The organism is uncultured Pseudokineococcus sp., assembly GCF_947495735.1.
Lineage (GTDB): Bacteria > Actinomycetota > Actinomycetes > Actinomycetales > Quadrisphaeraceae > Pseudokineococcus.
The window spans coordinates 1-112,828 of the sequence record NZ_CANMAA010000012.1 but is presented as its reverse complement, the minus strand read 5'-3'; the positions used below and the strand labels follow the sequence as shown (position 1 = coordinate 112,828).

The window sequence follows — 112,828 nt, the reverse complement described above, 5'->3', positions numbered from 1 at the left end:
GACGCCCGTCGCCGTCGCCCCGTCGCCGAACGCCCACGCGTAGGAGACCACCGAGCCGTCCGCGTCCGAGCTCCCCGCCCCGTCCACCGACACCGCCAGGCCCTCCACCGAGGACGCGAACGACGCCACCGGCGCCTCGTTCGGCACACCACCGACCACCTGGCGACCGCTCTTGACGTAGTGCTCCGCCACCTGGCGGGCCGTCAGCGCGGTGTCGTAGACGGAGACCTCGTCGATGTCGCCGGCGAGGCTGGCCGCTCCCGCGTTCTTCCACCCGGTGACGTTGTCCCCCCCGACCCGCCAGAAGCCCACGTAGGGCTGCGCGCCGGTCGTCGACGGGTCCGAGGCCACCTGGCGGCCGTCGACGTAGAGGGACTGGCCGCCCGCCCCGAGCGTCGCGACGACCTGGTGCCACCTCCCGTCGTTGAAGCCCGGCGCCGAGGTGAGCGTCCGGGCCGTGCCCGGGTGGACGCCGAAGGTGATCCGGCCGCTGCCGTCGAGGTAGACGTGGCGGTCGTAGTTGTTGCTGAGGCCGGTGTTCCGGCTGCCGAAGCCGACGAGCTTGCCGCCCCTCGTGCTCGTCGTGCGCACCCAGGACTCGACGCTGAAGGTCTGCGGGGCGGTCACCGCCGCGGAGGACACGGCCGGGACCGTGTCGGTGCCGGAGAACCGGGTGGCCCCGTTCCCGGGGACGGCTCCCTCGGCGACGCGCGTCGCGGTGCCGCCCAGCACCAGGTCGTCACCGCCGGCCCAGTCGTAGGCCGTCGACCCGCTGGTCTCGCCGAGCCGCCAGTGCTTGACGGCGCCGTCGGCCCGGACCGCCTTGACGTACTCCCCCGACGCCGCCGAGCCCTCCGGCACGGTCGCCGTCGTCGCCGCGCTCGTCAGGACGTTGCCCGAGCCGTCGGTCACCCGGACCCGGTAGGTCTGCGTGCTGCCCGCCGGCGCCGTGCTGTCGAGGAGCGACATCGTCGGCCGCGACCACCAGGTCGAGCGCGCCCTCCGCGTGACGAGCACCTCGGCGGTCGAGGTCTTCTCGCCGCGGAGCAGCTCGTACGTCAGCTCGGCGTCGTCCCGGTCCCAGCTGCTGGTCCACGAGACCCGCAGGGCCCCCGGCGCGAGCGCGGTCGACGTGGGCTTGAGCTCGGTGTAGCCCTGGGGTCCGTCCTTGCCCGGCGCGGCGCTGCGGACCGCGAACCTGACGAGGCCCTGCTGGGCCGTCCCGTTGACGCGGGGGAACTCCCCGCCCAGGACCACGTAGCGGTCGTCCCCCGTGACGTCCCACGCCCCCTGGTACTGCTTGGTGTAGGAGCCCATCGCCACGGTGGGCAGCCAGTGGAGCGCGGCCGGTGCGGGCTGGCCCGCGAAGGCTCCCGTGGCCACCTTCCCCTGGGCGGCCGTCGTCGTCGCCATGGCGCGCTGGTACGTCTCCGGCCTCGTCTGGGGGTGCCCGCCCATGGAGCTGCAGTTGTGGGCGTGGCCCACCGTGTACAGCACCCCTCCCACGGGCTGGCTCGCGTACGTGTCTCCCAGGCAGCCGTTGACCCACTGCAGGGCGCCCCCCGCCACCGACGCCGCGAAGCTGTTCTCGAAGTCGCTCGGCCCGTAGAAGTCGTACCCCGTCCCGTACACCTGGTCGCCGTCGGTCGACAGCGACCAGATCGCCGAGTCGGGGCCGTAGTTCTGGATCGTCCGGTTGGCCGCCCACGGCAGCACGGCGCCCGACGTCGCGTCCAGCGCTCCCATGCCGCGGTTCACCTCGCCGTTCAGCGTCTCGAAGCGCCCGCCGACCACCACCCGGCCGCTGCCGGCCGGTGCGACGACCGCCATGACCTCGCGGTCGGCCGACGGGGCCCACGGCTGCACGGCGCCGTCCGACGTCGAGACCGCGGCCAGGCGCGTCCGCGCCTGGCCGCCGAGGACGCTGAAGTCCCCACCGACGTACAGCGAGCCGCCCGCCACGGCCAGTCCGCGCACGCGGCTGTTGGCGTCCGCCGAGAAGGAGGTGACGAGGGCGCCCGTCGTGGCGTCGAAGGCCGCCACCCGACCGCGCGGGGTGCCGCTGGCCGACGTGAAGTCCCCCCCGACGAAGATGCGACGACCGTCGGCCGACGCCGTGATGACCAGGCCCTGGGCGTCCAGGGACGGAGCCCAGGAGGTGATGAGCCCACCGGTGCGCAGGTCGAAGGCGAGCAGGTTGCGGCGGGGCGTCTCGCTCGTCCCCGCAGGGGCCCCCGCGGGCCGCGCCGCGGTGAACTCTCCTGTGACGTAGACGCGGTCGCCGACCACGACCTGGTCCCACACCACGCCGTCCACCTGCACCGTGGGGAGCACGTCGGCGCTGACCGTCGCGGGCTCCGCTCCGCTCGTCACCGACGCGGTGGCCGCCCGCGCCGGTGCGCCGGGCAGCGCCGCCAGCGCTGCTGCGACGGCGAGCGTCGCCACCCCTGCGACGCCCTTGCTCCAGGACCTGCGCACGCCCACTGCTTCTGCCGCCACCGGATGCTCCCGCCGTGCAGCCGCCGCGGCCCTCTGCCGCGGTCAGCGGTTCCACGGTACGTCCGGTCCTCACGCTGCGTGGTCGCTTCCGACGGCCGACCCCCCGTTCGGGCCATCGGATCACCGTTCGTGACCTGACGGCGGGAGTGCGACATGTGGTGATGCAGGGCGTGGAGCACGTTCACTGTCCGTCAGCAGAGCGCCGACGTCGTCCTGCGCGCTCAGACGACGCCCGACGCGACCTTCCCCGCGGCGCCGACGTCCTCGCCCACCACGGCGTCGAGCAGGTCGGCGGCCCAGTCGAGGAGCTCCGTCCCCTTCAACGGCTTGCCGCCGATGCGGGCCGTCTTCGGCATGGGCACCAGGACGGAGCGCACAGCCGGCTTGACCAGCGAGCCCGGGTAGAGCCGGCGCAGGCGCATGGTCTGGCTGTCGCGCAGCTCCACCGGCGCGAAGCGCACGTTCGTGCCCTGCGCGCTGACCTCGGTGACGCCCGCCGCCCGGGCGCGCACGCGGAAGCGCGCGACCGCCAGGAGGTTCTCCACCGCCTGCCCGCCCGTGGCCTCGGTCGGCTCGCCGTAGCGGTCCACCAGCTCGTCGCGGACCTCCTGCACCGCCTCGACCGTCTCGGCGACGGCGAGCTTGCGGTAGGCCTCCAGCCGCAGGCGCTCGTGCGGCACGTACTCGTGCGGCAGGTGCGCGTCGACGGGCAGCTCGACCTTGATCTCGGCCGGCGGCTTGCCGGAGGTGTCGCCGCGGAAGTCCGCCACGGCCTCGCCCACGAGCCGGATGTACAGGTCGAACCCCACCCCGGCGATGTGACCCGACTGCTCGCCGCCGAGCAGGTTGCCGGCTCCGCGGATCTCCAGGTCCTTCATGGCGACCTGCATGCCCGACCCGAGGTCGGTGTTCTGCGCGATCGTCGTGAGCCGGTCGTTGGCCGTGTCGGTCAGCGGCCGGTCCGGCGGGTAGAGGAAGTAGGCGTAGGCGCGCTCGCGACCACGGCCGACCCGCCCGCGCAGCTGGTGCAGCTGCGAGAGCCCGAACCGCTCGGCCCGCTCCAGGATCAGGGTGTTGGCGTTGGAGATGTCCAGGCCGGTCTCGATGATCGTCGTGCAGACGAGCACGTCGAACTTCTTGGCGTAGAAGTCGAGGACGGCCTGCTCCAGGGCCTGCTCGCTCATCTTCCCGTGGGCGACGGCGATGCGGGCCTCGGGCACGAGCTCGCGCAGGTGCGAGGCGGCCCGGTCGATGGTCTCGGTCTTGTTGTGGACGTAGAAGACCTGGCCCTCGCGCAGCAGCTCGCGCCGGACCGCCGCGGTGACCTGCTTGTCGTCGTAGGCGCCCACGAACGTCAGCACCGGGTGGCGCTCCTCCGGCGGCGTCGCCAGCGTCGACATCTCGCGGATGCCGGTGACGGCCATCTCGAGCGTGCGCGGGATCGGCGTCGCGCTCATGGCGAGCACGTCGACGTCGGTGCGCAGCGCCTTCAGCGTCTCCTTGTGCTCGACGCCGAAGCGCTGCTCCTCGTCGACGATGACGAGGCCGAGGTCCTTGAAGCGCACCTCGCTGCCGAGCAGGCGGTGGGTGCCGACCACGAGGTCGACCGTGCCCTCGCTCACCCCCGCGATCGTCTCCTTGGACTCGGCCGTCGAGGTGAACCGCGACAGCGCCCGCACGGTCACGGGGAAGCCCGCGAAGCGCTCGGAGAAGGTCTCCAGGTGCTGCTGCACCAGCAGCGTCGTCGGCACGAGCACGGCGACCTGCTTGCCGTCCTGCACGGCCTTGAAGGCGGCGCGCACGGCGATCTCGGTCTTGCCGTAGCCGACGTCGCCGCAGATCAGGCGGTCCATGGGGACCGTCTTCTCCATGTCGTTCTTGACCTCGTCGATGCACGCCAGCTGGTCGGGCGTCTCCACGTACGGGAAGGCGTCCTCGAGCTCGCGCTGCCACGGGGTGTCGGGGCCGAAGGCGTGCCCGGAGGTGGCCATGCGCGCCGAGTACAGGCGCACCAGCTCGCCGGCGATCTCCTTGACGGCCTTGCGGGCGCGGCCCTTGGTCTTCGCCCAGTCGCCGCCGCCCATCTTGTTGAGCGGCGGGTCCTCCCCGCCCACGTAGCGGGTGACCTGGTCGAGGGTGTCCGTCGGCACGAACAGCCGGTCGCCCGGCTGGCCGCGCTTGCTCGGCGCGTACTCGATGACGAGGTACTCGCGGGTGGAGCCGCCCATCGTGCGCTGGATCATCTCGACGAAGCGGCCCACGCCGTGCTGCTCGTGGACGACCGGGTCGCCGGGGCGCAGCTGGAGCGGGTCCACCTGCTTCTTGCGGCGGCTCGGCAGCCGCTGCATGTCCTTCGTCGAGCTGGGACCGGTGCGACCCAGGACGTCACCCTCGGTGAGCACGGCCAGGCGCAGGCCCTCGGCGACGAAGCCCGCTCCCCCGGCGCCGGTCGTCACGTGCACGACGCCCGGCTCCGGCGGCTCCTCCAGGGTCGGCACGCGCCGCGCGGGCACGTCGGCCTCGCGCAGCACCTCGGCGAGGCGGTCGGCGGAGCCCGGGCCCTCGGCGGTGACGACGACGCGCCACCCGTCGCGGGCGTGCGCGCGCACGTCGTCGAGCGTGGTCGTGACGTCGCCGGAGAACGACCGCGTGTCGCGGGCGCCCAGTCGCAGCCGGACGCCCCCGGTGTCGTCCTGGCTGCCGGACAGGCCCTCCTCCGCGAGGCTCTCGTCGGCGCCGAAGGCCGTCAGCGACCACCACGGGTGGCCCGCGGCGGTGGCGGCGCCGCGCGCCACCGACAGCGGCAGGAAGCTCGCCGAGGACAGGTCGACCGGCGTCTGCGCGCCGGCCGCGGCGTTGGACCAGGCGGCGGCGAGGAACTCGCTCGTGGTGGCGACGAGGTCGTGGGCGCGGGCGCGCACGCGCTCGGGGTCCAGGACGACGACGTGGGCGCCCTCGGGCAGCAGCTCGGTGAGCGGCTGCATGCCGTCGACCAGGGCGGGGGCCAGGGACTCCATGCCCTCGACGGCGACGCCCGCGGCGATCTTCTCGAGCATGTCGGCCGCGCCGGGCAACTGCTCCACGAGCGCGAGCGCCCGGTCGCGCACCTGCTGGGTGAGCAGCACCTCGCGGCACGGCGGGGCCCACAGGCCCTCGGGGACGACCTCGAGCGAGCGCTGGTCGGCGACGGCGAACTCGCGGACCTCCTCGACCTCGTCCCCGAAGAGCTCCAGGCGCAGGGGGTGGTCGCGCGTCGGGGGGAAGACGTCGACGATCCCGCCGCGGACGGCGAAGTCGCCGCGGCGCTCCACCATGTCGACGCGGCTGTAGGCGGCGCCGGCCAGGCGCTCGACCAGGTCGTCGAGGTCGACGACGTCGCCGGCGGCCACCTGGACCGGCCGCAGGTCGCCGAGGCCGCGGACCACGGGCTGCAGCACAGCGCGCACCGGCGCCACGACCACGCGGACCGGCCCGTCGGGCGCGCCCTCGGGGCCGGGGTGGGCCAGCCGGCGGAAGACCGCCAGCCGCTTGCCGACCGTGTCGCTGCGCGGGGACAGCCGCTCGTGCGGCAGCGTCTCCCACGCCGGGAGCTCGGCGACGGCGCCCGCGGGCAGGAAGCAGCGCAGCGAGGCGGCGAGCTCCTCGGCGGCGCGGCCCGTGGCCGTCACGGCCAGCAGCGGCCGGCGCGAGGCCAGCTCGGCGACGACCGCGGGGCGGGTGCCGGCGGGCGCGGTGAGGTCGAGGACCTCCGTGACGCCCTCGGCGGCGGCCGCCGTGGCGGAGGTGAGCGCGGGGTCGGCGCGCAGGACGTCGAGCAGGCCGGTGAGGCTCATGGGCTCCTCGGGAGGGGTGCAGCGGAGGACGACCGCGCAGCCCGCCGTCGACGCTCCGGGCGGGCTCCCGGCGGGCGCCGAACGAGTGGGCTCCCACGGTACGCCCGCGGCAGCGCCGGTCGTCCCGCGCGGGTCGGCCCGAGCCCGCACCGCGGAGCGCCGGGCACGAGGCTGGGGGCGCCGGCGTCGCGAGCCGGGACCGGCACTGAGCAGCGCTCCCCGGCGAGCGGGCGCGCGGCACCCCGCCGCGCGGCTCCCTCAGGCGGACGGCGCCGGGCTCCGCCGGCGTCCCGAGGGGTTGGCGTAGACGTAGCCGATGAGGGGCGTCCGCAGGACGCCCCACTGCCGTGTCGCCTCGCGCAGGTCCCGCACGTCCGCGCCCTGGCGGACGACGAAGACGCCGGCGTCGGCGGCCGAGGCCACGGCCGTGGGCAGGGCGCCGGCCGTGACGGGGGGCAGGTCCACCACCACGACGTCGAACTCCCTGCGCCACTCGGCGACGACGTCCTCGACGCGCTGGCTGGAGGGGTCGGACAGGTGGGAGCCGGCCGCCGCGGAGATCGCCGAGAAGGACCGGCCGGCCCCGGCGTCGACCCTCGACAGGTCCGCGCGCCAGTCGCCGCCGTCGGTCTCCAGGGCCGAGGTCCACCCGTCCCCGCGCGGTGAGCCGAGGGCGAGGGACAGGCCCGCGCCCTGCGCGTCGGCGTCCACGACGAGGACGGTCCGCTGCTCACGCGCGAAGGACGCCGCCAGGTTGAGCACGGCGGCCGTCCGCGCGGCGGCGTCGTCGGACGTCACCACGAGGACGCCCGTGCGCATCTGGTGCTGCACCGAGGTGCCGATCATCCGGTAGACGTGCGACGGCAGCTCCGCCACGTCGGCGACCCCCACGTCCTGGACGTCGCCCTGCGTGCGGACCTCGCCGAGGAAGGGCGCGTCGAGCACCTCCTCCACCTGCTCGGGAGCGGTGATGCGGCGGTTGCGGTCGGCCCGCAGCCAGGCGACGGTCCCCGCGACGACGAGCCCCAGCACCAGGCCGAGCGCCGCCTCCCGCAGGGGGAAGCCCCGGGTGACCACGGCGTCGACCCGCGGCGCCTCGACGAACTCGACGCCGTCGCCGAAGAGCGCGCTGCTCGTCTGCAGCTCGCTCGCCTGGAGCCGGAGCTGCCCGATGGTCGTCGCGCCCGAGGACGTCAGCGCCGCGGCGCCCTCGCCGGGAAGGGCGTCGTCGGCGCCGATCTCGTCGCGGATCTGCGCCTCGCTCGCCTCGAGGGAGTCGATGGCGGCCCGGGTGAGCCGCGTGACCTCCCCCTCCGTCTGCTCCGCGTAGGCGTCCACGACGGCGTCGGCGAGCTCGACGGCCTCACCGGGCGAGGCGGCCTCGGCGGTGATGACGACGGTGTTCGAGCCGCTCGCCGCGGTCGCGGTGACGTCCTCCCGCAGCTCGGTGAGCTCCTCGCGCCCGAGCCGCTCCGCCACCGCGCCGAGGACGGCGTCGCTCGTGGCGAAGCTCGCCCGCTGGGCGGTGTAGCGGGCGAGCGAGGCGTCTCCCTGGGCTCCCGGGGACAGCACGTTGTTCTCCCGCGGCGTCGTCAGCGAGATGCTGGCCGAGGCCACCGCCGACGGCCCGACGACGAGACCGGCCGCCGCGCTCAGCACGACGAGCGCGAGGACGACGGCCGCCGAGGACCACCGGTAGCGCCAGAGGGACCCCAGCAGGCTCGGGGTCGAGTGCTCGTTCACCTGGTGGCTCCGCACATGGCCGGCTGGCTCTCCTCGTCGACTGGGCACCGCGCTCTCCCAGCGCAGGAACCGTCGTGACGCTACGCGACCACCTCCCGGGCGGACGCCGGTTCTCCTCGACGAGGCCCCGTCCGGCGCAGTGGCCGGAGCAGCCGCCACCCCCCGTCCGGACGCGTCCGACCAGCACGCAGGCGGGCGGACCGGACACCCGCACTTGAGTGTGACCTGCCTCACACTCCGGGGGGCGTTCTGTCGCGCACCGGTCGTGACGAAGAGCAGCCGTGCCCAGGGCCGAACCGGTCGCCCAGACCGCGGCCGCCCCCCGACCCAGGACAGGTGCCCCATGCCCACCCCGGAGATCCAGCATCGCCGCGTCCCCTCCCGCCGGTCGACCGCGAAGCGGCATCGCCGCACCCTCGCCGCCGTCGCCGTCGCCTCCGCCGCCGTGTGCGGCGTGCTGCTGGCGCCCTCCGCGGGCGCCGCGGACCGCGTGGTCGCGGACGACGCCATGCAGCGGACCACCACGTCCGGCCTCGGCTCCGCAGCCGTGGGCGGCGCCTACACCCTCGACTCCGCGAAGGACTTCGCGGTCGGTGGCGGGATCGCCACCATCACGCTGCCCGCGGGCTCAGCACGGACGGCGACCCTGGCGACGACGAAGATCCGCGACGTCCGGCACAGCGCCGCCTTCGCCTTCCCGGCGCTGCCCACGACGGGCAACGGGTACTCGGCGGCCACCGTCCTGCGCAGGACCAGCGCCGGTGACGCCTACATCGCGCGCATGCGCCTCGCCCCTGGCGGCCAGGCGTACCTGGGCCTCGCCCGTCGCGCCGCCAACGGCACGACCACGGAGCTGGTCGCCGAGCAGGCCGTCTGCCGCCTCGTCCCCGGCCAGTGGTTCACGGTCGACGCGACGGCCACGGGCACCGACCCGGTCACGCTCAGGGCCCGCGCCTGGGTGCGCGGGGCGACCGCTCCCGGCTGGCAGCTGTCGGCCAGCGACTCCAGCGCCGCACGCCTCACCGGGGCGGGCGCCGTGGGCGTCTTCACCTACGGCTCGGGCAGCTCGCCCGCGTCGAAGGTCCACCTCGACGACGTCCGGGCCACCGAGGTCCCGACCACGACCGTCACCCCGCCGCCCGTCACCCCGCCGCCCGTCACCCCGCCGCCCGTCACCCCGCCGCCCGTCACCCCGCCCCCCGTCACCCCGCCGCCCGCCGTCGCGCCGGCGCCCGCGCGCGCCGCGGACTCGGCGGGCACGACCGTCGGCTCGACCCGCTACCCCGTGCCCGCGCAGGCCGTCGTGGTCTCCCCCACCGGCAGCGACAGCGCTGCGGGCACGGCAGCGGCTCCCTTCCGCACGGTGACGAAGGCCGTCGCCGCGGCCCCGGCGGGCGCGACGGTCGTCCTGCGCGCCGGCAGCTACCACGAGTCGGTCGTCCTGCCCCGCGGCAAGAAGCTGGTCGTCCAGTCGTGGCCGGGCGAGGAGGTCTGGTTCGAGGGCAGCAGCGTGGTGACCGGCTGGGAGGCCGGCAGCCGCGGGTGGGTCAAGCAGGGGTGGACGACGGAGTTCGACGCCTCCCCCACGTACACGTGGGGCGCCACCGAGGCGGGCGCCGCGTCGGGCTGGCGCTTCGTCAACCCGAACCACCCCATGGCCGCCCACCCCGACCAGGTGTGGGTCGACGGCGTCGCGCAGCGCCAGGTCGGCTCCCTCGCCGAGGTGGTCGCCGGCTCCTTCTTCCACGACCGCGCCGCCGACCGCCTGCACCTGGGCACCGACCCCCGCGGCCGGACGGTCCGCGTGAGCGACCTCCAGCAGTCGATCAACGTGCGCTCGGCCGGCAGCGTCCTGCGCGGGTTCGGCGTCCGGCGCTACGCGCCCTCGGTGCCCCACATGGGCGGCCTCACCGCCGAGCAGCCGGGTGTCGTGCTCGAGGAGCTGGCCGTCCTGGACTCGGCGACCACCGGCGTCGCGATCGCCGCGACCGACGTCACCGTCCGGCACGTGACCATCGCCCGCAGCGGGATGCTCGGGATGACGGCGACCTACGCCGACCGCCTCGTCGTCGACGGCCTGCGGTCGGAGGGCAACAACGTCGAGCGGTTCAACACCTCGCCGGTCTCGGGCGGCTTCAAGACGGCGCGCAGCCGGGACGTGCTCGTGCGCGACAGCGTCCTGCAGGGCAACCACGGCCCGGGCTTCTGGGCTGACGAGTCGGTGCACGACGTCAAGGTCGTGGGCAACGACCTGCGGGACAACGCCGGGCACGGCGCGTCGCTCGAGCTCTCCGCCAAGGCGGTCTTCGCCGACAACGTGGTGACGGGCAACAGCCGCGACGGCGTGAAGATCAACAACACGAGCGACGTCCAGGTGTGGAACAACACGTTCGCGGGCAACGGCCGCCACATCAACCTCGTCCAGGACAGCCGGCGGGCGAGCGACCGCTCGACCCCCGGCCACGACCCGCGCCAGGCGTTCCCCGACCCGACCATGACGTGGCTCCTCGGCCCGGCCGCCGTCTCCAACAACGTGCTGGCCAACCCGCGGGCGGGCACCAACTGCCTGCTGTGCGTGGAGGACTACTCCCACGAGCGGAGCGCCGCGCAGATCGGTGTGCGGGCCGAGTCCAACGTCTACAACCGGGCGACGGCGAGCGCGCCGTCGTGGGTCGTCGTCTGGTCCCGCGGCGTCGGGGACCCCCAGGTCTTCACCGACCTCGCCGCCTTCTCCCGGTCCGCGGGCCAGGAGGCGCGGGGAACGCTCGTGACGGGTGCACCGGTGGTGGACGGCCGCGGTCGTCCCACGGCGGCGATGCCCGCCGACGGGACCGCGCAGCCGCTGCCCGCCGCCATCGCCGCGCTGACGGGCGAGGCCAGCGGCGCTCGGCACCTCGGGGCCTGGACCTCGTGAGATCAGCGTCCTGAGCGCGGCCGGCGTGGTCGGCGTGGTCGGCGTCCCGCAACGGACGCGACCACGCCGGCCACGTCCGAGCGGTAGCGGGCCGGGGCGAAGCGCCGAGCTGCGGCCACCGCATCGGCCTGCGCCGCCCGACCCTCCTGGGCCCAGCCACCGATGATCTCCTCCACGGCGCTCGCGATCGCCGAGGGGCTCCCCGGGGGGACCAGGTGCGCCGAGGCGGTCCCAGCCACGGCCTCCACGAGACCGCTCGTCGCGCTGACGACGCAGGGACGCGCCGAGAGCACGGCCTCGACCGCGGTGTTGCCGAAGGGCTCGTCGACGCGGGAGGGGACGAGGGCCACGTCCGCGGCCGCGAGGTGGGGCCACACGTCGCGGTCGAAGCCGTGGAAGCGGACGCGCGCCGCCGTCCCCTCGCGGACCACCTGCTGGCGCAGGCGCGCCTCGAAGCCCTCGTTACCCGGGTAGACCGCCCCGACGACGTCCAGCTCGGCCTCGACGCCACGACGGGCGAGGAGGTGGACAGCGGCGAGGGCGTCCTCGACGCCCTTGCGCTCGGACAGCCGCCCGACGTAGAGGAGTCGGACCGGGCCCGACAGGTCCTCCCGCGGGGGCGAGACGTGCGCCGGACCGGGGACCCCGTTGTAGACGAGCTCGCACCGGGCGCCGAGCGAGGGCAGCACGCTCCCGACGACGGAGCGCGCGAACGCGCTGTTGACGACCACCCGGTGGGCGAGGAGCAGGGGGGCGGTCAGCGCCCAGCGCGCGAGGGGCGACGCCGTGGACTCCGCCTCGTGCACGTGGCTGACGACGCGCCGGCCGAGGCAGCGCGCGAGCAGCGGCCACAGCGGCGTCGTCACCGTGTTGACCACGACGACGCGGGCGCCCGTCTCCCGCAGGAGCCGGGCACCGGGCACGACGGCCGCGGCGGCCTCCCCCGCGAGCCGCACGAGCCCGCCGGGGCTCAGCGCCGAGCGCCGCAGCACCGGGGTCGGGCAGCGGCGCACCCGCGCTCCGGCGGACTCGACGGCGGCGACGAGCGGGCCGTCCACGGGCAGGGCCACCACGACGTCCCACCCCCGCTCGACGAGCGCGGAGACCGTCTCCAGGACCACGCGGTCGGAGCCGTACAGCTCGGCCCCCGGGTGGGTCACGAGGACGGCGCGCCCGCTCACCGGCGCACCCCGGTGCTCGCCGGGACGGAGCCGTGGACGCCGTCACCGCGCGCGGCGCGCTGGGCGACGGTCAGCCAGGCGACGCAGACGAAGAGCCACGTGGCGCCGACGTTCGTCACCGCGCCGGCGCCCTCGTAGACCACCCCGTCGACGAGGAGGAAGGCCACCAGCCCGAGGAGCAGGGCGCGGTCGACCACCACCCCGTGCGAGGCGTCGCGCGGCAGGCCGCGCACCCCGAGGACGAGGACGACGAGGAGCGCCGCCCAGACGGCCAGCCCCACCAGCCCGAGCTCGACGACCACGTTCACGACCGCGTTGTGCCCGCCCCCGAGCCCCGTCTCCGCGTAGAAGATGCCGCGGGCCGCCGTCGTGCCGTAGCCGTAGAGCGGCTCCTCGAGCACGCGCTCCCCCGCCAGCCGCCAGAGCATCGTCCGCGAGTTCAGCGTCACGAGGGCCGACGGGTCCTCGCCGCGCACCACGTAGGCGGTGATGACGCCGCTCAGCGCCAGGGCGGCGCCCGCGCCGAGCACCAGGAGGGCCAGCAGCAGCTCGACGAGCGCCCGTCCGGTGCGCAGGGAGACGAGGACGACCACGGAGGCCACGCCCGCCGCGAGGACGGCGCCGCGCGTCTGCGTCGCCAGGAGGCCGCCCCCGACCACCAGCAGCAGGAGCCCGTAGGCACCGGTCGGCCAGCGCGGTCCGGAGCGGGGGCGGGCCCCCGCCCACAGGTAGCCGACGCCGATGACGACCGCCAGGCCCGTGAGCACGCCGGAGACGGTCGGGTGGATGGCGAGCCAGGTGAAGCGCCCCTCCTGCAGGGCGCTGACGGCCGCGGAGGGGACCGCTGCGCCGTAGCACACCGAGAGCGCCACGAGGACGAGGAAGCCGTGCGCGAAGCGGTGCAGGTGCTCGGGCCGCGCGTCCCGGGCCGCGGCGAGGGCGAGCCCCAGGAGGACGCACATCTGGACCGCCCGGACAGCCCCGTACAGCAGGTAGGGGGTGTAGGTGAGGGACAGGACGACGAGGCCGACGTACAGCACCAGGAGGAAGAGCTGGCGGGGCGCGCGGACGACCCGCGGCGGCCGCGCCCTGGTGAGGAGGAGGTGGGCGCCCACGGCTCCGTAGAGCGCGATCTCCAGCAGGATGGCTGCGTCCACCGAGGCGCCGACGGCGTCACCGGGCGGTCGCGTCCGGAGGTCGTAGTCGCTGGCCACGACGAGCGTGAGCCCGCTGGCGGCGAGCCACCAGCGGGACCACCAGGTCTGACCGTGGTCGGCCGCGGCAGCGCGCCGGGGCCCGAGCGCTGTCGTCACGCCCCGCCCTCCCGCTCCGGCGCGTCCAGGACGGGCTCCTGCCTCCCGCGCTGGGGGACGAGCACGGCCTGGCGGACGACGGCCGCGGTGACGACGGTCCCGAGGGCGAGCGCGTACGGCGCCCAGGACGCCGAGACGCCCGCCACGAGCAGCAGCAGCGCCGTCCCGGCGACCGCGACGAGCAGCTCCACGACCCGCAGGCCGAGGACCAGCGCGTGCCGCCCCCGCACGGACGCGAGGCTCGCGTACGGCATGAGCAGCGACCCCGCCGCGGCGTACACGCACCACCCGAGGACGGCGACGGCGTCCAGCCGGAAGGCCCCGCCCGTGAGCAGGTCGCCGACCACCGGGGCGAGGAGCACGGCCAGGACGCCGAGGGCCAGGGACGACAGCACCAGCAGGGAGGCCCCGCGGTCGGCGGCCCTCAGCAGCGGGCGCAGCGGCCGGTCCGCGCGCGCCGCGTAGGAGGCGAACAGGAAGCCCGCTGCGCCGTTCAGCACGAGCATGGCCGGGGCCGCGAACACGCGCGCCGCCTCGAGCTCCCCGAAGGCGGCGGCGCCGACCGCCGTGACGACGACGACGCGCGTCGTCGTCAGGGTCGCGGGGCGCACGCCCTGCTGAGCCGCGCGCCAGGCGCCGTAGGACAGGACGGCGGCGACGTCCGCGCCGGCGAGAGGCACCCAGGAGCGCTCCCGGGCGGGCAGGAGCAGGACGGCGACGGCCAGCGCCACCGCCTGGGCGACCAGCAGGGTGAGCAGGAGGTCGGGCAGCCGGAGGGGGCCGCCGAGGGCGGCGGAGCCCGCGAGCCACGCGACCGAGACGACGAGGGCCGCGGCGTCCACGACCACGACGGACCAGAAGCTCAGCGTCGCCATGAGCAGGCGCCGCGCCAGGTCCTCGAGGAGGAAGACGACGACGACGCCGCCGAGGAGGACCGCCGCCGGCCCGTCGAGCAGGCCGGTCGCCCAGGCCACGACGCCGGCGACGGGCCCGGCCACTCCCGCGACCCCGAGCGCCGTGACCTGCAGCCCCGCCCGGATCTCGCGCCGACCGCGCTCGAGCACGGTCAGGGAGTCGCCCACGAGCCCGCTGGAGAGGGCCGTCAGCAGCACCAGACCGCTGTAGAGCAGCGCGAAGACCCCGAGGCCGTCAGCGCCCAGCGCGCGCAGGGCGACCACCTGCAGCAGCAGGCTGGCGAGCGCCTGCACCACCTGGGCGCAGATCGCCCCCGACGCCTGGCGACCTCGGCGCAGGGCCGCTCCGACCCGGCGCCCGGGTGGCCCCGCACCGGTGCTGCGCGCCGAGAGGAGCGTCACGAGGCGGCGGCGGCGAGCCAGCGGCGGAGCAGGGTGCTCGAGGTCTGCGTGGTGTACGGGAAGTAGACGACCTCCACGCCCACGCCGCCGAGGTCGCGCTCCAGGCGGTCGCCCTTGGGGGTCCCGCGCCAGTCGTCCCCCTTGAACACCATGTCGAAGTGCAGCGAGCGCCACATCACGAGCTTGTCGCTCGAGAGGTCCGCGACGGCCTCGTCGACCCCGACGATGCAGCTGACGATCTCGAGCCGCTCGGCGAAGGGGACGACGGGCGGCTTGCCCTTGGACTGCAGCATCACCTCGTCGGTGACCACGCCCACGACGAGGCGGTCGCAGGCGGCACGGGCCCTGCGGATGATGTTGAGGTGCCCGATGTGGAACATGTCGAACGCTCCGGGCAGGTAGCCCGTCTTCTGCCCCATCGGGCCTCCTCCTCGTCCCGCACGCCCGTCGACGCGGGCGGCACCACCGCTTCCTCGAGGCTAGGTCGTCGTCACGCTGCGCACCCAGGCTCCGCGGGTCCCGCGCGCCCGACGTCAACCATCCGGGCCCCCGTCACCACCCGCGACCGCCCGGGTGGACCTGCCGCTCGAGCGGCCGCGGCCCCCGCCGCAGCGCGACGGGACCTCACGGCCCGACGACGACGACGTCGCCCTGCTCGTTCTGCTCGACCTGGATGCGCAGCGAGGCGCCCTCCGGGGCGGCGAAGACGTACGTGCCGCGCGCGGTGCCCCCGGGCTCCAGGGCGCCGGTCAGAGGCTCCGCCGCGGAGCTCGAGCTGGGGACCGCCGGGGTGCCGTCCTCGGAGGTGGCGCTGACCGCCACGCCGGCGAGGTCCACCGGCGCCGAGGAGCCGTTCTCGAGCTCCAGGACGACCGCGTGGCCGGGGCCCGCGACCTCGCCCGGCCCCCGCGCGTCCAGCCGCACGGGCACCACCTCCTCGACGGTGGCCACGAGCCCGCTCTCGAAGCGGCCCTCCTCGCCGACGTCGACGGGAGGCAGCGTCCGCGTCGCGACGGGCTCCGTGGGCACGGCGGGCGGCGCCCCCGTGGTCGCCGGAGCGGTCGTCGGAGCGGTCGTCGGAGGGGCCGCCGCCGAGCCCTGGTCGGAGCCCGGCGGACCGGCGCCCGTCGGACCGGAGCCCGTGGGACCGGAGCCCGTCGGCGTCGGCGAGGCGGTCGCCACCGGGCCCGACGGCGCGTCCTGAGCCGTGCACCCCGGTGCTGCGAGCGCGAGGACCGCGACGAGGAGCACGGTCGCGGGCGCGCGGCGGCCCACCGTCAGCCCCCGACCAGCGCCGAGGCGCGCTCGGCGTCCAGGCGGCGCATCTGCCCGTGCCACCTGACGAGGGCGAGCGCGAGGTACGCGGTGCTCGCCGCGAGCATCAGGCCGTAGACGCCGAGGAAGACGACGGGGGCGCCGAGCAGCAGGAAGACCAGGCAGAGCAGCCCGTAGTCCGTCGGCACCTTCAGCAGGGACACGACGGCGGACGCGGGGCCCGCGGCCGACGCCCGCTGCTGGCCGCTCCCCCGCAGCAGCTGCTCGTTGAGGATCTGCGCGAAGAAGGACACGGCCGCCACGACCGCGAACCCCATCGGCACGAGCAGCCAGTGGTCGGCGACCTCGCCCGACCGGTGCAGGAACAGGAGCACCGCCAGGTGCAGGCTGGAGATCTTGGCCGAGTCGACCATGTGGTCCAGCCACTCGCCGGCGGTCGAACCACCCCCGCGCAGCCGGGCGAGCTGGCCGTCGGCGGCGTCCAGCGCGTACCCCAGCACGAGCAGGAGGCACACGGCGACGCCCAGCCCCCAGGACGGGGACCCCAGCGCGAGGACGGCGATGCCGACGAAGGTCGTCAGCCCGCTCACCGCGGTGACCGCGTCCGGCGTCGCGCCGACCTGGTGGGCCGCCGCGGCGAGGTACCGCCCGAGGCGCCGGTTGACGTACCGAGAGTAGGCCGGCGCGCCCCTGCCGCTCTTCTGCGCCGCGGCCAGCTGCCGCACGGTCTCGGCGTACCCGGCGCGCCCGGGGGCCGGCTCCCCGTCCGTCGTCCGCGTCACGGCGCCGACGCGCCCACGAGGTGGGGCGCCCTGCGGCCGCTCGGGCGGGCGGAGCGGCGCCGCGCCGCCAGCCGCTCGCACAGGTCCTCGTAGGCGTCCGCGACGTCGTCCCAGTCGTAGCGCCGGGCCTCCACGAGCGACGCCCTCCCGCTGCGCACCACCCCCTCCGGGCAGGCCTCCGCCTCCTCGAGGAGCGCGGAGAGCTCGGCCGCGTCGGCGAAGAAGCGCCCCGCCCCCCTCAGCACCTCGCGGTTGAAGCCGACGTCGTAGGCGAGCGTGGCCGCACCGGCGCCCATGGCGCGCAGCAGGGACGGGTTGGTCCCGCCCACCGAGTGCCCGTGGAGGTACGTCAGGGCGTTGGCGTACAGCTGGTCGAGGACCTCCTGGTCCCAGACGCCGCCGAGGAAGACCACGCGCTCGTCCGCCGCGGCGTGCACCCGGGCGGTGTAGGCGTCCGCGTACGGGGCGCAGCCGACGACGACCAGGGGCTCGGAGGCACCGCTGGCGACGTAGCCGCGCACGATGAGCTCCACGTTGTTCTCCGGCTCGAAGCGGGCGACCACCAGGTGGTAGCCGCGCGACCGGAGACCCAGGCTCGCGACGACCTCGGGCCGGCGCTCGGCGACGTCCGGTGCGCCGTAGGCGATGAGCTCCGTCGCCGCGCCGAACTCGGCGGCGTAGTAGTCGCTGATGCCCTGGGCGTCCGCGATGAGCGCGTCGGACCACCGCACCGCCATGGACTCGGCGCTGCGGTAGTACCGGCGCCCCGCGCCACCCCACTTCGCGCGCTTCCACTCGAGCCCGTCGACGTGCGTGGCGACGGGGATCCCCCGGGCGCGCAGGACGGGGAGCAGCGGGGCGTTGGCGGAGTTGAAGACCACCGCCGCGTCGGTCCCCCGGGGCAGCAGGTGGGCGACGGACGCCGCCGAGTGGCTCAGCGTCTCCAGCGCGCGCCGGTGCACGGCGGGCAGGTGGACGAGACGCATCCCCCGGTGCTCGGGCAGCAGGGGCCCGTCGTCGGCCACCCCCCGACGGCAGTAGGCCGTCACCTCGTGCCCGCGGGAGGCGAGTCGCGCACCCACCTCCTCGACGCAGGTCTCGAAGCCCCCGTACCGGGCCGGGACACCGCGCGTCCCGACGAGAGCCACTCGCATCGTTCCCCCTCGTTCCCGTGCCGCCTGGCGCACCATCACCCCCGGTGACCACTAGGGGATGCACGATAGCCGCGCCTCCGCACGGGAGAAGCACTGTCGCACAAGCGCTGAGGCGTGTCAGCCGAACGGCCCAGAACCCCGCGCGCCGTCACCTGCCGTCATGTCCCGCGGGCGCGCCCGACGGCGCGGGCGTCGCGCCGTCCTCGACCGCCACCGGGCACGTGGGATGCTCGGCTCGAGGCACTGCAGGGCGCGAGGCATCGGAGGGGCGCGTGGGAGCTCGTCGTCTGGACACGCCGTCGGTCCACCTCGGCGGACCGGCCACGGCCGACGTCGAGCTGGTGCTCCAGGGCCTGCTGCCGCGCTCCTCGGTGCTCGGAGGACCGGGAGCACCGGTCGCCTCGGGGGCGGGCGACCTCACCGCGGTGCGGCTGCCGGACCGGGCGGCGACCCTCGCCGCCGGCGGCGTGCTCCTGCTGGACGAGGAGTCGACGCCGATCGCGGTCCTGCGCGACGCCGCTCCCGACCCGGCGCGCGCGGACGGCGTCACCGGCGTCCTCGAGGCGCTGCGCCGGCCCGAGGCGGGTCTCGGGCGCGAGCTGTCGCTCCCCGCGCTCGTCGCCGCGGGGGCGGACCTGCGCTCCCGCTCCGCCGTGGTGCTGCGACGCCCGCCGGTCCGCGCCGACCAGGACCTCGTCCAGGGCGCCGGTCGAGACCGCCCCGCCCTCCTCGTCGTCCCCGTGGCCGGTCCGACGCCGGACGGCGTGCCGGCCGACGTCCTCCTGCGCGCCGCCGTCGCCGAGGGGCGGCGGCTGGGCGCCCCCGTCGTCACCGTGCCCCTGTGCTGGCGCGGGGAGGGTGACGACGTCCTGGTCGAGCACGTCCTCCGCGGGTTGGGCGCCGACGACGGGGTGGTGCTGCGCGCAGCCGTCGACGAGGCCGTGGAGCCCGGCCCGGGGGCCGCCACCAGCGCGGGGGACTCCCGGTGGGCGACGTCGCTGGCCGCGCTCCGGCGCGGGGAGAGCCCCTCGGACGTCACCGGGGACGTGCTGTCGGCGCTCCGGGCCTGGATGCCCCCGCGGTCCTCCCGGGGGCTGGTGGTCCTCATGACGGGCCTGTCGGGCTCGGGCAAGTCGACGCTCGCCCGAGGGCTGCACCGCAGGCTGCTCGAGCGCGGCGACCGCACCGTGAGCCTCCTCGACGGGGACGTCGTCCGCCGGCTGCTCTCCTCCGGGCTGGGGTTCGACCGGGAGGCGCGCGACCTCAACGTGCGCAGGATCGGCTACGTCGCCACCGAGGTCGCCCGGCACGGCGGGGTGGCGCTCTGCGCACCCATCGCGCCCTACGACGACACCCGGCAGGCGGTCCGCCGCATGGTGGAGGAGGTCGCCGACTTCGTGCTCGTGCACGTCAGCACGCCGATCGAGGAGTGCGAGCGCCGGGACCTCAAGGGCCTGTACGCCCGCGCGCGAGCGGGCGAGCTGACCGCCTTCACCGGGGTCAGCGACCCCTACGAGGTGCCGACCGACGCCGACGTCGTCGTCGACACCTCGCGCACGCCCCCCGACGAGGCGCTCCGACTCCTGGAGGAGGAGCTGCACCGCGGGGGCTGGCTCCCCCGCGGCGCGTGAGGGCCGTCAGCCCGTCGACGTCACCATGCCCGCGGCCACCGTCTTGTTCGTCCCCTCGTCGACGAGGACGAAGCCGCCGGTGGTCCGGTTGCGCCGGTACTCGTCCGCGAGCAGGGGCGTCGTCGTCCGCAGCCGGACGCGGCCGATCTCGTTGAGCCCGAGCTGCCCGCCGCTCTCGTCCCGGTGCAGGGTGTTGACGTCGAGCCGGTACTGCAGCTCCTTGACCACCGCGCGCGCGGTCCGCGTCGTGTGCTTGATGGCGTACTTGCGCCCCGGGGCGAGCGCGGAGGACTCGTCCATCCAGCAGACCATCGCGTCGACGTCCTGGGTCGGCGTCGGCGCGTTGTGGGGCCGGCAGATCATGTCCCCGCGGCTGACGTCGAGCTCGTCCTCCAGCCGGATCGTCACCGACATCGGCGGGAACGCCTCGTCCACGGGCCCGTCCGCGGTCTCGATCGCCGCGATGCGGGTCGTGAAGCCCGAGGGCAGCACCATCACCTCGTCGCCGGGCTTCAGCACGCCGCCCGACATCTGCCCCGCGTAGCCGCGGTAGTCCCGGTGCGTCCCGGACTGCGGCCGGATGACGTACTGGACGGCGAAGCGGGCGTCCACGAGGTTGCGGTCGCTCGCGACGTGCACGTTCTCCAGGTGGTGCAGCAGGCTCGGCCCGTCGTACCAGGGCGTGCGCTCCGAGCGCGTGACGACGTTGTCGCCCGCGAGCGCCGAGACGGGCACGACCGTCAGGTCCGGGACGTCGAGCTTGGCGGCGAAGTCGGTGAAGTCGCGGCGGATCTCCTCGAAGACGTCCTGGGAGAAGTCGACGAGGTCCATCTTGTTGACGGCGAGCACCAGGTGCGGCACCTGCAGCAGCGTGGCCAGGAAGGCGTGCCGCCGGGACTGCTCCACCAGGCCCTTGCGGGCGTCGACGAGGACCAGCGCCAGGTCGGCCGTCGAGGCTCCCGTCACCATGTTCCGCGTGTACTGGGTGTGGCCCGGGGTGTCGGCGATGATGAACTTGCGCCGCGGGGTCGCGAAGTAGCGGTAGGCGACGTCGATCGTGATGCCCTGCTCGCGCTCGGCGCGCAGGCCGTCGGTGAGCAGCGCGAGGTTGACGTACTCGTCCCCGCGGTCCCTGCTCGCCTTCTCCACGGAGGCGATCTGGTCCTCGAACACCGTCTTGGTGTCGTAGAGGAGCCGACCGATGAGCGTGCTCTTGCCGTCGTCGACCGAGCCGGCCGTCGCGAAGCGGAGCAGGTCCGCCGTGCGCTCCATGGCGGCCGTCGTGGTCGGTGTCGTGCTCATCAGAAGTACCCCTCGCGCTTGCGGTCCTCCATGGCGGCCTCGCTGAACTTGTCGTCCCCGCGCGTCGCCCCCCGCTCGGTGATCCGCGTGGTGGCCACCTCCTCGACGATCTTCTCGACCGTGTCGGCCTCGGAGCGCACGGCGGCGGTGAGGCTGGCGTCGCCCACGGTGCGGTAGCGCACGCGGGCCGTGAAGACCTCCTCGCCCTCCCGCGGCCGGCACACCTCGTGGACGGCGTAGAGCATCCCGCCGCGGTCGAACACCTCGCGCTCGTGGGCGTAGTAGATGCTCGGCAGCTCGATGCCCTCGGCCTGGATGTAGCTCCAGATGTCGAGCTCGGTCCAGTTCGACAGCGGGAACACCCGGATGCTCTCCCCCGGGTGGATGCGCCCGTTGTAGAGCCCCCACACCTCGGGGCGCTGGTTCTTCGGGTCCCACTGCCCGAAGTCGTCGCGGAAGCTGAAGATGCGCTCCTTGGCCCGCGCCTTGTCCTCGTCCCGGCGGGCGCCGCCGAAGACGGCCGTGTAGCCGCCCCTCTCGAGCGCGTCGAGCAGGACGGGGGTCTGGATCCGGTTGCGCGTGCCGTCCGGGGGCTCGGTGACCAGCCCGCGCTCCAGGGCGTCCGGGACGCTGGCGACGACGAGCTGGACGCCGAGCTCGGCCGCCCGGCGGTCGCGCAGCTCCAGCACCTCGGCGAAGTTGTGCCCCGTGTCGACGTGCAGGACCGGGAAGGGGACCGGCGCGGGCGCGAAGGCCTTCTCGGCCAGCCGCAGCATGACGATGGAGTCCTTGCCGCCGGAGAACAGGAGCACCGGGCGCTCCAGCTCGGCCACCACCTCGCGGATGATGAAGATCGCCTCGGCCTCCAGGGCCTGGAGCTGGGTGAGCTGGTAGCGACCGGCGGTGGAGCGGGTCATCGGGCGGCCTCCGCGGGGGCGTCGGGTTCGGTCAGGTCCAGCCGGGCGAGGGCGTCCAGGACGGGCCCGGCCACCTCGGGGCGCGCGACGACGAGGTCGGGCAGCCGGGGGTCGGGGCGGTTGTACCGCAGCGGCGAGCCGTCCACGCGGCTGGTGTGCAGCCCGGCGGCGCGCGCCACGGCCACGGGCGCCGCGGAGTCCCACTCGAACTGCCCGCCGGCGTGCACGTAGGCGTCCGCCTCGTCGCGCAGCACCGACGTCGCCTTGACCCCGGCGGAGCCCATCGGGACGAGCTCCGCGCCGAGGGCGTCCGCGAGGGCGCTGAGGAAGGCGGGCGGGCGCGACCGGCTGACGGCCAGGCGGAGCACGGGCGGCGTCCCGGTCGGGCGCCTGGGCGGGGGCTCGGTGCCGTAGGTGACCCCGGCGGCCGGCAGGGCCACGGCGCCGGCGACGAGGTCGCCGTCCTCCCACAGGGCGACGTGCACGGCCCAGTCGCTGCGGCCCGGCTCCCCCGGTCCGCCCACCTCGGAGAACTCCCGGGTGCCGTCCAGCGGGTCGACGATCCAGACGCGGGACGCCGACAGCCGGGCCGGGTCGTCCGCGGCCTCCTCGCTGAGCACCGCGTCGTCCGGGCGGTGCTCGGCCAGGAACGTAGCCAGCACGTCCTGCGCCCGCCGGTCGCCGGCGTCCTTGAGCGTCCGGCGGTCGGCGCCGGCGGCGGCCAGCTCGGCCCGGACGGCGAGCAGGACGCGTCCGGCCTCGTCAGCCGCCGCGCGCGCCAGCAGCGCGTCCGTCGTGGTGCCGACCATCCCGCTGCCTCCCCGGTCACCGGTGCCCCGCGCACCGCCGGCGACGACCCTACTCACCCGAGCGGATGAGTCGTGAATCCTCCGGGCCGACCGGCAGCACGAGGTCGGGCGACGGGCCGGGCGGGATGGCGGTGGTCCTGCGGCCCCGCGCTCAGTAGGCGCCCGAGCGGCGCAGCACCGCGCGGGCGGTCTTCCAGAGGATCATCGCGTCCATGGCCAGGGACCAGTTGTCCACGTAGCGCAGGTCCAGGCGCATGGACTCCTCCCACGACAGGTCCGCCCGTCCGCTGACCTGCCAGAGGCCCGTGAGGCCGGGGCGCACGCGCAGCCGCAGGTGCACGGAGTCGTGGTACTCGACGTACTCGCGCGGCAGCGGGGGCCGCGGCCCCACGAGCGACATGTCCCCGCGCACCACGTTCCACAGCTGGGGCAGCTCGTCGAGGGAGAAGCGGCGCAGCCACCGGCCCACCGGCGTCACCCTCGGGTCGGACCGCATCTTGAACATGAGGCCGTCGCGGTCGCTCTGGGCGGCCAGCTGGTCGACCATCCGGTCGGCGCCGACCACCATGGTGCGCAGCTTGTACATGGTGAACAGGGCGCCGTCGACGCCGACGCGCTGCTGGGCGAAGAAGGCGGGCCCCCGGCTCGACAGCTTCACCGACAGCGCCGCGGCGAGCAGGACGGGCGAGGCGGCCAGCAGCAGCGCGGTGCCCAGGGTGCGGTCCAGCGCGGCCTTGCCGAGGAGGCGACCGGTGCGCGAGGAGGGACGCTCGACGTGCAGGAGGGAGAGGCCGGCCGCCGGACGCAGGTGGACGGACGGGCCCGTCACCTCCACGAGCCCGGGCGCCACGACGAGGTCGGCCCCCGTCGGCTCCAGGGCCCAGGAGAGCCGCCGCAGCGCCGGGCCGGACAGGTGCGAGCCCACGACGATGACCGCGTCGACGTCGTGGTCGACGACCGTCTGCGGGACCTCGGCCACCGCACCCAGGCAGGCGGGGTAGCCCTCCTCGTCCACCTCCCACTCGTGCGGGAGCGGCACGGCCACGCCGACGACGTGCATGCCGTGGTCGGGGGCTCGTCGCAGGTCGTCGACCACGTCGCGCGCGCTGGCGCCGTCGCCGACGACGAGGGTGCGCAGGGCCGCCGGCCCCTCGCGGCGCTGCCGGCGCAGCCAGCCGCGCAGGTGGTGGCGGTGCAGGGCGGTGAGGACGGCGACCAGCGGGACGACGACCAGGACCATGCGGCGCGGCATGAGCAGCTGGAGGCTGAACGCGGCCACGCCGAGCGCGGCGACCACGGCCACGGCCGCGCGCAGGATGCTCGAGAACTCGTCGGGCCCGTCCCCGACGCGGCGCCACTCGTAGCCGCGCAGGGCGGCGAGGACGCCCACCCACACGCCCGCGCAGCCGGCCGCGAGGACGGCGACGGCGAGCGGGGTGAGGTCGACGCCGATGTCCCGCAGCGTCACCAGGCTCACACCGGAGACGACCGCCGCGACGAGCGCGTCGCCGAGGACCGCCCGCCGCAGCAGCGGGGTCGTCCACGCGGAGCGGCGACGGGCCGCCGCGAGGGCCGGGTCCCCGCGGTAGACCTCGCGCTCGAGGACGAAGGGGGTGCGGTCGGTCCACGAGCGGCGGCGCGGGGCGGCGTGGACGCGCCGGTCGGGCTCCTGCGCGGGTCCGGCGCCCTGCTGGGGCACCCCGACCCGGGGTCCGACGTCTGCGCTCATGAGCCTGGTTGCCTCTCCCCGTCGACGTGCGCGCCCCGACCGGGGCCCGACCTCCGCCGCTGGACGGTATCCAGCGGCCCTGCCCCGTGCGCCCGGTTCCGGGAGAAGAGCACCCGGTCGGACCTGTTCGCGGCTGCGCGACGCCCGGATTGGCGGACGGGCGGGCGGCGCCTCAGCGGGGGGCGTGCACCTGCTGCTGGGCGGCCTCGAGGCCCCGCAGGACCACGAGCTCGACGGCGTCGGCGGCCTCCTCGAGGAGCACGGGGAGCTCGCGGCGCTCGGCGCTGCCGAAGGGCTTGAGCACGTAGTCCGCCGGGTCCATCCGGCCCGGGGGGCGGCCGATGCCCACCCGCACGCGCACGTAGTCCTTGGTGCCCAGCGCCTTGGAGGTGTCTCGCAGGCCGTTGTGCCCGCCCTCTCCGCCGCCCCGCTTGAGCCGGACGACGTCGGAGGGCAGGTCGAGCTCGTCGTGGACCACGACCACGCGCTCGGGAGGCACGGAGAAGAAGCGCGCCAGTCCCGCCACGGGTCCGCCGGAGACGTTCATGTACGTGCTCGGCTTGGCGAGCACCACGGACGGCCCGGGGCGCCCGCCCGGCAGGACGCCGAGGCGCGCCTGGGCCACGGCGGCGCGGGCCTTGTGCGAGCGGAAGCCGGCGCCGGTCCGCCCGGCGAGCACGTCGAGGACCATCTGCCCGACGTTGTGCCGGGTGGCGGCGTACTCGGGGCCGGGGTTGCCCAGACCGACGACGAGCCAGGGCCCCTCCGGCGCGGCGGGGGGCCCTGGCTGGTCCGCGCCGCCGCCGGGCAGGGGCTCCGCCGCAGCGGAGCCCCTGCCCCGGCCGGGGGGCCCGGGTGGTGCGGGGGCCAGGGTCAGTCCTGGTCGCCGGCGGTCGGGGCCGCCTCGGCGTCCGCGTCGACCTCGGGCTCGTCGCGCTCGATGCCCAGCTCGCCCTCGGCCTCGGCCAGGTCGGCGTCGAGCTCCTCGGTCGTGCGCGCCGCGGTCACGTTCACGACCAGCGACTCCGGGTCCGTGACGAGCACGGCGCCGGTCGGCAGGGGGACCTGGCTGGCGAGGACCTGCGTGCCGGCCTCGGCGTCGGAGACGTCCACGACGACGTTCTCGGGGATGTGGGTGGCCTCGACCTCGAGCAGCAGGGTCTGGTTCTCCACCGTCACGACGGTCTCGACGGCGGGCTCGCCCTCGACGTGCACGGCGACCTCGACCTCGACCTTCTCGCCGCGGCGCACGATGACGAGGTCCACGTGCTCGATCACGCGGCGGACGGGCTCGCGCTGGACGTCCTTGACGAGCGCGAGGACGGCCTCCCCCTCGACGTCGAGGGTCAGCACGGCGTTCTCGCGCTTCACCGCGAGCATCGTCGCGTGGCCGGGCAGCGTGACGTGGCGGGGCGCCTCGCCGTGGCCGTAGACGACGGCGGGGATCATGTCGGCGCGGCGGATGCGGCGGGCGGCGCCCTTGCCGAACTCGGTGCGGGTCTGGGCGGAGAGGCGGATCTCGTCGGCCATGGCGGTGCTCCTGACAGCTCGGGGTGCGGTGGTCCTGCGCGGCGGCCGGCGCCTGGGCGCCGGACCTCCTCGGCGGCGCGGCGCGCGGCGGGGCCGCGACCACCGCGTCGAGTCCGGACCGGCGGGCCGCAGGGGCCGACCGTCCCTCGCCGAGGCAACCGCGCGAGCATACCCGCCGCCGGAGGGCGCCCGCGCCCCGGCGAGGTGTGGCCCGGGCCGAGGGGCGGGGGCGGCGTCCGCGCTAGGGGTCCTCGACGTGGGGGCGGACGAGCCGCACCATCAGGATGGTCAGCAGCGCCAGGACGACCTGCAGCAGGGCGGCGTTGAGCACCAGGTAGCTGACGACGAGTCCCGGCACCCACGGGGCGTCGCGCCACCCCGCCGCCAGGACGTGGAGGACGAAGAGCAGGAAGAGGACGGCGCCCACGAGCCCGTACTCGAACAGCAGCTTGGGGAGGATCGGCGTGAGGAGACCCACGCCCACCCCCGGGGCGCCCGCCACCTCGGTGACCGAGCCGGCGCCGTTGCCGAGCAGGAGCCCGCCAGGGGCCTCGAGGTAGGCGGGGACGACCACCGTGTACGGCTCCACGAGGCGCAGGCTCGAGCTCGTCCCCGGCGAGGAGATCTCGGTCGCCCTCCGGAGGAACAGCTCGCCGACGGGGGTGACCACCGCGATCGCCAGCGCCCCCACCGCCGGCAGCACGAGCAGCCCCAGCCGCCGCCGGCCGGGCCCGAGCGCCAGGACCAGGATCCCGAGCCCGGCCACGACGACGCCGTTGCCGGCGAGCGTGGGCACGAGGGCCGCCGCCAGCAGGGCGGCGGCCACCACCCCCCGGCCGCGCCGGAGCACGACGAGCAGCGCGACGGCGAGGAAGGTCGCGTAGAAGGACGGCTCGAGGAAGACGACGCCGTTGGCGCGGTACAGCGACGCGCCGTAGGCGACCGGGTCCGCCGTGTTGTAGCCCTGCTGGAGGAAGGGCTCCGGCACCACCTCGGCCAGCCAGTCGCGGTAGGGCACCCCGAGGTACTGCCCGGAGGTCTGCGCCAGCCCCACGACGGCGGCGACGACCATCACCGCGGCGAACCGGTCGAGGACCCGCTCGACCCCGGCGCGGCCGAGGCGCGGGCGCACGACGGCCACGGCGTAGATCGCCACAGCGAACAGGAGCGACGTCAGGGAGGGCGCCTGCCCCCGCGCCCAGGAGACGGCCGTCAGCACCACCAGGGCGCCGACGCCGACGGCGTACAGGCGCGTGGTGACCGGGTCGAGGTCCACCAGGCCGGTCGCCAGCCCGACCAGGAGGAGGCCGAGGACGACCGGGAGGACCAGCGGCACCTGGTCTCCCCCGGCGGGCACCGCGAGGCGCTGGAGCAGGGTCACCGCCAGGAGAGCGGCGAGGACCAGGTGGTCGGGCCGCAGCGCCCCGGGGGACCGGCGCGCCACGCCCTCCTGCGGCGCCGGCGCCACGGGGCTCATGTGGCCGGGCTCACGTGGCCGGGCTCACGTCGTCGGGCTCACGTCGTCGCGGGCGGGTCGCCCTCCGGCGCCCGCTCCCCGCGGTGCCGCGCCCCGCGCGGGACCGCGGCACGGGGCCGCCGCCAGGCGCGCGCCAGGGCGACGAGCACGCCCAGGACGGCGCCCAGGACCGCGCCCACCCCGGCGCTGCGGCTGACCGTCGGCGTCGCCGGCTCCTCGGGCTCCTGCGCCGCGGAGAGGACCTGCACCTGCCCGGGGTAGACGCGCGAGGCCGCGAGGAGCTGGTCCTGGCGCGCTCGGATGGTCGCGAGCTGGGAGGCGACCGCGTCCTGCTGGGCCGAGCGCAGCTCGGGCGGCGGGAGCACCCGGCTCTGCGCGAGCAGCGCGTCGACGGAGGGCTGCAGCGCCTCCGCCTGCTCGACCAGCGAGGCCACGCCCGCCTCGGTGCTGCGGACGGCGTAGGCGTCCGCCACCGCGGCGGTGAGGTCCTGCGCCTCCCCCGGGCTGTCCCCGGTCCCGACGACGGTCACGAGGAGGTCGCCGTCCGCGGTCTCGGCGGTGAGGCGCCGGCGCACGTCCTCCGGCGTCGTCCCGATCTCGTCGGCCGCGCGCCCCACGACGTCGTCGCCCAGCACCACCTCGGCCTGGCTCTGGAGCATCCGCCCCGGCTCGACCGCCTGCGGCGACCCGGACAGGGCCTGCGTGGGGTCCCCGGGGGTGAACAGCAGGACCGACCGGCTCTCGAACCCGGGGGGCAGCACCGACGCCGCGGCGCCGAGGGCCGCGGCCCCGACGAGGGCGAGCGCGACCACCCAGTACCAGGACCGGGCGACGGCCGACAGCGGGTCCACGCCCGCCTCCGGCGCGGGCGCGCTCACGAGCCGTCCTCCGCCGCGCCACCTCGTCGGCGGACACCGGCGAAGCGCACCGTCCCGGCGAGGAGCCCGGCACCCCAGGAGAGGTGGACCACCGGGGGCACCACCGCGCCGCGCCAGGCGTCGGCGCCGTCCGCGGACGCGGCCCGGGCTCCGGCGGCGCCGGCCACGGCCAGGTAGGCGGCCAGGAGCCCCAGCCCGGCGCGCGGGCGCACCGCCGTCGTGGCGAGGAGCCCCGCGACGACGGCCGGCGGCGCGAGCTGGCGCACCTTCAGCGAGTCGGGGTGCAGCCGCAGGGTGAGGGCCTTGTAGAAGCCGTAGCGCCACATCTGCACCGCCAGCGCGCGGGGGGCCTCCCGCACGTACCAGGTGCTCGTGGCCGACGGCTCGAGCAGGATCCGCCCGAGGCGGCCCACGCGCTGGTCGGCCTCGAAGTCCTCGTTGGCGCGCAGGCGCTCGTCCCACCCGCCGGCCTCCAGGACGGCGGACCGCCGGTAGCACCCGGAGAAGACGTGCGGCACCGGGCCGGCCGCGCCGCCGACGCGGTGGCTCGCGCCGCCGAGGCCGATGCGGCGCCCGAGGACGGCGGCGATGGCCCGCCCCCAGCGGCCGCGGCCCGCCGTGGCCATGGCGCTGCCGACGGCGACCGCCCCGGGGTCGCGGTCGAGGACCCCCACGACGGCCTCGAGGTAGTCGGGGGCGTACTCGGCGTGCGTGTCCATGCGCGCCACGTAGTCGCCCGTGGCGCGCGCCAGCAGCACGTTCATCGCGGCGGGGACGGTGCGGTCGGGGTTGTCGACGACGACGACGCGCGGGTCCGAGGCCGCGAGGTCGGCCAGGACCTGCCGCGTCCCGTCCGTGGACATGCCGTCCGCCACGACCACCTCGTCGGGCTGCAGGCTCTGGCGGCGCAGCGCCTCGACCAGGCGCGGCAGGGCGGTCAGCTCGTCCCGGCAGGGGATGACGACCGAGACGGTGCTCCGGCGCCCCTCGGGCGGCGTCATCGCGGCGCGCCCGCGGTCGGCAGCGCGTCGACCAGCGGCTTCGTCGCCGCGGTCCAGGAGTGGTCGGCGGCCACCGCGGCCGCGCCCCGCTCGCCCTCCTCGGCGGCGCGCCGGGGGTCCTGCAGCAGCGCGACCACCTCGGCCGCCATGGCGGCGGGGTCGTCGGCGACGACGACGCCGCGGCCCACCAGGTCCTCCAGGCCCTCCGCGCCCACGGCGGTGGCGACCACGGGCCGCGCGTGGGCGAGCGCCTCGAGGATCTTCAGCCGCGAGCCGCCGCCCGAGCGCAGCGGGGCCACGGCGACCCGGGTCCGGGCGTACCAGGGCGCCAGGTCCGGCACCGTCCCCGTGACCTCGACGTCGTCGCCCGCGAGCCGCTGCACGGCGGGGGCGGGGTTGCGCCCGACGAGCTGCAGCCGCGCGCCCGGGACCCGCTCGCGGACGAGCGGCCAGACGGCGGTGGTGAACCAGGTGGCGGCGTCGACGTTCGGCGCCCAGGACAGCAGAGCGACGAAGGAGACGACCGGGTCGGGCGCGGAGGGCAGCGGTGTCGGCTCGTCCCAGGCGTTCGGCACGACCACGACCCGCGGGTGGGTCACGACGTCGCGCAGCAGGGCGGCGTCGCCCTCGCTGACGACGGCGAGCAGGTCGGCCTCGGTCGAGCGCGCCTCCAGCGCCCGCAGGCGGCGTGCCTCCGCGGCGAGCACCGCCCGGCGCAGGCCGCGCTGGGAGCGCGCGTACCGGCCCGTCAGGGACGACTCGACGTTGTGCATGTCGAGCGCGGTCGTGCCCGCCCGGGTGCCGCGCGCGTAGGGCAGCAGCTGCACGTGCTCGACGACGAGGACGTCGGCGGACGCCGCCTCCTCGACCACGAGCCGGTGCAGGGCGGGGTCCCAGAAGCGCGCGGACGTCAGGGAGCGGCTGCGCAGCAGCCCGGCGACGAGGCCCCGGACCGAGCGGCGGCGCGGCACGGCGCGCACCTCGACGCCCTCGCCCGCGAGGCCGGCCGCGTCCTCGTCGTCGCCCGCGAAGGCGCAGACGACCACGGGTCCCCGCTCCGCGAGCGCGCGCACGACGCCGAGGGTCCGGCGCTTGTCGCCGCTGTTCGGCGGCCAGGGCACGTACTTGGCGACGACGACGCTACGCACGGGCCCTCCCCTCCCCCGGGCCGGCGGGTCCGCGGCTGCCGGCTCGGGCGGCGGCCCGCTCCCGCAGGCCGGCGCGCGCCGGGGTCGGGGGGCGGCCGTGGGCCGGGACTGGCGCGTTCTCCACCGGGTGGGTGACCTCCGTGCTGGGGCGCCGACCGCCGCCGGGGGCGGGGGCGACGCCGTGGTGGGGCGGGGCCGGGTCGGCCGCTGCACCGTACTGGACGGCCCCGCGGGCGGGTGTCGCGTCGCGGGCGGGCCTCACCTCACGGCCGCCGTGGGCCGCCGGCCGAGCCGCGCCGCCCGGGCCAGGAGGACCCAGCACAGCGGCAGGACGAGGGCGCCCGCGGCGGCGAAGCCGAGCGAGGCGCCCAGGGCGCCGCCGGTGGCGGCGCCCAGCACGGACAGCACCAGGACGAGGGGCCCGAGGACGGCGCTGGTCCAGAACGCCAGCACGGAGCGGTTGACGGCGCGCATGACGGCCGTCGCCCCCGCCGTCGCGGCGATCAGGCAGGTGTAGGCGATCATCCCCGGCAGCGCCTCGCGCGCCCCCGCCCACGTGTCGCCCAGCAGGGCCTCGCCGGCCGCGGTCGGCAGCAGCAGCAGGACGGCGCCCCACGCCAGGTCCACGACCACGAGCGTCCCGCTGATGGCGAGCGCCGCCAGCACCAGGCCCCGGCGCCCGGGCTCGCGCCGCACGATCTCGGGGATCGCGAAGGACGTCGCCGCGAAGCCCAGGATGTTCAGCGGGCCCAGCAGGGTCTGCGCGGCGCGCAGGGCCCCGACGTCGGACACCGCGGCCACCACGGCGATGAGCACGAACGAGAGCTGCAGCGCGCCGAGGATCGCCGCCGAGTTGGCCAGCGTGGGCAGGCTGACGTCGGTGTGGCCCCGCAGGAAGGCCGGGGCGGTGCGCGGGCTCGGGGGCGCGCCGTTCTGCCGGGCGCCCACGAGGGCGGCCACGGCGGCGGCTCCCGCCCACGCCAGGACGTAGGGGTGGGCGGTGTCGACGCCCACCACGACGAGGACGCCGATGGAGGCGGCCTGCAGGACGATCCAGACGACGTCGTTGACGAAGGCGGCGGCCGGGGTGCCGCGGGCGACGAAGACGGTGCGCCAGGCGTCCTGGACCAGCAGGGCCGGCAGCAGCAGCCCGACGGCGAGCAGGACGCCGCGCACGGGCGCGCCCAGCGCGAGGCCCAGGGGCAGCAGGACGGCCGCGCTCACCGTCCCCACGAGCAGGGCCGTGCCGGCGGCGCTCGCCGACGCCCGCCGGATGACGTCGGCGGCCGCGCCCGAGTAGTGGATGACGACGACCTGGCCCGCGACCGCCTGCGACAGCGCCACCACGAGGCTGTACACGGAGAAGGCGAGGGCGAAGGCGCCGTACTCCGCCGGTGAGACGGTGCGCGCGATCACCACGGTCAGGGCCGCGTTGGCGAGGCTGGAGACCGCCTGGTCGGCGACCACCCAGACGGCGCGGCGGCGCAGCGCCCGCCCCCGGGTCGGGGCGGCCGTCGTCTGCTCGCTCACGGCGCCTGCTGACCGCTGGCCGCGACGAGCGCCTCCAGGGAGTCCGGGGTGTCGGTCAGGGTCTGCCCGACACCGCCGTCGGCGGAGTTGAAGTAGACGAGGTAGACGGCGTCGTGCTCCTGGGCCCACGCCGCCACCAGGTCGACGTACGCGGGGGCGTCGCCCAGCCCCTGCATGCCCTCGGGGTCGCCCGGCTGCACCGCGACGTTGCCCCACTCGGCGAGCGCGACCGGCTTGCCGACCTCCTCGGCGAAGGCGGCGAAGTCCCGGAGCTGGCCGGCGACGAGGTCGAGCAGCTCGCCCTGCTCGGGGGTCGTGGCGCCCCACCGCTGCCCGTACACGTCGAGCGCCACGAGGTCCACGTGCTCGCCGTCCGGGTAGAACTCGCGGTAGCCCGCGCCGTCGGCGTTGGGGCTGAAGACGACCGAGAGCTCCTGGCCGGGGCGGGCCGCGGCGGCGAAGCCCTCCCGCACGAGCGGGACGGCGCGCGACCAGGCTCCCCGGAAGGCCTCCCGGTCGATCTCCTCGGCCCCGGGCTCGAGGTTCATCTCCCACCACGGCCGCGCGTAGACCGTGCGCGGCCCCGTGCGCGCCAGCTCCGCGCCCATCGCGCGGTAGTCGTCGTCGTGGTCGCCCGAGAGCGCGGAGGCGAGGAGCGCGTCCACGGGCTCCTCGGAGTCGTGCGGGACGAGGGGAACCCCGACGTCGGCGGCTCCGTCGGGGTTCGCCCCCACGTAGGCCGCGTAGTCCGGGTTGTCGGCCAGCCAGTGCCCGAGCCGGAGGTCCTCCCAGCCGTCCCGGGCCATCCAGGTCCCGATGATCTCCTGCTCGAGGCCAGGCACCTCGGCGGCCGACCAGCCCACCAGCGTCTCCTCCGGCACCTCGACCGCCGCGCCGCCCGCGGCCGGCGGCGGCGCCTGCACCCCGCCGTCCTCGACGACGCCCTCGCCGCCGCCCGTGCAGGCCGTCAGGGCCGCACCCAGGCACACGAGCGCCGCGGCACGGTGCAGACGGGCGGCGAGGGGCGGAGGAGCGGGGGGCGCGGGCACGCGCCCATGGTCGCGCACGACCGGCCCAGCGGGGTGCGCCATCCGGACCGCGGCCGGGTGACGGGCGGGTGCGGGCGGGTGAGCGGCCCGGGCCGCTCGTCCAGGGGCGAGAGCCCGGCGGCGAGGTCGGAGGGGCGCACCGGACTCCCGGCGCGCTCCCTCCGACACCGAAGAGGTGCTCCCCGTGGTCGCCAGCTCCCGCCATCGACGCCGCCCGTCCCGACGTGTCGCCGCCCTGGCGACCGTCCTCACCTGCTCCGCGCTCGCCACCGCGTCTGCGACGACGGCCTCGGCCGCCGACGGGTTCGCCGTGCGCACGAGCACCTCGACCGCGCCGGTAGTGGACTCCGCGGGCGCCACCTGGTCGGCGGACTCGGGCTTCACCGGCGGCACCCGCCGCACGCTCGCCTCCACCACCGCCGTCAGCGGGACGAGCGACCCGGCCCTCTACCGCAGCTACCGCTACGGCATGACGGGGTGGAGCACCGCGGTGCCGCAGGCGGGCGACTACGACGTCACGCTGAAGATGGTCGAGCCCTACTGGACCGCGGACGGCCGGCGCGTCTTCGACGTGTCGGCCGAGGGGACGCGCGTCCTCTCCGCCGTCGACGTCCACGCGGCCGGGGGACGCCTGGGGGCCGTGGACCGCACGGTGCGGGTGCGGGTCGTCGACGGCCGCCTCGACCTCGCGTTCACGGCCTCGCAGGACAAGGCCGTCGTCAGCGCCGTGCAGGTCCGGGCCGTGCCGGCGGCCGCGCCGGTCGCCGCCGCACCGGCCACCACCCCGACGGAGACGACCGCGGCGCGGACCTGGGTCTCGGGCAGCTCCTGCGCGGGGGCCGCCGACGGCGCCTTCGGGACCTGGCGGGGCCGTCCGCTCGAGCTCGTCACCACGTGGGCGGACGACAACGCGGCCATGACGAACTTCTGGACGCTGCAGCCCGGCGGGGAGCACGGCGCCTGGAGGGGCGACCTCGACGTCGCCGTCGGCGCCTTCGGCGCGGGCGAGTCCTGGGCGCGCGCGGCGACCGGCGCCTACGACGCCCGGTGGCGGACCTCGATGACGAAGCTGGCGGAGCTGCGCCGCTCGAGCACCGGCACCACCTACGTCCGCTTCGCCCACGAGATGAACGGCGACTGGTACCCCTGGAAGGTCGACGCCGCCTCCAGGGCCGACTTCGTCACCAGCTGGAAGCGCTTCCGGGCCATCCAGCGAGAGGTGCTCCCCGGCGCGAAGCTCGTCTTCAACGTCAACCGCGAGTCGGTCGGGTCGGGCGTGGACTGGCGGACGACCTTCCCGGGCGCCGCGCACGTCGACGTCCTCGGCGTCGACTACTACAACCAGTGGCCCGCGGTCTCCACCCACGCCGAGTGGGACGCCGCCGTGCTCCAGCGCGACGGGTTCGGCGCTCCCAAGGGCCTGCAGCGGCACCTGGAGTACGCGAGGTCGCAGGGCCTGCCGCTGTCGGTCTCCGAGTGGTCCGGCAACGCGTCCCAGGGTGACTCGCCCGTCTTCGTCGAGCGCATGCACCGGTTCTTCGCCGAGAACGGCGGCACGGGCCCGGGCGAGGTGCTCTACGAGTCGCTCTTCAACTGCTGGGGCACCGAGGGCGACTTCCAGCTGAACCCCACGGTCCGCCTGCCCCTGTCCGCGGAGGCCTACCGGCGCGCGTGGTCCCAGCCCAGCACGCCCACGACCAGCACGCCGACGACCAGCACGCCCACGGCCGCCCCGCCGACGGGCCAGTGCGTGGCGCCGGGGGTCTAGGAGGCCGGCAGCCGGCCCCCCGAGGCGCGGACGAGCTCGTCCCACAGGAGGCGCGCGCTCCGGTCCCAGGAGTAGCGCTGCGCGTTGGCGCTCCCCCGCCGGACCAGGTCCTGCCGCAGGTCCGGCTCGGAGTCCAGGCGCGCGAGGCAGCCGGCGACCGCGGCCACGTCGAGGGGGTCGACGAGCAGCGCCCCGTCGCCGGCCACCTCGGGCATGGAGCTGCGGTCGGAGGTGAGCACCGGTGAGCCGGAGGCCTGCGCCTCCAGCACGGGCAGCCCGAAGCCCTCGAAGTGCGGGATGAAGACGGTCGCGCGGGCACCCGCGTAGAGCCCGGGCAGGTCCTCGTCGGGCACCCGCCCGGGGAGGAGGACGGCGTCGCGGTGCGCCATCGCCTCGTACGCCTCGAGGGTCGGGCCGGCCTTCCACGCCGAGCGCCCGGCCACGACGAGACGGGTCTGCGAGCCCGTCTCGTCGCGGAAGCGGTCGAAGGCGCGCAGCAGGGTCACGAGGTTCTTGCGGGGCTGCAGGGCGCCGACGAACAGGAGGTAGGGGTGGTCCTGCGCCCAGCGGGCGCGCAGCTCGGCCGCCTCGCCCTCCCCCACCGGGGCGAAGCGGGCGTCCACGGCGTTGGGCACGACCGCGATGTCCTCGGGGTCGGTCCCGTAGGTGCTCACCACGTCGTCCCGGGTGGCCCGGCTGACCGCCACCACCCGGGACGACGCCCGCACGTAGCGGGGCGTCATGCGGCGGTAGTACGCGCCGACCAGGGGCGTCACGTCCTCGGGGAAGTGCTCGAACGCGAGGTCGTGCACCACCGTCACGCGCGGCACGCGCGTCGCGAGCGTGGTGAACCCGTCCGGGCTCAGCAGGACGGCGGGGCGGTGCGCGAGCAGCCACGCGGCGACGGCGCCCTCGAACCACGCGGCCCACAGGACCGGGTGGCGCGCCGGCGGAGGCAGCACGTGCTGCACGACGTTGGGCCCGTAGCGGTATCGGGGATCGGCGCGGCGGTCGTGCAGCAGGTGGAAGGTCACGTCCGGGTGGTCGCGGACCATGCGCTTGAGCGTCTCGTCCGTGAAGCGCCCGAGACCCTCGAGCTGGTCCCCCGGGAGGAGGAAGCGGGCGTTGACGGCCACCGACGGGGCGCTCCGCGCGGCGCGGCGCGTCACGGCGTCTCCTCGGCGAGCCGCTCCCAGTCACCGCCCGCCGGCAGCAGCCCAACCTCCAGGTGCATCGCCAGGTCCTCGCGGGGCGCGACCAGGACCCGGCCGGCACGGGCGCGGCGGTGGCTGGCGAGGTTGACTACGACACGCATCACCGGCTTGACCACCACCTTGCCGACGCCCCGCACGGAGCGCCTCGGGGCGAGGTCGCGGTGCAGGTGGCGCCAGGAGTACGGCTCCATGCCCTGCACGGAGTGCCAGGTGGCGCCGTCGATCGGCGACCCGGCGCGCGAGGCGAGGCGCAGCAGCCAGCCGTCCTCGCGCAGCGCCCGCGAGCGCACCCCAAAGGTTGAGGTCGTCCCGCGCACCCTGTCCCACACGGAGCCGTGCACCTCGACCGGGCCGCCCGGCAGTGACGGGACGTCGCGGGAGGGCTGGCTCGGGTGGGTCGCGAACCACGCGGAGCCGTCCGCCGTGTACAGGGTGAGGTAGTCGGCCTCCGGGATGGCCGCCGCCGCCGCCAGCAGCGAGGCGACGGCGTCCGGCCGGTAGAGGTAGTCGTCCTCCGCCAGCCAGTACAGGACGTCGCCGTCGTCCTCGCGCGCCAGACCCTCGGCCACGCGCACGCAGGCGCGCATGCTCGCCGCGGCGGACCCCCCGCTCACGAGGTGCACCCGCTCCCCCTCGCGGACCGCCCCGGCCAGCTCGTCCGGCAGACCGCCGTCCGCCACGAACGAGATCCGGACCGCCTCCCCGGACTCCTCCACCGAGCGCCGCAGGGAGGCGAGGGCCACCGATCGCGAGTAGAAGTCCGGGCGGGCCTTGCGGTTCTGCCCCGGGCGGGTCCTGTAGAGGACGTGGAGACGCATGCTCCCCCTGTCTCGGTCTGCCGGGGCCGGCACGGTCCACCAGCGCCGCGGGATGTGGGCGAACGGCCGCCAGCTGGTCTCGCGCGGGCGGCCGCACCCGAGCCTAGCCAGCCGGTCGCGGACCGGGCCGGGCCTCTCACGACCGGCCGCCGCCCTGGTCACCTGCGGGCGGAGGCCAGCTCGCGCTCGTCGTCGGGGTCTGCCGCTCCCCAGCCGGCGTCCTGGCCGAGGGCGCGCTCGCGGCGGTGGCGGCGGACGGCGTAGACGACGGCCGCCGCCCACAGCAGGAGCAGCACCGGGTACACCACGACGCCGGCGGCCGCCTCCAGGTCGAGGGCGCGCAGCAGGGTGCGGGAGTTGGTCACCACGATGACGCCGCCCACGGCGGCGCCGAGGACGCGCGCCGGCAGGTAGCGCACGATCCAGGCGGCCACCGGCGCCGCGACGACGCCGCCCACGAGCAGGGCCGAGACGACCGCGAGGTCGAGGCCGGCCGTGCCCAGGCCGAGGAGGAAGCCGAGGCTGGCCGCGACCGCGACGACGAACTCCGAGGTGTCCACCGAGCCCACGACCTTGCGGGGCTCGACCTGGCCCGAGCCGAGCAGCGCCGGGGTGGCCACCGGACCCCACCCGCCACCGCCGCTGGCGTCGAGGAAGCCGCCGAACAGGCCCACGGGGACGAGGAAGCGCGAGCGCACCCGGCCGGGCCGCCGCACCAGCGAGCCCGTGGTGAAGCGGACACCGACGTACACGCCGAGGGCCAGCAGGACGCCCGCCGTGTAGGGGGCGGCCGACTCGGTCGACAGGCTGCTCAGCGCCGTCGCGCCCAGGAAGGCGCCGACGGCGCCCGGCACGGCGAGGCGCCCGACGATGCGCCAGTCGACGTTGCCGAACCGCCAGTGGGAGGCGCCGGACGCCAGCGTGGTGCCGATCTCGGCCAGGTGCACGGACGCCGAGGCCAGCGCCGGGGAGGTCCCCGAGGCGATGAGCAGCGTCGTGGAGGTGACGCCGTAGGCCATGCCGAGGCTGCCGTCCACGAGCTGGGCCGCGAGGCCCACCAGGGCCAGGACGATCCATCCGCGCATGCTCACTCCTATTAAGTCGACCAGATCACTCGGGAATCATCGTGAGCGAAGCCGGTCTCCGGGCGGAGCGCAAGGGCCGGACCGGGTGGTCTCAGGGAGCGGACGCCGCAGGAGGGACGGGACGGGCTAGATGTCCATCCCGATCTCGTAGGACGGGCGCCGCTCCGGCAGGTGCTCGACCACGACGTCGGGCAGGTCGTCGCGCACGACCATGGCGACCGTGGTCGCCTCGAGGATGGCGCGCTCGCTGGCCCGCAGGGCCACCCAGACGTCCTGCAGCGCGACGGAGGCGCCGCGGTAGTCGAGCTGCTCGGGGCGTAGGTTGCGCACGAGCGCCAGCGGCCCGTCGATGGCCCGGATGACGTCGGCGACCGTGAGCTGCTCCGGGTCCACGGCGAGCGCGTGGCCGCCGTCCGGCCCGCGCCGGCTGGTCACCAGACCGGCCCGGCGCAGGTCGCGGAGGATGGCCTCGAGGAAGCGCTGCGGGATGGCCTCCGCCTCGGAGACGCGGTCGCTCGTGGCGCCGCCCGGGCGGGAGGCGAGCTGGCACACCGCGCGCAGCGCGTAGTCGGTCTTGGCGGTCAGGCGCACGCGCCGCTCCCCTTCCCTGCTCCCCGGTGCGGTGCGGGGGTCAGCTGTTGCCGTCGAAGAGGCTCGTGACCGAGCCCTCGTCGAACACGGCGCGGATGGCCCGGGCCAGCAGGGGGGCGATGGACAGGACGGTGAGCTGCGGGAAGCGGCTCTCCTCGGCGATGGGCAGGGTGTTCGTCGTCACCATCTCGACGATGGGACTGTCGCGCAGCCGCGCCACCGCCGGCCCGGACAGGACCGCGTGGGTCGCCGCGACGAGCACCTGCGCGGCGCCGTTCTCCACGAGCGCCTCCGCCGCCTGCACGATGGTGCCGCCGGTGTCGATCATGTCGTCCACCAGCACGCACGTGCGGCCCTCGACCTCGCCGACGAGCTCGTGCACCTTGACCTGGTTGGGGACCGTGGGGTCGCGGCGCTTGTGGATGATCGCCAGCGGGGCGCCCAGGCGGTCCGACCACTGGTCGGCCAGGCGGACGCGGCCGGCGTCCGGGGACACCACCGTGAGGTCGGCCCGGTCGACGCGCGAGCCGATGTGGTCGGCCAGCAGGGGCATGGCCCACAGGTGGTCCACCGGGCCGTCGAAGAAGCCCTGGATCTGCGCCGTGTGCAGGTCGACGCTCATGAGCCGGTTGGCGCCGGCCGTCTTGTACATGTCCGCGACCAGGCGCGAGGAGATCGGCTCCCGGCCGCGGTGCTTCTTGTCCTGGCGCGCGTAGGGGAAGAAGGGTGCCACCACCGTGGTGCGCTTGGCCGAGGCCCGCTTGAGCGCGTCCACCATGAGCAGCTGCTCCATGAGCCACTGGTTGATGGGCGCCGTGTGGCTCTGCAGCACGAACGCGTCGGCGCCGCGGACGGACTCGCCGAAGCGGACGTAGATCTCGCCGTTGGCGAAGTCGTACGCCGACGTCGGCACGAGCTCGACCCCCAGCTCCGCGGCGACCTCGGCCGCCAGCTCGGGATGCGCTCGTCCGCTGACGAGGACCAGCCGCTTCTCGCCGGTCGCCTTGATACCCGTCATCGCGCGTCTCCCGAGGTGTCGCTGTCGCTGGTGGTCGGAATGTCCTGCGCGCTGCGCGCACGGGCTGCGGCCAGGGCCGAGGGGCTGCCGGCGCGCCGGCGCTCGACCCAGCCCTCGACGACGCGCTGGCGGGCGCGCGCGACCCCGATCGCCCCCGGCGGCACGTCCTGGTCGATGACCGAGCCCGCGGCCGTGTAGGCGCCGTCGCCCACCTCGACGGGGGCGACGAGCATGGTGTCGCTGCCGATCCGCACGTGGTCGCCGACCTTGCTGCGGTGCTTGGCGACGCCGTCGTAGTTGACGAAGACGACGGCGGCGCCGATGTTCGTGCCCTCGCCGATCTCCGCGTCGCCGACGTACGTCAGGTGCGGCACCTTCGAGCCCCGCCCGATCGAGGCGTTCTTGGTCTCGACGTAGGCCCCGATGCGCCCGTCCTCGCCGAGGCGCGTGCCGGGCCGCAGGAAGCTGAAGGGCCCCACGGAGGCGCCCTCGCCCACCTCGGCGCCCGTGCCGTGCGTGCGCACGACCGAGGCGCGGGGGCCGACGACGCAGTCCCGCAGCGTGCTGTCGGGGCCCACGACGGCGCCCCCGGCGACGCGCGTGGAGCCCAGGAGCTGCACCCCCGGCTCGAGCCGGACGTCGGGTGCGAGCTCGACGTCGACGTCGACCCAGGTGGTCGCCGGGTCCACGACGGTGACGCCCGCGCGCATCCACCGCTCGAGCAGCCGGCGGTTGAGCTCCACGCCCGCCCGGGCCAGCTGCACCCGGTCGTTGACGCCGTCGGTCTGGGCGACGTCCTCCACCGGCAGGGCCGCGACGGCGAGCCCGTCGCCGCGGGCGATCGCGAGGACGTCGGTCAGGTAGACCTCGCCCTGCGCGTTGTCGCTGCGCACCCGGGTGAGGACGTCCGCGAGCGTCGCGGCGTCGAAGGCGTAGATGCCGGTGTTGACCTCGCGGACGGCGCGCTCGCCCTCGGTCGCGTCCTTGTGCTCCACGATCCGCTCGACCCCGCCGTCCGCGCCGCGCACCACGCGCCCCAGGCCGGTCGCGTCCTCGGGCTCGGCGGACAGGACGGTGACGGCGTTCCCGCGGGCCTCGTGCTCGGCGACGAGGTCGCCCAGGGTGGCCGGCTGGAGCAGCGGGACGTCGCCGTAGGTGACCAGGACCGTCCCCGTGAGGACGACCCCCTCCCCGCGCAGCGCCTCGAGCGCGCAGAGGACGGCGCGGCCGGTCCCCGGCACCTCGTCCTGCTCGGCGACCAGCACGTCCGGGTCCACCTCGCGGGCGTGGGCGGCGACGCGCTCGCCCTCGTGGCGCACCACCACCACCAGGTGCTCCGGGTCGACCCCGCGGGCGGCGACCACCGCGTGGCCGAGCAGGCTCCGGCCGGCCAGGGGGTGCAGGACCTTCGGGAGGGCCGAGCGCATCCGGGTGCCCTCACCCGCGGCGAGGACGACGACGGCGCGGGGCCTGGGGCTGCTCACGCGAGCGGGCTCCTCGGGGCGGCGGGTACGGGGGGACTGGGGCTGCGGGGAGGACTGGGGCGCCCGGAGGGCTGGGGCGTCGGGCGAGGGACGGCGGCGACCCTACCGCTCGGCCGCGACCGCCCGGCCCCCTGAGAGCGGGCCGGCGCCGGGCCGCGGGCCCCTGCCCCGGTCGCGCCCGCCCCGGCTCCCCCGCGAGGACTCGAACCTCGATCTCACGCTTCCAAAGAGCGGCGTCCTGCCGTTGGACCACGGGGGACCGCCGGGCCGCAGGGCCCGCGGGCGGCGGTCCCGCGCCGCGGACCGCCGCGCCCGACGCTACCCGGGCCGGCCCGGGGTGCGGCGGGGACCAGCGAGCCGCGAGGCGTGGAGCACGGGCGCGACCGGCTCGCCGCCCGGACGACCGGGCCGCCCGTGCGCGTCCGGGGACCGTCCGCGCGGGCCCGAGAGACGGAGGCAGCCAGAGCGGCGGCGAGCGGGCACCCGGAGGGAGCGCCCCGCTCCTGGACCCGACCCGGACGCGCCCCGCCCCAGCGCCGCGAAGCGCAGGTTACGGCTCCGTAGGTTACGGTTCCGTAGGTGACCACCACCACGGACAGCCCGGAGGCCGCGGCAGAGCTCCAGAGCCGCCTGCTGCGCGACCTCGAGCCCGTCGTCGCCGAGAACCTCGAGCGGCACCTGAAGGCCACCACGGCCTGGAACCCCCACGACTACGTGCCGTGGAGCGAGGGCCAGAACTTCGCCTACCTCGGCGGCACCGACTGGGAGCCGGGCGACTCCAAGCTGAACCCGGTCGCGCGGACGTCGATGGTGGTGAACCTCCTCACCGAGGACAACCTCCCCAGCTACCACCGCGAGATCGCCACGAGCTTCGGCCGCGACGGCGCGTGGGGCCAGTGGGTGGGGCACTGGACGGCCGAGGAGGGCCGCCACGGCATCGCGCTGCGCGACTACCTCGTCGTCACCCGCGGCACCGACCCCGTCGAGCTCGAGCGCCTGCGCATGGAGCACATGGCCGCCGGCTACGACGACGGCGACAAGTCGATGCTCCAGACGCTCGCCTACGTCTCGTTCCAGGAGCTCGCCACCCGCGTGAGCCACCGCAACACGGGTCGCGCCACGGGTTGCCCGGTCGCGGAGGGCCTGCTGGCGCGCGTCGCCAAGGACGAGAACCTGCACATGGTCTTCTACCGCAACCTCCTCATGGCGGCCTTCGACCGGGCGCCGGACGAGACGATGGAGGCCATCCGCAACGAGGTCATGGACTTCGCCATGCCGGGCGCGGGCATGCCCGGCTTCGCGCGGTCGTCGATGATGATCGCGAAGGCCGGCATCTACGACCTGAAGCTGCACCACGACGACGTCCTCATGCCGGTGCTGCGCTTCTGGAAGGTCTTCGAGCGCACCGACCTCGGCCCCCGGGGCGAGGCGGCGCGCGAGGAGATGGCGCAGTTCCTCGGGCAGCTCGACGAGCAGGCCACCCGCTTCGTCACCCGACGCGAGGAGGCGGCCGCCCGCCGCGCCGCGCGGATCGACGCCTGATCGCCGTCCGGGGCGCGACCCCGCCGCCGCGCGGTCGCGCCCCGGCCCCCGGGCGCCCTCCCGCCCGTCGGGCGAGGGGGCAGGATGCCCGGGTGACCACCACTCGACCGCCCGCCCCCCGGCGCGCGCGGATGACGGGCGCCGAGCGCCGCGAGCAGCTGCTCGACGTGGGCCGGGCCCTGTTCGCCGAGCGGGGCTTCGAGGGCACCAGCGTCGAGGAGGTCGCGGCCCGGGCCGCGGTCTCCAAGCCGGTGGTCTACGAGCACTTCGGCGGCAAGGAGGGGCTCTACGCGGTCGTCGTGGACCGCGAGGTGCGCCGGCTCCTGACCGCCATGACGGAGGAGCTGGACGTCAGCGGACTGCACCCGCGCGAGGTCCTCGAGCGGGCGGCGCTGCGGCTGCTGGACTACGTCGAGGACTCCACCGACGGGTTCCGGATCCTGGTGCGCGACTCCCCCGTCGCCTCCAGCGGGGGCACGTTCGCCACGCTGATCTCCGACATCACCCGCCAGGTCGAGCACCTCATGGTGCGCGAGATGGAGAACCGCGGCCTGCCCGCCGAGGCCGCCCCCATGTACGCGCAGATGCTCGTCGGGATGGTGGCGCTCACCGGCCAGTGGTGGCTCGACACCCGCCGGCCCGAGAAGTCGGTCGTGGCGGCGCACCTGGTGAACCTGGCCTGGAACGGCCTGTCGGGCCTGGAGGCCGACCCGCGGCTGATCGCGCCCCGCGCGCACGAGCCCCGGCCCGCGAGCGCGGCGGACCCCGCTCCGGGGACCGGCGACGGCGGCGGGGCCGCCGGCGCAGCTCAGCGCTCGAGGACCGCCACCACGCCCTGACCGCCTGCGGCGCAGACGGACACGAGCGCACGCCCGCCCCCGCGCACCGCGAGCGCCTTGGCCGCGGACGCGAGCACCCGGCCGCCGGTGGCGGCGAACGGGTGCCCGGCGGCCAGCGAGCCGCCGTGCGGGTTGAGCCGGTCGCGGTCCACGCTCCCCAGGGGCTCGTCGCGGCCGAGGCGCACCCGGCAGAACAGCGGGTCCTCCCAGGCGGCGAGCGTGCACAGCACCTGGCTGGCGAAGGCCTCGTGGATCTCCACGACGTCGAAGTCGTCGAGGACCAGCCCGGTGCGCGCGAGCAGCCGGGAGACGGCGTGGGCCGGAGCCATCAGCAGGCCCTCGGCGCCGCTCACGTGGTCGACAGCCGCTGTCTCGGAGGCAGTCAGGTACGCCATCGGCTCCATGCCGCGCTCCGCGGCCCACTCCGGCGAGGAGAGCAGGACGGCGCTCGCGCCGTCGGTGAGCGGGGTGGAGCTGCCCGCCGTCATCGTGGCCGTCTCCCCCTTCCCGAAGACCGGCTCGAGCTTCGCCAGCTGCTCGGCCGTCAGGCCGGGCCGCAGGACGTCGTCGCGCTCGAGACCGCGGTGGGGCACGACGAGGTCGTCGAGGAAGCCGCTCTCGTAGGCGGCCTCGAGCCGGTGGTGGCTCGCGAGCGCCAGCGCGTCCTGCGCCTCCCGCGTGATGGCCCACTCGAGCGTCGTGCGCGCCTGGTGCTCGCCCATGGACAGGCCCGTGCGCGGCTCGGCGTTGCGCGGCGGCACCGGCACGAGGTCGCGCGGGCGGACGGCGGCCAGCGCGCGCACCCGGCCGGTCACCGTCTTCTCCCGGTTCGCGCGCAGCAGCGCGCGGCGCAGACCCTCGGAGACGACGACCGGTGCGTCCGACGTCGTGTCCGCCCCGCCGGCGATGCCGGCCTCGATCTGGCCGAGCGCGATCTTGCCCGCCACGCCCAGCGCCGCCTGCAGGCCCGTGCCGCAGGCCTGCCCGACGTCGTGCGCCGGCGTCCGCGGGTCCAGCACCGAGCCGAGGACGGCCTCGCGCGTGAGCACGAGGTCCCGGCTGTGCTTGACCACCGCCCCGGCGACGACCTCGCCCACCTGCTCGCCCGCGAGGTCCGCGCGACGGGCGAGCCCGTCCAGGACCGCGGTGAGCATCTCCTGGTTCGATGCCGTGGCGTAGGCGCGCCCCGAGCGGGCGAAGGGGATGCGCGTGCCCGCGACGACCGCGACGGGGCGCGGCGAGGGGACGCTGCCGTAGGGCCGGGGGGTGGTGGCTGCCATGCCGGTCACTGTGCCACGGCCGGCCGCCGGGTGTTACCCGTGGGTAACTTGTTCGTCCCCGCGGCGGTAGGTTCTGCCCATGGCCGAGACGACCCCGCCCGCACCGGCGTCGACGACGACGCCGTCCCCCGGAGCCCGCGAGACCGCGACCGAGGCCGCCCTCCCGCCGTCGGGTGACGCGCCGCCCGGGGGCGCACTGACCGAGGGCGCGCTGCCCGGGGACACCGGGGCCCCGGCCGACCGGTACGCCGCCTTCGCGCGCAGCGGCCTCGGCCGTCGCCTCGTGCCCGGGCTGGGACTGCCCGACCCGGTGCCGCTGCGGCGCGACGCCCCCGGGGCTCCCCTCGCCCCCGGACCCGTCCTGGTCACCGGCCTGGTCGTCCCCGGCGGCGGCGTGCTGAGCGGAGAGGCGGCCGGCGTCGCGGCGGCCGAGCTGTCCGCGGCCGGCGCGCGCGTCGTGGGACCGGCGGACGCAGCGGCGGACGGCGAGCGGCTCGGCGGCCTGGTCGTCGACGCGACCGCCGCGACGTCGCCGGCCGAGCTCGTCGGCCTGGTCGGCGCCTGCACCCCCCGGCTGCGGCAGCTCGCCCGCGGAGCCCACGTCGTGGTCCTCGGGCGCGACCCCGACCGGCTCCCCGCCGGCACGCCCGCCGCGGTGCGCGTGGCGCAGCGGGGGCTCGAGGGCTTCACGCGCTCCCTCGGCAAGGAGGTCGGCGGCGGGCGGACCGTCCAGCTCGTCCTGCTGTCCGGCCGGGGCGTCGAGTCCCTGGGCTCGACGCTGCGCTTCCTGCTGTCCGGGCGCTCGGCGTTCGTCAGCGGCCAGGTCGTGCGCGTCGGGGACCCGGTCCACGAGCTGCCCCCCGGCGACGAGGCCCGGGGGCCGGAGCCGCTGGCCGGGCGCACCGCCGTCGTCACGGGCGCGGCCCGAGGCATCGGGGCGTCGGTGGCGCAGCTGCTCTCGGCCCGCGGCGCGCACGTCGTCCTCGTGGACGTGCCCGCGGCAGCGGCCGACCTCGCCGCGACGGCGCGGGCGGTCGGCGGCGAGCCGCTGGTCCTGGACATCACCTCCGACCTCGCGCCGGGGCGCCTCGCCGAGCACTGCGAGCGCGCCGGCGGCGTCGACGTCGTCGTCCACAACGCCGGGATCACGCGGGACCGGCGGCTGCGCAACATGCGCCCCGAGGCCTTCGCCTCCGTGCTCGACGTCAACGTCGGGGCACCGCTGCGCCTGACCGAGCACCTGCTGGGCGCCGGCCTGCTGGGCCGCGGCGGTCGCGTGGTGGGCGTCTCGTCCCTGGCCGGCATCGCCGGCAACGACGGCCAGACGAGCTACGCGGCGTCCAAGGCCGGCGTCATCGGCCTGGTCGACGCGCTGGCCGCGGGCGCCGCGGCGGCCGGCACCACCGTCAACGCCGTGGCGCCGGGGTTCGTCGAGACGCGCATGACGGCGGCCGTGCCGCCCCTGACGCGCCAGCTCGGGCGCCGCCTGGCCTCCCTGGGCCAGGGCGGGCTGCCGGTCGACGTCGCCGAGGCCATCGCCTGGTTCGCCGAGCCGGGGACGGCCGGCGTCAACGGCCAGGTGCTGCGCGTCTGCGGCCAGAGCCTGCTGGGGGCGTGAGCGTGGGCCCGGCCCGCCGGCCCGAGACCGAAGACGGTCGCCGGCCCGAGGCAGCCTCGGGCCGTCGCCCGGCGGCCGCGGTGCCGCTGGCGCCGTCGGCCCGCCAGCTCGCCGGGGCGCTCGTGCCCCGCCGCCGCTCCGGCTCGCTCCCCGACCGGGTGGTCGAGGCGCGCGGGGTGCGCGTCGACCCGGCGCACCTGGACGCCTGGGTGCGGGTGTGCGGCAGCCGACCCGACGCGCCGGTCCCCGGGACGCTGCCGGGCGCCTTCTGCCACGTCCTCGCGTCGGGGGCCTCGATGCGCCTGCTGCTCGACCCCGCCTTCCCGCTGCCGCTGCTGGGCATGGTCCACGTCGCCCAGCGCCTGGAGGTGCTGCGGCCCGTGGACGCCCGGGAGCCGCTGGACCTCGCCGTCACCGCGCGCGACCTGCGCCCGCACCGCCGCGGCCGCCAGCTCGACGTCGTCGCCACGGCCAGCGTCGCGGGCGAGCTGGTCTGGCGCGGCACGAGCACCTACCTGCACCGGGAGGCGGTTCCTCCCCGCGACGAGGCGTCGCCCTCCGACGCCGGGACCCCGGCGCGGCCGACCCAGGCGGAGCCCGGGAAGTCGATGCCTGACAGGGAGTCTCGGGCGCGGCCGGCCGACACGGAGGTCCGGACGCCGCCGGACGCCACGGGTGGCGAGAGGCGTGGCAGCGCCGCGGCCGGAGCCCTCGGCGACGCGCGGCGCGCCCCCCTGCCGGACGGGAGCGTCCGGTGGACCGTGCCGGCCGGCACGGGCCGGGCGTACGCCGCCGTCTCCGGGGACCCGAACCCGATCCACCTCTCGCGCCCCACCGCGCGGCTGCTCGGCTTCCGGCGCCCGATCGCCCACGGCATGTGGACGCTGGCGCACGCCCTGCTCGACCTCGAAGGTCGCGTGCCCGCGGCGCACGACGTCTCCGCGCGCTTCCTGCGCCCCCTCTCCCTGCCCGGCCGCGCCGTGCACGGATGGCGTCCGCTGGACGAGCGCACCGACGGCGCGCTGCTCCTCGCCGTCCGCCGCGAGCGCGACGGCGAGCCGCACCTCGTCGCCGAGGTGACGCCCCGCTGACGACGGCGGCGGGATGGGTCGTCGAGATGGAGGTCTGCGTCACGACGAGGGCGCTCCGGTGACCCAGACCTCCATCTCGGCAGCCCCCTGTGGATGGCGCCCGACGCAGCCCGTCACGACGGACCACGCTCGCGAGGTGGACGCGGACGTGCTCCGGTCGATGCTCGCCGTGGCCGCGCGCCAGGACGCGGTGGTCACCGTCCGCGACCTCGAGCACGCGGGTGCGAGCCGGTCGGACGCGCGCTCGCTCGTCCGACGCGGTGAGTGGTCCCCCCTCCTGCGAGGGGCCTGGCTCGTGCGGCCCGAGCGGGTCGGGGCGCGGCTGCTGCGCTCGTGGGCCCGGTCCGCCGCGCTCACGGTGCCGGGCGCCGTCGTCAGCCACGGCACCGCCGCAGCCCTCCACGGCCTCGCCGACGTCGGCGAGCCGGCGCCCCTGCACGTGCTCGTGCCGCCCGAGCTGCGCAAGCGCCCCCGGGCGGACCTGGTGGTGCACCACGACGTCCTCCACGCCGACGAGGGCGTCGACCTCCGCGGGATCCCGGCGACCTCCGTCCTGCGGACGCTCGTCGACCTCGTCCCCCGGCTGCCGCGCGGTGACGCGCTGGCGCTCCTCGACGCCGCGCTCGCGCAGCGCGAGGTCGACCGCCAGGGCCTCGTGCGCGCCCGCGACCTCACCAGGGGGCGCCGCGGGTGCCGTGCCGTCGACGACCTGTGGCTGCTGGCCGACGGACGCGCCGAGAGCCCCCTCGAGAGCCGCGCGCGGCTGGACTGCGTCGACGGCGGCGTGCCGCCCGACGACCTCCAGGTGCTCGTGCAGGACGGCGCCGGCCGCATCGTCGCCCGAGCCGACATCGTCTTCCGCCGTCGACGCAGGCCCGGACGAGGACTGCTCGTGCTCGAGGCGGACGGGCGGCGCTTCCACGACGCACCCGAGGCGCTCCTCCACGACCGGCACCGGGCCAACGCCCTCGTGGCCCTCGGCCACGACGTCATCCGGTGCACCTGGGCGGACACGTGCACCCCCGGACGCGTGGCCGCGATGGTCAGCGCGGCGCTCTGACCGGCGGGAGCCGCCGCCGAGATGGAGGTCTGCGTCACCACGGGGACCCTCGGGTGACGCGAACCTCCATCTCGACGCATCGTCGGCGCTGACTCCCTCACGTCGAGAATCTCGACGTCGAGAGACCCCGCGTAGCATCGGGCGCGTGGCTCTGGAGACGACCGGAGGGCGGCTCCCGCGCGACGCGGGAGGCCGCGACGAGGTCGACCGCATCGTCGAGGCCTGGCGCCGCGAGCGGCCGGACCTCGACGTCTCCCCCCTGCAGGTCCTCTCCCGCGTCAGCCGGCTGGCGCGCCACCTCGACCTCGCGCGGCGGGCGGCCTTCGCCGAGCACGGCCTGGAGGTCTGGTCCTTCGACGTCCTGTCCGCGCTGCGGCGCTCCGGCGCCCCCCACCAGCTGACGCCGGGTCAGCTCGTGACGTCGACCCTCGTGACCAGCGGCACCATGACCAACCGCGTCGACCGCCTCGTCGCCGCGGGCCTCGTCGAGCGCCACCCGGACCCGGCCGACCGACGCGGCGTGCTGGTGCGCCTGACGACGGCGGGCGCCTCGCGCGTGGACGCCGCGATGGCCGACCTCCTCTCCCGCGAGCGGCGCCTGCTCGCCGGCCTGGGCGAGCAGGAGCAGGCCCGCCTCGCCGACGTCCTGCGCTCCCTCTCGAGCGGGTTCGACGCGCCCGCCGCGGGACGAGGGGCTCCTCCGCCGGAGCTGTGAGCGGCGCCCCCGGGTGCCGACGGCGGCCCCGACGAGCGCCCACATCGTGGACACTGGCGGCGTGCCCGCACGCCCGAGCGCCTCCGGCCCGACGTCCCCGACCGACGCGGAGACACCCATCGGCCCGACGTCCCCGACCGGTGAGGCGTCCCCGCCCGGCGCAGAGCCCCCGACCACCAGCGCGGCGTCCCGCTCGACGGGGACGCGCGACGGCGTCGCGGCACCCGACGGCGCGGCACCCGCTCCCGTGACCGTCGCGACGACGCGGATCGCCGACCCGGGCCAGCGCCTGGAGATGATGACGTGGGCCGGCGCGGGAGCCCGTCTGGCGGAGTCGTTCCCGGGCTTCCTCGGCGCGGGGTGGGTCCGCGGCGGCGCGGAGTCCCGCGAGTGGCACATGCTCTACCGCTTCGCCGACGAGGCCTCCCTCAGCGGGTGGGAGGAGTCCGCGCAGCGCCGGTGGTGGCTGTCCGGGGCGCCGGGCACGGTGCGCGAGGCGCAGACCGAGCGGCGCACCGGCATCGAGGGCTGGTTCGACGCCGCGCACGGCAGCGTCGTCGGCCCGGCGCCGGCGGGAGCCCCGGCCCGGTGGCGGCAGATGATCGTGATCTTCTCGGTGTTCCTGCCCCTGTCGCTGCTGGTCAACGCCACCCTCGGCGCGGCGCTCGCCGGGCACGTCCCCCTGCTGGTGCGGGTGGCGCTCGTCACCACGCTCATGACGCCGGTGATGACCTACCTGGCGCTGCCGTGGGCCACCCGGAAGCTGCAGTGGTTCCTCGAGGGGCGCCCCGCGCCCTGGCGGCGCCGGCGCTGAGGCGGCGCTGAGGCGGCGCTGAGGCGGCGCTGAGGCGGCTCAGCCGGCGGTCTCGGCCGCCTCGAGCCAGGCCTCCTCAACCTGCTCCCGCTCGGCCTGCACGGCGCGCAGCTCGGCGTCGATGGCCGTGACCGCCGCGTGGTCGGTGGCCTCGACGGCCATGCGCCCCAGGAGGGCGGCCTCGGTCGTCTGCAGCTTCTCGAGCCGGCGCTCGAGGCGGGAGGCCTCCTTGCGGGCCGCGCGCACCTCCGCCGCCGAGGCGGTGGTCGCCGCCCCGCCGGCCTGGGCGCCGCCGGGGAGCGCCGCGCCCTGCGCGGAGGCCCGGGCGCCGGCGCGCAGCGCCAGGTACTCCTCGACGCCGCCGGGCAGGTCGCGCACCTGGCCGTCGCCGAGCAGCGCCACCTGGTGGTCGGTGGTGCGCTCCAGCAGGTACCGGTCGTGGGAGACGACGACCAGCGTGCCGCGGAACCCGTCGAGCACGTCCTCGACCGAGGCGAGGACGTCGGTGTCGAGGTCGTTCGTCGGCTCGTCGAGCAGCAGCACGTTGGGCTCGTGGACCAGCAGGCGCAGCAGCTGCAGGCGCCGGCGCTCGCCGCCGGAGAGCTCCCCGACCGGCGTCCAGGCGCGGTCCTTGGTGAACCCGAGGCGCTCGACGAGGGAGCTGGCGCTGACCTCCTTGCCGTCGACGACGAGCGAGCGGCGCTCGCGCTCCACGGCCTCGAGCGCCCGCAGGTCGGCGACCTCCTCGAGCTCGCGCAGCGACTGCGAGAGCACCGCCACCTGCACGGTCTTGCCGCGGCGCACGCGGCCCGCGTCCGGCTCCAGCTCGCCGGTGAGCAGGCGCAGCACCGTCGTCTTGCCGGAGCCGTTGACGCCGACGACGCCGACCCGCTCCCCCGGCGCCAGGCGCCAGGTGACCCCGTCCAGCAGCGTGCGCGCCGCGCCGCCGTGCTCCGGCGCGGGCACCCGGTAGACGACGTCCTCGAGGTCGAGGACGTCCTTGCCGAGGCGGGCGCTGGCCGTGGCGGTGATCTCGACGCCCTCGCGCGGCGGCGGCTCGGCGGCCACCAGCTCGGCAGCGGCGTCGAGGCGGAACTTGGGCTTGCTCGTGCGCGCGGGGGCGCCCCGGCGCAGCCAGGCGAGCTCCTTGCGCAGCAGGTTCGCGCGGCGGTCGGCCGTCACCGCGGCGACCCGGGCGCGCTCGGCGCGCGCGAGCACGTAGGCGGCGTACCCGCCCTCGTAGGCCTCGACGCCGCCACCGGTGACCTCCCACGTCTCGGTGCAGCAGGCGTCGAGGAACCACCGGTCGTGCGTGACGACGAGCAGCGCGCCGCGGCCCGCGGGCCAGCGGGTGCGCAGGTGCTCGGCCAGCCAGGCGACGCCCTCGACGTCGAGGTGGTTGGTGGGCTCGTCGAGCACCACGAGGTCGTGGTCGCCCACGAGCACCGCGGCCAGGGCGGCGCGGCGGCGCTGGCCGCCGGACAACGCCGTCAGGGGCGCGTCCATCCCGCCCGGCACCGACGTCTGGACGTCGTCCAGCAGGCCCGAGACGACGTCGCGCACCCGGGCGTCGCCGGCCCACTCGTGGTCGGCGGCGTCCCCGACGACGAGCGAGCGCACCGACCCCGCCGCGTGCGGGTCGTCGGCCTGCGGCAGGACGCCGATGCGCAGGCCGCGGGTCTGGGTGACCCGCCCCACGTCCGGCTGGTGCTCGCCGGTCAGGACGCGCAGCAGCGTCGACTTGCCGTCGCCGTTGCGCCCGACGACGCCGATGCGGTCGCCGTCGTCGAGGCCGAGGGAGACGCCCGCGAGCACGTCGCGGGCGCCGAGGACGACGGAGACCGACTCCGCGTTCAGCAGGTGCGCCACGCACCCAGCCTGCCGCACGTCCGGCGGTGCTCCCGCCGCCGACCCGTGCGCGACCCGCCCGGGGACGCGGAGCGGACGCCGTCTGCACGTCGCCGGCCCTCACCGGGTGGAGCGGGGCGACTCGTCCTCGGCGGGGCTCAGGAGGTGGAGGAGGCGCCCGCCCCGCGCGGGAGGGCCCCACGAGGGCCGTCGCCGGCTCAGCGCGGGGGCGTCAGCGGCCCACGTCGACGACGCGCGCGCCGTGCACGGGGCCGCTCACGCGCCGGACGTCGGCCGCGGCCCCGGAGGCCGCGAGCGCGACGGCCACCGCCAGGCCCTGCTCGCGCCCGTCGACGAGGAAGGCCGTCGTGGGCCCGGAGCCGGAGACCAGCGCGGCGGTCGCGCCGGCCTTGAGGCCCACCCGGAGCGTCTGCGCCAGGTGCGGGGCCAGCGCGAGCGCCGGCGCCTGCAGGTCGTTGACGAGAGCGGCGCCGACAGCGGCGGTCTCGCCCGCGCGCAGCGCCTGGAGCAGCTCGTGGACGGAGGCCTCGTCGACGTCGAGCGCGGCGTCGGCCGCCGCCCGGCCCTCGGCTCCCCGCTGCCGGTCGAGCTCCCCGTAGACGGCGGGCGTCGACAGCCCCGTGGCGGACAGGGCGAGCACCCACGACCGCTCGCCGCGCGCGAGGGCGGGCACGACCTGCTCTCCGCGACCGGTCCCCACGGCGGTGCCGCCGAGGATCGCGAAGGGGACGTCGGCCCCCAGCTCGCCGCCGAGCGCCAGCAGGTCCTCGCGCGCCAGCCCGGTGCCCCACAGCGCGTCGCAGGCGACGAGCGCCGCCGCGGCGTCGGCGCTGCCCCCGGCCATGCCGCCGGCGACGGGCACGGTCTTGGTGATGTCCAGGCGCACCCGGGGCGGCACCCCGGCCCGCTCGGCCAGCAGCAGCGCCGCCCGGACCGCCAGGTTCGTCTCGTCGACGGGCACGTGCTCGGCGCCCTCGCCCTGGACCGCGCACTCCAGCCCTCGCGACGGGGAGGCGCGGACGTCCTCGGGCAGGGAGACGGTCTCGAAGACCGTGACGAGCTCGTGCGAGCGGTCGGGCCGCAGGCCCCCCACGCGCAGCGCCAGGTTGATCTTGGCGTGGGCCCGCGCGACCACGGGCGTGCCAGGACCGACGACGCGCAGGCCACCGCTCCCCATGCCGCGACCCTAGGCGACACCCGCAGGACGCACCCGCGGTCGAGGTCGACGGCGGCGGGTCCGGCGACCAGGCGAACGGGCGACGACTCGCCCTCCGAGACCCCCACCCGAGGGCGAACCGGCGACGACCGTCCTCCCAGACCCGCCCCGAGGGCGAACCGGCGACGACTCGTCCGGGGTCAGGCGCGGCGCGGGGCGGACGCCGCGCCGCGGGGGCCCGGCGCCGCCAGCCCGAGCACGTCGAGCCCCGCGTCGGCCACGGCCACGAAGCCGGCGACGTCGAGGCGCTCCCCGCGCAGGGAGGGGTCGACGCCGGCGGCCCGCAGGGCCTCCTCGGCGCGCGCCGGGCTCCCCGCCCAGCCGGCCAGCGCCGCCCGCAGCGTCTTGCGCCGCTGGGCGAAGGCGGCGTCGACGACGGCGAACACGGCCTCGCGACCCGCGCGGCTGGCCGGCGGGTCGCGCCGCACGAGGGCGACGAGCCCGGAGTCGACGTTGGGCGCGGGCCAGAAGACCGTGCGCCCCACCGAGCCCGCGCGGGCGACGTCGCCGTACCAGGCGGCCTTGACCGACGGGACGCCGTAGGCGCGGCTGCCGGGCTCGGCCGCCAGCCGCTCGGCGACCTCCGACTGCACCATCACCAGCGCGCTCCGCAGCCCGGGCAGCCGCTCGAGCAGCACGAGGAGCACGGGGACGGCCACGTTGTAGGGCAGGTTGGCCACCAGCGCCGTGGGCTCACCCGCACCGGCGCCCAGCACCTCCTCGGGGCTCACCCGCAGGGCGTCCGCCCCGAGGACGGCCAGCCGCGGCGGCGCGGCGTCACCCTCCCCGCGGCGAGCCGCCACCGTGCGGGGCAGCTCGGCGGCCAGCACCGGGTCGAGCTCGACGGCGACGACCCCGGCGCAGCGCTCCAGCAGGGCGAGGGTGAGCGAGCCGAGGCCCGGCCCCACCTCGAGGACGACGTCCTCCGGACCGACGCCGGCCCGGCGCACGATCCGCTGGACGGTGCCGGCGTCGGTGACGAAGTTCTGCCCGAGGGTCTTGGTGGGGCGCACGCCCAGCCGCGTCGCGAGGGCGCGCACGTCGGAGGGGCCCAGGAGCGAGCGCTGCTGCGCCTCCTCCTGGGCCCCTCCGACCGCGTCCGACTCGCTCAGCGGGCACCCCGGGGGCACCGCGCCGGGAGGGCGCCCACCCGGCGGCTCACAGCCCGAGCTTGCGCGAGCACGACGGCCACGCGCCGTAGCCGCCGCGGTCGTCACGGAGCTTCTCGGCGACGGCGATCTGCTGCTCGCGGCTGTTCTCGTGCGGGTAGCCCGAGCCGCCGTAGGCGCGCCACGTCTGCAGGTTGAACTGCAGCCCGCCGTAGTACCCGTTGCCCGTGCTGATCGACCAGTTCCCACCGGACTCGCACTGGGCCAGGCGGTCCCAGGTGCTGCCGCTGGCGACGGGCGCGGACGGCGTCGACGGCTCCGAGGACTCCTCCTCGTCGTCGGAGGAGCTCGACGAACCGGAGGAGGAGCTGGAGCCGGACGAGGACGAAGAGCTGGAGGACGACGAGGAGCTGGACGACGAGGAGCTCTTCCGCGCGGGCTCGGGCGCCGCCTCGCGCTCAGGCTCCGGGGCCGGCTCCGGCTCCGGCTCCGGCTCCGGCTCCGGGCGCTCGGCGGTGCCGACGAGGACGACGCGGGGCGTCGGCGCCGTCGTGACCTCGTCGGAGATCTCCTGCTTCGCGACGACCTCGCCGTCGGCCGTGGTCTGGCGGAAGGTCACCTGGTGCACGCCGCGCTCGCCGTCGCTCTCGACGCGGGTCTGGCCGACGAACAGGTCGTCGGTCTCGCGCTCCTGCGTGGCGAAGGGCACCGGCCCCTCCTCGACGACCTCGCCGGTGGCCACGCGGACGACCGCGACGACCAGGCCGGGGGTCAGCGGCGAGGTGACGTCCACCGACACCGTGTCCTGCTCGCCGACGGCCACGCCGGCCTCGGACAGCAGCGCCTGCACCGACTCGGCCGTGCTCGTGAGGGGGCGCGCCGCGCCGTCCGCGACGACGGTGACCGCCTTCGGCGTCGTCAGCGCGACGCTGCCGCCGCCGCGGCCCAGCGGCGTCGAGCGCGACGCCGAGAGCACGGCGCCCTCGGAGCGCACGCCGAGGTCGTCGAGCGCCTCGTCGAGGGTGAGCGCCGTGGTCCAGTGGGTGCTCGTCTCGCCGTCCACCGTGAGCTCGAGCTCGCGGGCGTGGCGGACGACGACCGTGCCGCCGTCCTCGACGTCGCCGTCCACGGCGGGGGCGACGAGGTCTCGCGGGCCGACCTCGACGCCGCCCTCGGCGAGCACGTCCTCGACGTCCCCGCCGAAGAGGCGCACCTCCTGGCTCGCGCCGTCGACGTCCAGCTCGACCGTGGTCGACCCGGCGGCGTAGAGGGCCGCACCGCCCAGCAGGGCGACGAGAGCGGCGCCCTGCACGGCCGTCGTCGCGGCGCGCCGGGCCCGGGAGCGGCGCGCCGGCGCGGGGGTCGAGCCCCCTGCGGGCGCCTCGTCGAGGAGGGCGTCGAGGCGGTCGGCGCCGGGCGAGCCGGGAGCGGAGGGCGTGGAGGTCATGGGGTCCTGACGTCGCGCGTTCCCGGGCGCTCGTGGGGGCGGGCGCGCCGCGCGCAGCCGTGCAGGCCCCGCGCGGTGCTCGCGCACCGGGGGCCTGCGTCTCTGCGAGGACGTCGCCCGGAGCCTTCCCCCGCCCCGGCTGACACGCCGACCGTAACCGATCCGAGACCTGCTGTCACACCTCCGGCCCCCTGCGGGCCACCGGCCGGACGCCCGGGCGAGGCCCCGCCGGCTCGCTCGAGGCCGCTGGCAGCCGGTCGCCGCGCCGCTCGCCGAGGACGGGTCACCAGGGGCCGTAGAGCTCCTCGGACGTCTGCGCCACCGCGGCGCACAGCTCCTCGAGCGGGACGTCGAGGACGTCGGCGACGACGCGCGCCGTCAGCGGCACGAGGTAGCTCGCGTTGGGCCGGCCCCGGTGCGGCGCGGGCGTGAGGAACGGCGCGTCCGTCTCCAGCAGCACCCGGTCCAGCGGGACGACGGACAGCGCGCTGCGCAGGCCGCCGGCGTTCTTGAACGTCACGGTGCCGGCGAAGGAGAGGTGGTAGCCGCGCTCCACGCACTCGCGCGCCATCTCGGCGTCCCCGGAGAAGCAGTGCAGCACCACGCGTTCCGCGCGCTCCTCGGCCAGCACCCGCAGCACGTCGGCGTGGGCGTCGCGGTCGTGCACCTGCAGCGGCAGCCCGAGGTCCTTCGCCAGGGCGATGTGCGCGCGGAAGGACTCCTCCTGCGCGGCCACGGCCGCGGCGTCCGAGGCGTCGGTGCGGAAGGTGTCGAGCCCGGTCTCCCCCACGACGCGGATCCGGTCCGCCCGCGCGAGGCGGCCGATCTCCTCCAGCGCGTCGTCCAGCTCCCCGCGCGCGGCGAGGACCGGCGCCTCGTTCGGGTGGAGGGCGACGCCGCCGACCAGCTGCGGGTGGCGCTGGACGGCCTCGACGGTCCAGCGCGCCGCGGGCAGGTCGCAGCCGATCTGCACGGCCCGCGGGACGCCCGCGGCCTCGGCCAGCGCGAGCAGGTCCGCGACCGAGCGGCGCTCCTCGCCCCCGGCGCCCTCCGTCCCGGTGTCCTCGGCCCCGGGGCCGTCGGCGATGTCGAGGTGCGTGTGGTCGTCGACGACCGGCACGGGCAGCGGCTCGGGCGCGGGCGGCCAGCTGCGGTCGCGGCGCCGCCCGTCCGCGGCCGTCGCCGAGCGCGCGCGGGGCGCGGCCCCGGCGTCCTCAGGCACCCGCCTGCTCCTCCCGCAGCCGGTCCAGCTCCGCCTCGACGACGTCGTCGTCGAGCTTGGTGAAGACCGGGGTCGGCTTGGCGACGGGCGTGCCCGGCACCACCGGCACCGAGCCCCAGGCCGGGGCGTCCGCGCCGGGGCGCTCGGTCTGCAGCACCGGGTACCCGGCCCCGCCGTCGAGGTCCTCCACCTCCCGCAGCTGCGGCATCGGCGAGACGAGCCCCGTGCCGCCCATCACCTCGTGCACGGCCTGCGCGCTGTGCGGCAGGTAGGGCGCCAGCAGCGTCCGGCAGTCCGAGATGCCCTGGGCCGCCACGTGGAGCACGGTGCGCATGCGCTCGGGGTCGCTGGTGCGCAGCGCCCACGGCGCCGTCTCGGACAGGTAGCGGTTGACCTCGCCGACCGCGCGCATCGCCTCGGCCAGGCCCTGCTTCTGCCGGTGCGTCGCCACCAGGTCGCCCACCACGCCGAAGGCGCCGGACGTCGTGGCGAGCAGCTCGCGGTCGGCGGGCTGCAGCTCCCCCGCCTCGGGGATGCTGCCGACGTTCTTGGCGATGAGGCTGGCGGTGCGGTTGACGAGGTTGCCCCACCCGGCGACCAGCTCGTCGTTGGTGCGCCGCTTGAACTCCCGCCAGGTGAAGTCGGTGTCGGCGTTCTCCGGGCCGGCCGCGGAGAGGAAGTACCGCAGCGCGTCGGGCTGGTAGCGCGAGAGCACGTCCCGCACCGAGATGACGACGCCCCGGCTCGAGGAGAACTGGCGCCCCTCCATGGTGAGGAACTCGCTGGCCACGACCTCCGAGGGCAGGGACAGGTCGCCGAAGGCGCCCGGCTCGCCGCCCCGGGAGCCGCGCCCCGCGTAGCCGGCGAGCTCGGCCGGCCAGATGAGGGAGTGGAAGACGATGTTGTCCTTGCCCATGAAGTACGCGCTGCGCGCGCCCTCGGACCAGTACGGGCGCCAGGCCTCGGGGTCGCCGGTGCGCCGGGCCCACTCGACGCTGGCGGACAGGTAGCCGATGACGGCGTCGAACCACACGTACAGCCGCTTGGTGGGGTTCTCCTGCCAGCCCGGCAGCGGCACGGGGATGCCCCAGTCGATGTCGCGCGTGATGGCGCGAGGGCGGATCTCCTCCAGCAGGTTCCGGCTGAAGCCGAGCACGTTGGGGCGCCAGGACGGCGAGCCGGTCTTGGTCTCCAGCCAGGCGCCGACGGCCTCGGCGAGGGCCGGCAGGTCGAGGAAGAAGTGCTCGCTCTCGACGAAGCTCGGCGTCTCGCCGTTGATGCGGCTCACCGGGTTCTTCAGGTCGACCGGGTCGAGCTGGTTGCCGCAGTTGTCGCACTGGTCCCCGCGGGCGCCGTCGAAGCCGCAGATCGGGCACGTGCCCTCGATGTAGCGGTCGGGCAGCGTGCGCCCCGTGGACGGCGAGACGGCGCCCATCGTCGTCTTCTCGACGAGGTAGCCGTTGCGGTGGACGGTGCGGAACATCTCCTGGACCACCGCGTGGTGGTTGCGCGTCGTGGTGCGCGTGAAGAGGTCGTAGGACAGGCCGAGCGCCTGCAGGTCCTCGGCGATGACCCGGTTGTACCGGTCGGCGAGCGCCTGGGGGGTCACGCCCTCGCGCTCGGCCTGCACGAGGATCGGCGTCCCGTGCTCGTCGGTGCCCGAGACCATGAGCACGTCGTGGCCCGCCATGCGCTGCTGCCGCGCGAACACGTCGGAGGGGACGCCGAAGCCGGCGACGTGACCGAGGTGGCGGGGACCGTTGGCGTAGGGCCAGGCCACCGCAGCGAGGACGTGGTTCATGGCGCCAGCGTAGTGAGGACGCCGGGCCGCACCGGTCGGCGTCCACCCGGGCCCGGGCGGGGCGCCGGGCGGGGCGTCAGGCCGGCGGGGCGTCAGGCGGGCGCGACGTCGGTGACGACGACGGGGGTGCCGGCGCAGGGCGTCCCGCGCTCGACCGGGCGCGGGGTGCCGGTGACGCGCACGCGGTCACCGACGGCGACGGACACGCCCTCGGGGAGCCGGAGCGCGACGACCTGCCCGCCGGTGGTCATCTCGACGCAGCCCGGCGCCGACGGCTCGACCACCTCCCCGACGAGGACCACCGGCTGGGGCACGTCCGTCGGCGCCGTGGGGGGCGACGTCGGGCGGGGCAGCAGCGGCAGGCTGCCCCCGCTCGGCCGCGGCGAGGCCCCGCCGGTCGCGGGCGCCGACGGGGTGGGCTCCTCGACGGGCGGTGCGGACGAGGTGGGCGGGGCGGGCGCGGAGTCCGGCCCCGGCGTGCTGGTGGTCATCGCGCTCCCGCCGCTGGTCGTGGCCGCGGCGGAGGGCGCCGCGAGGTCGTCGTCGGAGCCTGTCGCTGCGCCCCCCTGGCCGCACGCCGGCAGCACCAGGAGCGCGGAGACGGCGAGCGCAGCGGTGCGGCGAGCGGGGCTCATGCTGCTCCGACGCGCGCGGGAGCCGCCGCGGTTCCCCCGGGGGGAGAGGGAGGGGCGCCCGTCGGCGGCGCCCCGGCCGGTCTGGTGGGATCGACGGCATGGCCGAGCCCACCAGGACCCCCGAGCGCCTCGCGAGCCAGACCGTCGGCGAGGAGGGGCCGCGCGTCGTCTTCGTCCACGGACTCTTCGGCCAGGGCCGCAACTGGAGCACGATCGCGCGGTCGCTGGCCGCCGGGCCGCGCCGGGTGACGACGCTGGACCTGCCCGACCACGGCGCCTCCCCCCGCACCGAGCGGGTGGACTACCTCGCGATGGCCGAGCAGCTGGCGGACGAGCTCGAGCTGCTCGGCGAGCCGGTGGTGCTCGTGGGGCACTCGATGGGCGGCAAGGTCGCCATGCAGCTGGCCCTGCGCCGCCCCGAGCTGCTGCGGGCGCTCGTCGTCGTGGACATCGCCCCCGTGGAGTACCCGCTGACCGGCGGGCGCACGGACGACCCGGACGAGGAGGCCTCGCCCTTCGCCGCCTACATCGAGGCGATGCGAGCGGTCGACCTGCACGCGCTCGGCAGCCGCGAGGAGGCGCACGACGCCCTGCGCGAGGCCGTCCCGAGCGACGCGGTGCGGGGCTTCCTGCTGCAGAGCCTGCTGCGGGTGCCCTCCCCCGGCGAGGACGGCGCCCGCTGGCGCTGGGCCCTGAACCTGCCCGTGCTGGCCGACGGCCTGGAGGTGCTGCGGGGCTTCCCCGACCCGCCCGAGGGCGCCGTGTACCCCGGCCCGGTGCTGTGGGTCGCCGGGGCGAGGTCGACGTACGTCCTGGACGAGGACCGCCCGCGCATGGACGCGCTCTTCCCCGCGACCCAGCTGCTGCGCGTCAAGGACGCCGGCCACTGGGTCCACTCCGAGCAGACAGCGGTCTTCACCGCCGCGGTCGAGCGCTTCTGCACCCGCGTCGAGGCCCGCGGCTGAGGTCGACCGCTCGCGCCCGGCACGCCGGAGGGCCCGGCGGCGGGTGCCGCCGGGCCCTCCGGTCCGTGCTGGTGGAGCGGGTGCAGCAGGTCAGCTGATCCGGACCCGCATGGTCGTCCCGTCCTCGGCGAGGACGCGCATCTTCACGCCGACCGCGGGCAGCTTCACGCCGCCGCCGGGGAGCTCGTCGAAGAAGAACTGGTCGGTGTCGTCGAAGACCCGGGCGGCCGCCTGGCCGCGGACGTAGCTCGGCTGGCCGTCCACGTGGAGCGTGAACGAGTCGGCCTTCCGGGTGGAGAAGGGCGCGTCGTAGGACTGGATGCGCGTCCTCCAGGGATCACCCTGCAGGTCGTACATGGGCCGCGGGTGGGCGTCGACGATGAGGTTGCGGCCCTCACCGGGGTGCTGGCTGACGTTGTTGTTCGCCTGCGAGGTGTCCCAGTAGGTGACGAGCAGACCCTCCTGGTACGGGAAGTGCTCGACCCAGTCGGGGCGCGTGGAGGCCCAGCCGAAGTTGTACGGCCCGGTCTCCAGGTAGCGGTCGAAGGACACGTAGCTGCGGTGGCCGGCGATGTAGTAGTTGTCGAACTCCGAGGTCGAGGTCGAGGCCACCGACGAGAAGCCGTCGAGCTCGAAGACCGAGCCGTCCGGCGTCTCGGCGCCGTCGACGAGCACGTCCTGGCCGTCGACGGTCAGGGTGACGTCGTCGGCGAAGAAGCCCGCCCCGGTCGTGCCGCCGTCGGTGCGGTAGAGCAGCCGCAGCTCGACCTGCTGGCCCGCGTAGGCGTCCAGCGGCACCTGCACGTCGACCCAGTCCTCCTGGACCCCGTCGATCGCCGGGGCGCCGGAGGCGTCGGTGCCGAAGGCCTCGCCGTCGGCGGTGCCGGCCAGCGAGGTCCAGGTGGCCCCGTCGTCGGTGGAGGCCTGGACGTAGAGGTAGTCGTAGCCCTCCTCGACGTCCCAGCGGGCCTGCATCGACAGCGCCGCCGAGGTGGCGCCGGTCAGGTCCGCCGCCGCGGTCATGGTGCTCGACAGGTTGTCGGCCTCGCCGGACCACCACTGCCGCTCCCCGGTCGCGGGGGCGCCGAGCTCGGTCGAGACCTCCTTGTCCGGGAGCACCATGACGACCGCCTGGGCGTCCTTCGTGTTGTACTCCTGCGGCCCGAGGACCAGGGAGCGCTTCTGGCCGGCGACGACGGTCTCGTAGTCCAGCCACCCGAGCTGCAGCTTCTCCCACGCGCCGAGGTCGCCGGCGCGGGTGCCGATCGGCTCGCCCTCGGCCGACAGCCGGCTCTGGCCCATGAGCGACCAGTACTCGACGTTGTTGGACCCGCCACCGCTGGTGTCGTAGTCGTCGGGCAGGCCCAGGTCGTGGCCGTACTCGTGCGCGAAGACGGAGTAGCCGCCGTTCTCCGGCTGGATCGTGTAGTCGCCCACCCACAGGCCGGTGTCGCCGATCTGCGCGCCACCGAGCTTGTTGGTCTCGGGGCCCGTGCGCCCCTGGTCGGTGCCGAAGGCGTACCAGCGGTGCGACCAGATGGCGTCCTCGCCGTAGGTCGGGTCGCCGTCCTCCTCGCCGCCGCCGGCGTGGACGATCTGGAAGTGGTCGATGTAGCCGTCGGGCTCGTTGAAGTCGCCGTCGCCGTCGAAGTCGTAGCGGTCCTGCTGGTCGTACTCGGCCAGCCCGGCCCGGATCTCCTCGTCGGTGGCGCCGGCGGCCCGGCGGTCGGCCACCCACTGGTTCACGGCGTCCTGGACGAGGTTCCAGGTGTACCGGCTGTCCCGGCCGTAGCGGCCCTGGTTGTACTGGACGCGGACCCAGTCCGAGACCTGGCCCTCGACGCTGTAGCGGCCCGAGGACTGGGTCTCGTAGTACGTCTTGAGCGACTCGACGTCCTCGCCCTCGGCGAAGTAGATGCCCTCGTAGTGCTCCCGGTCGAAGTCCGGCTGCCAGATCGTGGAGTTGTCCACGCGGCGGTCGGGCTCGGGGATCTCGTTGTGCCGCGGGCCGTCGAAGCGCAGCGGCCCCTCGGTCTCCGGGTCGCTGTCGACGTCGGGGAAGTCCGGGTGCCGCTCGTCGCCGAACTCCGCGAGGATCACGAAGATCTTGTCGGTGCTCTCCCGGGCCAGCTCGACGTACTGGCTCTGGGCGCGCTCGCCGGGCTCGGCGGCGCGCCGGGCCGTGGTCGTCCCCGCGGCGGCGGCCGCGGCCTCGTCGCCGACCTTGACGACGGTGCTGCCGTTGATCTCCTGCGTCTGCAGCTCGCCGTCGAGCACACCGGTGATCGCCGTCTCGCGCAGGGCGCGGCGCTTGTCCTCGAGCAGGTTGGGCAGGTCGTCCACCGGAGCCGCCGTCGGCTCCGCCGTGCCCGGGCCGAGCGGCGGGACGCCCTCCGCCGGGGCCGCCAGGGCCGGGGCCGCGCCCGTGGCCATCAGGCTGCCGCCGAGCGCCAGGCCCACGAGCCCGCATGTCAGCTTGCGCATCTGTCTCCCTTGAGCGATGTCGCGCGGGGTTCCCGCACCGCGGGAACCTTAGGCAACGTTCGCCCGTTCGGGTAGACCCGTCATGAACTTCGCGTGACGTCGCGTGTGTCGCTCGTGCCCGGCTCGTCCTCCGGGCAGCTCGAACCCCGGGCACCGCGACACCGGGCCCCGTGGTCGGGACCCGGTGCGCGGGAGCGGTGCGGCGTCAGGGCCGTGCGGGGGGCGTCAGGGCCGTGCGGGGGGCGTCAGGGCCGTGCGGGGGGCGTCAGCCCAGCTTCACGAGCCCCTTGCGCAGCTGGCGCGCGGCCTGCCCGATGCGCTGCTCGTTCTCGATGAGGGCGAAGCGCACGTAGTCGTCGCCCTCCGGCCCGAAGCCGACCCCGGGCGAGACGGCGACGTCGCACTCGGTGATGACGTGCTTGGCGAACTCGATGGACTTCATCTCGGCGTACGGCTCGGGGATCCGCGCCCAGGCGAACATCGTCCCGCGGGGCGCCGGCAGCGGCCATCCCGCCCGGTTGAGGCCCTCGACGAGGGCGTCGCGGCGCGACTCGTAGACGGCGTTGACCTCGAGCGGGTAGTCCTGCGCCTCGTTGAGGGTCACCGTCGCCGCGATCTGGATGGGCTGGAAGGTGCCGTAGTCGAGGTAGCTCTTGAGCTTGGCGAGGGCCCCGACGACCTCGCGGTTGCCGACGAGGAAGGCCACGCGCCAGCCCGCCATGGAGAAGGACTTCGTCATCGAGTACAGCTCGACCGCGCACTCGGTCGCGCCCTCGCACTGCAGGATCGAGGGCGGCATCCACCCGTCGAAGGCCGTCTCGGCGTAGGCGAAGTCGTGCACCAGGACGACGTCGCGCTCGCGCGCCCAGTCGACGAGGCGCTGCAGGTCCGGCAGCTCGATGGTGGCCGTCGTCGGGTTGTGCGGGAAGGAGAGCACGACGACGCGGGGCTTGGGCCACCCCATCTCCCACGCCTCCATGACGTTGTCGACGTACGCCGCACCGCTGGGGCCGTCGGGGCCGTTGAGCGACACCTGCCGGGTGTCCGCCCCCGCGAAGTAGGGACCCCAGATGTGGATGGGGTAGCTCGGCGAGGGCACCAGCGCCGCGTCGCCGGCCTGCAGCAGCACCCACATGAGGTGGCTGAACCCCTCCTTGGCGCCGATGGTGCTGATGACCTCGGCGTCCGGGTCGAGCGTGACGCCGAAGCGCCGCTGGTACAGGTCGGTCACCGCCTGGCGGAGCTTGGGCAGCCCGCGCGAGGAGGAGTAGCGGTGGTTGCGCGTGTTGCGCGCCGCCTCGGCGAGCTTCTCGACCGTCAGCTCGGGCGAGGGGATGTCCGGGTTGCCGAACCCCAGGTCGACCACGTCGCGCCCGGCTCGCCGGGCCTCGATCTTCAGCGAGTCGATGATCGTGAAGACGTACGGCGGCAGGCCCGGGATGCGACGGAACTCCATGGCGGGAGGGTAGACCTGCGCCCTCCGCCGCCGCGGGACGGCTCGCCCCGCGGACAGGCGGGCCCCGGCGGACGCCCGTGCCGGGCGGTCGTGCGGGGCGACCTGCAGAAGGGCCCCGAGGGCCGCGGGCCGCTCCCCCGACCTGGGCCGGCGCTCCGCCACCAGGACCTCTGCAGGTCGCCTCGCGCGCGGCGCTCCCGCTCCGGCGGGCCGGGGCCGGGCCCGCCTCAGCCCTTGCGGGCGGCCACCGCGGCGTCGTAGAGGTCCCGGCTCGTCGCGCCGTGCTCGGCGGCCACGGCCCGGGCGGCGTCCTTGAGCCGCTCCCCGCCCTCGGTGCGCGCCAGGACGAGCGCGAGCAGCTCGTCGGGCCCCGGTCGCCGCGGCCGCGCGCCGGCGACGACGAGCGTGACCTCCCCCAGCACCGTCCGGTCCGACCAGGCGACCAGCCCGTCGAGGTCGTCGCGCACGACCTCCTCGTAGGTCTTCGTCAGCTCGCGGCAGACGGCCGCGCGCCGGTCGCCGCCGAGCACCTCCGCCATCACCGCGAGCGAGGCGCCGAGGCGGTGGGGCGACTCGAAGAAGACCATCGTGCGGCGCTCGTCCACCAGGTCCCCGAGCACCCGCCGGCGCTCGCCGTCGCGGCGGGGCAGGAACCCCTCGAAGGAGAAGCGGTCGGTGGGCAGCCCGGAGACGGCCAGCGCCGCGAGCACCGCCGAGGGGCCGGGCACGGCGCTGACGGGCAGGTCCGCCGCGACCATCGCCTGGACCAGGCGGAAGCCGGGGTCGGAGACGGACGGCATGCCGGCGTCGCTGACGAGCACCGCGGTGCCCCCGGCGCGCACGACGGCGACGACCTCGTCGGCGCGGGCGGCCTCGTTGTGCTCGTGGCAGGACACCACGCGCCCGCGCGGCTCGACGTCGAGGGCGCGCAGCAGCCGGCGCAGGCGCCGGGTGTCCTCCGCCGCCACGAGGTCCGCGGTGGCGAGCAGGTGCGCCAGGCGGGGCGGCGCGTCCCGCGCGTCGCCGATGGGGGTGGCCGCCAGCAGCAGGCGCCCCCCGGGGCGCGGGGCGACGGGCGCGAGCGGCGGGGTCAGCCCCTCGTCCTCCTCGCGGCCGTCCTCCTCGAGGGCGTCGTCGACGGGACCGCCCTCGTCGGGGTCCTCGCCGACGAGGCCGTCGCCGACGAGGCCGTCGTCGGCGGGGCTCTCGTCGACGGGGCTCTCGTCGACGGGGCCGTGGTCGTCGCTGTCCCTCACCGCGGCAGTCTCGCAGGGGCCGCCGCAGCGCCGCCGGACCGCGCACCGGGCCGCGCGAGGGCCCGGGGGCGACGCGCGCCGGGAGCGGCGCCGCGCGGACCGGGGCCCCGCCTAGCATGCGGCGCGTGAGCACCACGTCGGCCGCCCGACCCGCGGGCTCCCCCGCCCCGGGCGCCGACGGCCCGCCGCGCGGGACGGGCGCGCACGAGGACGTCGCCTCGCTGCGCGCGCGGCTCGTCGGGCGCACGCCGACCGACGTCCTGCGGGGCTGGGTCGGCCCGCTCCTGGTGACCGCGCTCGCCGCGGTGCTGCGGCTGGTGGACCTGGGAGAACCGCGCCGGCTCGTCTTCGACGAGACCTACTACGTCAAGCAGGCGTACTCCTTCCTGGTCGCCGGCTACGAGCTGAGCTGGCCCGAGGGCGCGGACGAGGCCTTCGCCGCCGGGACGCCGTCCCCGCTGGAGGAGGCCGACTTCCCCGTCCACCCGCCGGTGGGCAAGTGGGTGCTGGCGCTGGGGCAGCTGGTGCTCGGCCAGGACAGCTCCGCCGGGTGGCGGCTCGGGGCGGCGGTCGCGGGCACCCTGTCGGTCCTGCTGCTCGCGCGCATCGCGCGACGGCTCTTCTCCTCCACGCTCCTCGGCGTCGTGGCGGGGCTGCTCCTGGCGGTCGACGGCCAGCACCTCGTGCACTCGCGCACCGGCCTGCTCGACGTCTTCGTCATGTTCTGGGTGCTCGCGGCCTTCGGCGCGCTGCTGCTGGACCGCGACGCCAGCCGCGCCCGTCTCGCCCGGGTGGTCGCGGCCCGGGGGCCGGGCGGGGCGCGCCTGGGCGGCCTGGGCCCGTGGCTCCTGGTGCGGCACTGGCGGCTGGTGGCCGCGGTCTGCCTCGGGCTCGCCGTCGGGACGAAGTGGTCGGGGCTCTACGCCTTCGCCGCCCTCGGGCTCCTGAGCGTCCTCTGGGACGCCGGCGCCCGGCGCGCCGCGGGCGTGCGGCACTGGTTCGCCGGCGGCGTGCTGCAGGACGGCGTGCCGGCGGCCTTCGGGATGCTCCTCGTGGCGCTCGGGACCTACCTGGCCACGTGGGCGGGGTGGTTCGCCAGCACCGGGGCGCACCTGCGCCAGTACGCCGCCGAGCGCCCCGACTTCCTCCCCTGGCTGCCCGACGGCCTCGCCTCCCTGTGGCGCTACCACCAGGACGTGTACGGCTTCCACGTCGGCCTGAGCACCCCCCACCCCTACGAGGCGAGCCCCGAGTCCTGGCTCGTGCAGGGCCGCCCGACGTCGTTCTTCTACGAGGACCCGACCCTCGGCGTCGACGGGTGCGCCGTGAGCGCGTGCTCGCGCGCCATCACGGCGCTCGGCAACCCCGTGGTCTGGTGGGGCGGCGCCCTCGCCGTGGTGGTCCTCCTCGGCGTCTGGGCGCTGCGCCGCGACTGGCGCGCGGGCGCCGTCCTCGCGCCCCTCGCCGGCCTGTACCTGCCGTGGTTCCTCTACCCGGAGCGGACCGTCTACACCTTCTACTCGGTCGCCTTCGCGCCCTACGTCGTCCTGGCGCTGACGATGCTGCTCGGGATGGTGCTCGGGCCGCCCTCGGCGCCGGCCGGACGGCGCCGCTGGGGCGCCGCCGTCGCCGGGGCCGTGGTGGTCGCGGCCGTGCTCGCGGCGGCCTTCTTCTGGCCGGTCTGGACGGCGCAGGTCATCCCCACCGACCAGTGGCGCTGGCGGATGTGGCTCTCGAGCTGGATCTGAGCCGGGCGTCCCGCGGGCGCGGCCCGCACGCCCGGCAGGGGCGGTCCGGGCGGCGACCCCCTCAGGTCGCGGAGGGCCCCCGCCGGGCGGTGCCGCAGTGGTGGCGGCCGAGCGGCACGACCATCGGCGTCCCGCACACCGGGTCGGGCACCACCTGGCACTCCAGGCCGTAGACGGCGCGCACGGTCTCGGGGGTGATGACGTCGGCCGGGCGCCCCTCGGCGACCACCGCGCCGTCCCGCATCGCGACGACGTGGTCGGCGTAGCGGCACGCGAGGTTGAGGTCGTGCAGCACCAGCACGACGGTGGTGCCGCGGTGGTTGAGGTCCGTCAGCAGGTCGAGGACCTCCACCTGGTGGGCCAGGTCGAGGAACGTCGTCGGCTCGTCGAGCAGCAGCACCTCGGTCTCCTGCGCCAGCGCCATCGCGATCCACACCCGCTGGCGCTGCCCGCCGGAGAGCTCGTCCACCGGGCGGTCGGCCAGCTCCTCGGTGCCCGTCCACGCGAGGGCCCGCGCGACCGCGTCCTCGTCGTCGGGGGTCCACCGGCGCAGCCACCCCTGGTGCGGGTAGCGGCCGCGGCCGACCAGGTCGGCGACGGTGATGCCGCCGGGCGCCGACGGGTTCTGCGGCAGGATCCCCATCACCTCGGCCACCTCCCTGGTGGGCATCCGGTGGACCGCGCGCCCGTCGAGCAGGACGGCGCCGGACGTCGGGGCGAGCAGGCGGGCGATGCCGCGCAGCAGCGTCGACTTGCCGCACGCGTTGGCGCCGACGACGACGGTCACCTGCCCCGGCGGCACCGTGAGCGACAGGTCGCGGACGACCTCGCGGTCGTCGTAGGACAGGGAGAGGCCGGAGACGACGAGGGAGCGCTCGGCGGTCATGTCAGCCCGCCGTCCCGTCGCGCCCGGCGCGCACGAGCAGCCACAGCAGGTACGGGGCGCCGACCACGCCCGTGACGACGCCCACCGGCAGCTGCGGCAGCAGCGGCGCGTGCTGGGCGACCAGGTCCGACGCGCTCAGCACCAGCGCGCCCACGAGCGCCGAGGCCCCCAGCGCGCTGCGGCCCGGCAGCAGCCGCCGGGCGATGGGCGCCGCCACGAGCGCCACGAACGCCACCGGGCCCGCGGCGGCCGTGGCCACCGCCGCCAGCCCGACCGCGACGACGACCAGGAGCAGCCGCGCGCGGCCGACGCGCAGCCCCAGGCCCGCCGCGGCGTCGTCGCCCACGCCGAGGCCGGACAGCGCGCGGCTGGCGACGAGGGAGACCGGCAGGAGCACCCCGGCGCCCAGCAGCAGCGGGCCGACGGCGTCCCAGTCGGTGCCGTTGAGGCTGCCGGTGATCCACACCAGGGCCTGGGCCGCGTCGGTGGCCTGGGCGCGGGTGAGGGCGAAGCTGGTGACGGCGTTGAGCAGGGCGGCCGCGCCGATCCCGACGAGGACGAAGCGGTAGCCGCTCAGCGACCCGCGCGTGGCCAGGGCGGCGACGGCGAGGGCCGTGGCGAGCGCCCCCAGCGCCGCGGCGGCGGAGACGGCGAGCCCCGACAGGCCCAGGCCGAGGATGGCCACGACGGCCGCGGCACCGGCACCGGCGGAGATGCCGATGATGTCCGGGCTCGCCAGCGGGTTGCGCAGGAGCGCCTGGAGCACGGCCCCGGAGACCCCGAAGCAGGCCCCCGCGACGACGGCGGCCAGGGCCCGCGGCAGCCGCAGCTGCAGGACGACGAGCTCGGCGCCGCCCTCCCCCCGGCCCACCAGCGCCCCGAGGACCTCGACGGGCGAGAGCGGGAAGTCGCCGACGGACAGGGCGACCAGCAGGAGCCCGAGCACCAGCGCGGCGAGCACGCCCCGGACACCGGCGCTCCGACGGCGGGCCTCGCGGCGCGAGCGGCGGACCGCCTCGCGCGCCGCGCCCACGCGGTCGGCGGCGGGGTCGGGAGCGCCCAGCTCGCGGTGCGGCAGCGGGCCGGCCGGCCGGCGACCCGTGGTCGCGGTCACAGCTCCACCGCCCCGCGCCGGCGCCGCACGACGGCGACGAGGACGGGGGCTCCCAGGAACGCCGTGACGATGCCGACCTGCAGCTCCCCCGGACGTGCCAGCACCCGCCCGAGGACGTCGGCGAGCAGGAGCAGGACCGGCGCCACGAGCGCCGACAGCGGCAGGAGCCACCGGTGCGCGGGGCCCGTCAGCGCCCGCACCAGGTGCGGGACGGCGAGGCCCACGAAGGCGATGGGGCCGGCCAGCGCCGTCGCCGTGCCGCACAGCAGCACGACGGCGAGCGCGCCCAGCAGCCGGACGAGCCGGGTGCGCTGGCCGAGGCCGCGCGCCACGTCCTCCCCCAGCGACAGGGCGTCCAGCAGGGGCCCGAGCGCCAGCGCCAGCAGCACGCCGACCACGAGGAGGGGGAGCACCGCCGCGACGACGGACAGGTCGCGCCCCGACAGCGAGCCGACCTGCCAGAAGCGGAACTGGTCGAAGGTCGCGGTGTCCACCACGAGGACGGCCGTCAGCACCGACAGCAGCATCGCGCTGACCGCCGCGCCCGCGAGGGTGAGCTTGACCGGCGTCGCCCCCTCGCGCCCGGTGGCCGCAACGCCGTAGACGACCACGGACGCCGCCGCCGCCCCGAGCAGGGCGAACCAGACGTAGCCGAGCGGGCTCGTGACGCCGAGGACGCTGATGGCGAGGACGACGGCCGTGGCGGCGCCGGCGTTCACGCCGAGGAGCCCCGGGTCGGCCAGCGGGTTCCGCGTCAGGCCCTGCATCACCGCGCCGGCGAGGCCGAGGGCGACGCCGACCACCAGCCCCACGACCGTGCGCGGGAGGCGCAGGTCGAGGACCACCAGGTGGTCGGTGCTCGTGCGGTCCGGCGCCGCGAGGGCCTCGACGACCGTGCCGAGCGGGACGCTGCGCGACCCGAGCGCCAGGCTCAGGAGGGCGGCGGCGCCCACGGCGGCGACGGCGAGGACCACGGCGACCACGAGCGCGCCCGTGCGGCGGCGAGCCGGCGCGGGCGGCGACGCGCGGAGCCGGGGAGGCCCCGACGTCCCGGCCGACGCGCTCATGCAGGGGAGCCTAACCTCCGCCTGCGTCCCCTCGGGCCTGCACCGGGACCGCCGCCCGGCACCGGGGAGGCGCCGTCAGGCCGCGGGGGCGGCGGGGTCCATCCACAGCACGCCCCACGCGTGCCCGTCGGGGTCCAGGAAGGTCCGCCGGTAGACCGAGCCGTCGTCCTGCGCGGGCGTGCGGCACGCCCCGCCCTCGGTCTCCGCGCGCGCGGCGATGTCGTCCACCTCCTCGCGGGAGGACGCCGACAGGCACAGGACCACCTCCCGGGGGTCCCCGGCCGCGGCGACCGGACCCGGGCCGAGCTGGGCGAAGCGGCCGCGCTCCAGCAGGAGCACCGCGGCGTCCCGCCCGACCACGACGCTGGCGCTGCGGTCGTCGCCCGGCAGGTCGTCCACGTCGAGCCCGAGCCGGGAGAAGAAGTCCGCGGAGCGCTGCACGTCGTCCACGGGGAGGTTGACGAAGATCATGGGCACGGCGGCCTCCGGCGGGGGCCGCGGCGACCGGGCCGGCCGCGGAGCGCGCACCCCTCTCCCGCGAGCCCATCGCCTCGCCCGCCCCCGCGTCAAGGCTCCGCGCGACCTCGGACCGCGCGCACGCGCGCCCCCGGTCCTCCGCGAGGAGGACCGGGGGCGCGGCGGCGCCCTGGGGGCGCGGCGAGGAGGGCGGGCGTCAGCCGGCGGCGAGCCCGTCGACGCGCCGGACCTCGTCCTCGGAGAGGGAGAACCCGAAGACGTCGGCGTTGGCCGCGATGCGCTCGGGCGTGACGGACTTCGGGATCACGACGACGCCGCGGTCGAGGTGCCAGCGCAGGACGACCTGCTGCGGGGTGACGCCGTGGCCCTCGGCGATCTCGGTCAGGACCGGGTCGCTCATGTCCGTCTTCTTGAAGGGGCTGTAGCCCTCGACGACGACGCCGCGCTCGCGGCACTCGTCGAGGAACTGCTGGTCGTGCAGCGCCGGCGCCCACGGCACCTGGTCGACCGCCGGCGCCTCCCCGGAGGAGCGGATCAGCTCGTCCAGCTGCGCGGTGCTGTAGTTGCTGACGCCGACGTCGCGGGCCTGGCGGTCGGAGCGGGCGGCCAGGAAGTGCTCCCACGTCTGCGGGCTGGCCTCGCCGCCGGGGGGCCAGTGGATGAGCCAGAGGTCGACGAAGTCCAGCCCGAGCAGCTCCAGGGAGCGGGAGAGGACCTCGCGGGCGCGGCCGGCCTCGTCCGGCGGCATCTTGGTCGTCACGAAGACCTCGTCGCGCGGGACCCCGGAGTCGGCCAGGGCGCGGCCGACCTGGTCCTCGTTGCCGTAGCCGGTGGCCGTGTCGATGTGCCGGTAGCCGACCTCGAGGGCCGACAGGACCGACCGGTAGCAGTCGTCGCCGTCGGACTGCCAGGTCCCGAGCCCGAGCAGCGGCATCGAGCCGCCGCCGGGCAGGGACGCGGTGGGTCCGGGCAAGGACGTCGCCTGTGTCGTCATGCCACCACCCTGGTGGCCGAGCGCCGGATCTGCACGACGTGGGCGCAGACCTCGGGGTCTGTCCCCGCGGGGACGACCGTCTGAGGTGGAGCTGAGGGGACTCGAACCCCTGACCCCCTCGTTGCGAACGAGGTGCGCTACCAGCTGCGCCACAGCCCCTGGAACGTCGGAAACCCTACCAGCGCCCCCGGGGTGGGCCGCACCGGCCGTGTCGCAGCGCGTGCGGCGCCGCGGTCCCCGGGGACCGCTCAGGCGGTGCGGCGGCGCCGCGGTCCCGCCGGCGGGGCGGTGCTGCTCGGGTCGGTGCCGCTCGGGGCGGTGCTGCCGGGCGCGGCGCTCCCGGCGTCCGCACCGGCGGTCGAGGGCTCGGGTGCGCTCGCCCCGGAAGGACCCCGCAGCCCGTCCGCGGCGTCGGCGGCGGCCGCGGCCCGCAGGTCGGCGAGAGGCACCAGCGGACCCCGGACGACGCCGTCCGCCGCGCGGGGGGCCGCCTGGTCCCCGTGGTCCTCGTGGTCCTCGAGCCGGAAGGGCTGGTCGCCGCGCCGGGGCGCGGGCTCCGCCGGCGCGGCAGCCCCCGGGGTCTCCGCGGCAGCTGCCGCGAGGACGCGGCCGACCGGCCGCGCGGTGCCGGGTGCGCGGCGGGAGGCCCTGCGGCGGACCGCCCGGCGGCGCAGCAGAGCCAGGTCCAGGACGAGCGCGCCGGGCAGGACGGCGGTCGCGGCCGGCGGGACGAGCCCGAGCACCGCGAGCACGGCCACGACGACGGCGGCCAGCGCCAGCACGGACAGCTGCGCGAGGTGGAGCGCGCTGCGCCGACCGGCGCGCGCCGCGTCCCGGCGCGCGGGCCCGCGCGCGTCCGGCCGCGCACCCCCGCCGCCCGCCGGGGGCGCAGCCGCACCCGGTGCAGGCGCTCCGGCGGGCACGGCGGGCACGGCGTCCCCGCGGACGACGACCCCGCCGGCCGCGGCGACGGGCTCGTCCACGCCCGGGGCGCCACCCGCCACCGGGGCACCGCCGACCACCCGGACCCCCGGGACGACCGCGACCCCCGGGACGACCGCGACGCCCTGGACGACCGAGACGACCGGGGCCTCGCCCCCGACGGGCCGCGGCGTCGTCCCGAGGGCACCCGGCGCGTTCGTGCCGCTGCCGCCGGGGGGACGGCCGGCGAGCACCGGGCGCGAGCTGGAGCCCGGGGCGCAGCGGGGCCGCGGCACCGACGAGCGCCGGACGAGGACCCGCGGACCGGGAGCGGCGCGCCGCAGCCCCGTGCCCACCGGGCGCAGCGCCAGGGCGTCCTCGACGGGCTCGCCCCGGTCCGCCGAGGACGTCAGCGCCCCACCGGCTCTCGGCGCGGGAGCGAGCCCACGGGCCCGCCCCTCGGCGCTCCTGCGGTCGGCGACGCCCCGGGCTCCGGGGTCCCCCGCACCCCGCGCGGGGGCCGCGTCGTCGGACGCGCTCGGGGCCTCCCCGCGCCCGGCGGCCTGCCAGGCCGCGAGCTCGGCGCGCCGGCGCGCCATCGACGGGACGCCGACCAGGAGGACGGCGAGGACGAGCAGCGCCGTCATCGCTCCCCCGTCCACGAGCCGGAGGCTAGGCGTCCGCCGTCACCGGCCCCGGGAGGCGCGCCGCGCCCACCCCGCGGCGGCCCCCACCGGCCCGGCCCGCGCCGGGTTCAGGCGGGCGCGGGGCTCTCGCCGCGCGCGTCGAGCCACCGCGCGAGGAGGCCGCCGCACACCTCCTCGGCCGTGAGGGCGAACGTGCGGTGGTCGCGCCAGGCGCCGTCGATGTGCAGGTAGGCCCGGCGCAGGCCCTCGTCGCGGAAGCCGAGCTTCTCGACCACGCGCAGGCTCGCGGCGTTCTCCGGGCGGATGTTGATCTCGACGCGGTGCAGCCCGACGGAGCGGAAGCAGTGGTCGGTCGCCATCGCCACCGCGGTCGGGGTGATGCCGCGGCCCGCGACGCGGCGGTCGACCCAGTAGCCGATGGTCCCCGAGCGCAGCGACCCCCACGCGAGCCCGGCGACGGTCAGCTGGCCGACCATCCGCCCCCGGTGCTCGACGACGAAGGGCATGGCCTGGCCCAGGCGGGCCTGCTGGCGCAGCTCCCGGACCATCGCGGGGAAGGACGGCGGGGGCAGCGAGCCCGCCGGCGGGGTCGCCTCCCAGGGCGCGAGCCACTCGGCGTTGCTGTCGCGCAGGCGGGCCCACACGGTGCGGTCGCCGCGGCGCAGCGGCCTCAGGACGACGTCGCCCGAGCGGAGCTCGACCGGCCAGCCGTTCACCGCGGCTCCGCGGGCGGGCGCGGGTGGTCTCCGCCGGCCATCTGGTCGAGGGCGTGCGGCAGGACGTCGGCCAGGACCTCGAGGGCGTCGCGGCAGGCCCCCGGGGAGCCGGGCAGGTTGACGACGAGCGCGGTGCCGCAGGTGCCGGCCAGGCCGCGGGAGAGCGACGCCGTCGGCACGCCCTTCTCGCGGCCCCGGGCGCGCAGCGCCTCGGCGAGGCCCGGCAGCTGCCGGTCCAGCAGCGGGGCGGTCTGCTCGGGCGTGAGGTCGCGCGGGGTCAGCCCGGTGCCCCCCGTGCTCAGCACCACGGCGGCGCCCGCCCCCAGCGCGGCGCGCAGCGCCCGGCCCACGGCCTCGCCGTCCTCGACGACGACCGGCTCGCCGACCTGCAGGCCCAGGGCGCGCAGCCCCTCGGCGAGCAGCGGCCCCGTCTCATCCTCGTAGGTGCCGCGCGCGGCCCGGGTGGAGGCCACCACCACGGCGCCGGTCCGCGGCCCCGTGGCGGCGACGCCGCCGGGACCCGGCGCGGGGTCCTCAGCCACGGGTCCAGCTCCCCGAGCGGCCGCCGGTCTTGGCGGTGACGCGGACGTCGGTGATGACGGCCTCGCGGTCCAGCGCCTTGACCATGTCGACGAGCGCGAGCCCGGCGACGGCGACGCACGTCAGCGCCTCCATCTCCACCCCGGTGCGGTCGGCGGTGCGGACGGTGGCGCTCAGCTCGACGCCGCCGTCGACGACGACCGCGTCCACCTCCACGGCGTGGACCGCGACGGGGTGCGCCAGCGGCACGAGCTCGGGCGTGCGCTTGGCCGCCTGGATGCCGGCGAGGCGGGCCACCGCCAGCGCGTCGCCCTTGGGCACGCCGTCCCCGCGCAGCGCGTCCACGACCGCCGCCGAGCAGCGGACGACGCCGGCCGCGCTGGCGGTGCGCACCGTGACGTCCTTGCCGGAGACGTCGACCATGTGCGCCTGGCCGCGCTCGTCGAGGTGCGTCAGCCTGCTCACGCCGTCCCGCTCCCGTCGGCGGCGGGCCGGGCGGCCGGGTCGACGGCGGGGGTGGCGGGCAGGGGTGCGGACGGCGGTCCGCCGCGCTCGAGCAGCATGCACGCCAGCCTCGCACCGGGCTCGACGTCCGTCACCTCCTCCGGCACCACGGCCAGCGCGGTGGCCGTGACGAGGTCGGCGACGAGGTGGCTGCCCGGGCCGCCGATGGCGCCGACGTGGGCGGTGCCGTCGGCGTCGCGCTCCAGCCGCACGCGGTACAGCTGCCGCTTGCCGGGCACGGAGGGCCACCCCCGGTCGACGACGGCCTCGACGAGGGGGCGGTGCAGCTCCTGCTCGCCGAGGACCCGCCGCAGCAGGGGGCGCACGAAGGCCTCGAAGGAGACGTAGGCGCTCACCGGGTTGCCCGGCAGCGTCAGCACGCGGACGGCGCGACCGGCGTCGTCCTGCAGCCACCCCGAGCCCTGCGGGCCCCCGGGCTGCATGGCGACGCGGACGAAGTCCACCGCGCCGTCGCGCGAGAGGGCCTCCTTGACGACCTCGTAGGCGCCGGCGCTGACCCCACCGGTGGTGAGCACCAGGTCGGCGGTGGCCAGCTCGGGGCGCAGGACGGCGAGCAGCCGCTCCGGGTCGTCCTCCACGGCGCGCACGCGGCGCGCGAGCGCGCCCGCCTCGCGGCAGGCGGCCACGAGCGTCGTGGAGTTCGAGTCGTGGATCTGCCCGGGCGCCAGCGGCTCCCCCGGCTCGACGACCTCGCTGCCGGTCGAGAGCACCAGGACGCGCGGGCGCGGGTGCACGAGCGCGTCGGCCCGTCCCAGGGACGCGAGCAGGCCGAGGTGCCGCGGCGACAGCCGCTCCCCCGCGCGCAGCACCCGCTCGCCGGCCTCGACGTCCTCGCCCGCGCGGCGGATGTTGCGCCCGGCCGCCACGGGGCGGCGCACGGCCACGCGGGCCGGCGGGGGGCCGGTCTGGGCGGCGTCGGTCCACTCCACCTGGACGACGGCGACGTCGGCGGTCGTGGCCGGGTCGACGCCGATCGGCACCGGCGCACCGGTCATCACGCGGACGGCAGCCCCGCGGCGCAGCGCGGGAGCGCCCGGCGCACCGGCGGGGACGTCGCCGTCGACCTCGAGGCGGACCGGCGCTCCCTCCTGCGCGCCGGCGACGTCGGCGGCCAGGACGGCGTAGCCGTCCATCGACGAGCCGTCGAAGCGGGGCAGCGGGGCTGCGGCCACGACGTCCTCGGCCAGGACCAGGTCGGCCGCCTCCAGCAGCGGCAGCCGCTGCGGCGGCAGCGGGCCCGCGCCCTCGAGCACGACGGCCAGGTGCTCCTCGAGCGACCTCACGACCGGCCCCGGCCCCGGCGACCGCGGGACGGTGCGCCGCGCCGGCCCCCGGAGCGGGCGAGCACGCGGCTCAGGAGCCCTGCGCCGGGTCGGCCGTCAGCTCGTCCACGCTGGTGCGCAGCCACTCCCGCAGGTCCGGGCCCAGGTCCTCGCGCTCGCACGCGAGCCGGACGACGGCCTTGATGTAGTCGAGCTTGTCGCCGGTGTCGTAGCGGCGGCCGCGGAAGACGACGCCGTGGACGCCGCCCCCCTCCTCGGCCGGCATGCCGGCGAGGGTCTCGAGGGCGTCGGTGAGCTGGATCTCGCCGCCCTTGCCGGGAGCCGTGCGCTCGAGCACCTCGAAGACGCGGGGGTGCAGCACGTACCGGCCGATGATGGCGAGGTTGGACGGCGCGTCCTCGACGGCCGGCTTCTCCACCATCCCGGTGATCCGGACGACGTCCTCCTCGAGGGCGTCGGAGGCCTCCGCGTCGAGGCTGGCGCAGCCGTAGAGGTAGACCTGGTCCTCCGGCACCTCCATGAGGGCGACGACGCTGCCGCCGAGGCGCTCCTGCACCGCCGTCATGGTGGTGAGCAGGGGGTCGCGGGGGTCGATGAGGTCGTCCCCCAGCAGCACCGCGAAGGCCTCGTCGCCCACGTGCGCCTTCGCCATCAGGACGGCGTGCCCGAGGCCCTTGGGGTCGCCCTGGCGGACGTAGTGCACCTGGGCCAGCTCGGTGGAGTCGCGGACCTTGGCGAGCTTGCCGTCGTCGCCCTTGGCCTCCAGACCCGCCTCGAGCTCGACGTTGCGGTCGAAGTGGTCCTCCAGCGCCCGCTTGCCGCGTCCGGTGATCATGAGCACGTCCTCCAGGCCGGCGGCCACGGCCTCGCGCACGACGTACTCGATGGCCGGCACGTCGACGACGGGCAGCATCTCCTTCGGCGACGCCTTCGTCGCCGGGAGGAAGCGGGTGCCCTGGCCCGCCGCGGGGATGACGGCCTTGTGGATGCTCATGCCGGGCAGGCTAGCGGCGGGGGTCCGGCCGGGGCGCGCGCAGGCGGTGCCGCGCCCCTCGTCCGGACCCCTCGTCCGGACCCCTCGTCCGGACCCCTCGTCCTCGGCGTCGTCCCGGCGCCGGAGCGGCCGCTCGGGCTGGTCGTCCGGGCCGGCGCGCCCGCACACTCGGGGCGTGGACGGGACGAGCCGGGGCGCCGTCGGCGCCGAGGGGACCAAGGCGGGCCTGCGACGGGCGGTGCTCGCGCGCCGCCGCGAGCGGGACCCGGCCGAGCGGCTGGACCTCGCGGCCCGGCTGCGCGACGTCGTGCTGGCGACGGGGCTGCTCCCCGCCGAGGGCGGGACGGTCGCCTGCTACGCCTCCCGCGGCACCGAGCCCGGGACGCCGGCGCTCGTGCGCGCGCTCGCCTCGCGCGGCACCACGGTGCTCCTGCCCCACACCCACGACGGCTCCGACGGGGGCGGGACCCGGCTGGGGTGGGGGCCGGCCCGCCTCGCACCTCCCGCGCCGGGGGCGGGCGGACCCGCCGGCGACGGCGCCGTGCTCCTGAGCGCGGGGTCCGACCTCGGGCCGCAGGCCCTCGGCGCCGTCGACGTCGTCCTCGTGCCCGCGCTCGCGGTGGACACCGCCGGCCGCCGGCTGGGGCGGGGCGGGGGCTACTACGACCGCGCGCTCGGCGACCTGCGCGCCCGGCGCGGCTGGCTGCCGCCCGTCGTGGCGCTCCTGCACGACGACGAGGTGCTCGACGCCGGCGTGGAGCCGGTCCCGGCCGAGGAGCACGACGTGGGCGTCAGCCACGTCGCCACCCCCAGCCGCTGGATGCGCGTGGACGACTGAGGCGCCGTCCGGCCCCTCAGTCCTCGGAGGCCGCGCGCGGCACGAGCACGAGCTCGTCCCGCGCGGCGTCCTCGACGGCGCCGGGGGTGAAGGGCCACGGGAAGGCGCCGCCGTCGGCCCAGGTGCCGAGCTGGTCGGTCATGTGCCCGCTCCAGGGGTGCTCGCTGACTCCCGCGAGGTCCACCCAGCGCGAGGCGTCCAGGTCGCCCAGGTCGACGACCATCCGCATCGACGGCACCGTCGCGACCTCGTAGCCCTCCCGCGCGTCCCACGAGGCCGCGTCGACGAGGGAGGTGCCGCCGCCGAGCTCCACCGGGCCGGCCGTCCACAGCGCGCGCACCGGCGCGGGGGTCGAGGGACCGCCCAGGACCTCCTGGCGCAGCGTGAGGCGGTGCAGGCGACCCCACTCCCAGTCCTGCGGGTCGGCGCCGAGGCTCGCGGTGAGCTCCAGGCGCGCGTCCAGGAGGGCGCGGCCCAGCACCTGGTCACGGGTCTCGACGACGGTGGTCGTCGTCGCGTCGTCCCACCAGGGGCTGTCCGGCTCGTCCAGGAGCTGCTCCACCACCGAGAACCAGCGGCTGCCGCCGCGGGGCTGGGCCACCTCGGGCAGCTGGTCGGCGAAGGTCAGGCGCAGCAGGTTCGACCACACGGCGTTGTAGTAGGCCGCCGGGGCGGAGTCGGCCGTCGTCGTGCCGTCCCACCCGCGCAGCAGCGCCACCGCCTCGCGGGTGAAGGCCCGCCGGTCGGGGTCGGTCCCCTGGGCCTCCGGCAGCGGGGCGGCGAGCAGGTGCGGCACGAGGACCTCGGCGAAGGGGTCGTGCTCGTCGTCCTGCAGGGCGAGCGCGTCCTCGACCGTGATCCGGCGCCCCTGCGCCACCTGCTCCTCCAGGACGGAGCGGATCCGCGCGGCGCGGTGGCCCTGGTCGAAGTCCGCGGTGAGGAACGGGGAGCCGGCGTCCGTGACCGCCTGGTTGGCGGAGACCACGAGACCGTCCTCGGGAGCCAGCTGGGAGGGCATGTCCTCGAAGGGCACCTCGCCGGCCCAGTCGTAGGCGGGGTCCCACCCGAGCCGGGGCCAGGTGCCGTCGCCCTGCCCGAGGCCCGGACCGGGCTGGCGCACGGGGACGACGCCGGAGGACTGGTAGCCCACCTGGCCCGCGGTGTCCGCGTAGACGAGGTTCTGGCCCGGCACGGCGAACAGCGACGCCGCCTCGCGGAACTCCTCCCATCCCGAGGCCGCGTCCAGGGCGAAGACGGCGTCCATGGTGCGTCCCGGGGTCAGCGCCGTCCAGGACAGCGCGACGGCGTACCCGCCGAGGCCCGCGCTCGGCGCGTCCTGCGGCACGGGGGCGCCGCGCCCGGCGGCGGCCAGCTCCGGGACGAAGTCGGACAGGATCGGCCCGTGCTCGGTGCTGCGCACCGTGATGGCCACGGGGTCGCCGCCCGCGACGCGGATCGTCTCGGTGCGCGTGGTCAGCGGCACCTCCTCGCCGGCGCGGACCGCGGAGTCGCCGCGGATCTGCTCCAGGAACAGGTCGGTCACGTCGGCGCCCAGGTTGGTGAAGCCCCAGGCGATGTCGGCGTTGTGGCCGATGACCACGCCCGGCATGCCGGCGAAGGAGTAGCCGGACACCTCGAACGGGCAGGACTCGTCGACCGTCGTGCAGTGCAGGCCGACCTGGGACCAGGTGCTCGGGAAGCTCGCGACCAGGTGGGGGTCGTCGGCCAGCAGCGGGGCGCCCGTCGCGGTGTGCTCGCCCGAGACGGCCCACGCGTTCGACCCGACGCCGCCGGGGGCGCCCTCGCCGACGCCGAGCAGGTCGGGCACGGCGGCCATCGCGCGGCCGGCGGTGCCCACCGGGTCGGAGGGGTCGGCCAGGACCGCGTCGAGCGCGTCGCCGAGATCGGCCGCGGCAGCGGCGTCGCCCTCGGGAGCGGGGGCGGTCGCGGGGGCCTCGGGCGCGGCGCCCGGCGCCTCGGCCGCCGGGCCCTCCGCGGGTGCCGGTCCCGGGACCGGCGCGGCCTCCCCGGACGTCCCCGCCACGGGCTCGGGGGCGCCCGGCGCGGTGATGACGGGCTCGGAGACGGCTGCGGACGGCGCGGGGTAGAGCTGCTCCACGAGGTCGACGTCCCCCACCGCGCCGTAGGCGGCGGCGCGGCCGAGCTCGTCGCCGTAGTTGGCGCGCAGGGACCACGCCATCGCCTTCAGCCAGGCGAGGGAGTCGACCGGGGTCCACTCCTCCACGGGCGCGAGGTCCACCTGCGTGCCGAGCGCGGTGTAGGCGGCCGACAGCTCGCTCGGCGAGCGGCCGGCGGTGTGCGCGTTGACGCCGGCGGCGTACGCCTCCAGGTAGGCGCGGGTCTCGGGCGCGAGCAGGGGCAGCTCGGCCTCGGCGACGCGCCGCCAGCCCAGCGTCCGGACCACGGCGTCGGCCTCCACGGCGCCCGGCGCGTCGCCGACCAGCTCGGCCAGCCGCCCCGCCGTCACGTGCCGGCGCAGGTCCATCTGGAAGAAGCGGTCCTGGGCGTGCACGTAGCCCTGGGCGAAGAAGAGGTCGTCGGCGTCCTCGGCGTAGACCTGGGGCACGCCGCGCTCGTCGCGCAGCACGCGCACGTCCGCGCCGAGCCCGGGGACCGCCACCTCGCCGGAGACGTCGGGCAGGGGGCGGCGCAGGAGGACGACGGCCGCCGTCACGGCCACCAGCGCCGTGACCAGCACGACGGCGAGGGCGACGACGCCGGCGGAGCGGGGGCGTGGCACCGGGCGAGGGTAGCCGCCGCCGCCCCCGCACCCCGGGAGCGCAGGGCCGCGCGGAGCGGCCCGCGCCGACCGGCGGCGCGCGCAGGGGGCTCCGCGGCGGGGGTAGCCTTGGCACTCGCGGCGGCCGAGTGCCAGCCGCCGGCGGTCCCCGCCCCGCTCGTGCTCCGCTCCCCCGCCGCCCGTCGGCGCGTCCCCGTGGAGGCCCCGTGCCCGTCTACGCCTACCGCTGCACCGAGTGCGACACCCCCCTGGAGGTGCAGCAGTCGTTCAGCGACCCCAGCCTCACCGAGTGCCCCACGTGCTCGGGCCGCCTCCGCAAGGTCTTCAGCACGGTCGGCATCGTCTTCAAGGGGTCGGGCTTCTACCGCAACGACTCCCGCACCGGCACGGGCGGGAGCAGCGGCTCCGGCTCGTCGGGCGAGAGCTCGTCCTCCGGCGGCTCGTCCTCCGGCGGCTCGTCCTCCGGCGGCTCGTCCGGCGCGGGCTCGGGCAGCGGCTCGGGCGAGAAGTCCTCGAGCTCGTCGTCCTCGAGCACGTCCGCGACGTCGGGGTCCGGGTCGGGCTCCGGCTCCGGCTCCGGGACGGGCTCGTCGGGGGGGAAGGCGTCGGGGACGTCCGGCTCCTCCAGCGGCTCCGCCGCCTGACCCCGCCCCTCCCGGGCGCCGGGGCGCGCCGGCAGCCCCCGGCACCGGGAGCCCCCGGGCGTCGTCGTCCACAGGCGGGGTCCGAGCCCGGCGCACCGCAGCGGCGGCGTCACTAGCGTCCCCGGCGTGGTCGAGCCCGAGCACTGGTCAGCCGCCCCCGCGTCCCGCGCCCCCGCGCGCGGCCGGCGGACGGGCGCCCTCGACCGGCGCCGGCTCCTCACCCCGGTGCGCCGGCTCGAGCGGCGGCTGCCCCGCCGGCTGCTCGCCGCGCTGCTGGTCGCGGCCGCCGCGGGCACCGCCGTCGAGGCGCTCCGCCCGGCACCTCCCGACCGCGGCGCGCAGGTCGTGGCCGTCGCCGCCGACCTGCCCGCCGGGCACGTGGTGCGCACCGACGACCTGGTCCCCCTCGCCGTGCCCCCGGACGTGGTGCCCGACGGTGCGCTGGGAGCCCCGGACGCCGCCGTGGGGCGCCGACTCGTCGCCGCCGTGCGCGCGGGCGAGCTCGTGACGGACGCCCGGCTCGGCGGCAGCGGGCTGCTGGTGGGGGCACCGGCGGGCGCCGTCGCGGTGGGCGTGCCGCTGCCCGCGGCCTCCGCCGGGCTCGTCGCCCCCGGCGACGCGGTCCTCGTCCTGGCCGCCCCCGCCGACCCCCTGCTGGCGGCCGCGGGCAGCGCGCCCGGCGCCGACGTCCTGGCGCCGCGGGCCGTGGTCCTCGACGTGCCCGGCGCCGCGACGGGCGGCGGGGTCGGCCCGCTCGGGGGCGCGCTCCCCGGGGACGGCGTGGTCGTGCTCGCGGTGACGCGCGAGGAGGCCCGCTCGGTCGCGGCCGCCGTCACGGGCGGGGCCGGGGTCTCCCTGGCCCTGCTGCCCTGACCGGCCGCGGGAGCCTGGCCCTAGGGTCCAGCCGCCCGCCTCCCGCGGGCCGGCGCCGGGCGGGCAGGACACGCGCGCCCGCGCCGCGCGACCACCGTCGAGGAGCACCCGTGCTGAGCGGCTTCAAGGACTTCATCCTGCGCGGCAACGTCATCGACCTGGCCATCGCGGTGGTCATCGGGTCGGCGTTCACCGCCATCGTCAGCGCCCTCAGCACCGACGTCTTCGGCAACCTCCTCGCCGCGCTGTTCGACGCGGAGGAGGTGGGCACCCTCGGCGTGGACATCCCCACCGCCACGGACAGCGGCACCACGACCGTCGTCTTCGGCACCACGGTCGCCGCCGTCCTCAACTTCCTCATCGTCTCGGCGGTCCTGTACTTCCTGGTCGTCCTGCCGATGAACCGGCTCCTCGCGCTGCGCAAGGAGGGCCAGGAGGCCGACGTCGCGTCGCCGAGCGAGGACGTGCTGCTGCTGCAGGAGATCCGCGACCTCCTCCGCGAGCAGCGGGCCGCGCAGCAGACCGGCGACGGGGCGGACCCGGCCGACCGCGCCTGAGGCCCGGCCGGGGCCTCAGCAGCGGGCGGGAGCCGGGCCGCCGGCACCTGGTGGCGCAGGCCCGCCGCTCCGCGGTCGTCGACGCCGGCAGCGCCACCCGTCGACGGCGCGCTGGCCGTCGGAGCCGTCACCAGCCGCGAGGACCGTGCCGTCGGCGCGCAGCCCGAGCGTGTGCAGGGCACCGGCCGCGACGTGCACGACGTCCCGCCAGCCGTCGACGTCGCACTGGCCGTGGCCGTCGGCGCCCGTCGCTCGCACGCCGCCCCCGGCGGTCAGCGCGACGGTGTGGTGGCTGCCCGCCGCGACCGCGACGACGTCCTCCCAGCCGCTCACGTCGCAGGCGCCGACGTCGCCGCGACCGGTCGAGACGACCGTCCCGTCACCGCGCAGGCCGACGGTGTGCAGGTACCCGGCCGCGACGTCGACCAGACCGCGCCAGTCCCGCACGGCGCACTGGCCGAAGCGGTCGACGCCGGTGGCGACCGCCGTCCCGTCCGCGCGGACGCCGACGGTGTGCCAGTCGCCGGCGGAGACCGCGACGACCTCCCGCCACGACGCGACGTCGCCCGCGGACTCCGCCGTCCGACCGGCGGCCAGGACCCGCCCGTCGGCGAGCAGGCCGAGCGAGCGGCGCCACCCCGCGGCCACGGCCACGACGTCGCGCCACCGCTCCACCCGGCACTGCCCGTCGGCGTCCCACCCGGTCGCCAGCACCGTCCCGTCCGAGCGCAGGCCCAACGAGTGCGACCTGCCCGTGTTCCGCGCCGCGTGCACGGTCCCAGCCGCCACGGCTTCGACGTCGCGCCAGCCCTGGACGGCGCACTCACCGGCGCCGTCGTCCCCCGCCGCGGCCACCGTCCCGTCGGCGAGCACCCCGAGGGAGTGCCGCCTGCCGCACGCCAGCGGGGGTGGTGGGGGCCGCTCGACCGAGGGCACGTCTGCCTACCTGTCCTCGACGGGTGGTGCGGTGGTGCTCGAGGTGGCGAGCAGCTGCTCGCGCAGGACGTCGGCGTGCCCGCAGTGCTGCGCCAGCTCCCGCAGGACGTGGAGGTAGACCCAGCGCAGCGGCAGCGGACCGCGGCGGTTGCCGTGCACCAGGTCGTCCAGGTCCAGGGACGCCGTGGCGCGCCGCGACGCCGCGCACGCCAGCAGGTGGGCCTCCTGGACGCTCGCGACGGTGTCCCCCGGGTGCAGGACGAACGACTCCTCCGGTCCCGCCTCGAGGCCGATCTCCTCGCGCGAGCGGCACGTGACGGCCTCGTCGAACCACACCCGCTCCACGAAGGTGGCGTGCTTGACGAGCCCGAGCAGGGTGGTCGCCGACGGCACCAGCCGCCGACGCGCCTGCTCCTCGTCCAGCCCGTGGAGGCACGAGGTGAGCACCATCCGGTGCTGGTCCACGAAGGCCTCGAGCTGGGCCCTGAGCGGCTCGCCGACGACGTCCTCGGGGAGGGGTGTCGCGGGTGTGACCACCACCGGAGGATGGCAGGCGCACGACGTCGACGACCGGACGGGGACGACCGACGGAGAGCGTCGCCCGCCGACGGGGCGCCGTGCCAGGGCCTCGTCAGGCAGACTCAGGCGGCGGCGGGGTGCAGTCGCCGAGGGCGATCACGAGCCGGTCCCCGGGCTCGCCCCGTCCGCTCCTCGAGCACCTCCCCGTCGGCGACGACCTGGACGACGCCGCTCCTCGTCGAGACCTCGAACCACGTCGGACGGCCGGCCGAGTCGCCGGCGGCCCCCACGACGTCGCCGTCCTGCCGCACCTCGACGGCCGCCGACCGGGGCACGTCGGCGTCCTCGGCGACGCAGACCGCGACGCTCATCGTCATCCACGGCCCGCCGGTGCTGGCGCCCTCCTCCACGCCCCCGCCGCAGCCGGTGGCCACCGCAGCGCCCAGCGCGACGACCGCCGCGGCAGCGGCGCGTCGCGCCGTCACGACCTCGGCGATGCGCACCGACGCAGGGCACCGCACCGGGACGTCGAACGGGGCCCACGGCAGCACCACGCCGGTCGCGCCGGCCGGCCCCGCTGCGCCAGGAGCCGCTCCCCTCAGGACGACGGGCCCTCGGCGATGAGGCGCAGGGCGTCGAGGTGGCGGGCGAGGGCCTCCCGCCCGGTGGGCGTCAGGGACAGCCAGGTCCGCGGTCGCTTGCCGACGTGCCCCTTGCGGATCCTCACGTACCCGACGACCTCCAGCTGCGCCGCCTGCTTGGACAGCGTCGAGTCGGTGACCTCGATGGTGTCGCGCACGTGGGCGAACTCGGCCTCGTCCACCTGAGCCAGCGCGGCGACCAGGCTCAGGCGCACCGGGGCGTGGATGGCCTCGTCGAGGCGGTGGCGGGCGTGGTGGCCCTGGGTGGTGCTCACGGTCGCGAGCGGGCGATCGCGGCGGCCGCGAGCAGGCTCGGCACGGCGACCACGACGGCGCCCGAGACCACCGTCGGCCAGGTGCTCGGCCCGTCCTGGGCCTGGAGGTTGAGCCAGGGCGTCACGAAGCCCAGGGCCACCGCGAAGGAGGTCGCCAGCCCGGTCCAGAACCACCGGCGAGCCCCGCGCGGCACCGTGCGCGAGACCCTCTCGACCCGGAGGACCACGGCGATGACCACGCCGATGCTGACCGCCGACAGGACCGCGTAGAGGCTCTCGCCGACCAGGTTCCTGGTCGCCATGTGCAGGCCCGTCGTGAGCCCGACGGCCGCCGCACCGATCGCGTGGGCCCTGCGGTCACCGGGCGCGCCCAGCGACCGGGTCCGAGTGGAGTCGAGCTGGTCGCGCGCCTGCTGCGCGGTGATCGGGGGATGGTCGGTGTCCACGGGTCCTCCTCGTCGAGCGGAGGCACCAGTAGAGCAAGTACTTGCCCGCCGGGCAAGTACTTGCTAGGGGCTGAGGCGGCGGCGCTCCGGTCGGCGCGGCGGCGCCGCCCGCCGTCACGAGCCGGGCAGGAAGAGGCAGAAGACGTGGCCGTGCGGGTCCCTCAGGACCCGCACGCCCGGGGCCGGCTGGTGCTCCTCGACGCTCGCCCCCAGGGCGACGGCTCGCTCCGCCTCGGCGTCCAGGTCGTCCACGAGGACGTCGAGGTGGGCCTGCATCGCCACCCCGCCCTGGCGGGCGGGCCAGGTGGGAGGCGCGTCCCCGGGCTCGCGCTGGAAGCTCAGGCCGGGTCGCTCCCGCTCGGGGTCGCGCAGCCGGACCCAGTCCGGCTCGGAGCTGACGGTGGTCCAGCCGAGCAGCTCGCCGTAGAAGGCGGCGAGCTCTCGCGGGTCCGGTGTGCTCAGGACGACGGCACCGAAGGAGGCGGTCACCTCGGCATCATCGCGCCGGGCGCCTCGCCCCAGGCGTCCCCGCACGGGTCACCAGTGCGGGGGGCGGTCCCGGAGGTAGCGCTCGTCGTCGTCCTCGTCCGCGCGCTCGCCCCAGGCCTCGGGGCGGTCCTCGGCGGCGCGGTCGGGCAGCACGGGGTCGTCGCGCTGCGGGCGCCGCCGGGCGGTCCCCGCCGGGGCCGCTGCCGCCTCGGGACCCTCGTCGCCGGGGCTCGCCCCGGACGGCGGGGGCGGCGGCTGCCCGCTCACGCCCCGTCCTCCGTCGTCGGCGCGGGCTGCTCGACGGGGCTCCAGGGCCTGCGCGCCGCGGCGATCACGCGCGCCGCCTCCCCGGCCGGGTCGACGAGCAGGCCGAGGGACGGCACGTGGGCCACCGCCCAGCCCTGGCGGCGCAGGGCCGCCGCCTCCTGCGCGCGCAGGACGGGGTCCGCGGCCGAGGTGCCGACCTCCGGCCCCGGCGGGCGGACGTCGGGCAGCACGGCCACGGAGCGGCCGTCCGCGAGGCGCACGGACAGGTCGGGGTCGCCCGGCTCGCTGCCACGCCGCACCTGCGCCCCTGCCGCGCGCAGCCGCTGCACCAGGGCGTCGACGAGCGGGTCGTCGTCGGCCGGCTCGACGACCCCGTCCTCGACGACCTCGTCCCGGGTGGCCCCGTCCCCGCTGGCCCCGTCCCCGCTGGCCCCGTCCTCCGCGGCCTCGGCCGGGGGCTGGGCGACCAGCGCGGACGCCAGCGCGTGGGCGCCCAGCGCGCGGGCCGCGTCGTCGCCCGGCGGCAGCAGGTCCTCCGGCGCGACGTCGGGCGGGGACGCGTCGACGTCACCGGTCACCGGCCCGCCCTCGGAGGGGCCGCGCGCGTCCGCGGCCTCGGCGGCGACCAGCAGGCTGCGCAGGGCGCGGGCCCCGGGGGTGCGCAGGCGGTCGGGGTCGAGCCCCTCGGCCTCCAGGGACGTCACGACGACGAGGCGGCGACGGGCGCCGGCCGCGGCGTCCGCCAGAGCCGCCGCACCCCCGGCGGCGTCCAGGGGGCCGAAGGAGCTCGGGACGCGGCCGCGCTCGGTGGGCGCGAAGGCGGTGGCCAGCACGACGACGTCGCGCACGACGCCCTGCGCGCGACCGACGTCGGTGACGACCAGCGGCTCGCCCGCGCGCGGGGTCCGGGCGAGCACGGCGGCGAGCTCGGGGTCGGCGGCGACGGCGGCCCGCAGCGCGTCCGCGACGCGTCGCGCGTGCCCGCGCGTCACCGCGACGACGGCCAGCGACCGCTGCGGGTCCTCCCGCAGGTGCCCCAGTGCGGTCTCGACGACGGCCTCGACCTCGACGTCGAGGGAGTGGACGACGCCGTCCTCGGACGCCCGGCCGCGACCGCCGGAGCGGCGCAGGACCACCGGCCACGAGCCGGGGGGTGCCGGGACGGCCCGCAGGGAGCCGCCCGCGGGGTCGGTCGAGCCCTCGGGAGCCGTGGGGGACGCCGGCTGGCCCGACCCGTCCGAGGGGTCGAGCGCCTCCGCCCGCGCGGCGGCGAGCACGGGCACGAGCTGTCGCGGCAGCCGGTGCAGGCCCCGCAGGGCGCGCTCGTCGAGCAGGCCGGCGGTGGAGGCCCACAGGCTCGCGGGCGCCGCCGTCCCCGGGTGCTCGGGCGCCGGCGCGCCCACCACGGCGGAGGACGGCGGAGGGCCGGCCGGGTCGCCGAGCACCAGGACCTGCGCCCCGCGGGCGAGGGCCAGGGCGGCCTCCGGCACTCCCGCCGCGGAGGCGTCGAGGACGACGACGAGGTCCGCGCGAGCGCCCTCGCCCAGGGCCCCGAGGCGGGAGGGCAGCGCGAGCAGGCTCGCGCACCGGACCAGCGGCTCCGGCTGCGCGGCCACGAGGTCCGCGGCCGCCCTGCGCCGCTGCGCGGCCACGCCGGCGACGAGCTGGGCCCGCGCGGCGGCGGCGCGGCCGGGCAGCAGGTCGTCGAGGACGCCGCGGCGGCGCGCCTCGGCCAGGGCGGACGCGCGCACGACGAGCTCCGCCTCGCGACCGGCGCCCTCCTCGTCGACGGGCGCCCCCGCCAGCCCTCGCTCCCTCAGGTCGGCCACGAGCTCGCCGAGGCCCAGCGAGGCCAGGTGCACGAGGACGTCGACGCGCCGCGGGAGGTCGCCGCGCGCGTCCGGGTCCTCGGCGAGGTCGCGCAGCCGGACCTCGAGCGCCGCCAGGTCGGCGCCCCGCAGCCCGGCGCCGGCGCGGGTGCCGCGCAGCACGGGCTCGAGGCGGTCCAGCTCCGCGACCACGTCCGCGAGCGCGCGCTGGACCTCCGCGATGCCGGAGGGGACGCGCGGTCGCCCGCCGTCGAGCGCGGCCGCCGACCAGGCGCGCCGCTCGGCGTCGGCCCGGCGCAGCGAGGTCCGGAGGTCGCCCGGGCGCGCCCCGGGGCGCACGACCTCGGCGACGACCTTCTGCGCCGTCCGCCGCGTGCGCCAGGAGGCGTCCTGGCCGAGGGCCCGCACCAGCTCGCCCAGCGGCCGCTCGTAGACGCCGGGCGTGAACTCCTCGAGCGTCCCGCGGACGTCGACCAGCAGGCCGAGCCGGCGGCCGACCTCGTCCACGGTCCGCGGCGGGCGCAGGCCCGTGCGCTCCCCGAGCGCGGCCAGGTGGTCGGCCAGGCGCGGGAGGCGGACCTCGGCCAGCTCCTCGGCGCGCCGGCGGGCCACGTGCGCCTCGTCGGCGGAGCCGAGCGCCGCCCCCTGCCAGGGGCTCGCCGCGAGCTCGGGCCGGAACGCGCCGAGGCGGGCCGCCCGGCGGACCCCGGCGACCACGCGGGGCAGGCCCTCGGCCGACGCGGCGGACACGGCGGCGGCGTCCAGCCGGACGGGGCTGCGCGGCGGGTGGGGCAGGCGGGCCAGCCGCACCAGGGCCTGGGTCGTGGCCAGGACGCCCGTGTCCAGCCCCTCGCCGGCCGGCACGTCGAGGGCGCGGGCGCCCGCGCGCAGGCGGGCCACCGCCTCCTCGGGTCCGTCGGCGGGCGAGGCGGCCTCGTCGGGAGCCGCCGCAGCCGGGTCGGCTCCCGTCGCGCGCGGCGCCGAGCGGTCGGCGGGGTCGACGAGTGCGCCGAGGCCCGCCTCGTGCAGGCGGGCGGTGACGTCGGCGGCCTCCCCGAGGGAGGGGGCGAGCACGAGGCAGCGGCGTCCGGCGCCCGCGGCGGAGGCGACGACCTGGGCGACCAGCTGCGTCGCACCGGTGCCCGGCTCGGCGAGGACGCGCAGGGAGCGCCCGCTCGCCACCGCGTCGTGCACGGCGCGCTGGTCCTCGTCCAGGTCGAGCACGCGCCAGGTCGCCACGTCGCCCCACCCCGGCTCGGGGCTGCCGGGGCCCTCGGCGACGGAGGGCTCGACCGGGCCGCCGGCGGCGACCTCGGCCAGCCCGCTCACGAGCCCGCCGAGGCTCTCCTCGGCCCCGGAGCCCGACGGCGCGGCCGCGGCCGCGAGCAGGGCCTCGACGTCGGCGGTGAGCGGGCCGGCCAGCTCGGGGTAGACGCCGACGAGCGTCCGCTCCCCCAGCTGGAGGCCGGGCACGCCGGCCAGCTGGGCCGCCAGCTCGCGCAGCGCCCGCCGGTGGGCGTCGCCGTGCCCGTCGGCGAAGGGCGCCAGGACCTCGGCGACGTCGACCTCGTGGCCGCGCCGGGCGAGCAGGTGCACGAGCGCGGGGTTCACCCGCACCTCGGGGCGCAGGTCCAGCTCCTCGTCGAGGGCGCCGGCTCCCCGCGGGCGCAGGTCGAGGCGCTGGAGCAGGGCGGGCGCGTGGACCTCGACCGGGCCGTCGGCGACCGGGTCGCTCCCGGGCGGGCCCTCGACGGCCGGCCCGCTCCAGCGCACCAGGCCGACGGCGAGCGCGCAGGTGGGGGTGCCGTGCTGGGCGGTGACCTCGGTCGACGCCGTGCGCAGCAGGCGGACCCGCTCGCGCGCGACCTCGTGCGCCCCCCGCTCGCGGAAGAGGCTGGACAGGCGGGTGGGCCGACCGGCCCAGAAGGCGGCGAGCCCGGAGGGGTGCGCGCCCCCCACGTCGAGCGGCGGCACGAGCTCGCTCGACGCCGTCCGGTCGTCGACGAGCACCCCGCGCCCGCCCGCGCGCGCGAGCTCCTCGCCCCAGCCGCGCAGCACGTCGGCGAGCGGGGTGCGCGGGACCGGCGGGAGGGCGGGCTCCTCCGGCGGCGGCGCAGCGGGCTGCTCGTCCGCGGGGGGCGCCGGCGGGACCTCCACCGCGGGGGCGCCGGCGTCCGGCGCGGGCTCGCGCCGCAGCAGCGCGCCCAGGCGGGAGCGGTGCCGCGGGGACCGGGAGGCACGGGTCGGCTCGGGCACCCGCGCACGCTAGCCGAGCACGGGCCGAGGGCCCGACGGTCGCCCGCCGGTCCCGGTGCGCGGGCTCGCGACGCGCCGACCCCTCGGCGCTCCGGTCCCCGACGCACGGCCCCGACGCACGCCCCGGACGCACGAGCGCCCCGGCACCCGGTGGGAGCGGGCGCCGGGGCGCTGGTGCCACGTGGAGGCAGTGCGCACCGCGCAGGGGGGGCCAGCGGTGCGCACTGCGCGGCCAAGCATGCTGACGGTCAGTTCAAGGGTCAACTTCCGTCGATCCGCGCGGCGTGTCGCCCCGAGACGTCCGGGATGCCCCCCACCGTGCGGTGCAGCCGACGGCCGTGGCGCCGTCGACAGCGCGCCGTCAGGCCTCGATGTCGCGCAGGCGCTCGCTGTCGCCGGACATCGTGGGAGCGCCGCCGCCCGGGGTGCCCTGGTCCGACCAGCGCAGGATGGCGCCGACGCCGTCGGCCAGCTCCAGCTCGTCCGTCTCGTCCTGGCGGGTGCCGGGCACGAGGACCAGCCCGGAGCTCCCGCCCACCGCGGCGCGCACGAGGGCCGCGTCGGCCCGCACCTCGACGGGCTCCTGCACGCCCATCTCGAGCAGGTCCTCCCGGCTGCTTGCGAGCTGCAGGGCGTCGGGCCCGACCCACAGCGTCCAGGTCGAGCTCGGGTCGTCGCGCAGGAGCACGTCCTGCACCTGACCGCGCTGCAGCATCTGCACGACGGCGTCGATCCCGTCGGCGCCGTCCGCGTCCTTGCCGCGGGCCTGGGCGTAGCTGTCCATCACCTCGCGCAGCCGGCGCTCCTGCACCGTCGCGAGCACCTCGCCCAGGGTCTGCGCGAAGTCCTCGGTCCGGATGCCGTCGGCGCGCCCGCCGCCCTGCACGACCTCGACGATCCCCGAGGCGGCGCCGCCGAGGCGCTCGCGCACCAGGGAGACCGCGTTGTCGTCGCCGGTGAGGACGACGACGTGCGGCTTGTACCGGCCGACGAGGTCGTCCACGTCCTTGGCGACGGCGGCGGCGTCGCGCTGCCAGGAGTCCTCGACGCGCCGCTCGCGGGTGTACTCGCCGGTCCCGCCGACGGGGACCTTGTGGATGATGTCGTCGTCCGCGCCGGAGGTCTCCGACGCCTCGACGGCGCTCACCGAGGAGCCCACGACCGCGTCGCCGCCCTCGGGCCTCGCCGTCGTGACGCCCGAGCCGACGGCGACCGTCAGGTCGGCGCCCGCGTGGTCGGTGGCCACGAGCAGGTAGCGGGTCGCGCCCGCCGCCGCGCGCACGGCCGGGAGCACGTGCGGGACGGGGCCCCACGACGCCTCGTCCTGGGGCGGCGCGCTCGGCAGCACGAGGTCGAGCACGACCCCGCCCGCACCGGCCACGACCACGCGTCCGGAGCCGTCGCCGGCGTCCGCGCGGCCGCTCGGGGCGGTGGCGCGCTCGGCGAGGACGTCGAGGACGTCCTCGGGCGCGCCCTGCTCCTCCAGGCGCCGGCGCAGCTCGCGCCAGCGCAGCTCGACCTCGTGCTCGCCGGACGCGTCCGTGCGCGAGACGTCGAGCGTCACGCTGGCGAAGGGCCCCTCGGCCTCGAACGCCGGTGCCAGCCACTGCAGGTCCATCGGTCCTCCTCGTGTCGCGTGTGCGTCGCGCACGGCCTCGGGCGGGGCCCGGGGCCGACGGGCGGCCCGACGGCCCTCGGCCGCGGCGCGCCCTGCGCTCTCCCTCCACCCTGGCCGCTGCTCCGGCTTCCGGCGAGCCGGGAGCGCCGTCGGGGCGGGGACGGCGCGCGGCGGCAGCGGTACGCTCGCCGCACCCTGGCCCCCGTAGCTCAGGGGATAGAGCATCGGTTTCCTAAACCGTGTGTCGGAGGTTCGAATCCTCTCGGGGGCACCGCCGGCCCCCGCCCCGACCGGGCGGGTGGCGCCGCCTGCTCCCCGGTCGCCGCTGGGCGCGCTCCCCCGGTCCCCCCGAGCCCGACCTGAGCCCGACCTGAGCCCGACCTGCCGAGCACCGCCGGGCGACCGTCGGGGGGCGCCGCTAGCGTCCGCGCCATGGACACCCCCGCGGCGGAGAAGCAGACGATGGAGACCAGGCGCCTCGGGCGCACGGGAGCGGACGTCGGCGTCGTCGGCCTCGGCACGTGGCAGCTGGGCGGCGACTGGGGCGAGGTCCGCGAGGACGACGCGCTCGCGGTGCTGCGCACGGCGCTGGAGGAGGGCGTCACGCTCCTCGACACCGCCGACGTCTACGGCGACGGGCGCAGCGAGAAGATCATCGGACGCTTCCTGGCCGACCTGCCCGCCGGCGACCGGCCGTTCGTGGCCACCAAGGCCGGGCGCCGCGCCGACCCCTTCGAGGCCGCCCAGTACACGCCCGAGAACCTGCGCGCCTGGGTGCAGCGCAGCCTGGGGAACCTGGGCGTCGAGCGCCTGGACCTCGTGCAGCTGCACTGCCCGCCGACGCCGGTCTACTCCGACGACGCCGTCTTCGAGGCCCTCGACGCGCTCGTCGAGGAGGGGCTGCTCGCGGCCTACGGCGTCTCGGTCGAGACCGTCGACGAGGCGATGACGGCGCTGGCGCGCCCGAACCTCGCGTCGCTGCAGATCATCCTCAACGCCTTCCGCCGCAAGCCGCTGGACCGCGTGCTGCCCGCGGCGGCCGAGGCCGGCGTCGGCGTCCTCGCGCGCGTGCCGCTCGCCAGCGGCCTGCTCACCGGGAAGTACGACGAGAGCACCGTCTTCGCCGAGACCGACCACCGCAGCTACAACCGCCAGGGCGAGGCCTTCGACGTCGGCGAGACGTTCTCCGGCGTCCCCTACGAGCTCGGCCTGCGGGCGGCCGCGGAGGTCGGCGAGGTCGCCGCCGCGCGCGGCGTCCCCACCGCCGCTCTCGCGCTGCGCTGGATCCTCGACCAGCCCGGCGTCACCAGCGCCATCCCCGGCGCCCGCACCCCCGAGCAGGCGCGCGCCAACGCCGCGGCCGCCCAGCTCGACCCGCTGACCGCCGACGAGCTGGCCGCCGTCGAGCGCGTGTACGACACCCACCTCCGCGAGGTCGTGCACTCCCGCTGGTGACCGGCGGGAGGCGGGGCCCCGGCGGCGGGCTGCACCACGCCGACAGGACGGGGCCCCGCATCCGGCGCAGGCTGGGCGCATGAGCGAGCGACCCGAGCAGCCCAGCACCTCAGGGCGGCGCAGCACCTCAGGGCAGCCCAGACCCCCGGAGCCGCGCTACGGCCTCTTCGGCGAGGCCCCCACGCACAGCGCGCTGACGCTGCGCGCGATCCTGGCCGTGTTCGGCCTCCTGGTGTGCGCCGGGCTCGCCGCCTGGGCGGTCGTCGTCGACGCCCCGACGTGGATGGCCGTCGCGCTCGGCGTCCTCGCCGTCGTCGCCGTCGTGGACCTCGTCGTCATCGGCCGGCGCAAGGCGCGGGGCGAGCCGGGGTAGGTCGTCGAGCGGTCCGCCCGCGGGCGGACCGGCCGATCGAGGAGCCGGGTCGTCGGGTGCCCTGGGCGACGACCTAGGGTCCGCACGTGGCTCTGCGTGGCGTCCTCCTCGACACCACCCCGCTGCGCATCCCGGCGTACCGGCGGCTGCTCACCTCCAGCGCCGTCTCCGCCGTCGGCAGCCAGCTGACCGCGGTGGCGGTGCCCTTCGAGGTCTTCCGCATCACCGGGTCCTCCACCTGGGTCGGGATCTCCTCCGCCGCCGGGCTGGTGCCCCTCGTGCTCTTCTCGCTGTGGGGCGGCAGCGTCGCCGACGTCGTCGACCGCCGCCGCCTGATGGTCCTCAGCCTCGCCGGCGTCGCGGCCTCGTCCGCCGCGCTCGCCGTGCACGCCGTCTCGGGGCTGGAGTCGCTGGTCGCCCTCCTCGCCCTCGTCGTGGTCCAGCAGGCCGCCTTCGGGCTGTACGCCCCCGCCCGCGGCGCCGCCGTGCCCCGCCTGGTGCCCACCGCCCAGCTGCCCGCGGCGATGGCGCTGTCCACCACCGTGTTCGGCGTCGGCGCGGTCGCCGGCCCCCTGCTCGCGGGGTCCCTCATCCCCCTGCTGGGCCTGCCGGTCCTCTACCTCGTCGACACCCTCGGCCTGGTGGCCGCCCTCGTGCTGGTGCTCCGGCTGCCCGCGATGCCGGTGTCCGGGGCGCCTGGACGGCGGGCCGGGGCCGGCAGCGTCCTGGAGGGCTTCCGGTACATCGGCCTGCAGCAGGTGCTGCTCGTGTCCTTCCTCGCCGACGTGCTGGCCATGGTCCTCGGGATGCCGCGGGCCCTCTTCCCGGAGATGGCTCGCGAGGTCTACGGCGGTCCGGCAGACGGCGGCCTCGCCCTCGGCGTCCTCTACGCCGCCATCCCCGTCGGGTCGCTGCTGGGCGGGCTCTTCTCCGGGCGCGTCGTGCGCATGCGCCGGCACGGGGTGCTCGTCCTCGTCAGCATCGCCGTCTGGGGCGCCGCCGTCGCGGCCGTGGGCCTGACCACGTCGCTGTGGGTGGCGGCGGTCCTGCTCGCCGTCGCGGGCGCCGCCGACCTGGCGAGCATGGTCTTCCGCGGCGCCATCCTCCAGACCGCCGCCACCGACGAGATGCGCGGTCGGATGCAGGGCGTCTTCACGGTCGTCGTCGTCGGCGGGCCACGGCTGGCGGACCTGGTGCACGGGGTGGCCGGCGACCTCGTCGGCGCGCGCGCCGCCGTCGGCCTCGGCGGGGTGCTCGTGCTCGTGGCCACCGCCGTGCTGGCCGTCCGCGCGAAGGAGTTCCGCCGCTACGTGGCGCCGGTCTGACACCCGGCGCCGCCGCGGACGTCGACGACCGACCGCTCCCGCCCTCGGGACGCCCTCAGAGGACGACCTGTCGGCACGACGCCTCTGATCGCAGCTCTGGAGCGCACCGTGTCGACACAGTGCGCCAAACGACCCCCGTAGAAGGCGACATGTCGACACAGTGCGCCAGAGAGCCCCCGTAGAAGGCGACATGTCGACACAGTGCGGCTGACGGCATCCGCGGGGCGCGAGCCGTCGACGACGTCCCCGGCGGACGCGGCGCGTCAGCCCAGCGGCGTGTGCGCGGGGTCGACCTCCTCGCCCGGTGCGACCGGCCCGGGCGGCGTGCCGTCGCCGAACGGGCTGCCACCGAGCGACTCCCGGCCGTGCGGGGTGAGCCAGCCGGACAGGTCCGGCCCCTTCGGGGTGATCTGCGTCGGGTTGAGGTCCTCGTGCACCACGTAGTAGTGCGCCTTGATGTGCGCGAAGTCCGTCGTGTCGCCGAAGCCCGGCGTCTGGAACAGGTCGCGCGCGTAGGCCCACAGCACCGGCATCTCGGTGAGCTTGCTGCGGTTGCACTTGAAGTGGCCGTGGTAGACGGCGTCGAAGCGGACCAGCGTCGTGTAGAGGCGCACGTCGGCCTCGGTGATGGTGTCGCCCATGAGGAAGCGCCGGTCGGCGAGCCGCTCCTCCAGCCAGTCCAGCGCGGTGAACAGCCGGTCGTAGGCCTTCTCGTACGCCTCCTGCGAGCCGGCGAAGCCGCAGCGGTACACCCCGTTGTTGACCTCGGTGTAGACCCGCCGCATCACCTCCTCCATCTCCTCCCGGAGGGCAGCCGGCCACAGGTCGGGCGCACCGTCGCGGTGGTGCGCACGCCACTCGCTCGAGAGGTCGTGGGTGATCTGCGGGAAGTCGTTGGTGACCACCTGGCCGGTGCTCTCCTCGACCAGCGCGGGCACGGTGATGCCCTTGGGGTAGTCGGGGAAGCGGGCGAAGTAGGCCTGCTGGAGCCGCTCGTAGCCGAGCACCGGGTCGACGCCCCCCGGGTCCAGGTCGAAGGTCCAGCTGCGCGCGTCGTGGGTCGGCCCCGTGATGCCCTGGGAGATGACGCCCTCGAGCCCGAGCAGGCGGCGCACGATGATCGAGCGCTGCGCCCAGGGGCACGCGCGCGCGGCGACCAGCCGGTAGCGGCCCGGCTCGACCGGGTAGCCGTCACGGCCGTCGGCGGTGATGCGGGTCTCGATGTAGGCGGTGTCCCGCTGGAAGTCCTGCCCGGCGGTGACGTACGCGCCCTTGGTGCTCTGCCGGTCGGAGCCCTGCTCCGACGCCTCGTCCGTGCGGGTCTCGCTCGCGGTGCTCATGCGTCCTCCACTCGTGGCGTCCCGGCCGGTCCGGTCGGCGCCTGCCGACCACGACCGTCCGCTCGCGCTCGTCATCATGGCCTCGGGGCTCCGGGGACGCGAACCGCCGGGACGACCGCGGGCGACCGGCGCCCCCCGCCCGGGTGAGCCTCAGCCCGCGCGGAACGCCGAGGACGGCAGGTCGCGCTCGTCGTCGACGACGGCGCGCAGGATGCGGTCGACCACGTCCTGGGGCGGCAGCCCCTCCGGCATCCGCGGCGCCTCGCCCGCGACCGGACGACCCGCCAGCCCCGTCTCGGTGTGCGGCGGGCGGACGTCGAGGACGCGCACCCGGTCGCGGCGCAGCTCCTTCGCGACGGCCGCGTCGAACGCCGTGAGCGCCGCCTTGGCCGCCGAGTAGGCCGCCATGCCCGCCACCGGCTGCTCGGCGACGACGGCGCTGAGCATGACGGCCGCCGCACCACCGCGCTCGGCCGCCGAGGTGCGCAGGTGCGGGACGGCGGCCCGCAGCAAGCGCACCGGGGCCAGGTAGTGCAGCAGCAGCAGGTCGTCGAGCAGGTCGTCGTCCACCTCGGCGGCGGGCCCGAACGCGACGACGCCGGCCGCGTGCACCAGGACGTCGAGGCCCCCGAGCGCCTCGACGGCGCTCCCGACGAGGGCGTCCGGCGCCCCCGGCTGCCGCAGGTCGGCCGGCAGGTGCGCGACCGCCTCGACCTCCAGCGCCCGCAGGCGCTGCTCGTCGCGACCGGAGACCGCGACGACCGCGCCCCGGGCCGCCATCCCGCCGGCGAGGAGGGAGCCCAGCCCGCCGCTCGCCCCGGTCACCAGCACGCGCGCGCCCTGCAGGTCTGTCATGGACGCACGCTAGGTCGACGGGCGCGAACCGGCCCGCCGGACCGCGCGTGGCGCCCGGCGCGCACGACGCCCCGCGGGCCCGGGCCCCGTGCGGGTCGGGGTGCGGGGTGCGGGGTGCGGGGTGCCGGGTGCGGGGTGCGACGCAGATCACCCCGTCCGACCTGCCCCGGTTCACCGGGAGGCCTGGTGCGACCGCCCGCCCTGGGGCACCGTGGAGCATGGGCCGCAGCAGGAGGACGTCGACCGGGCCGGGACGAGCGCGCGCCACGGGCCGCGCGAGGGGGCCGTCGGCGCGCGGGCCGGACCGGCGCGCCTCGGACGACCAGCCCGCGCGGCAGCACCCGCCCCTGCGACCGCCGTCGCCCGAGCCGCCGGACGACTACGCGGCGAGGAGCGCCGACGACCTCTTCAGGGCCCTCGTGCGCTCCGTCGACGGCGAGCGGGTCGGCCGCGTCAGCGCCGTCCTCGCCGGCCCGGACGGGTCCCCGCAGTGGCTGGTCGTCGCGACCGGGCTCCTGCGCGCGGCGGACGTGCCGGTCCCCGTGGACGGGTGCGTCCTGCGCGGGACGACCGTGGTGGTCCCGCACTCCCGGGACGTCGTCCTCAGCGCTCCCCGGCTGGACCCCGACCGCGCCACCGACCCCCAGCTCGAGGTGGGCGTGCGCCTGCACTACGCCGCGGCGTCCGCCGCCGCGGCCCGCGGCCCCACCGCCCCACCGGCGCCTCCTCCGCCCGCCGAGGACGACGACGAGGCCTGGTGGGGAGCCGAGCTCGGCGCCGAGCGGCGCAGGCCCCCGGGGAGCACGGGTCAGCCGCCCCGCACCGCCTGGTAGCGGTCGAGCGCCACCTGGCGCTCCGCGGCGTGGTCGACGACGCGCTCCGGGTAGCCGTCGGGCACCCCGCCCGGCAGGGCCCACGGCTCGTGCACGGCGGCGCCCTCGACACCCCGCAGCTCGGGCACCCACCGCCGGACGTAGTCGCCACGCGGGTCGAACTTCCTGCCCTGCAGCACGGGGTTGAACACCCGGAAGTAGGGCGAGGCGTCCGTGCCCGACCCGGCCACCCACTGCCACCCGTGGTTGTTGGACGCCAGGTCGCCGTCCACGAGGTGCTGGAGGAAGAACCGCGCCCCCGGCTGCCAGCGCTGGTGCAGGTCCTTGACGTAGAAGGACGCGACGAGCATCCGCATGCGGTTGTGCATCCAGCCCTGGCCGAGCAGCTGGCGCATCGCCGCGTCGATGATCGGGTAGCCCGTGCGCCCCTGCTCCCACGCGCGCACCCGCTCCCGGGCCACGTCGCCGTCGTCGTGCTCCATGTCGACGAGGTCGGGCTTGTACGCCTCGCGCGCCGAGTCGGGCCGGTGCCACAGGACGTCGGCGTAGAAGTCCCGGAAGCACAGCTCCCGCACGTACGCCTCGGCGCCCGCGCCACCGCGCGCCCCGGCCTCCGCGACGAGCGTGCGCGGGTGGACGCACCCCAGGTGCAGGTAGGCCGACATGCGGCTGGTGGAGTCCAGGTCCGGCCGGTCCCGCTCGTCGGCGTAGTGGTCCAGCCGCTCGTCGCGGAACGAGCGCCAGGCGGCCCGGGCGGCGTCCTCCCCCGGCTCGAGGAGGTCGGCGTCCACGGGCGGCGCGTCCGGCAACTCGTCGGGCCCGTCGAGCCGCGCCCAGGGCACCGCTCCCGGCGTCGGGGCGGGCCCGGGCACTCCGTGGGCGCGCCAGGCGCGGGAGAACGGGGTGAAGACCTGGAAGGGCGTCCCGTCGCTCTTGACGACCCTGCCCGGCCCGACGGCGTAGGAGGTGCCGTCCTCGACGAGGGGCACGCCGGCGCCGTCGTCCCCGGCGAGCGCCGCGAGGGCCTCGCGGACCGCGGCGTCGCGGCGCCGCCCGTAGGGCCCGACGTCGCGGGCGACGTGCACCGAGCCCGCGCCCGCCTCGCGGACCACGGCCGGGACGACGTCGCGCGGGTCCCCCCGGCGCACCAGCAGGGCTCCGCCGGTGGCCTCCCGCAGCGCCTGCAGGCACCCGACGAGGAAGCGGCGCCGGGGGTCCCCCGACGGCTCCCACACCCGGGGGTCCAGGACGAACAGGGGCACGACGCCGTCGTCGCCCCCGCGCTCCAGGGCGGCCAGCAGCGCCGGGTTGTCACCGAGGCGCAGGTCGCGCCGGAACCACAGGACGGCTGCGCTCACCGGCTGAGCGTGCGCGAGGGCCCCCGCAGGTGCCAGTCGAGACCGGTACCCGCGAGGGCCCTCGTGCCCGCCGCCCCGTCAGGGGCGACGCCGTCGGTCGGCGCTCAGGCCTCGCGCTCGGCGCCGGGGGGCGAGGTGTCCTCGTCGAGGACGACGTCCAGGGCCTCGCGCACCGCCTGGCGCGTGGCCAGGCGCACCGAGGCGGCGTGCTGGAGCTCGGAGGTCTTCGCCTCGGCGATGCGCTCGCGCTCCTTCTTCTCGGCCTCGAGCGAGAAGTCGCGAGCCGTGCGGATCCTGTCCCAGATGTCTGCGTCAGCCATGTCCACAGCACAGCACGGAGTCGACGGCCGCGCGCGTCCGCACAGGCGCGGCCGGGGCGGCGTCACCGCCGGAGTCGTCATCCGGACGGGCGCAGCCGAAGCGGCGTCCCGCTGGAGTCGTTACCCGACCGTGTCTCGACGCGCGCGCGTCCCAGGTGCGCGACCGCTGCCCCTGCACCACCCTCGAGGCGCGGGTCGAACCCGTGGCGGCTGGCGCGAGGTGGACGCACCGGTCGTGACGTCGCACGGAAGCGCGCTCATGACCTACCTCGTCCTGCTGCTCCCCCTCCTCGTCCTGCCGGTGCTGCTGGCCATGGCCGCCTTCGAGGTGCGGTGCAGCGACCGCACCCCGCTGCTGCGCCGTCGCACCTCGCCCGTCGCCGAGCTCGCGGGGGCCCCGGTGCCCGCCGCCCCCGAGCAGCGCCCCTAGCTCCAGCGCTCGGGTCGCCCGCGCGACCCTGCGGCCGCGCTGTTGACGAGGACGTCCGGCCACCGCCACCGGCAGCCGCGCGCGCCCCGGCTGCCCCTCCCTGATCCGGCTGGCGCGCGCCGGAGGTCCGGGAGCTGGCGCCCGGGCTGGGCCCTAGAGCTGGCCGGCCTCGCGCAGCAGCTTGGCCAGACCGGCGCCGTCGGGCGCGGAGACCCAGGCGTGCTCGCTCTCCTCCCGCACCGGAGCCCCCTGCGGCGCCGGGAGGCCCTGCGCCAGCATCGACTCCGTCGGCGACAGGTGCCTGATGGCGACGGCGGCCACGTTCTCCGGGTGCTCGCGGGCGAAGGCCTCGTAGATCGCCTCGTCGTGCTGGCCGTCGTCCCCCACGAGCAGCCAGCGGACGTGCGGGAACTCCTGCGCCAGCTGGCGCAGCGTCCTCTCCTTGTGCAGGCGCCCGCTGCGGAACCAGCGGTCGGGGGTCGGCCCCCAGTCGGTCAGCAGCAGCGGCCCGCGCGGGTACAGGTGCCGGTGCAAGAAGCGCGTGAGCGTCGGCGCCACGTTCCAGGCCCCGGTGGACAGGTAGAGGACCGGCGCGTCGCGGTGGGCCCGGGTGATGCGCTCGTAGAGCACCGCCATGCCGGGCACCGGGTTCCGCGCGTGCTCGTCGAGGACGAAGGTGTGCCACGCGGCGAGGAACGGGCGCGGGAGCGCCGTCACCATGACGGTGTCGTCGATGTCGCTGAGGAGCCCGACCTCGACGTCGTCGCCGATGATGCGCACGGGCGCCGTCGCCGGCTCGGCGCCCTCCGCGCGCAGGACGACGTCCTGCCAGCCGGGCTCGAGGTCCGCGGTGAGCGTGACGTCGACGTAGCCCCCGCGGTCGGTGAGCACCTCGTGCTCCTGACCCCCCACCTCGACGACCACCGGCGCGTCGCGCACCGGGACGGTGAGGAAGCTGCGCCAGCCGCGCACCACCTCGGGGCGACCGGTGGGGTCCCGGTGGTCGGGCGCCGTGAGCAGCAGCCGGCCCAGGACGCGCACGCGGCGAGGCGAGCCGTAGCCGGCGTAGACGCTGAGCGAGGGCTGCCAGCCCTGGTCGAGCGCCCTCCGGACGGCTCGCCGGTGCAGCGCGTCGCTGAGCGCGACCGTGCGGGCGTGCAGGGGCCGCAGCGCGGGCGGGGCGGCGTCCTCGGTGATGGCCACGTGGGAACAGTGCCACAGCGCCCCTGCGGCGGCCCCGCGACCACCGCCGCCGGTCCGTCCGCGGGCACGGACGGGTCACGATGCCCGCCGGGGGCTCCCCTTCCGGAGCGTCCTGCCCGAGGATGCTCGGGTGCCCGAGCAGCACCAGGCCGGAGAGCCCCGGCCCCGCCGACGCGCCATCCGCGCGCGCTGGGCCGCGGGCGTCCTCGCGGCGGCGCTGTCGCTGGTGGCCCTGCCGACCACCGGCCTGCTCGCCCTGCCCGGCGCCCTCGGCGGGGACCTGCGCGACGGCGCCGCGGCCGGTCCGGCCGCCGGTGCGCCGCAGACCCCCGTCCCCGACCCGCTGGTCGCGGCCGTGCCCGACGTCGAGCGCCCGCTCATGGTGCTGCGCCCCGGCGCCGGCGGCCAGGTCACGACCTCCTCGGCCCTGCCCCGCGCCGTCGGCGAGACCGCCGTCCTGGTGCTGCACGGCTACACGAGCAGCGCAGCGCAGGTCGCCGACCGGCTCGACGCGCCGGCGCTGGCCCGGGCGCTGGACGCGGTCGTCGTGCTGCCGACCGGTCTCGGCGACCGGCCGAGCTGGGACGCCGGCACCTGCTGCGGGTCGGCGGCGCGCTCCGGCGTCGACGACGTCGGCTACCTGCGGCGCCTGCTGGCCGACCTGCGCTCGCGAGGGGCGGCGCGCGCGTACGTCGTCGGCTACTCCAACGGCGGGATGCTCGCCTACCGCCTGGCCTGCGAGCACCCCGAGGACGTCGCGGCGATCGCCGTCGTCAACGCCTCGATCGCCGTGCCGCGGTGCCCCGGGGCGTTCACGGCGCTGCACCTGGCGGGGGCCCAGGACCGCGCGGTCCCCGTCGAGGGCACCGACCTCGTGCCGTTCCTGTTCACCGGCTTCCCGGCGCTGGCCGAGCTGCCGGCGCTGGCGCCCGCCGCCGACCTCGACGTGCGGGTGCTCGAGGGGGTCGGCCACGAGGTGGCCCCGAGCGCTCCCGCCACCATCCGCCGCTGGCTCGAGGCCGAGCCAGCGGCCCCGGGCTGAGCGAGCGCCCGCGCGCGGACGTGAGGCCGGCGCCCGTCCCTGCGGCCCGGGCTACGCCGACTTCTTGCGCGTCCGCCGCGCCGGCTTCGGCGCCTCCTCGGCGTCGTCCTCCGACCGGCTGCGCGTCGAGGTCCCGCTCGTCGAGGTGGACGTGCTCGAGGAGGTCTTCGACGACGCGCTCCGCGACGAGGTCGCCCTCGACGGGGAGGTCTTCGAGGCCGAGGTCTTCGAGGCCGCGGCTCCCGAGCGCGACCCGCTCCTCGCCCTGGTGGTCGCGCGCGGCGCCTCCTCCTCGCCGTCCGAGGGCTCCTCGGCCGCCTTCGTGCGCGAGGTCCCCGACGTCGAGCGGCGACGGCGCGGCGCCGGCTGCTCCTCGTCGGCGCCCTTGCCCTCGGAGGAGTCGTCCGGCTCCTCGGCGGACGCCGTCCGCCGGCGCGAGCGCTTCGGGGCGGGCGCCTCGGCCTCCTCGACCTCTTCCCCGCGGTCGCGCCGGGCCCGGTCGACGCTGCGCTGCAGCGCCGAGAGCAGGTCGACGACCTGGGCGCCCTCGCCGTCGCCGCCCTCGTCCCCGCCCTCGGCGGGCGGGCGGCGGGTCTCGCCGGCGCTGATCTTGGCCTCGACCATCTCGGTGACCGCCGCGGCGTAGCCGTCGGTGAACGCGTCGGGGTCGAAGTCCCCCGCGAGCGACTCCACCAGCGAGGCCGCCATCTTCGTCTCCTGGGGCCGCAGCTCGACGTCGGCGGACAGCACGTCGAACGAGGCCTCGCGCACCTCGTCGGGCCACAGCAGCGTCTGCAGGCAGATGACGTCGTCGCGCACCCGCAGCAGGGCCAGCGACTCCCGCTGCCGCAAAGCGACCTTCACCACGGCCACGCGGTCGGTCGCCGCGAGCGCCTCGCGCAGCAGCGTGTACGGCTTCAGCGCCGTCCGCTCGGGCTCGAGGTAGTACGCCTTGTTGAACAGCACGGGGTCGACCTGCTCGGAGGGCACGAACTCCACGACGTCGATCTCGCGGCTGCTGGAGAGCGGCAGCTCGGAGAGGTCCTCGTCGGACAGGACCACCTGCTCGCCGTCCGCGGTCTCGTAGCCCTTGGCGATCTCGGGGTAGGGCACCTCCTCGCCGTCGACGCTGCAGACGCGCTTGTAGCGGATGCGCCCGCCGTCGGGCTCGTGCACCTGGTGGAACTTCACGTCGTTCGTGCCGGTGGCGGCGTAGACCTTGACCGGCACCGAGACGAGCCCGAAGGACACGGCGCCCTTCCAGATGGCCCTCACGACCGCCCCCTCCCCGGCGGGGGCCGGCACCGGGGCGGCTCGCCCGGCGCTCGTCCGCCTTCGCCGCCATGATCGACCGGTGCGCCCCATGCTCGCCACCCCCACGCGCACGCCCGGGTCGCTCCCCGGTGACGGGAGGACCTGGGCGTACGAGGTCAAGTGGGACGGCATGCGGCTGCTGGCCGACCTGAGCAGCGGTCGCACGCGCCTCGCCAGCCGCACCGAGCGCGACGTCACGGGCGCCTTCCCCGACCTCGCGGGCCTCGCTGCGACGGCGGACGGCGCCGGGGACGACCTGCTCCTGGACGGCGAGGTCGTCGCCCTCGACGCGCAGGGGCGGCCGTCCTTCGGCGTCCTCGCGCCCCGGCTCGGGCTCTCCGGCGCCCGCGCCGCGGCCGCCGCGCGCTCGGTGCCGGTGGTCTACGTCGTCTTCGACGTCCTCCGCACCGACGGCGAGAGCCTGCTCGAGGCTCCGCTGCGCGAGCGCCGCGCCGTGCTGGAGCCCCTCGTGGCGAGCTGGGGCGACCTCGACGTCGGCGGGGCCGCGCTGCAGCTCTCCCCCGTCTTCGACGACGGCGCCGACGTGCTCGCGGCCACCCGCGCGCAGGGGCTCGAGGGGGGCGTGGCCAAGCGGTGGGACTCGCGCTACCGACCCGGCGAGCGCAGCCCCGCGTGGGTGAAGGCGGCGCACCGCGCGGCGCGCACCGTCGTCGTCGGCGGCTGGCGGCCGCAGGAGGGCACGCGCGACCGCGTCGGAGCCCTGCTCGTGGGGGCGCCGGACGCCGACGGCCGGCTGGTCTACCTCGGGCGCGTCGGGAGCGGCATCGGCCCGCGGGCGGGCGCGCTGCTCGCGCCGCAGCTGGGCCTCCTGCAGCGCGAGTCCTCCCCCTTCGCGACCGAGGTCCCCGCCGTCGACGCCCGCGGCGCCGTCTGGGTGGAGCCCTCGCTGCGCGCCGAGGTGCGCTCGCTCGGCTCGACGACGGGCGGGCGCCTGCGGCATCCCGCGTACGTCGGCCTGCGCGAGGACGCGGAGGCCGACGTCGTGGACGCCGCGACGGCCGCGGCGGGCGCCGAGGAGCGCGGACCGGGGCGGTGGCGGCGGTGACCCCGAAGCACGAGGCGACCGAGCAGCTCGTCGACGTCGGAGGGCGCCGGCTGCGGCTCACCTCGCTCGAGAAGGTGCTGTACCCGGCCACGGGGACGACGAAGGCGGAGGTGCTCGACTACGTCGCGCGCGCCGCCGAGCCCCTGCTCCGCCAGCTCCGGGACCGCCCGGTGACCCGGGTCCGGTGGCCGCACGGCGTGGGCGACGAGTCCTTCTTCGAGAAGAACGCGCCGGCCGGCGCCCCGTCGTGGGTGCGCACGGCCCGCGTGCCGCTCCGCTCGTCCGACCGGCCGCGGGGCTCGTCCGACCGACGCGGCTCCTCCGACCAGCACGGCGACGGGGAGGCCCCGCCCGAGGTCGTCGTCTTCCCCCTGCTGGACGACGTCGCGGGGCTGGTGTGGGCCGCCAACCTCTCGGCGATCGAGCTGCACACGCCCCAGTGGCGCGTGCTGCCCGAGGAGGACGCCGCGGGCGCCGGCGGCCGGCACCCGGCGCGGACCGCCCACCCCGACCGCCTGGTCATCGACCTCGACCCCGGCCCCGGCACGGGGCTCGCCGAGTGCGCGGCGCTGGCGCACGTCGTCGCCGACCGGCTCGAGGCAGACGGCCTCGACCCGCGGCCGGTCACCAGCGGCAGCAAGGGCCTGCAGCTGTACGCCGCCGTCTCCGGGGAGCAGGACGCCGACGTCGTGCGCGACTACGTGCGACGCCTCGCCGAGGGGCTGGCTCGCGACCGGCCCCGCGAGGTCGTGGCGACCATGACGAAGGCCCGGCGGCAGGGGAAGGTCCTGCTGGACTGGTCGCAGAACACGTGGTCCAAGACGACGGTCACGCCGTACTCGCTGCGGGGTCGCGAGCAGCCCCGCGTGGCGGCGCCACGCACCTGGGACGAGCTGGACGACGGCCTCGCCCAGCTCTCCCCCGCGCAGGTCCTCGAGCGGCTCGAGGTCGACGGCGATCTGCTCGACGACGTCACCGGCCCCGGCCCGCGCCTGCCCGAGCGCTGACGGGCGCCAGCACCCGCACCCCGGCACCGACGGCTCCAGCACCGACGGCACTCGAGTTCCGGCGCTGCAGCGGCCGCGAGGCGACAGGCAGTGGCCCTCCGCGGCGTCACGCCAGGCACTGGAACTGCGGTGACGCGGGACGGACGAGACGTCTGCCGGTCGCCAGTCGGAGACCGGCGAGGGCCTCGGCGCCAGGTCGGAAGTGACCTGCGTGCGACTGTTGTCGTAATCTAGCTTATCGGCTAGACACGAGAGAGGCCGGACAGCGGGTCCGGTCAGCCCCAGAAGATGCTGGTGGGGTCGCGGTCGACCTCGGCGAGCAGCGCCTCGACGTCCCGCGAGGGCGCGAACGCGAACCGCTCGTCGTAGGGGTGGAAGCGCATGTGCCGGTCCCGCCAATACAGCGACCACTCGCCCCGGGTCTTGGTGTACCGCAGTCGGGCGATCGGGAAGCTGGTCCACTCCGGCCCGAACTGCTGCTCGTCGTAGGGCGCCCGTCGCTCCACGATCGTCAGGTGCCGCGGGGCGACCTCGCACTCGACCCGCATCTCGTGCCGCACGCGCTCGGGCACCCGGGCGGCGCACCAGCGCTTGACCCGGGCGACGTCCAGCTCGGGCAGCGTCGAGGCCTGCGCCCCGCCGGCCGAGGCGGCGCGGTCGTCGCTCACGCCGCCCCCGGGGTCGCGCCGAAGCGCTGCTGGGCGGCCTGCTTGCTGATCCCCAGCACGGCCCCGACGTCGGCCCAGGAGCTGCCCTGCTCGCGGGCCATCGCGACCGCCTGGCGCTCCAGCACGTCCAGCCCCGCGCGGGCGGCCGCGACGGCCTCGAGCGCAAACTGCCCCTGACCGGCCTCCAGCCGGGGCCCAATCGCCGCGTACGCCTGCGCACCGATGCTTGCCGCGCTCGAGCGCGCCAGTCCCACCACATCCGCCATACCGTCAAGAATTCTTGACGATGGGCTGGGAGTCAACCCCAGCCACGCCGTCGGCCTCCGACACCGGGTCACCGCGCACGGACCCGCCGGGGTCCGCCAGTGGTGTGGGTTCGCCCGCGAGACTGGGACCCGTGCCCTCCCCCGCGCCACGCCAGCCCCCGCTCTGGAAGCCCGCGCCGTCACGGGCTCCTCGAGCACCCGAGGTGGCCCCGACCCCGCGCTCAGGCGCGCAGGCCAGGCGCCGCGACGAGACCTCCGGCGGCCCACCGAGCCAGGCTCCGCACGCCTTGGACCTGGCCGATCATGTCCGTCGTGAGTGGGACATCGTCATGACCCGCGACGAGCGCTGGGTACGAGTGAGCACCGCCATCACCGACCCCGACGAGGTCCGCCGCCAGCTCGAGATGTACCGCCTGAGCAACCACTCGGTCACTTTCCACGTCATCGAGCGCACGACGACCCTGCACGAGCAGCTCGTCGACGAGGACGCCGTCCCCCACCCCTGACCGCCGCTCGCTCGACCCCCGGGCCACGTCGCCCGCAGCAGCGCGGGCAGTCCCACATCCGATCGCCTACTGGGATGGCGTCGGAGGTGGGGCGAGGACGACGTGGCCCTCCGAGACGTCGGGTGCTGTGCCCGCCACGACGAGGCAGGCGCGCTCCCACGGTCGCTGCTGATCGACGAAGGCGAGCTCCTCGGCCATCCACTCGAACCAGAAGGCCGTCGACTCCTCGACATCACCGTTGACGCCCTCGGCGATGTCGCGGGCGATGCCACGACGCTCTGCCTCCGCGAAGTCGGACTGCACCCACACCACCGCGTCCAACAGACCCTCCAGCTCGCGCCGGCCGGCCCCGACTCCCTCGACGACGACCAGGTCGAGTCCCGCGGGCACCGCGACGGCGCCTGGCCGCTCGCGCGCGACCCAGCCCGGTGGGCGGTAACTCACCGCCTCTCCCCGCCGCACGGGCTCCAGCACCCCGCCAGCCAGCAGGTCCGTCCAGTCGAAGAACGAGTGGTGCCAGGCCACGTCATCGGTGTGCACGACCGCCGACGCCGGGACCGCGCGGTGGAGTTGCTCGGCGAGCGTGGACTTCCCGCTGGCGCCGCGACCGTCGACCGCCACCACCCGGGGTCGACCGGTCGGCGTCCCCGCCACCTGCTCCAGCACGTCCAGCAGCTCAGCCAGCGGCGCCGTACGCCACGGGCCCGCGGGCGGTTCTCCAGCCGGCAACGACATCACTACGCCACCATGCCCGACAAGACCATCCCGCAGACGATCGCTGGCCGGTCAGCGTCCCGCTGACGATCCCCGTGCGGGCGGCTGCGCCGGCGCCGCCGAGCGGGCGACGCCTGCCGCGACGGGTACACCCGGCCGCCGAAGCATCCGATGACTGAGGGGGCAGCAGATGAGGCCGGGCAAGTCGAGCCAGGGGAGTCGGGCCGGGCGAGTGCGACGAGGTCGAGGAGCGGGCGTGGACAGGCAGCCGTTGGTCAGCATCGAGCACCGCACTCCTGTGCCACCGCGCCCCAGGTCGTCGACCTCGGCGCGAACGCCCGGGACGGCGGGCCAGGGGGACCCCTCGCGGCTGCACCGGGACATGGCGCGGGCGGTGCTGCACAACACCGCGGCCCTGATGTGCATCCTGGACGTCGAGGGTCGCTTCGTGCTCTTCAACGCCGCCTGCGAGGAGCTGACCGGCTTCACCCAGGAGGAGATGGTCGGACAGGCCATCTGGCAGACCGTCGTCGTGCCCGAAGACCGCGAGCTCGCCCGGGCCGGTGTGGCCATGGGCGTCGCCAGCGGCCGCAGCTCCGTGGCCGAGGGCGACTGGCTGGACCGCCACGGCGGCCGCCACCGGCTGCGCTGGCACAACACCGTCCTGCTCGACGAGGACGGCCACCCGGACCGGATGGCGTGCGTGGGCGTCGACGTCACCGAGCAGCGACGGGCCGAAGCGCAGCTGCGCGAGCTCGCCAGCACCGACGCCCTGACCGGGCTGCTCAACCGCCGGTCCCTGTTCGAGGCCCTGACGTCGCTGCTGGACCCCTCGGCTGCCGGCTGCGGGGTGCTCTACTGCGACCTCGACGGGTTTAAGGGTGTCAACGACGCCCAGGGGCACGCCGCCGGCGACGCCCTGCTGGGGCGGGTCGCCGAGCGACTGCGGCGCGCGGTGCGCCCCGGAGACGTCGTGGCACGGGTCGGCGGTGACGAGTTCGTCGTGCTCTGCCCCGGCGAAAGCCCGGGACCGGTGCTCCACGAGCTGGCCGAACGACTGCGCGAGGTCGTGAGGGTCCCGTTCGAGCTGCCCTCGGGCGTGGCCCGCATCGACGTCAGCATCGGCACCACCACCGCACCGCCGGGCTCGGCCCCCGATGAGGTGATGGCTGTCGCCGACACCGGGATGTACGAGGTCAAGCAGGCACGTCGCCGCTGAGGAGGTGGCGCGCGTCCTGCCCACGGCGACAGGAACGAGCAGGACAGGGGCCGCCGTGACGCGACGCAGGTGACCACCGCCCGACGACGCAGCTGCAGGGCGCCGCGTCGACGCCACCACTCCCCCACCGCCGTCCCGCTCGGAAATCGCCAGCCGGTGCGCAGTCCTGGTACGTCGACGACCTCAAGCTTGCGAAGTCACGGGGACTGCTGCACGAGTGGGTGACAGCCAGTCCGTGGCGCGAGAACGGGCGTCCCAGCAGTCGATCCCCTACTGGCCCGTTCCGCTGGCCACTCGTCGGGCGGAACCAGACTGCCGTTCGCCAACGCTGTCGACTCCTGGTGTCGCGTCACGTAGAGCGGGATGCTGTCGCCGTGCTGGAAGACGTCGTGAGGTGGGCCGCGGCCGAGGCCGAGCACGCGGCCGAGCTCTTCGCGAGGGACGGCGTCCTCGAGGCGCGGCACGCGGAGGAGTTCGACCTCGGCACGGGCGACGACCGGGAGGACTTCAAGCGGCTGGCGGAGGCCGCCCGTGACGGCGTCGCCCCCGGCGGGGTGCTCTGGCGGGAGCAGACGGTTCTGGTCAGGGCCCGGCTGCCGTGGGTCGTGGCCTGGCCGGTGGCGGATCTCGAGGCAGCAGTCCTCGACCGGCTCTTCGACGCTGCCGGCGAGGTCGACCCGGCCGGGCGGGAGACGCCCAGCATCGCCGTCGTGGACCGGGGCATGGTCCGGGACCTGGTGGCCGAGGTCACCGCCCGGTACGCGGTGCCGGTGCCTCCGCGGCTCGAGGGCTGTGCCCTGGTCCTGGCCCAGATCAGGTTCACGGACGAGGACGTCGACACGTGGCTGTTCGCGGCACCCGACCGCGAGGGCTCGCCGTGGCCGTCGTGAGCCGCGCGGCTCGCGTGCTCAGCGTGATCGCCGGTGCCCTGGTGGTGCTCGGCGTCGCCGTGGTGGCCACCGCGCCGCCGCAGAGCTTCGGCTGGTTCGCGTACGCGCCACTCGCCAGCGAGGCCTACGACAGTCCCGCGCTGCCCGTGGTCCTCGGAGGTCGCCAGCTACTGGGTCTTGCCGCTCTCGTCGCCGGGCTCGTGCTCGCCGGCGTATCCCTCGGCCTCCGACTCGGACGTAGCCGCAGGCCCTGACGCTGTACCCCTGGCCATCCCGCAGGCGATCGTCATCCGACACACCTTCCGGTGACGCCTGCCGCGCTAGGCCGCGTCGATGACCCGGCACGGCGCGATGGGGCCCTGGGCGACGTCGAAGTTGACCGCCGCGGTCACGCCGTCGGGCAGGGGCACCACCGCGGCCGACAGCACGAAGGTGTCGCCTGGGCCGACGGAGTTGGGCGGGATGGTCACCTCGAAGCGCTCTGCGCTGACGCCCAGGGTCAGGCCAGGGGTGTCCACGACGTCGTACCGGCCGGGTGCGCAGGCCTTGCCCTCGGGCAGGTAGGTGACGTCCGCGGTAATGCCGTGCTCGAGCAGCGCCTGCTCCAGGCCGTCGGCGCCCTCGAGTCGGTTGACCTCGACGGTGACCTCGCCGTTGATGCGCTGGGAGACCGCGTAGACCGGCGTGGGCAGGTTGGTCGTCACGGTCACAGCGACGGCGGCAGCAGCGGCGACCGCCGCGGCGCTGGGCAGGTACCAGCGCCGCCGGCGGTGGGCCGCGGGACTGGTCGGCGGCACCACGTGCTGCTGCCGTGCGTCTGCGTTGCGCTGGACCTCCGACTTCAGGTCGGCCAGGAGGGCCGTCTCGAAGGCGTCGAGGTCGGGGTCGGTGGGGGGCTGGGCGTTCACAGGGTCACCTCGTGGAGGTCGGAGGGGAGGTCGTGGGTGAGTGCGCGGCGGGCGCGGTGGTAGCGCACGCGCGCGGCGCCGGGGGTGATGCCGAGGACGGCTGCGGCGTCGGTGACCGCGAGGCCGTCGACGGCGACGAGCTCGACGACGTTGCGCAGCGGGTCGGGCAGCTGGGCGATCGAGGCCAGCAAGGCTCGTGCCCCCGCCTCGGCGTCGACGCGTTGGACGATCCGGTCGACGCCGTCGTCGTCCAGGAGCCGGCGCCCCTGCAGTCGTCGGACGGTGTCGCTCTCGCGTGCACCTGCCCGCCAGTGGTCGGCCAGGACCCGGCGGGCGACCCCGGTCAGCCAGGCGCGTGGGGGGCCCAGCTCTCGCCGGTAGGACTCGGCGGATCGGATGACGGCCACGAAGACGTCGGCGGTGAGGTCAGCGATGACGAAGGGGTCGCTCACTCGGCGGGCGAGGTAGGAGCGCACGAAGGGCAGGTGCTCGCGGTAGAAGGTCTCGAAGTCCTCTGGCTGCGTCGCGACCGCCTGCACCGCGGGTTCTTCGCCGTTCCGTGGCATCACCATGCCCACACTTCCCCGAGACGACCGCCGGCGTTACAACCCCGCCAGCTCGGCCCCTCGGTCGGTCGCGACCGCTACTCCCCCGAGGCCAGCCATGGTCGTCCCACATCACGATCGTCAGCTGGGACCAGCTAGCCCCTTGGGGCTCGCTTCAGTCACTCACTCGGACTGGACGCTTGTTCCCTCAACGCGACGGAAGAGCCGCAGCAGGCCCACGATGAGAAAGACGGCACCGATCAGTCCGGGGACGAAGCGGACGTTGAGCTCGAGGTCATCGCCGACGTAGAGGTAGTGATCCAGCGAAGACAGCGCTAGCAGCACGACGCCGATAATCGAAGGCACCCTTCCCGACCGAACCGCCTGCCGTGCCATGCGTCACCCTCCTATAAGACCGAGCTCACGCGGGCGCCCGGTCCTGATCTTGGTCGTCACGGCGGCCGTCGACAGCCGCGCCGCGAGACCACTGCCCGGCCGACTGTGCCACCCGGCCGGTCGATCCGGTCCGCGTTGACGTAGGCGACACTCGACTGCCGGTCATCCCGCAAACGATCGCTGGCCCGTCCTGTCGAGGCGCGGTCAGGCGCACGCGCTCCGGCTCCTTGCTGCTTGACCTGGAGTGCGCTCCAGGTCTTAGCGTCGCGCCGTGGCCGACGTCGAGCACCCGAGCGAGAACGTCGTGCCCATCGCCGAGGTCGTCGCCAGCACCGGCCTGTCCGCCGACGCCCTGCGGTACTACGAGCGCAGCGGCCTCCTGCCCGCCATCGCCCGCACCACCGGTGGCCAGCGCCGCTACACCCCCAGAGACCTCGAGCGCATCACCTTGTCTCGTACCGGGTCTGATGGAGGCTCTCATCGCACGGGAGGATGAGAGTCATGGCAGCACCGAGGAAGTACCCGG

General features: G+C 76.7%; 101 protein-coding genes and 3 tRNA genes. 30 read left to right on the top strand and 74 right to left on the bottom strand.

What is annotated here, in order from left to right; translation table 11 throughout:
- The 3 genes from Q0848_RS14950 to Q0848_RS14940 form a co-directional block, all read right to left on the bottom strand.
- The coding region (locus tag Q0848_RS14950; RefSeq protein ID WP_299038933.1) for a LamG-like jellyroll fold domain-containing protein at positions 1-2,478 on the bottom strand (2,478 nt) is incomplete at its 3' end.
- 242 nt (positions 2,479-2,720) lie between these two features.
- On the bottom strand, positions 2,721-6,332 hold the full coding sequence (gene mfd, locus Q0848_RS14945; protein WP_299038931.1) for a transcription-repair coupling factor: 3,612 nt from the start codon (positions 6,330-6,332) through the stop codon (positions 2,721-2,723).
- Between the two features lie 258 nt (positions 6,333-6,590).
- Entirely contained in the window at positions 6,591-8,075 is a 1,485-nt protein-coding gene (locus tag Q0848_RS14940) for a hypothetical protein (protein WP_299038928.1), read from the bottom strand.
- A gap of 343 nt (positions 8,076-8,418) precedes the next feature.
- On the opposite strand from Q0848_RS14940, the gene Q0848_RS14935 reads away from it, so the two are divergent.
- Positions 8,419-10,989, top strand: coding sequence for a right-handed parallel beta-helix repeat-containing protein (locus Q0848_RS14935; protein ID WP_299038926.1), 2,571 nt, complete (start codon positions 8,419-8,421; stop codon positions 10,987-10,989).
- Between the two features lie 2 nt (positions 10,990-10,991).
- Here the strand turns inward: Q0848_RS14935 and Q0848_RS14930 are convergent, their stop codons facing one another.
- From Q0848_RS14930 to Q0848_RS14900, 7 genes are all read right to left on the bottom strand, one after another.
- Positions 10,992-12,170 (bottom strand): glycosyltransferase family 4 protein, encoded by a 1,179-nt coding sequence (locus Q0848_RS14930; RefSeq protein ID WP_299038924.1) that lies wholly within the window; start codon positions 12,168-12,170, stop codon positions 10,992-10,994.
- Positions 12,167-13,483 carry an O-antigen ligase family protein gene (locus Q0848_RS14925; protein ID WP_299038922.1) on the bottom strand — a complete coding sequence of 439 codons (1,317 nt, stop codon included), beginning with the start codon at positions 13,481-13,483 and terminating at the stop codon, positions 12,167-12,169. Before Q0848_RS14925 ends, Q0848_RS14930 begins: the two co-directional genes overlap by 4 nt.
- On the bottom strand, positions 13,480-14,799 hold the full coding sequence (locus Q0848_RS14920; RefSeq protein WP_299038920.1) for a hypothetical protein: 1,320 nt from the start codon (positions 14,797-14,799) through the stop codon (positions 13,480-13,482). The genes Q0848_RS14925 and Q0848_RS14920 overlap by 4 nt, the downstream gene beginning before the upstream one ends.
- On the bottom strand, positions 14,796-15,218 hold the full coding sequence (locus Q0848_RS14915) for an adenylyltransferase/cytidyltransferase family protein (protein WP_299038918.1): 423 nt from the start codon (positions 15,216-15,218) through the stop codon (positions 14,796-14,798). Before Q0848_RS14915 ends, Q0848_RS14920 begins: the two co-directional genes overlap by 4 nt.
- A 205-nt stretch (positions 15,219-15,423) precedes the next feature.
- On the bottom strand, positions 15,424-15,828 hold the full coding sequence (locus Q0848_RS14910; RefSeq protein ID WP_299038916.1) for a hypothetical protein: 405 nt from the start codon (positions 15,826-15,828) through the stop codon (positions 15,424-15,426).
- A 248-nt stretch (positions 15,829-16,076) separates the two neighbouring features.
- On the bottom strand, positions 16,077-16,856 hold the full coding sequence (locus Q0848_RS14905) for a CDP-alcohol phosphatidyltransferase family protein (protein ID WP_299038914.1): 780 nt from the start codon (positions 16,854-16,856) through the stop codon (positions 16,077-16,079).
- Complete coding sequence (locus Q0848_RS14900) at positions 16,853-18,010, bottom strand: DUF1972 domain-containing protein (RefSeq protein WP_299038912.1); 1,158 nt, start codon at positions 18,008-18,010, stop codon at positions 16,853-16,855. Before Q0848_RS14900 ends, Q0848_RS14905 begins: the two co-directional genes overlap by 4 nt.
- Before the next feature lie 272 nt (positions 18,011-18,282).
- Here Q0848_RS14900 and cysC point away from each other — a divergent pair, with 272 nt between their 5' ends.
- Positions 18,283-19,641: an adenylyl-sulfate kinase gene (gene cysC, locus Q0848_RS14895; RefSeq protein WP_299038910.1), complete on the top strand. Its 1,359-nt coding sequence runs from the start codon at positions 18,283-18,285 to the stop codon at positions 19,639-19,641.
- 6 nt (positions 19,642-19,647) lie between these two features.
- Here the strand turns inward: cysC and cysN are convergent, their stop codons facing one another.
- The 12 genes from cysN to Q0848_RS14835 form a co-directional block, all read right to left on the bottom strand.
- Complete coding sequence (cysN, locus tag Q0848_RS14890; RefSeq protein ID WP_299038908.1) at positions 19,648-20,943, bottom strand: sulfate adenylyltransferase subunit CysN; 1,296 nt, start codon at positions 20,941-20,943, stop codon at positions 19,648-19,650.
- A complete protein-coding gene (cysD, locus tag Q0848_RS14885; protein WP_299038906.1) occupies positions 20,943-21,860 on the bottom strand; it encodes a sulfate adenylyltransferase subunit CysD in 918 nt (305 codons plus the stop codon). The genes cysN and cysD overlap by 1 nt, the downstream gene beginning before the upstream one ends.
- The gene (locus Q0848_RS14880; RefSeq protein ID WP_299038904.1) at positions 21,857-22,669 is read right to left on the bottom strand and encodes a 3'(2'),5'-bisphosphate nucleotidase CysQ; all 813 of its coding nucleotides are present in this window, start codon (positions 22,667-22,669) and stop codon (positions 21,857-21,859) included. The genes cysD and Q0848_RS14880 overlap by 4 nt, the downstream gene beginning before the upstream one ends.
- 151 nt (positions 22,670-22,820) lie before the next feature.
- Complete coding sequence (locus Q0848_RS14875) at positions 22,821-24,398, bottom strand: sugar transferase (protein WP_299038902.1); 1,578 nt, start codon at positions 24,396-24,398, stop codon at positions 22,821-22,823.
- A gap of 172 nt (positions 24,399-24,570) precedes the next feature.
- Entirely contained in the window at positions 24,571-25,209 is a 639-nt protein-coding gene (gene pth, locus Q0848_RS14870; RefSeq protein WP_299038936.1) for an aminoacyl-tRNA hydrolase, read from the bottom strand.
- Between the two features lie 62 nt (positions 25,210-25,271).
- A complete protein-coding gene (locus Q0848_RS14865; protein ID WP_299038900.1) occupies positions 25,272-25,928 on the bottom strand; it encodes a 50S ribosomal protein L25/general stress protein Ctc in 657 nt (218 codons plus the stop codon).
- 241 nt (positions 25,929-26,169) lie between these two features.
- Positions 26,170-27,405: a hypothetical protein gene (locus tag Q0848_RS14860; protein ID WP_299038898.1), complete on the bottom strand. Its 1,236-nt coding sequence runs from the start codon at positions 27,403-27,405 to the stop codon at positions 26,170-26,172.
- 38 nt (positions 27,406-27,443) lie between these two features.
- The gene (locus tag Q0848_RS14855; protein ID WP_299038896.1) at positions 27,444-28,283 is read right to left on the bottom strand and encodes a hypothetical protein; all 840 of its coding nucleotides are present in this window, start codon (positions 28,281-28,283) and stop codon (positions 27,444-27,446) included.
- Positions 28,280-29,284, bottom strand: a complete 1,005-nt coding sequence (locus Q0848_RS14850) for a glycosyltransferase family 2 protein (RefSeq protein ID WP_299038893.1) — start codon at positions 29,282-29,284, stop codon at positions 28,280-28,282. The genes Q0848_RS14855 and Q0848_RS14850 overlap by 4 nt, the downstream gene beginning before the upstream one ends.
- The gene (locus Q0848_RS14845; protein WP_299038891.1) at positions 29,281-30,432 is read right to left on the bottom strand and encodes a glycosyltransferase; all 1,152 of its coding nucleotides are present in this window, start codon (positions 30,430-30,432) and stop codon (positions 29,281-29,283) included. The genes Q0848_RS14850 and Q0848_RS14845 overlap by 4 nt, the downstream gene beginning before the upstream one ends.
- A 258-nt stretch (positions 30,433-30,690) precedes the next feature.
- Positions 30,691-31,962 (bottom strand): hypothetical protein, encoded by a 1,272-nt coding sequence (locus tag Q0848_RS14840; protein WP_299038889.1) that lies wholly within the window; start codon positions 31,960-31,962, stop codon positions 30,691-30,693.
- Positions 31,959-33,011, bottom strand: a complete 1,053-nt coding sequence (locus Q0848_RS14835) for a hypothetical protein (protein ID WP_299038887.1) — start codon at positions 33,009-33,011, stop codon at positions 31,959-31,961. Before Q0848_RS14835 ends, Q0848_RS14840 begins: the two co-directional genes overlap by 4 nt.
- Before the next feature lie 184 nt (positions 33,012-33,195).
- Between Q0848_RS14835 and Q0848_RS14830 the strand changes: the two genes are divergently transcribed.
- On the top strand, positions 33,196-34,779 hold the full coding sequence (locus Q0848_RS14830) for a malectin domain-containing carbohydrate-binding protein (RefSeq protein ID WP_299038884.1): 1,584 nt from the start codon (positions 33,196-33,198) through the stop codon (positions 34,777-34,779).
- On the opposite strand, the gene Q0848_RS14825 is transcribed toward Q0848_RS14830, so the two are convergent.
- From Q0848_RS14825 to Q0848_RS14795, 7 genes are all read right to left on the bottom strand, one after another.
- On the bottom strand, positions 34,776-35,948 hold the full coding sequence (locus Q0848_RS14825) for a glycosyltransferase family 1 protein (protein WP_299038882.1): 1,173 nt from the start codon (positions 35,946-35,948) through the stop codon (positions 34,776-34,778). The two genes, Q0848_RS14830 and Q0848_RS14825, sit on opposite strands and share 4 nt — an antisense overlap.
- The gene (locus Q0848_RS14820) at positions 35,945-36,811 is read right to left on the bottom strand and encodes a hypothetical protein (protein WP_299038880.1); all 867 of its coding nucleotides are present in this window, start codon (positions 36,809-36,811) and stop codon (positions 35,945-35,947) included. Before Q0848_RS14820 ends, Q0848_RS14825 begins: the two co-directional genes overlap by 4 nt.
- 158 nt (positions 36,812-36,969) lie before the next feature.
- The gene (locus Q0848_RS14815) at positions 36,970-37,896 is read right to left on the bottom strand and encodes a sulfite exporter TauE/SafE family protein (RefSeq protein WP_299038878.1); all 927 of its coding nucleotides are present in this window, start codon (positions 37,894-37,896) and stop codon (positions 36,970-36,972) included.
- A gap of 126 nt (positions 37,897-38,022) precedes the next feature.
- A complete protein-coding gene (locus Q0848_RS14810) occupies positions 38,023-38,487 on the bottom strand; it encodes an Rrf2 family transcriptional regulator (protein WP_299038876.1) in 465 nt (154 codons plus the stop codon).
- A 40-nt stretch (positions 38,488-38,527) separates the two neighbouring features.
- Positions 38,528-39,505: a ribose-phosphate diphosphokinase gene (locus Q0848_RS14805; RefSeq protein ID WP_299038874.1), complete on the bottom strand. Its 978-nt coding sequence runs from the start codon at positions 39,503-39,505 to the stop codon at positions 38,528-38,530.
- A complete protein-coding gene (gene glmU / locus Q0848_RS14800; RefSeq protein ID WP_299038872.1) occupies positions 39,502-40,989 on the bottom strand; it encodes a bifunctional UDP-N-acetylglucosamine diphosphorylase/glucosamine-1-phosphate N-acetyltransferase GlmU in 1,488 nt (495 codons plus the stop codon). Before glmU ends, Q0848_RS14805 begins: the two co-directional genes overlap by 4 nt.
- Before the next feature lie 187 nt (positions 40,990-41,176).
- Positions 41,177-41,248, bottom strand: a tRNA-Gln gene (locus tag Q0848_RS14795).
- 320 nt (positions 41,249-41,568) lie between these two features.
- On the opposite strand from Q0848_RS14795, the gene Q0848_RS14790 reads away from it, so the two are divergent.
- Positions 41,569-42,531, top strand: a complete 963-nt coding sequence (locus Q0848_RS14790; protein ID WP_299038870.1) for an acyl-ACP desaturase — start codon at positions 41,569-41,571, stop codon at positions 42,529-42,531.
- A gap of 131 nt (positions 42,532-42,662) precedes the next feature.
- On the top strand, positions 42,663-43,370 hold the full coding sequence (locus tag Q0848_RS14785) for a TetR/AcrR family transcriptional regulator (RefSeq protein WP_366146630.1): 708 nt from the start codon (positions 42,663-42,665) through the stop codon (positions 43,368-43,370).
- On the opposite strand, the gene Q0848_RS14780 is transcribed toward Q0848_RS14785, so the two are convergent.
- Positions 43,340-44,650, bottom strand: a complete 1,311-nt coding sequence (locus Q0848_RS14780; protein WP_299038866.1) for an acetyl-CoA C-acetyltransferase — start codon at positions 44,648-44,650, stop codon at positions 43,340-43,342. The two genes, Q0848_RS14785 and Q0848_RS14780, sit on opposite strands and share 31 nt — an antisense overlap.
- A 79-nt stretch (positions 44,651-44,729) precedes the next feature.
- On the opposite strand from Q0848_RS14780, the gene Q0848_RS14775 reads away from it, so the two are divergent.
- From Q0848_RS14775 to Q0848_RS14755, 5 genes are all read left to right on the top strand, one after another.
- Positions 44,730-46,268, top strand: coding sequence for a 3-oxoacyl-ACP reductase (locus Q0848_RS14775; protein ID WP_299038864.1), 1,539 nt, complete (start codon positions 44,730-44,732; stop codon positions 46,266-46,268).
- Complete coding sequence (locus Q0848_RS14770) at positions 46,265-47,359, top strand: MaoC/PaaZ C-terminal domain-containing protein (RefSeq protein WP_299038862.1); 1,095 nt, start codon at positions 46,265-46,267, stop codon at positions 47,357-47,359. Before Q0848_RS14775 ends, Q0848_RS14770 begins: the two co-directional genes overlap by 4 nt.
- A 136-nt stretch (positions 47,360-47,495) precedes the next feature.
- Positions 47,496-48,419 carry a type IV toxin-antitoxin system AbiEi family antitoxin domain-containing protein gene (locus Q0848_RS14765; protein WP_299038860.1) on the top strand — a complete coding sequence of 308 codons (924 nt, stop codon included), beginning with the start codon at positions 47,496-47,498 and terminating at the stop codon, positions 48,417-48,419.
- 151 nt (positions 48,420-48,570) lie between these two features.
- Positions 48,571-49,134, top strand: a complete 564-nt coding sequence (locus Q0848_RS14760) for a MarR family winged helix-turn-helix transcriptional regulator (protein ID WP_366146629.1) — start codon at positions 48,571-48,573, stop codon at positions 49,132-49,134.
- A gap of 295 nt (positions 49,135-49,429) precedes the next feature.
- Positions 49,430-49,948, top strand: a complete 519-nt coding sequence (locus Q0848_RS14755) for an antibiotic biosynthesis monooxygenase (protein ID WP_366146628.1) — start codon at positions 49,430-49,432, stop codon at positions 49,946-49,948.
- A 39-nt stretch (positions 49,949-49,987) separates the two neighbouring features.
- On the opposite strand, the gene Q0848_RS14750 is transcribed toward Q0848_RS14755, so the two are convergent.
- From Q0848_RS14750 to Q0848_RS14720, 7 genes are all read right to left on the bottom strand, one after another.
- Positions 49,988-51,817 (bottom strand): ABC-F family ATP-binding cassette domain-containing protein, encoded by a 1,830-nt coding sequence (locus tag Q0848_RS14750; protein ID WP_299038854.1) that lies wholly within the window; start codon positions 51,815-51,817, stop codon positions 49,988-49,990.
- A 211-nt stretch (positions 51,818-52,028) separates the two neighbouring features.
- Positions 52,029-52,994 (bottom strand): 4-(cytidine 5'-diphospho)-2-C-methyl-D-erythritol kinase, encoded by a 966-nt coding sequence (locus Q0848_RS14745; protein WP_299038851.1) that lies wholly within the window; start codon positions 52,992-52,994, stop codon positions 52,029-52,031.
- Between the two features lie 179 nt (positions 52,995-53,173).
- Positions 53,174-54,145 (bottom strand): 16S rRNA (adenine(1518)-N(6)/adenine(1519)-N(6))-dimethyltransferase RsmA, encoded by a 972-nt coding sequence (gene rsmA, locus Q0848_RS14740; RefSeq protein ID WP_366146627.1) that lies wholly within the window; start codon positions 54,143-54,145, stop codon positions 53,174-53,176.
- Between the two features lie 46 nt (positions 54,146-54,191).
- Positions 54,192-55,589 carry a resuscitation-promoting factor gene (locus Q0848_RS14735; protein ID WP_299038847.1) on the bottom strand — a complete coding sequence of 466 codons (1,398 nt, stop codon included), beginning with the start codon at positions 55,587-55,589 and terminating at the stop codon, positions 54,192-54,194.
- A gap of 283 nt (positions 55,590-55,872) precedes the next feature.
- Positions 55,873-56,811, bottom strand: coding sequence for a TatD family hydrolase (locus Q0848_RS14730; RefSeq protein WP_299038845.1), 939 nt, complete (start codon positions 56,809-56,811; stop codon positions 55,873-55,875).
- Complete coding sequence (metG, locus tag Q0848_RS14725; RefSeq protein ID WP_299038843.1) at positions 56,804-58,612, bottom strand: methionine--tRNA ligase; 1,809 nt, start codon at positions 58,610-58,612, stop codon at positions 56,804-56,806. Before metG ends, Q0848_RS14730 begins: the two co-directional genes overlap by 8 nt.
- A gap of 92 nt (positions 58,613-58,704) precedes the next feature.
- Positions 58,705-59,247 carry a hypothetical protein gene (locus Q0848_RS14720; RefSeq protein ID WP_299038841.1) on the bottom strand — a complete coding sequence of 181 codons (543 nt, stop codon included), beginning with the start codon at positions 59,245-59,247 and terminating at the stop codon, positions 58,705-58,707.
- A gap of 98 nt (positions 59,248-59,345) precedes the next feature.
- On the opposite strand from Q0848_RS14720, the gene Q0848_RS14715 reads away from it, so the two are divergent.
- Positions 59,346-60,212 carry an alpha/beta fold hydrolase gene (locus Q0848_RS14715; RefSeq protein WP_299038839.1) on the top strand — a complete coding sequence of 289 codons (867 nt, stop codon included), beginning with the start codon at positions 59,346-59,348 and terminating at the stop codon, positions 60,210-60,212.
- Positions 60,213-60,302: 90 nt separating this feature from the next.
- Here Q0848_RS14715 and Q0848_RS14710 read toward each other — a convergent pair whose 3' ends face one another.
- From Q0848_RS14710 to rsmI, 3 genes are all read right to left on the bottom strand, one after another.
- Positions 60,303-62,696: an immune inhibitor A domain-containing protein gene (locus Q0848_RS14710; RefSeq protein ID WP_299038837.1), complete on the bottom strand. Its 2,394-nt coding sequence runs from the start codon at positions 62,694-62,696 to the stop codon at positions 60,303-60,305.
- Between the two features lie 265 nt (positions 62,697-62,961).
- The gene (locus Q0848_RS14705; RefSeq protein ID WP_299038835.1) at positions 62,962-64,152 is read right to left on the bottom strand and encodes an aminotransferase class I/II-fold pyridoxal phosphate-dependent enzyme; all 1,191 of its coding nucleotides are present in this window, start codon (positions 64,150-64,152) and stop codon (positions 62,962-62,964) included.
- A gap of 227 nt (positions 64,153-64,379) precedes the next feature.
- Positions 64,380-65,246, bottom strand: a complete 867-nt coding sequence (rsmI, locus tag Q0848_RS14700) for a 16S rRNA (cytidine(1402)-2'-O)-methyltransferase (protein WP_366146626.1) — start codon at positions 65,244-65,246, stop codon at positions 64,380-64,382.
- A 278-nt stretch (positions 65,247-65,524) separates the two neighbouring features.
- Here rsmI and Q0848_RS14695 point away from each other — a divergent pair, with 278 nt between their 5' ends.
- A complete protein-coding gene (locus Q0848_RS14695; protein WP_366146621.1) occupies positions 65,525-67,156 on the top strand; it encodes a phospholipid carrier-dependent glycosyltransferase in 1,632 nt (543 codons plus the stop codon).
- 61 nt (positions 67,157-67,217) lie between these two features.
- Here Q0848_RS14695 and Q0848_RS14690 read toward each other — a convergent pair whose 3' ends face one another.
- From Q0848_RS14690 to galU, 12 genes are all read right to left on the bottom strand, one after another.
- Positions 67,218-68,042: an ABC transporter ATP-binding protein gene (locus tag Q0848_RS14690; protein WP_299038829.1), complete on the bottom strand. Its 825-nt coding sequence runs from the start codon at positions 68,040-68,042 to the stop codon at positions 67,218-67,220.
- A gap of 1 nt (position 68,043) precedes the next feature.
- Positions 68,044-69,156 (bottom strand): iron chelate uptake ABC transporter family permease subunit, encoded by a 1,113-nt coding sequence (locus Q0848_RS14685; protein ID WP_299038827.1) that lies wholly within the window; start codon positions 69,154-69,156, stop codon positions 68,044-68,046.
- Positions 69,153-70,223: an iron ABC transporter permease gene (locus Q0848_RS14680; protein ID WP_299038825.1), complete on the bottom strand. Its 1,071-nt coding sequence runs from the start codon at positions 70,221-70,223 to the stop codon at positions 69,153-69,155. Before Q0848_RS14680 ends, Q0848_RS14685 begins: the two co-directional genes overlap by 4 nt.
- A gap of 75 nt (positions 70,224-70,298) precedes the next feature.
- A complete protein-coding gene (locus tag Q0848_RS14675) occupies positions 70,299-70,694 on the bottom strand; it encodes a VOC family protein (protein ID WP_366146625.1) in 396 nt (131 codons plus the stop codon).
- Between the two features lie 202 nt (positions 70,695-70,896).
- Positions 70,897-71,694, bottom strand: a complete 798-nt coding sequence (locus Q0848_RS14670; RefSeq protein WP_299038822.1) for an aldo/keto reductase — start codon at positions 71,692-71,694, stop codon at positions 70,897-70,899.
- 86 nt (positions 71,695-71,780) lie between these two features.
- Positions 71,781-71,853: transfer RNA gene (locus Q0848_RS14665), tRNA-Ala, on the bottom strand.
- Positions 71,854-71,942: 89 nt separating this feature from the next.
- Positions 71,943-73,277, bottom strand: a complete 1,335-nt coding sequence (locus tag Q0848_RS14660) for a hypothetical protein (protein ID WP_299038820.1) — start codon at positions 73,275-73,277, stop codon at positions 71,943-71,945.
- A gap of 92 nt (positions 73,278-73,369) precedes the next feature.
- Entirely contained in the window at positions 73,370-73,978 is a 609-nt protein-coding gene (locus Q0848_RS14655; protein WP_299038818.1) for a GNAT family N-acetyltransferase, read from the bottom strand.
- Entirely contained in the window at positions 73,975-74,520 is a 546-nt protein-coding gene (locus Q0848_RS14650) for a molybdenum cofactor biosynthesis protein B (protein ID WP_299038817.1), read from the bottom strand. The genes Q0848_RS14655 and Q0848_RS14650 overlap by 4 nt, the downstream gene beginning before the upstream one ends.
- Complete coding sequence (moaC, locus tag Q0848_RS14645; protein ID WP_366146624.1) at positions 74,513-74,941, bottom strand: cyclic pyranopterin monophosphate synthase MoaC; 429 nt, start codon at positions 74,939-74,941, stop codon at positions 74,513-74,515. The genes Q0848_RS14650 and moaC overlap by 8 nt, the downstream gene beginning before the upstream one ends.
- Positions 74,942-74,979: 38 nt before the next feature.
- Entirely contained in the window at positions 74,980-76,326 is a 1,347-nt protein-coding gene (gene glp, locus Q0848_RS14640) for a gephyrin-like molybdotransferase Glp (RefSeq protein WP_299038815.1), read from the bottom strand.
- Between the two features lie 70 nt (positions 76,327-76,396).
- Positions 76,397-77,320, bottom strand: a complete 924-nt coding sequence (gene galU / locus Q0848_RS14635; RefSeq protein ID WP_299038814.1) for a UTP--glucose-1-phosphate uridylyltransferase GalU — start codon at positions 77,318-77,320, stop codon at positions 76,397-76,399.
- Positions 77,321-77,495: 175 nt separating this feature from the next.
- On the opposite strand from galU, the gene Q0848_RS14630 reads away from it, so the two are divergent.
- Positions 77,496-78,158, top strand: coding sequence for a 5-formyltetrahydrofolate cyclo-ligase (locus Q0848_RS14630; protein ID WP_299038812.1), 663 nt, complete (start codon positions 77,496-77,498; stop codon positions 78,156-78,158).
- A 16-nt stretch (positions 78,159-78,174) separates the two neighbouring features.
- Here the strand turns inward: Q0848_RS14630 and Q0848_RS14625 are convergent, their stop codons facing one another.
- The gene (locus Q0848_RS14625; RefSeq protein WP_299038810.1) at positions 78,175-80,919 is read right to left on the bottom strand and encodes a penicillin acylase family protein; all 2,745 of its coding nucleotides are present in this window, start codon (positions 80,917-80,919) and stop codon (positions 78,175-78,177) included.
- 206 nt (positions 80,920-81,125) lie between these two features.
- Here Q0848_RS14625 and Q0848_RS14620 point away from each other — a divergent pair, with 206 nt between their 5' ends.
- From Q0848_RS14620 to mscL, 3 genes are all read left to right on the top strand, one after another.
- Positions 81,126-81,563 (top strand): FmdB family zinc ribbon protein, encoded by a 438-nt coding sequence (locus tag Q0848_RS14620; protein WP_299038808.1) that lies wholly within the window; start codon positions 81,126-81,128, stop codon positions 81,561-81,563.
- A 126-nt stretch (positions 81,564-81,689) separates the two neighbouring features.
- Entirely contained in the window at positions 81,690-82,436 is a 747-nt protein-coding gene (locus Q0848_RS14615; protein ID WP_299038806.1) for an SAF domain-containing protein, read from the top strand.
- 110 nt (positions 82,437-82,546) lie between these two features.
- Entirely contained in the window at positions 82,547-82,993 is a 447-nt protein-coding gene (gene mscL, locus Q0848_RS14610) for a large conductance mechanosensitive channel protein MscL (RefSeq protein WP_299038804.1), read from the top strand.
- A 15-nt stretch (positions 82,994-83,008) separates the two neighbouring features.
- Here the strand turns inward: mscL and Q0848_RS14605 are convergent, their stop codons facing one another.
- The 9 genes from Q0848_RS14605 to Q0848_RS14565 form a co-directional block, all read right to left on the bottom strand.
- A complete protein-coding gene (locus tag Q0848_RS14605) occupies positions 83,009-83,929 on the bottom strand; it encodes a hypothetical protein (RefSeq protein WP_299038801.1) in 921 nt (306 codons plus the stop codon).
- Between the two features lie 6 nt (positions 83,930-83,935).
- Entirely contained in the window at positions 83,936-84,466 is a 531-nt protein-coding gene (locus Q0848_RS14600; RefSeq protein ID WP_299038799.1) for a DinB family protein, read from the bottom strand.
- A 104-nt stretch (positions 84,467-84,570) separates the two neighbouring features.
- A complete protein-coding gene (locus tag Q0848_RS14595) occupies positions 84,571-84,951 on the bottom strand; it encodes a hypothetical protein (protein WP_299038798.1) in 381 nt (126 codons plus the stop codon).
- A gap of 95 nt (positions 84,952-85,046) precedes the next feature.
- A complete protein-coding gene (locus Q0848_RS14590; protein WP_299038795.1) occupies positions 85,047-85,364 on the bottom strand; it encodes a transcriptional regulator in 318 nt (105 codons plus the stop codon).
- On the bottom strand, positions 85,361-85,810 hold the full coding sequence (locus tag Q0848_RS14585) for a hypothetical protein (RefSeq protein WP_299038793.1): 450 nt from the start codon (positions 85,808-85,810) through the stop codon (positions 85,361-85,363). Before Q0848_RS14585 ends, Q0848_RS14590 begins: the two co-directional genes overlap by 4 nt.
- A 114-nt stretch (positions 85,811-85,924) precedes the next feature.
- The gene (locus tag Q0848_RS14580; protein WP_299038791.1) at positions 85,925-86,299 is read right to left on the bottom strand and encodes a VOC family protein; all 375 of its coding nucleotides are present in this window, start codon (positions 86,297-86,299) and stop codon (positions 85,925-85,927) included.
- Positions 86,300-86,347: 48 nt separating this feature from the next.
- Positions 86,348-86,566: a hypothetical protein gene (locus Q0848_RS14575; RefSeq protein ID WP_299038789.1), complete on the bottom strand. Its 219-nt coding sequence runs from the start codon at positions 86,564-86,566 to the stop codon at positions 86,348-86,350.
- The gene (locus Q0848_RS14570; protein WP_299038787.1) at positions 86,563-90,651 is read right to left on the bottom strand and encodes a hypothetical protein; all 4,089 of its coding nucleotides are present in this window, start codon (positions 90,649-90,651) and stop codon (positions 86,563-86,565) included. The genes Q0848_RS14575 and Q0848_RS14570 overlap by 4 nt, the downstream gene beginning before the upstream one ends.
- A 361-nt stretch (positions 90,652-91,012) precedes the next feature.
- Positions 91,013-92,269 carry a hypothetical protein gene (locus Q0848_RS14565; RefSeq protein WP_299038785.1) on the bottom strand — a complete coding sequence of 419 codons (1,257 nt, stop codon included), beginning with the start codon at positions 92,267-92,269 and terminating at the stop codon, positions 91,013-91,015.
- Positions 92,270-92,467: 198 nt separating this feature from the next.
- Here Q0848_RS14565 and Q0848_RS14560 point away from each other — a divergent pair.
- From Q0848_RS14560 to Q0848_RS14545, 4 genes are all read left to right on the top strand, one after another.
- Positions 92,468-92,540 (top strand) — tRNA-Arg (locus Q0848_RS14560).
- 191 nt (positions 92,541-92,731) lie between these two features.
- A complete protein-coding gene (locus Q0848_RS14555; protein ID WP_366146623.1) occupies positions 92,732-93,724 on the top strand; it encodes an aldo/keto reductase in 993 nt (330 codons plus the stop codon).
- A gap of 79 nt (positions 93,725-93,803) precedes the next feature.
- Complete coding sequence (locus tag Q0848_RS14550; protein ID WP_299038781.1) at positions 93,804-94,097, top strand: DUF6343 family protein; 294 nt, start codon at positions 93,804-93,806, stop codon at positions 94,095-94,097.
- An 86-nt stretch (positions 94,098-94,183) separates the two neighbouring features.
- Positions 94,184-95,422, top strand: a complete 1,239-nt coding sequence (locus tag Q0848_RS14545; protein WP_299038779.1) for an MFS transporter — start codon at positions 94,184-94,186, stop codon at positions 95,420-95,422.
- A gap of 263 nt (positions 95,423-95,685) precedes the next feature.
- Here the strand turns inward: Q0848_RS14545 and Q0848_RS14540 are convergent, their stop codons facing one another.
- Both Q0848_RS14540 and Q0848_RS14535 read right to left on the bottom strand, forming a co-directional pair.
- On the bottom strand, positions 95,686-96,762 hold the full coding sequence (locus tag Q0848_RS14540) for a glutathione S-transferase family protein (RefSeq protein WP_299038777.1): 1,077 nt from the start codon (positions 96,760-96,762) through the stop codon (positions 95,686-95,688).
- A 150-nt stretch (positions 96,763-96,912) separates the two neighbouring features.
- Entirely contained in the window at positions 96,913-97,617 is a 705-nt protein-coding gene (locus Q0848_RS14535; protein WP_299038775.1) for an SDR family oxidoreductase, read from the bottom strand.
- A gap of 218 nt (positions 97,618-97,835) precedes the next feature.
- On the opposite strand from Q0848_RS14535, the gene Q0848_RS14530 reads away from it, so the two are divergent.
- Entirely contained in the window at positions 97,836-98,450 is a 615-nt protein-coding gene (locus tag Q0848_RS14530) for a PRC-barrel domain-containing protein (protein WP_299038773.1), read from the top strand.
- On the opposite strand, the gene Q0848_RS14525 is transcribed toward Q0848_RS14530, so the two are convergent.
- Positions 98,426-99,808 carry a deoxyribodipyrimidine photo-lyase gene (locus Q0848_RS14525; RefSeq protein ID WP_299038770.1) on the bottom strand — a complete coding sequence of 461 codons (1,383 nt, stop codon included), beginning with the start codon at positions 99,806-99,808 and terminating at the stop codon, positions 98,426-98,428. The genes Q0848_RS14530 and Q0848_RS14525 overlap by 25 nt on opposite strands.
- A gap of 104 nt (positions 99,809-99,912) precedes the next feature.
- Complete coding sequence (locus Q0848_RS14520; RefSeq protein ID WP_299038768.1) at positions 99,913-100,128, bottom strand: hypothetical protein; 216 nt, start codon at positions 100,126-100,128, stop codon at positions 99,913-99,915.
- Between the two features lie 235 nt (positions 100,129-100,363).
- Between Q0848_RS14520 and Q0848_RS14515 the strand changes: the two genes are divergently transcribed.
- Positions 100,364-100,558, top strand: a complete 195-nt coding sequence (locus Q0848_RS14515; protein ID WP_299038766.1) for a hypothetical protein — start codon at positions 100,364-100,366, stop codon at positions 100,556-100,558.
- A gap of 153 nt (positions 100,559-100,711) precedes the next feature.
- Here the strand turns inward: Q0848_RS14515 and Q0848_RS14510 are convergent, their stop codons facing one another.
- On the bottom strand, positions 100,712-101,686 hold the full coding sequence (locus Q0848_RS14510) for a phosphatase domain-containing protein (protein WP_366146622.1): 975 nt from the start codon (positions 101,684-101,686) through the stop codon (positions 100,712-100,714).
- 205 nt (positions 101,687-101,891) lie between these two features.
- On the opposite strand from Q0848_RS14510, the gene Q0848_RS14505 reads away from it, so the two are divergent.
- Positions 101,892-102,803 (top strand): PHB depolymerase family esterase, encoded by a 912-nt coding sequence (locus tag Q0848_RS14505; protein ID WP_299038764.1) that lies wholly within the window; start codon positions 101,892-101,894, stop codon positions 102,801-102,803.
- A 51-nt stretch (positions 102,804-102,854) separates the two neighbouring features.
- Here Q0848_RS14505 and Q0848_RS14500 read toward each other — a convergent pair whose 3' ends face one another.
- Complete coding sequence (locus tag Q0848_RS14500; RefSeq protein WP_299038763.1) at positions 102,855-104,078, bottom strand: Ku protein; 1,224 nt, start codon at positions 104,076-104,078, stop codon at positions 102,855-102,857.
- Positions 104,079-104,166: 88 nt separating this feature from the next.
- On the opposite strand from Q0848_RS14500, the gene ligD reads away from it, so the two are divergent.
- Both ligD and Q0848_RS14490 read left to right on the top strand, forming a co-directional pair.
- Complete coding sequence (ligD, locus tag Q0848_RS14495; protein WP_299038934.1) at positions 104,167-105,183, top strand: non-homologous end-joining DNA ligase; 1,017 nt, start codon at positions 104,167-104,169, stop codon at positions 105,181-105,183.
- Entirely contained in the window at positions 105,180-106,190 is a 1,011-nt protein-coding gene (locus tag Q0848_RS14490) for a hypothetical protein (RefSeq protein ID WP_299038761.1), read from the top strand. The genes ligD and Q0848_RS14490 overlap by 4 nt, the downstream gene beginning before the upstream one ends.
- Positions 106,191-106,465: 275 nt before the next feature.
- Here the strand turns inward: Q0848_RS14490 and Q0848_RS14485 are convergent, their stop codons facing one another.
- Both Q0848_RS14485 and Q0848_RS14480 read right to left on the bottom strand, forming a co-directional pair.
- The gene (locus tag Q0848_RS14485; protein ID WP_299038759.1) at positions 106,466-106,858 is read right to left on the bottom strand and encodes a DUF3024 domain-containing protein; all 393 of its coding nucleotides are present in this window, start codon (positions 106,856-106,858) and stop codon (positions 106,466-106,468) included.
- Positions 106,855-107,124 carry a hypothetical protein gene (locus Q0848_RS14480; RefSeq protein WP_299038757.1) on the bottom strand — a complete coding sequence of 90 codons (270 nt, stop codon included), beginning with the start codon at positions 107,122-107,124 and terminating at the stop codon, positions 106,855-106,857. Before Q0848_RS14480 ends, Q0848_RS14485 begins: the two co-directional genes overlap by 4 nt.
- Positions 107,125-107,453: 329 nt before the next feature.
- Here Q0848_RS14480 and Q0848_RS14475 point away from each other — a divergent pair, with 329 nt between their 5' ends.
- Positions 107,454-107,630: a hypothetical protein gene (locus Q0848_RS14475; protein WP_299038755.1), complete on the top strand. Its 177-nt coding sequence runs from the start codon at positions 107,454-107,456 to the stop codon at positions 107,628-107,630.
- 66 nt (positions 107,631-107,696) lie between these two features.
- On the opposite strand, the gene Q0848_RS14470 is transcribed toward Q0848_RS14475, so the two are convergent.
- Positions 107,697-108,296 (bottom strand): uridine kinase, encoded by a 600-nt coding sequence (locus Q0848_RS14470; protein WP_299038753.1) that lies wholly within the window; start codon positions 108,294-108,296, stop codon positions 107,697-107,699.
- 304 nt (positions 108,297-108,600) lie between these two features.
- Here Q0848_RS14470 and Q0848_RS14465 point away from each other — a divergent pair, with 304 nt between their 5' ends.
- The 3 genes from Q0848_RS14465 to Q0848_RS14455 all read left to right on the top strand — a co-directional run bounded on the left by Q0848_RS14465 (position 108,601) and on the right by Q0848_RS14455 (position 110,707).
- Positions 108,601-109,563: a sensor domain-containing diguanylate cyclase gene (locus tag Q0848_RS14465; RefSeq protein ID WP_299038751.1), complete on the top strand. Its 963-nt coding sequence runs from the start codon at positions 108,601-108,603 to the stop codon at positions 109,561-109,563.
- Positions 109,564-109,937: 374 nt separating this feature from the next.
- Entirely contained in the window at positions 109,938-110,453 is a 516-nt protein-coding gene (locus Q0848_RS14460) for a hypothetical protein (RefSeq protein ID WP_299038749.1), read from the top strand.
- Positions 110,441-110,707: a hypothetical protein gene (locus Q0848_RS14455; protein WP_299038748.1), complete on the top strand. Its 267-nt coding sequence runs from the start codon at positions 110,441-110,443 to the stop codon at positions 110,705-110,707. Before Q0848_RS14460 ends, Q0848_RS14455 begins: the two co-directional genes overlap by 13 nt.
- Positions 110,708-110,773: 66 nt before the next feature.
- Here the strand turns inward: Q0848_RS14455 and Q0848_RS14450 are convergent, their stop codons facing one another.
- From Q0848_RS14450 to Q0848_RS14440, 3 genes are all read right to left on the bottom strand, one after another.
- Positions 110,774-111,361 (bottom strand): hypothetical protein, encoded by a 588-nt coding sequence (locus Q0848_RS14450; RefSeq protein ID WP_299038747.1) that lies wholly within the window; start codon positions 111,359-111,361, stop codon positions 110,774-110,776.
- Positions 111,358-111,933 (bottom strand): RNA polymerase sigma factor, encoded by a 576-nt coding sequence (locus Q0848_RS14445; RefSeq protein WP_299038745.1) that lies wholly within the window; start codon positions 111,931-111,933, stop codon positions 111,358-111,360. The genes Q0848_RS14450 and Q0848_RS14445 overlap by 4 nt, the downstream gene beginning before the upstream one ends.
- Positions 111,934-112,089: 156 nt before the next feature.
- Positions 112,090-112,302, bottom strand: coding sequence for a hypothetical protein (locus Q0848_RS14440; protein WP_299038743.1), 213 nt, complete (start codon positions 112,300-112,302; stop codon positions 112,090-112,092).
- A gap of 271 nt (positions 112,303-112,573) precedes the next feature.
- Here Q0848_RS14440 and Q0848_RS14435 point away from each other — a divergent pair, with 271 nt between their 5' ends.
- Positions 112,574-112,798, top strand: a complete 225-nt coding sequence (locus tag Q0848_RS14435) for a MerR family transcriptional regulator (protein ID WP_299038741.1) — start codon at positions 112,574-112,576, stop codon at positions 112,796-112,798.
- The last annotated feature ends 30 nt before the right edge of the window (positions 112,799-112,828 follow it).

Coding starts and splice junctions, on each gene's coding strand:
- mfd (WP_299038931.1), bottom strand. CDS start 6,332: ATGAGCCTCACCGGCCTGCTCGACGTCCTGCGCGCCGACCCCGCGCTC.
- Q0848_RS14935 (WP_299038926.1), top strand. CDS start 8,419: ATGCCCACCCCGGAGATCCAGCATCGCCGCGTCCCCTCCCGCCGGTCG.
- Q0848_RS14915 (WP_299038918.1), bottom strand. CDS start 15,218: ATGGGGCAGAAGACGGGCTACCTGCCCGGAGCGTTCGACATGTTCCAC.
- Q0848_RS14900 (WP_299038912.1), bottom strand. CDS start 18,010: ATGCGAGTGGCTCTCGTCGGGACGCGCGGTGTCCCGGCCCGGTACGGG.
- cysN (WP_299038908.1), bottom strand. CDS start 20,943: ATGAGCACGACACCGACCACGACGGCCGCCATGGAGCGCACGGCGGAC.
- cysD (WP_299038906.1), bottom strand. CDS start 21,860: ATGACCCGCTCCACCGCCGGTCGCTACCAGCTCACCCAGCTCCAGGCC.
- Q0848_RS14880 (WP_299038904.1), bottom strand. CDS start 22,669: ATGGTCGGCACCACGACGGACGCGCTGCTGGCGCGCGCGGCGGCTGAC.
- Q0848_RS14875 (WP_299038902.1), bottom strand. CDS start 24,398: ATGAGCGCAGACGTCGGACCCCGGGTCGGGGTGCCCCAGCAGGGCGCC.
- Q0848_RS14865 (WP_299038900.1), bottom strand. CDS start 25,928: ATGGCCGACGAGATCCGCCTCTCCGCCCAGACCCGCACCGAGTTCGGC.
- Q0848_RS14860 (WP_299038898.1), bottom strand. CDS start 27,405: ATGAGCCCCGTGGCGCCGGCGCCGCAGGAGGGCGTGGCGCGCCGGTCC.
- Q0848_RS14850 (WP_299038893.1), bottom strand. CDS start 29,284: ATGACGCCGCCCGAGGGGCGCCGGAGCACCGTCTCGGTCGTCATCCCC.
- Q0848_RS14820 (WP_299038880.1), bottom strand. CDS start 36,811: ATGCGTCTCCACGTCCTCTACAGGACCCGCCCGGGGCAGAACCGCAAG.
- Q0848_RS14815 (WP_299038878.1), bottom strand. CDS start 37,896: ATGCGCGGATGGATCGTCCTGGCCCTGGTGGGCCTCGCGGCCCAGCTC.
- Q0848_RS14805 (WP_299038874.1), bottom strand. CDS start 39,505: ATGACGGGTATCAAGGCGACCGGCGAGAAGCGGCTGGTCCTCGTCAGC.
- Q0848_RS14785 (WP_366146630.1), top strand. CDS start 42,663: ATGACGGGCGCCGAGCGCCGCGAGCAGCTGCTCGACGTGGGCCGGGCC.
- Q0848_RS14780 (WP_299038866.1), bottom strand. CDS start 44,650: ATGGCAGCCACCACCCCCCGGCCCTACGGCAGCGTCCCCTCGCCGCGC.
- Q0848_RS14775 (WP_299038864.1), top strand. CDS start 44,730: ATGGCCGAGACGACCCCGCCCGCACCGGCGTCGACGACGACGCCGTCC.
- Q0848_RS14755 (WP_366146628.1), top strand. CDS start 49,430: ATGATGACGTGGGCCGGCGCGGGAGCCCGTCTGGCGGAGTCGTTCCCG.
- Q0848_RS14745 (WP_299038851.1), bottom strand. CDS start 52,994: ATGGGGAGCGGTGGCCTGCGCGTCGTCGGTCCTGGCACGCCCGTGGTC.
- Q0848_RS14735 (WP_299038847.1), bottom strand. CDS start 55,589: ATGACCTCCACGCCCTCCGCTCCCGGCTCGCCCGGCGCCGACCGCCTC.
- metG (WP_299038843.1), bottom strand. CDS start 58,612: ATGAACCACGTCCTCGCTGCGGTGGCCTGGCCCTACGCCAACGGTCCC.
- Q0848_RS14720 (WP_299038841.1), bottom strand. CDS start 59,247: ATGAGCCCCGCTCGCCGCACCGCTGCGCTCGCCGTCTCCGCGCTCCTG.
- Q0848_RS14715 (WP_299038839.1), top strand. CDS start 59,346: ATGGCCGAGCCCACCAGGACCCCCGAGCGCCTCGCGAGCCAGACCGTC.
- Q0848_RS14710 (WP_299038837.1), bottom strand. CDS start 62,696: ATGCGCAAGCTGACATGCGGGCTCGTGGGCCTGGCGCTCGGCGGCAGC.
- Q0848_RS14705 (WP_299038835.1), bottom strand. CDS start 64,152: ATGGAGTTCCGTCGCATCCCGGGCCTGCCGCCGTACGTCTTCACGATC.
- Q0848_RS14695 (WP_366146621.1), top strand. CDS start 65,525: ATGCGGCGCGTGAGCACCACGTCGGCCGCCCGACCCGCGGGCTCCCCC.
- Q0848_RS14690 (WP_299038829.1), bottom strand. CDS start 68,042: ATGACCGCCGAGCGCTCCCTCGTCGTCTCCGGCCTCTCCCTGTCCTAC.
- Q0848_RS14680 (WP_299038825.1), bottom strand. CDS start 70,223: ATGAGCGCGTCGGCCGGGACGTCGGGGCCTCCCCGGCTCCGCGCGTCG.
- Q0848_RS14675 (WP_366146625.1), bottom strand. CDS start 70,694: ATGATCTTCGTCAACCTCCCCGTGGACGACGTGCAGCGCTCCGCGGAC.
- Q0848_RS14670 (WP_299038822.1), bottom strand. CDS start 71,694: ATGACGACACAGGCGACGTCCTTGCCCGGACCCACCGCGTCCCTGCCC.
- moaC (WP_366146624.1), bottom strand. CDS start 74,941: ATGGTCGACGTCTCCGGCAAGGACGTCACGGTGCGCACCGCCAGCGCG.
- galU (WP_299038814.1), bottom strand. CDS start 77,320: ATGAGCATCCACAAGGCCGTCATCCCCGCGGCGGGCCAGGGCACCCGC.
- Q0848_RS14565 (WP_299038785.1), bottom strand. CDS start 92,269: ATGGACCTGCAGTGGCTGGCACCGGCGTTCGAGGCCGAGGGGCCCTTC.
- Q0848_RS14555 (WP_366146623.1), top strand. CDS start 92,732: ATGGAGACCAGGCGCCTCGGGCGCACGGGAGCGGACGTCGGCGTCGTC.
- Q0848_RS14550 (WP_299038781.1), top strand. CDS start 93,804: ATGAGCGAGCGACCCGAGCAGCCCAGCACCTCAGGGCGGCGCAGCACC.
- Q0848_RS14540 (WP_299038777.1), bottom strand. CDS start 96,762: ATGAGCACCGCGAGCGAGACCCGCACGGACGAGGCGTCGGAGCAGGGC.
- Q0848_RS14535 (WP_299038775.1), bottom strand. CDS start 97,617: ATGACAGACCTGCAGGGCGCGCGCGTGCTGGTGACCGGGGCGAGCGGC.
- Q0848_RS14530 (WP_299038773.1), top strand. CDS start 97,836: ATGGGCCGCAGCAGGAGGACGTCGACCGGGCCGGGACGAGCGCGCGCC.
- Q0848_RS14520 (WP_299038768.1), bottom strand. CDS start 100,128: ATGGCTGACGCAGACATCTGGGACAGGATCCGCACGGCTCGCGACTTC.
- ligD (WP_299038934.1), top strand. CDS start 104,167: ATGCTCGCCACCCCCACGCGCACGCCCGGGTCGCTCCCCGGTGACGGG.
- Q0848_RS14480 (WP_299038757.1), bottom strand. CDS start 107,124: ATGGCGGATGTGGTGGGACTGGCGCGCTCGAGCGCGGCAAGCATCGGT.
- Q0848_RS14475 (WP_299038755.1), top strand. CDS start 107,454: ATGACCCGCGACGAGCGCTGGGTACGAGTGAGCACCGCCATCACCGAC.
- Q0848_RS14445 (WP_299038745.1), bottom strand. CDS start 111,933: ATGGTGATGCCACGGAACGGCGAAGAACCCGCGGTGCAGGCGGTCGCG.
- Q0848_RS14440 (WP_299038743.1), bottom strand. CDS start 112,302: ATGGCACGGCAGGCGGTTCGGTCGGGAAGGGTGCCTTCGATTATCGGC.